This window comes from Pseudoalteromonas sp. NCIMB 1079 (genome assembly GCF_040567695.1).
GTDB classification, from domain to species: Bacteria; Pseudomonadota; Gammaproteobacteria; order Enterobacterales; family Alteromonadaceae; genus Pseudoalteromonas; species Pseudoalteromonas distincta.
Genome location: NZ_JBEWZA010000001.1, coordinates 2,018,501 through 2,133,843, shown reverse-complemented (window position 1 = coordinate 2,133,843; position 115,343 = coordinate 2,018,501). Strand labels below are relative to the sequence as shown.

Annotated in this window: 106 protein-coding genes and 4 pseudogenes (2 of these 110 running past the window's edge); 55 read left to right on the top strand and 55 right to left on the bottom strand. The window is 38.7% G+C overall.

The annotated features are described in order from the left end of the window. Positions 1–485: the 5' portion of a 2OG-Fe(II) oxygenase family protein gene (locus ABX891_RS09880; RefSeq protein WP_002962634.1), read on the bottom strand. It extends 430 nt beyond the left edge of the window; the window shows 485 of its 915 coding nt (coding positions 1–485); the start codon lies at positions 483–485; the stop codon falls past the left edge of the window. A 323-nt stretch (positions 486–808) separates the two neighbouring features. Here ABX891_RS09880 and ABX891_RS09875 point away from each other — a divergent pair, with 323 nt between their 5' ends. Beyond that, positions 809–1,048: a hypothetical protein gene (locus ABX891_RS09875; protein ID WP_002962631.1), complete on the top strand. Its 240-nt coding sequence runs from the start codon at positions 809–811 to the stop codon at positions 1,046–1,048. 68 nt (positions 1,049–1,116) lie between these two features. Here the strand turns inward: ABX891_RS09875 and msrA (ABX891_RS09870) are convergent, their stop codons facing one another. Next, positions 1,117–1,716 (bottom strand): peptide-methionine (S)-S-oxide reductase MsrA, encoded by a 600-nt coding sequence (gene msrA / locus ABX891_RS09870; protein WP_002962629.1) that lies wholly within the window; start codon positions 1,714–1,716, stop codon positions 1,117–1,119. A 281-nt stretch (positions 1,717–1,997) separates the two neighbouring features. Between msrA (ABX891_RS09870) and ABX891_RS09865 the strand changes: the two genes are divergently transcribed. Then, on the top strand, positions 1,998–2,192 hold the full coding sequence (locus ABX891_RS09865) for a CPXCG motif-containing cysteine-rich protein (protein WP_002962627.1): 195 nt from the start codon (positions 1,998–2,000) through the stop codon (positions 2,190–2,192). A gap of 58 nt (positions 2,193–2,250) precedes the next feature. Here the strand turns inward: ABX891_RS09865 and ABX891_RS09860 are convergent, their stop codons facing one another. Next, the gene (locus ABX891_RS09860; RefSeq protein WP_002962626.1) at positions 2,251–2,451 is read right to left on the bottom strand and encodes a hypothetical protein; all 201 of its coding nucleotides are present in this window, start codon (positions 2,449–2,451) and stop codon (positions 2,251–2,253) included. A gap of 107 nt (positions 2,452–2,558) precedes the next feature. Here ABX891_RS09860 and ABX891_RS09855 point away from each other — a divergent pair, with 107 nt between their 5' ends. The 3 genes from ABX891_RS09855 to ABX891_RS09845 all read left to right on the top strand — a co-directional run bounded on the left by ABX891_RS09855 (position 2,559) and on the right by ABX891_RS09845 (position 4,727). Further along, the gene (locus ABX891_RS09855; RefSeq protein ID WP_002962624.1) at positions 2,559–3,041 is read left to right on the top strand and encodes a GNAT family N-acetyltransferase; all 483 of its coding nucleotides are present in this window, start codon (positions 2,559–2,561) and stop codon (positions 3,039–3,041) included. A gap of 162 nt (positions 3,042–3,203) precedes the next feature. Further along, positions 3,204–3,815 (top strand): MarC family protein, encoded by a 612-nt coding sequence (locus tag ABX891_RS09850; protein ID WP_039487889.1) that lies wholly within the window; start codon positions 3,204–3,206, stop codon positions 3,813–3,815. Between the two features lie 30 nt (positions 3,816–3,845). Further along, positions 3,846–4,727, top strand: a complete 882-nt coding sequence (locus tag ABX891_RS09845; protein WP_002962622.1) for an alpha/beta hydrolase — start codon at positions 3,846–3,848, stop codon at positions 4,725–4,727. A gap of 779 nt (positions 4,728–5,506) precedes the next feature. Here the strand turns inward: ABX891_RS09845 and ABX891_RS09840 are convergent. Continuing rightward, positions 5,507–6,715, bottom strand: coding sequence for a porin (locus tag ABX891_RS09840; protein WP_002962621.1), 1,209 nt, complete (start codon positions 6,713–6,715; stop codon positions 5,507–5,509). 637 nt (positions 6,716–7,352) lie between these two features. On the opposite strand from ABX891_RS09840, the gene ABX891_RS09835 reads away from it, so the two are divergent. The 5 genes from ABX891_RS09835 (at position 7,353) to ABX891_RS09815 (ending at position 14,650) form a co-directional block, all read left to right on the top strand. After that, entirely contained in the window at positions 7,353–8,942 is a 1,590-nt protein-coding gene (locus ABX891_RS09835; RefSeq protein WP_076914937.1) for an ABC-F family ATPase, read from the top strand. Between the two features lie 151 nt (positions 8,943–9,093). After that, entirely contained in the window at positions 9,094–9,576 is a 483-nt protein-coding gene (purE, locus tag ABX891_RS09830) for a 5-(carboxyamino)imidazole ribonucleotide mutase (RefSeq protein WP_002962540.1), read from the top strand. Positions 9,577–9,578: 2 nt separating this feature from the next. Beyond that, positions 9,579–10,730, top strand: a complete 1,152-nt coding sequence (locus tag ABX891_RS09825; protein WP_354629391.1) for a 5-(carboxyamino)imidazole ribonucleotide synthase — start codon at positions 9,579–9,581, stop codon at positions 10,728–10,730. Between the two features lie 119 nt (positions 10,731–10,849). Continuing rightward, positions 10,850–12,013, top strand: coding sequence for an endonuclease/exonuclease/phosphatase family protein (locus ABX891_RS09820; RefSeq protein ID WP_354629390.1), 1,164 nt, complete (start codon positions 10,850–10,852; stop codon positions 12,011–12,013). Between the two features lie 132 nt (positions 12,014–12,145). After that, entirely contained in the window at positions 12,146–14,650 is a 2,505-nt protein-coding gene (locus ABX891_RS09815) for a S9 family peptidase (RefSeq protein WP_354629389.1), read from the top strand. An 81-nt stretch (positions 14,651–14,731) separates the two neighbouring features. On the opposite strand, the gene rrtA is transcribed toward ABX891_RS09815, so the two are convergent. Next, positions 14,732–15,316: a rhombosortase gene (gene rrtA / locus ABX891_RS09810; protein WP_309168881.1), complete on the bottom strand. Its 585-nt coding sequence runs from the start codon at positions 15,314–15,316 to the stop codon at positions 14,732–14,734. 97 nt (positions 15,317–15,413) lie between these two features. On the opposite strand from rrtA, the gene ggt reads away from it, so the two are divergent. The 3 genes from ggt to ABX891_RS09795 all read left to right on the top strand — a co-directional run bounded on the left by ggt (position 15,414) and on the right by ABX891_RS09795 (position 19,907). Next, positions 15,414–17,192, top strand: a complete 1,779-nt coding sequence (gene ggt / locus ABX891_RS09805; protein WP_354629388.1) for a gamma-glutamyltransferase — start codon at positions 15,414–15,416, stop codon at positions 17,190–17,192. Positions 17,193–17,334: 142 nt separating this feature from the next. Further along, complete coding sequence (locus ABX891_RS09800; protein WP_354629387.1) at positions 17,335–19,029, top strand: NAD-dependent malic enzyme; 1,695 nt, start codon at positions 17,335–17,337, stop codon at positions 19,027–19,029. A 152-nt stretch (positions 19,030–19,181) separates the two neighbouring features. Then, positions 19,182–19,907: an SIMPL domain-containing protein gene (locus ABX891_RS09795; protein WP_354629386.1), complete on the top strand. Its 726-nt coding sequence runs from the start codon at positions 19,182–19,184 to the stop codon at positions 19,905–19,907. 3 nt (positions 19,908–19,910) lie between these two features. On the opposite strand, the gene ABX891_RS09790 is transcribed toward ABX891_RS09795, so the two are convergent. Then, on the bottom strand, positions 19,911–21,263 hold the full coding sequence (locus tag ABX891_RS09790) for a DUF2254 domain-containing protein (RefSeq protein WP_354629385.1): 1,353 nt from the start codon (positions 21,261–21,263) through the stop codon (positions 19,911–19,913). 151 nt (positions 21,264–21,414) lie between these two features. Here ABX891_RS09790 and ABX891_RS09785 point away from each other — a divergent pair, with 151 nt between their 5' ends. The 6 genes and pseudogenes from ABX891_RS09785 to ABX891_RS09760 all read left to right on the top strand — a co-directional run bounded on the left by ABX891_RS09785 (position 21,415) and on the right by ABX891_RS09760 (position 25,518). Beyond that, positions 21,415–21,786 carry an MAPEG family protein gene (locus tag ABX891_RS09785; RefSeq protein WP_165743841.1) on the top strand — a complete coding sequence of 124 codons (372 nt, stop codon included), beginning with the start codon at positions 21,415–21,417 and terminating at the stop codon, positions 21,784–21,786. A gap of 14 nt (positions 21,787–21,800) precedes the next feature. Further along, positions 21,801–22,433 carry a sulfotransferase gene (locus ABX891_RS09780; protein WP_165743840.1) on the top strand — a complete coding sequence of 211 codons (633 nt, stop codon included), beginning with the start codon at positions 21,801–21,803 and terminating at the stop codon, positions 22,431–22,433. A gap of 47 nt (positions 22,434–22,480) precedes the next feature. Continuing rightward, positions 22,481–23,053, top strand: a complete 573-nt coding sequence (locus ABX891_RS09775; RefSeq protein ID WP_165743839.1) for a MiaE family protein — start codon at positions 22,481–22,483, stop codon at positions 23,051–23,053. 212 nt (positions 23,054–23,265) lie between these two features. After that, on the top strand, positions 23,266–23,805 hold the full coding sequence (locus ABX891_RS09770; RefSeq protein ID WP_354629384.1) for a pilus assembly protein N-terminal domain-containing protein: 540 nt from the start codon (positions 23,266–23,268) through the stop codon (positions 23,803–23,805). Positions 23,806–23,808: 3 nt separating this feature from the next. After that, positions 23,809–24,234, top strand: coding sequence for a response regulator (locus ABX891_RS09765; protein ID WP_354629383.1), 426 nt, complete (start codon positions 23,809–23,811; stop codon positions 24,232–24,234). A gap of 459 nt (positions 24,235–24,693) precedes the next feature. Continuing rightward, a pseudogene (locus tag ABX891_RS09760) lies at positions 24,694–25,518 on the top strand (alpha/beta fold hydrolase). A gap of 409 nt (positions 25,519–25,927) precedes the next feature. Here the strand turns inward: ABX891_RS09760 and ABX891_RS09755 are convergent. The 5 genes and pseudogenes from ABX891_RS09755 to ABX891_RS09735 all read right to left on the bottom strand — a co-directional run bounded on the left by ABX891_RS09755 (position 25,928) and on the right by ABX891_RS09735 (position 31,467). Continuing rightward, positions 25,928–26,887, bottom strand: coding sequence for a sugar-binding transcriptional regulator (locus ABX891_RS09755; RefSeq protein ID WP_354629382.1), 960 nt, complete (start codon positions 26,885–26,887; stop codon positions 25,928–25,930). A 248-nt stretch (positions 26,888–27,135) separates the two neighbouring features. Next, a pseudogene (locus ABX891_RS09750) lies at positions 27,136–27,624 on the bottom strand (ABC transporter ATP-binding protein); the annotation flags it as partial. Between the two features lie 38 nt (positions 27,625–27,662). After that, the gene (locus tag ABX891_RS09745) at positions 27,663–28,535 is read right to left on the bottom strand and encodes a carbohydrate ABC transporter permease (RefSeq protein WP_354629381.1); all 873 of its coding nucleotides are present in this window, start codon (positions 28,533–28,535) and stop codon (positions 27,663–27,665) included. Positions 28,536–28,681: 146 nt separating this feature from the next. After that, positions 28,682–29,986, bottom strand: coding sequence for an ABC transporter substrate-binding protein (locus ABX891_RS09740; RefSeq protein ID WP_354629380.1), 1,305 nt, complete (start codon positions 29,984–29,986; stop codon positions 28,682–28,684). 152 nt (positions 29,987–30,138) lie between these two features. Next, positions 30,139–31,467 (bottom strand): hypothetical protein, encoded by a 1,329-nt coding sequence (locus tag ABX891_RS09735; RefSeq protein ID WP_182681299.1) that lies wholly within the window; start codon positions 31,465–31,467, stop codon positions 30,139–30,141. 529 nt (positions 31,468–31,996) lie between these two features. Here ABX891_RS09735 and ABX891_RS09730 point away from each other — a divergent pair. From ABX891_RS09730 to ABX891_RS09710, 5 genes are read left to right on the top strand one after another with little or no spacing between them, the layout of a single operon-like run. Continuing rightward, on the top strand, positions 31,997–32,380 hold the full coding sequence (locus tag ABX891_RS09730; RefSeq protein ID WP_193226407.1) for a response regulator: 384 nt from the start codon (positions 31,997–31,999) through the stop codon (positions 32,378–32,380). A 13-nt stretch (positions 32,381–32,393) separates the two neighbouring features. After that, entirely contained in the window at positions 32,394–33,299 is a 906-nt protein-coding gene (locus ABX891_RS09725; RefSeq protein ID WP_182681300.1) for an AAA family ATPase, read from the top strand. Between the two features lie 6 nt (positions 33,300–33,305). Next, positions 33,306–34,292: a DUF58 domain-containing protein gene (locus ABX891_RS09720; protein WP_354629379.1), complete on the top strand. Its 987-nt coding sequence runs from the start codon at positions 33,306–33,308 to the stop codon at positions 34,290–34,292. Beyond that, positions 34,292–36,262, top strand: coding sequence for a transglutaminase TgpA family protein (locus ABX891_RS09715; protein WP_354629378.1), 1,971 nt, complete (start codon positions 34,292–34,294; stop codon positions 36,260–36,262). The genes ABX891_RS09720 and ABX891_RS09715 overlap by 1 nt, the downstream gene beginning before the upstream one ends. Before the next feature lie 8 nt (positions 36,263–36,270). Beyond that, the gene (locus ABX891_RS09710; protein WP_354629377.1) at positions 36,271–37,593 is read left to right on the top strand and encodes a Na+/H+ antiporter family protein; all 1,323 of its coding nucleotides are present in this window, start codon (positions 36,271–36,273) and stop codon (positions 37,591–37,593) included. A gap of 272 nt (positions 37,594–37,865) precedes the next feature. Here ABX891_RS09710 and ABX891_RS09705 read toward each other — a convergent pair whose 3' ends face one another. From ABX891_RS09705 to ABX891_RS09695, 3 genes are read right to left on the bottom strand one after another with little or no spacing between them, the layout of a single operon-like run. After that, on the bottom strand, positions 37,866–38,297 hold the full coding sequence (locus ABX891_RS09705) for an acyl-CoA thioesterase (RefSeq protein ID WP_002960891.1): 432 nt from the start codon (positions 38,295–38,297) through the stop codon (positions 37,866–37,868). 5 nt (positions 38,298–38,302) lie between these two features. After that, positions 38,303–39,121 (bottom strand): M23 family metallopeptidase, encoded by an 819-nt coding sequence (locus ABX891_RS09700; RefSeq protein ID WP_354629376.1) that lies wholly within the window; start codon positions 39,119–39,121, stop codon positions 38,303–38,305. Continuing rightward, positions 39,114–39,971 (bottom strand): 6-carboxytetrahydropterin synthase, encoded by an 858-nt coding sequence (locus ABX891_RS09695; RefSeq protein WP_024595367.1) that lies wholly within the window; start codon positions 39,969–39,971, stop codon positions 39,114–39,116. Before ABX891_RS09695 ends, ABX891_RS09700 begins: the two co-directional genes overlap by 8 nt. A gap of 203 nt (positions 39,972–40,174) precedes the next feature. On the opposite strand from ABX891_RS09695, the gene fabA reads away from it, so the two are divergent. Next, complete coding sequence (fabA, locus tag ABX891_RS09690; RefSeq protein ID WP_002960896.1) at positions 40,175–40,690, top strand: bifunctional 3-hydroxydecanoyl-ACP dehydratase/trans-2-decenoyl-ACP isomerase; 516 nt, start codon at positions 40,175–40,177, stop codon at positions 40,688–40,690. 65 nt (positions 40,691–40,755) lie between these two features. Here fabA and rmf read toward each other — a convergent pair whose 3' ends face one another. After that, positions 40,756–40,926, bottom strand: a complete 171-nt coding sequence (gene rmf / locus ABX891_RS09685) for a ribosome modulation factor (RefSeq protein WP_002960897.1) — start codon at positions 40,924–40,926, stop codon at positions 40,756–40,758. A 409-nt stretch (positions 40,927–41,335) separates the two neighbouring features. On the opposite strand from rmf, the gene acuR reads away from it, so the two are divergent. The 3 genes from acuR (at position 41,336) to ABX891_RS09670 (ending at position 43,502) form a co-directional block, all read left to right on the top strand. Then, a complete protein-coding gene (acuR, locus tag ABX891_RS09680; protein WP_354629375.1) occupies positions 41,336–41,971 on the top strand; it encodes an acrylate utilization transcriptional regulator AcuR in 636 nt (211 codons plus the stop codon). A gap of 49 nt (positions 41,972–42,020) precedes the next feature. Further along, positions 42,021–43,013 (top strand): acrylyl-CoA reductase (NADPH), encoded by a 993-nt coding sequence (gene acuI, locus ABX891_RS09675; protein WP_354629374.1) that lies wholly within the window; start codon positions 42,021–42,023, stop codon positions 43,011–43,013. Between the two features lie 72 nt (positions 43,014–43,085). Then, positions 43,086–43,502, top strand: a complete 417-nt coding sequence (locus tag ABX891_RS09670; protein ID WP_002960902.1) for a VF530 family protein — start codon at positions 43,086–43,088, stop codon at positions 43,500–43,502. Between the two features lie 98 nt (positions 43,503–43,600). Here the strand turns inward: ABX891_RS09670 and ABX891_RS09665 are convergent, their stop codons facing one another. Further along, positions 43,601–44,032, bottom strand: a complete 432-nt coding sequence (locus ABX891_RS09665) for a DUF3859 domain-containing protein (protein WP_007377140.1) — start codon at positions 44,030–44,032, stop codon at positions 43,601–43,603. Positions 44,033–44,238: 206 nt separating this feature from the next. On the opposite strand from ABX891_RS09665, the gene ABX891_RS09660 reads away from it, so the two are divergent. Both ABX891_RS09660 and ABX891_RS09655 read left to right on the top strand, forming a co-directional pair. Next, a complete protein-coding gene (locus ABX891_RS09660; protein WP_354629373.1) occupies positions 44,239–45,243 on the top strand; it encodes a YHYH protein in 1,005 nt (334 codons plus the stop codon). 13 nt (positions 45,244–45,256) lie between these two features. Next, entirely contained in the window at positions 45,257–45,787 is a 531-nt protein-coding gene (locus tag ABX891_RS09655; protein WP_354629372.1) for a hypothetical protein, read from the top strand. 105 nt (positions 45,788–45,892) lie between these two features. Here the strand turns inward: ABX891_RS09655 and ABX891_RS09650 are convergent, their stop codons facing one another. The 7 genes from ABX891_RS09650 to ABX891_RS09620 all read right to left on the bottom strand — a co-directional run bounded on the left by ABX891_RS09650 (position 45,893) and on the right by ABX891_RS09620 (position 52,556). Further along, positions 45,893–47,710: a protein kinase domain-containing protein gene (locus ABX891_RS09650; RefSeq protein ID WP_354629371.1), complete on the bottom strand. Its 1,818-nt coding sequence runs from the start codon at positions 47,708–47,710 to the stop codon at positions 45,893–45,895. 199 nt (positions 47,711–47,909) lie between these two features. Next, positions 47,910–48,359 (bottom strand): hypothetical protein, encoded by a 450-nt coding sequence (locus ABX891_RS09645; RefSeq protein WP_002960909.1) that lies wholly within the window; start codon positions 48,357–48,359, stop codon positions 47,910–47,912. A 267-nt stretch (positions 48,360–48,626) separates the two neighbouring features. Further along, complete coding sequence (locus tag ABX891_RS09640; RefSeq protein WP_165743825.1) at positions 48,627–49,286, bottom strand: NADPH-dependent FMN reductase; 660 nt, start codon at positions 49,284–49,286, stop codon at positions 48,627–48,629. 275 nt (positions 49,287–49,561) lie between these two features. Further along, on the bottom strand, positions 49,562–49,843 hold the full coding sequence (locus tag ABX891_RS09635; protein WP_354629370.1) for a hypothetical protein: 282 nt from the start codon (positions 49,841–49,843) through the stop codon (positions 49,562–49,564). An 83-nt stretch (positions 49,844–49,926) separates the two neighbouring features. Beyond that, positions 49,927–50,364, bottom strand: a complete 438-nt coding sequence (locus ABX891_RS09630; RefSeq protein ID WP_241764455.1) for a hypothetical protein — start codon at positions 50,362–50,364, stop codon at positions 49,927–49,929. A gap of 292 nt (positions 50,365–50,656) precedes the next feature. Beyond that, on the bottom strand, positions 50,657–51,670 hold the full coding sequence (locus tag ABX891_RS09625) for a DUF5924 family protein (RefSeq protein ID WP_024604408.1): 1,014 nt from the start codon (positions 51,668–51,670) through the stop codon (positions 50,657–50,659). 136 nt (positions 51,671–51,806) lie between these two features. Next, positions 51,807–52,556: a spermidine synthase gene (locus tag ABX891_RS09620; RefSeq protein WP_024604409.1), complete on the bottom strand. Its 750-nt coding sequence runs from the start codon at positions 52,554–52,556 to the stop codon at positions 51,807–51,809. Between the two features lie 628 nt (positions 52,557–53,184). Between ABX891_RS09620 and ABX891_RS09615 the strand changes: the two genes are divergently transcribed. Next, entirely contained in the window at positions 53,185–54,162 is a 978-nt protein-coding gene (locus tag ABX891_RS09615; protein ID WP_024604410.1) for a DUF1852 domain-containing protein, read from the top strand. Between the two features lie 78 nt (positions 54,163–54,240). After that, positions 54,241–55,269, top strand: a complete 1,029-nt coding sequence (locus ABX891_RS09610) for a methionine synthase (protein WP_024604411.1) — start codon at positions 54,241–54,243, stop codon at positions 55,267–55,269. A 113-nt stretch (positions 55,270–55,382) separates the two neighbouring features. Here the strand turns inward: ABX891_RS09610 and ABX891_RS09605 are convergent, their stop codons facing one another. The 14 genes and pseudogenes from ABX891_RS09605 to ABX891_RS09545 all read right to left on the bottom strand — a co-directional run bounded on the left by ABX891_RS09605 (position 55,383) and on the right by ABX891_RS09545 (position 67,959). Then, positions 55,383–55,805 (bottom strand): retropepsin-like aspartic protease, encoded by a 423-nt coding sequence (locus tag ABX891_RS09605; RefSeq protein ID WP_024604412.1) that lies wholly within the window; start codon positions 55,803–55,805, stop codon positions 55,383–55,385. Between the two features lie 101 nt (positions 55,806–55,906). Then, complete coding sequence (locus ABX891_RS09600; protein ID WP_024593617.1) at positions 55,907–56,287, bottom strand: hypothetical protein; 381 nt, start codon at positions 56,285–56,287, stop codon at positions 55,907–55,909. A gap of 206 nt (positions 56,288–56,493) precedes the next feature. After that, positions 56,494–56,777: pseudogene (locus ABX891_RS20570) on the bottom strand (transposase); the annotation flags it as partial. A 145-nt stretch (positions 56,778–56,922) separates the two neighbouring features. Beyond that, entirely contained in the window at positions 56,923–57,144 is a 222-nt protein-coding gene (locus ABX891_RS09595) for a hypothetical protein (protein WP_002961860.1), read from the bottom strand. A gap of 121 nt (positions 57,145–57,265) precedes the next feature. Continuing rightward, on the bottom strand, positions 57,266–58,015 hold the full coding sequence (locus ABX891_RS09590) for a HEPN domain-containing protein (protein WP_002961861.1): 750 nt from the start codon (positions 58,013–58,015) through the stop codon (positions 57,266–57,268). 148 nt (positions 58,016–58,163) lie between these two features. Beyond that, positions 58,164–58,574: a hypothetical protein gene (locus ABX891_RS09585; protein ID WP_002961863.1), complete on the bottom strand. Its 411-nt coding sequence runs from the start codon at positions 58,572–58,574 to the stop codon at positions 58,164–58,166. A gap of 172 nt (positions 58,575–58,746) precedes the next feature. Next, on the bottom strand, positions 58,747–59,514 hold the full coding sequence (locus tag ABX891_RS09580) for a hypothetical protein (RefSeq protein WP_024605402.1): 768 nt from the start codon (positions 59,512–59,514) through the stop codon (positions 58,747–58,749). 684 nt (positions 59,515–60,198) lie between these two features. Continuing rightward, positions 60,199–60,969 (bottom strand): SDR family oxidoreductase, encoded by a 771-nt coding sequence (locus ABX891_RS09575; protein WP_165744342.1) that lies wholly within the window; start codon positions 60,967–60,969, stop codon positions 60,199–60,201. A 9-nt stretch (positions 60,970–60,978) separates the two neighbouring features. Beyond that, positions 60,979–61,878, bottom strand: coding sequence for a 3-hydroxyisobutyrate dehydrogenase (gene mmsB / locus ABX891_RS09570; RefSeq protein ID WP_002961865.1), 900 nt, complete (start codon positions 61,876–61,878; stop codon positions 60,979–60,981). Between the two features lie 10 nt (positions 61,879–61,888). Further along, complete coding sequence (locus ABX891_RS09565; RefSeq protein ID WP_165744341.1) at positions 61,889–63,040, bottom strand: enoyl-CoA hydratase/isomerase family protein; 1,152 nt, start codon at positions 63,038–63,040, stop codon at positions 61,889–61,891. Further along, positions 63,040–63,831, bottom strand: a complete 792-nt coding sequence (locus ABX891_RS09560) for an enoyl-CoA hydratase (protein ID WP_165744340.1) — start codon at positions 63,829–63,831, stop codon at positions 63,040–63,042. The genes ABX891_RS09565 and ABX891_RS09560 overlap by 1 nt, the downstream gene beginning before the upstream one ends. 10 nt (positions 63,832–63,841) lie before the next feature. Then, on the bottom strand, positions 63,842–64,999 hold the full coding sequence (locus ABX891_RS09555; RefSeq protein ID WP_354629369.1) for an acyl-CoA dehydrogenase family protein: 1,158 nt from the start codon (positions 64,997–64,999) through the stop codon (positions 63,842–63,844). Between the two features lie 162 nt (positions 65,000–65,161). Next, positions 65,162–66,652: a CoA-acylating methylmalonate-semialdehyde dehydrogenase gene (locus ABX891_RS09550; RefSeq protein WP_165744339.1), complete on the bottom strand. Its 1,491-nt coding sequence runs from the start codon at positions 66,650–66,652 to the stop codon at positions 65,162–65,164. A 125-nt stretch (positions 66,653–66,777) separates the two neighbouring features. After that, on the bottom strand, positions 66,778–67,959 hold the full coding sequence (locus ABX891_RS09545; protein WP_008135263.1) for a thiolase family protein: 1,182 nt from the start codon (positions 67,957–67,959) through the stop codon (positions 66,778–66,780). A gap of 330 nt (positions 67,960–68,289) precedes the next feature. On the opposite strand from ABX891_RS09545, the gene ABX891_RS09540 reads away from it, so the two are divergent. From ABX891_RS09540 to ABX891_RS09500, 9 genes are all read left to right on the top strand, one after another. After that, positions 68,290–68,724, top strand: a complete 435-nt coding sequence (locus tag ABX891_RS09540; RefSeq protein WP_008135264.1) for a MerR family transcriptional regulator — start codon at positions 68,290–68,292, stop codon at positions 68,722–68,724. A gap of 56 nt (positions 68,725–68,780) precedes the next feature. Then, entirely contained in the window at positions 68,781–69,956 is a 1,176-nt protein-coding gene (locus tag ABX891_RS09535) for an isovaleryl-CoA dehydrogenase (protein WP_182703249.1), read from the top strand. 10 nt (positions 69,957–69,966) lie between these two features. Beyond that, positions 69,967–71,574, top strand: coding sequence for a carboxyl transferase domain-containing protein (locus ABX891_RS09530; protein ID WP_354629368.1), 1,608 nt, complete (start codon positions 69,967–69,969; stop codon positions 71,572–71,574). 12 nt (positions 71,575–71,586) lie between these two features. Continuing rightward, a complete protein-coding gene (locus ABX891_RS09525; protein WP_354629367.1) occupies positions 71,587–72,357 on the top strand; it encodes an enoyl-CoA hydratase/isomerase family protein in 771 nt (256 codons plus the stop codon). Between the two features lie 8 nt (positions 72,358–72,365). Further along, a complete protein-coding gene (locus tag ABX891_RS09520) occupies positions 72,366–74,369 on the top strand; it encodes an acetyl/propionyl/methylcrotonyl-CoA carboxylase subunit alpha (protein ID WP_354629366.1) in 2,004 nt (667 codons plus the stop codon). Further along, positions 74,369–75,265: a hydroxymethylglutaryl-CoA lyase gene (locus ABX891_RS09515; RefSeq protein WP_354629365.1), complete on the top strand. Its 897-nt coding sequence runs from the start codon at positions 74,369–74,371 to the stop codon at positions 75,263–75,265. The genes ABX891_RS09520 and ABX891_RS09515 overlap by 1 nt, the downstream gene beginning before the upstream one ends. A gap of 74 nt (positions 75,266–75,339) precedes the next feature. After that, on the top strand, positions 75,340–76,038 hold the full coding sequence (locus ABX891_RS09510; protein WP_008135270.1) for a CoA transferase subunit A: 699 nt from the start codon (positions 75,340–75,342) through the stop codon (positions 76,036–76,038). Positions 76,039–76,052: 14 nt separating this feature from the next. Continuing rightward, positions 76,053–76,709: a CoA transferase subunit B gene (locus tag ABX891_RS09505; RefSeq protein WP_039489749.1), complete on the top strand. Its 657-nt coding sequence runs from the start codon at positions 76,053–76,055 to the stop codon at positions 76,707–76,709. A gap of 333 nt (positions 76,710–77,042) precedes the next feature. Continuing rightward, on the top strand, positions 77,043–77,924 hold the full coding sequence (locus tag ABX891_RS09500; protein WP_024590165.1) for a LysR family transcriptional regulator: 882 nt from the start codon (positions 77,043–77,045) through the stop codon (positions 77,922–77,924). Positions 77,925–78,529: 605 nt separating this feature from the next. Here the strand turns inward: ABX891_RS09500 and ABX891_RS09495 are convergent. Continuing rightward, entirely contained in the window at positions 78,530–79,306 is a 777-nt protein-coding gene (locus ABX891_RS09495; RefSeq protein ID WP_354629364.1) for a transporter substrate-binding domain-containing protein, read from the bottom strand. 134 nt (positions 79,307–79,440) lie between these two features. Beyond that, complete coding sequence (gene msrA, locus ABX891_RS09490) at positions 79,441–80,730, bottom strand: peptide-methionine (S)-S-oxide reductase MsrA (protein WP_354629363.1); 1,290 nt, start codon at positions 80,728–80,730, stop codon at positions 79,441–79,443. Positions 80,731–80,978: 248 nt separating this feature from the next. Here msrA (ABX891_RS09490) and pxpB point away from each other — a divergent pair, with 248 nt between their 5' ends. The 6 genes and pseudogenes from pxpB to ABX891_RS09460 all read left to right on the top strand — a co-directional run bounded on the left by pxpB (position 80,979) and on the right by ABX891_RS09460 (position 86,258). Further along, complete coding sequence (pxpB, locus tag ABX891_RS09485; protein ID WP_354629362.1) at positions 80,979–81,644, top strand: 5-oxoprolinase subunit PxpB; 666 nt, start codon at positions 80,979–80,981, stop codon at positions 81,642–81,644. After that, positions 81,637–82,560: a 5-oxoprolinase subunit C family protein gene (locus ABX891_RS09480; RefSeq protein WP_354629361.1), complete on the top strand. Its 924-nt coding sequence runs from the start codon at positions 81,637–81,639 to the stop codon at positions 82,558–82,560. The genes pxpB and ABX891_RS09480 overlap by 8 nt, the downstream gene beginning before the upstream one ends. 61 nt (positions 82,561–82,621) lie before the next feature. Next, positions 82,622–82,887, top strand: a pseudogene (locus ABX891_RS09475) (5-oxoproline transporter, DUF979 family subunit); the annotation flags it as partial. Continuing rightward, the gene (pcp, locus tag ABX891_RS09470) at positions 82,880–83,548 is read left to right on the top strand and encodes a pyroglutamyl-peptidase I (protein ID WP_354629360.1); all 669 of its coding nucleotides are present in this window, start codon (positions 82,880–82,882) and stop codon (positions 83,546–83,548) included. The pseudogene ABX891_RS09475 and the gene pcp, both read left to right, overlap by 8 nt. Positions 83,549–83,701: 153 nt before the next feature. Then, entirely contained in the window at positions 83,702–85,375 is a 1,674-nt protein-coding gene (gene asnB, locus ABX891_RS09465; protein ID WP_354629359.1) for an asparagine synthase B, read from the top strand. Then, positions 85,359–86,258, top strand: a complete 900-nt coding sequence (locus tag ABX891_RS09460) for a PhzF family phenazine biosynthesis protein (protein ID WP_354629358.1) — start codon at positions 85,359–85,361, stop codon at positions 86,256–86,258. Before asnB ends, ABX891_RS09460 begins: the two co-directional genes overlap by 17 nt. Positions 86,259–86,276: 18 nt before the next feature. Here ABX891_RS09460 and egtD read toward each other — a convergent pair whose 3' ends face one another. Together egtD and egtB are read right to left on the bottom strand one after the other, a co-directional pair. After that, complete coding sequence (gene egtD / locus ABX891_RS09455; RefSeq protein ID WP_354629357.1) at positions 86,277–87,251, bottom strand: L-histidine N(alpha)-methyltransferase; 975 nt, start codon at positions 87,249–87,251, stop codon at positions 86,277–86,279. After that, entirely contained in the window at positions 87,248–88,519 is a 1,272-nt protein-coding gene (gene egtB, locus ABX891_RS09450; protein ID WP_354629356.1) for an ergothioneine biosynthesis protein EgtB, read from the bottom strand. Before egtB ends, egtD begins: the two co-directional genes overlap by 4 nt. An 894-nt stretch (positions 88,520–89,413) precedes the next feature. Between egtB and ABX891_RS09445 the strand changes: the two genes are divergently transcribed. Then, positions 89,414–90,994, top strand: a complete 1,581-nt coding sequence (locus ABX891_RS09445) for a BCCT family transporter (RefSeq protein WP_354629355.1) — start codon at positions 89,414–89,416, stop codon at positions 90,992–90,994. Between the two features lie 80 nt (positions 90,995–91,074). Here the strand turns inward: ABX891_RS09445 and ABX891_RS09440 are convergent, their stop codons facing one another. Together ABX891_RS09440 and ABX891_RS09435 are read right to left on the bottom strand one after the other, a co-directional pair. Then, on the bottom strand, positions 91,075–91,785 hold the full coding sequence (locus tag ABX891_RS09440) for a 3'-5' exonuclease (RefSeq protein WP_024595068.1): 711 nt from the start codon (positions 91,783–91,785) through the stop codon (positions 91,075–91,077). Positions 91,786–91,788: 3 nt separating this feature from the next. Then, positions 91,789–93,684, bottom strand: a complete 1,896-nt coding sequence (locus tag ABX891_RS09435; RefSeq protein ID WP_182675597.1) for a DUF294 nucleotidyltransferase-like domain-containing protein — start codon at positions 93,682–93,684, stop codon at positions 91,789–91,791. Positions 93,685–93,893: 209 nt separating this feature from the next. Between ABX891_RS09435 and ABX891_RS09430 the strand changes: the two genes are divergently transcribed. Beyond that, entirely contained in the window at positions 93,894–95,204 is a 1,311-nt protein-coding gene (locus ABX891_RS09430) for an IS4 family transposase (RefSeq protein ID WP_354629354.1), read from the top strand. Here ABX891_RS09430 and ABX891_RS09425 read toward each other — a convergent pair. Together ABX891_RS09425 and trhO are read right to left on the bottom strand one after the other, a co-directional pair. Further along, positions 95,180–96,358 carry an IS4 family transposase gene (locus ABX891_RS09425; protein WP_165745053.1) on the bottom strand — a complete coding sequence of 393 codons (1,179 nt, stop codon included), beginning with the start codon at positions 96,356–96,358 and terminating at the stop codon, positions 95,180–95,182. The two genes, ABX891_RS09430 and ABX891_RS09425, sit on opposite strands and share 25 nt — an antisense overlap. Before the next feature lie 200 nt (positions 96,359–96,558). Beyond that, positions 96,559–97,566, bottom strand: a complete 1,008-nt coding sequence (gene trhO, locus ABX891_RS09420; RefSeq protein ID WP_354629353.1) for an oxygen-dependent tRNA uridine(34) hydroxylase TrhO — start codon at positions 97,564–97,566, stop codon at positions 96,559–96,561. A 208-nt stretch (positions 97,567–97,774) separates the two neighbouring features. Between trhO and ABX891_RS09415 the strand changes: the two genes are divergently transcribed. Beyond that, positions 97,775–99,103 (top strand): DEAD/DEAH box helicase, encoded by a 1,329-nt coding sequence (locus tag ABX891_RS09415; protein WP_354629352.1) that lies wholly within the window; start codon positions 97,775–97,777, stop codon positions 99,101–99,103. A 2-nt stretch (positions 99,104–99,105) separates the two neighbouring features. Continuing rightward, positions 99,106–99,939 carry a CvfB family protein gene (locus ABX891_RS09410; RefSeq protein ID WP_002961188.1) on the top strand — a complete coding sequence of 278 codons (834 nt, stop codon included), beginning with the start codon at positions 99,106–99,108 and terminating at the stop codon, positions 99,937–99,939. Between the two features lie 39 nt (positions 99,940–99,978). Here the strand turns inward: ABX891_RS09410 and ABX891_RS09405 are convergent, their stop codons facing one another. From ABX891_RS09405 to gyrA, 10 genes are all read right to left on the bottom strand, one after another. Continuing rightward, entirely contained in the window at positions 99,979–100,224 is a 246-nt protein-coding gene (locus tag ABX891_RS09405; protein WP_502936045.1) for a hypothetical protein, read from the bottom strand. 221 nt (positions 100,225–100,445) lie between these two features. Beyond that, complete coding sequence (gene pyrF, locus ABX891_RS09400; RefSeq protein ID WP_309168800.1) at positions 100,446–101,150, bottom strand: orotidine-5'-phosphate decarboxylase; 705 nt, start codon at positions 101,148–101,150, stop codon at positions 100,446–100,448. 44 nt (positions 101,151–101,194) lie between these two features. Then, on the bottom strand, positions 101,195–102,331 hold the full coding sequence (lapB, locus tag ABX891_RS09395; RefSeq protein ID WP_002961182.1) for a lipopolysaccharide assembly protein LapB: 1,137 nt from the start codon (positions 102,329–102,331) through the stop codon (positions 101,195–101,197). A gap of 2 nt (positions 102,332–102,333) precedes the next feature. Beyond that, positions 102,334–102,615, bottom strand: coding sequence for a lipopolysaccharide assembly protein LapA domain-containing protein (locus ABX891_RS09390; RefSeq protein ID WP_024595025.1), 282 nt, complete (start codon positions 102,613–102,615; stop codon positions 102,334–102,336). Positions 102,616–102,636: 21 nt separating this feature from the next. Next, positions 102,637–102,924 carry an integration host factor subunit beta gene (ihfB, locus tag ABX891_RS09385; protein ID WP_002961178.1) on the bottom strand — a complete coding sequence of 96 codons (288 nt, stop codon included), beginning with the start codon at positions 102,922–102,924 and terminating at the stop codon, positions 102,637–102,639. 67 nt (positions 102,925–102,991) lie between these two features. Beyond that, positions 102,992–104,659 carry a 30S ribosomal protein S1 gene (rpsA, locus tag ABX891_RS09380; protein WP_002961176.1) on the bottom strand — a complete coding sequence of 556 codons (1,668 nt, stop codon included), beginning with the start codon at positions 104,657–104,659 and terminating at the stop codon, positions 102,992–102,994. Positions 104,660–104,754: 95 nt separating this feature from the next. After that, a complete protein-coding gene (gene cmk / locus ABX891_RS09375) occupies positions 104,755–105,465 on the bottom strand; it encodes a (d)CMP kinase (protein ID WP_002961166.1) in 711 nt (236 codons plus the stop codon). A 106-nt stretch (positions 105,466–105,571) separates the two neighbouring features. Continuing rightward, positions 105,572–106,849 (bottom strand): 3-phosphoshikimate 1-carboxyvinyltransferase, encoded by a 1,278-nt coding sequence (aroA, locus tag ABX891_RS09370; protein ID WP_024606548.1) that lies wholly within the window; start codon positions 106,847–106,849, stop codon positions 105,572–105,574. Further along, complete coding sequence (serC, locus tag ABX891_RS09365; protein WP_354629351.1) at positions 106,849–107,931, bottom strand: 3-phosphoserine/phosphohydroxythreonine transaminase; 1,083 nt, start codon at positions 107,929–107,931, stop codon at positions 106,849–106,851. The genes aroA and serC overlap by 1 nt, the downstream gene beginning before the upstream one ends. A gap of 158 nt (positions 107,932–108,089) precedes the next feature. Beyond that, entirely contained in the window at positions 108,090–110,789 is a 2,700-nt protein-coding gene (gene gyrA / locus ABX891_RS09360; protein ID WP_165743591.1) for a DNA topoisomerase (ATP-hydrolyzing) subunit A, read from the bottom strand. A gap of 176 nt (positions 110,790–110,965) precedes the next feature. Between gyrA and ubiG the strand changes: the two genes are divergently transcribed. From ubiG to nrdB, 4 genes are all read left to right on the top strand, one after another. Then, a complete protein-coding gene (gene ubiG / locus ABX891_RS09355; RefSeq protein ID WP_165743589.1) occupies positions 110,966–111,676 on the top strand; it encodes a bifunctional 2-polyprenyl-6-hydroxyphenol methylase/3-demethylubiquinol 3-O-methyltransferase UbiG in 711 nt (236 codons plus the stop codon). Further along, positions 111,676–112,356 carry an HAD family hydrolase gene (locus ABX891_RS09350; RefSeq protein WP_354629350.1) on the top strand — a complete coding sequence of 227 codons (681 nt, stop codon included), beginning with the start codon at positions 111,676–111,678 and terminating at the stop codon, positions 112,354–112,356. Before ubiG ends, ABX891_RS09350 begins: the two co-directional genes overlap by 1 nt. Before the next feature lie 408 nt (positions 112,357–112,764). Further along, positions 112,765–115,047, top strand: a complete 2,283-nt coding sequence (gene nrdA, locus ABX891_RS09345; RefSeq protein WP_002961160.1) for a class 1a ribonucleoside-diphosphate reductase subunit alpha — start codon at positions 112,765–112,767, stop codon at positions 115,045–115,047. A gap of 65 nt (positions 115,048–115,112) precedes the next feature. Next, a protein-coding gene (nrdB, locus tag ABX891_RS09340; protein ID WP_002961159.1) for a class Ia ribonucleoside-diphosphate reductase subunit beta crosses the window boundary here: on the top strand, positions 115,113–115,343 show its 5' portion. Its footprint extends 900 nt past the window's final position; the window shows 231 of its 1,131 coding nt (coding positions 1–231); it begins with the start codon at positions 115,113–115,115; its stop codon lies off the right edge, out of view.

The window sequence follows — 115,343 nt, the reverse complement described above, 5'->3', positions numbered from 1 at the left end:
ATATAAGTGTTTAGTATTTCGTTATAAAATGCTTGAAAGCTCGGCGCGGCTAAATAACCTTCTGATCGGCTATCAAGCATGGCACCACGGCGATTTAACACTATGCCGTATGGCGGGCGCATAGGGATTTGCGAATTCCATACTTGTTCTAAATATCCGCGTAATACTGCTAGGCGTTCAGGATCAAAAAATTGAAATTGAAACACATCAGGCGCTACTTCGTGTAATAACGCTTTTACGGTCAGCTCTTTTGATGGATCTTCCCATGCTTGCTTTACTGCTTCACGCAGGTTTTTATCAAGTAGTGTGTCGTCTAGCGTAAACGTTGAGCTATCTATTGATGTGGCTTCCCATTCGCTCCACGCGTTTGTAATTAGGTCGGTGTTGCTATTCCAAAAGTGTTGTACTGATTGTTCACGGTAAAGCATGGCTTGTCGTGTTGGTAACTCTAGAGCACGCGCTAGTTGTAATTGGTTGGCAAACATTTTGTGTAACTCCAGTTATTGAATTTGGTTTATATCAATTTAGGAGTGCAATTTATTGTATTTGATTTAGTAGATAAACAGCCTGCTTTAGGAAACAGAATATACTATTTATTGATAATTAATCCTAAAACTGAGTATCTTAAGTCAAGCAGTGCTGTCCACTTAAAGCGAAGTGACATGTATCCTATTTGCTATTCAAGCATTTAGCTTAATAACAAAGGCTTTATGAAATAGACGGTGTATAAATAAACCTTTATTATAAACTCCTTATTTTGCCTATGTTATAGCTAGGATTTAATAGCAATATAAAATGGAGATTAATTGTGGAAGATAAATTAAAAGAAAAAAGTGTGACACAGAAATTTTTTGGTGAATACTCTTGGATGTATCAAGTTTCAGCGTTTGTTGCTTTTATTATGGTTATTTACATTAGCTTTAATGGAGAAGGAAATGTTTGGACACAGCTTGTGAGAGGTGATTTTAATTCTGCTTTGCTTGTTAGCATTGTTGGTTACTTATCTGAATTTAGATATCGATTTATTAAAGAATCTCGCAATAACTAAAATATTAAAAAGCTGATAATTAAATCAGCCTTTTAATATTTTACAGTGGATTACCTGATTAAACGCGATTAATGGGTTGCTCTGTCGCCCCAAATTTCTTCTAGGCGGCTGTCGCGACCACAACGCCAACGATAGGTGTTGTATCGGATTGGATTGTTTTTGTAATAATCTTGATGAAAGCTTTCCCTCCCTATTATAGGGTAAAAGGTGCTTGCGTTTAGTATAGGTGTAACCACAGTTTGATTAGGGAACTCGGCAACTACTGCTGCTTTTGTTTTTTCAGCTAATTTACGTTGTTCGTCGTTTTGTACAAATATAGCGCTTAAGTAACTAGGGCCTTTATCGCAAAATTGGCCTTTGGCATCAAAGGGATCAATATTAACCCAGTAATGATCAAGTATGCCCTGATAGCTTACTATGGCCGGATCGTAAGTAATTTCTACAGCCTCGTAATGGCCTTTATGATTACCATTGTATGTCGGGTTTTTAAGTTTACCGCCAGTAAAGCCCGATATTACATCGGTTACGCCTTCTAGCTTTTCAAAGTCACTTTCCATACACCAAAAACAACCTCCAGCTAGAACGGCTTTTTCGGTTTTAGCTGCATGGGAAAATGTACTAAACAAAATAACGGCAGATGTTAATGCAAGCGTAAGTGATTTTTTCATAAAATTATCCATCTGTACTGTGAGTTTATAAATACTTATAAAGTTAGACCCGCTAAGTGCTAATACAATTTCATTGTAGAGGGCTGGCCAACTTATCTATGGTGAAAAATATTGTACTTTGACAAGTTTTATAGGGATAAGGCTAGTAACAAGATCACTATTTAAGTTAGTAGCATGGTTTAATTGGGTTAGCCAAGTATGCGTTATTTAATGGGGTGTTGAATTATGCTTACGTGTTCATTAAAGTGACAACATTCGTGATATAAATTAGCAGGTGATAAATGAACCAGTTAACAGAAACATCAATAAGCTGCCCTTATTGTGGAGAAAGTATAGAAGTATTACTTGATGCAGCAGATATTGATGAGCAATACATAGAAGACTGCCAAGTATGCTGTAAGCCTATTTCGTTTGTGGTATTTGAAAATGATGACGAGCTAAACGTTAATGTTTACAGCGAAGACGATGCATTTTAACTCGTTAATTAGATAGTAGGCTGCAAAATTGCAGCCTTTTTACTGTGTATGTGTTTGGTTAGCTATTTTGCTCACGCGCTAATTGGTTAGGTAGAAGTTCTTCTACTATTTCGCGTGCTGGAAGCGTATAGCGTGTGCCGTCAAACATTACTGAGGTAAACTCGTTAATATTAGTAATGCCTGTTAAGGTCCAGCCTTCGCCGCGCTTTGGGCAATATACTGTGGTAGTGGGTTGTATTACTTTAAAATCGTCACTCATTACGTTCTCTTACTCTTTTTGCTTTAAAGATAATGCTTGTTAATAGGGTATGGTAAGTTAATAATGCGTGCCCATAAAGAGCTAATTTAACTAACCACTTAAATAAAATGTTTAACACCACAAAGCTTGAGCGCGTTACGCTGCGTTTAGTTACCCACAAACACGCAGCGTGTTTATTTAATATTTTAAATCACCCGCACGTGTCAGAATTTAACGACTACGAAACACCACTTAGCAAAACGCAAATCAAACAATTAATACAAGATGATATTAGTGCCTACTACGAAGGCGAAGTAATTCGAGTTGCAATTGAACATAATATATCTGGGAAGTTAATGGGTACTTGTGGGCTTTATAATTTAACCCCGTGTAAAAGTAGTGCGTTTATAGGATTTGAGCTGCATCCTGACTTTTGGGATAAGGGCGTAATGTTTGAAGTGGTGACTGGTTTTATTGAAACTCTAGTTAAGCATATTCCGCTTAAACATTTGTCTGCTGAGGTGAGTGCACATAATGCACGTTCCCATAATTTACTTATGAAACTGGGCTTTAGTTTAAGAGAAAATTCTATTTGGCATAAATCACTTTAACTCAAGACGGCAATTATAAGTGCTTACCTTTTTTCAATCCTCAATCCTTAAAGCTCAGTAAATAAAATACAAAAAAAAGCGGCTTTCTATTATAGTTAAGCGTAAGTAAATGAATTTGTTACCCGTGTTTTATTAAACATTTACGCTTAACAAGGATTTTATATGCTAGAAAAACTCTCTCAAGATGCGCTTGTAATTTGGGCGACCATTGACCCAATAGGCACTATGGCGCTGTTTGCCGCGCTTACTTCTCATTTAACTGATCAACAACGTCGTAAAACTGCATTTAAAACGGTACTTTATGCCGGGGGCGTATTATTGGGTTCTATTTTAATAGGGCAACTAATACTTAATGCGATGGGAATTAGGTTGGTGTCGTTTCAGTTAGGGGGCGGAATTATATTGTTTTTGTTTGGCCTGCAAATGATTTTTGGAAACGATTCTAACAAAGCCAAACAAGACCCCGATCACGATATAGCCGTGTTTCCGCTTGCTATACCTGCAACGGCGACTCCTGGCGCTATTTTGGCGGTAATACTACTTACCGATAACCACATACACCCAATTACTACTCAAATAGGCACAGCGCTTGTTACAATTGGTGTGTTGGGTATTACTTTAATACTGTTGCTGCTTTCGGGTAAAATTATTAAGCTAATTGGTACTGGCGGCGCGTCTATTTTAACGCGTGTGATGGGCATGATTTTAGCCGCGTTTTCGGTTGAGCTTATTATGACCGCGCTTGAAATAAAACAATGGGTTAAGCTCGATTAAATAACTCCTAAACATTGAAAGGAATGCCGTATGGCAATAAAAATAACAAAACACTATATTATTAATTTAAGTTTAGCCGTAGTCATTTTTGCTATTGGTATTTTAGCTATACGTTATTATAACCATTATGTATCGGCCTATACAGATGTAACAATTAACTCAAGCGTGCTTAATGAGTCGCGCAAAGTGTTTATAAGATTGCCCGCTAATTACAATCCTAAAAAAGCGTATCCGTTAATTATTAAAACCGATGGTAACTTTAATTTAGATACATGGGATAAAGCACTTACAAAACAAGCTAAGAGCGAAAAAGGGGATAAGGCTATATTGGTGTCTATTCCTAATTTGTTTTTTACAGATACACGTAATCGCGATTTAGTGCCCCCTTATGCTCGCCAAGATGTAAATACACAAGCGCGTCCAGAGCATGAAACACTTATTGAACCAAATGGTGAAGCCGACAAGTTTTTAGCGTTTATTGAAACTGAGTTACTCCCTTATTTATCAGCAAAATATAAGCTTAGTAATAACCGTGTATTAAGTGGTTTTTCGGCAGGTGGTAGCTTTGTGCTTTATACACTGCATATAAAGCCTGAATTGTTTAATGGCTATTTTGCTTTTAGCCCAGCGGCTTGGTATGACGATATGACCGTAGTTAATAATTTAGAAGCGTTTTTAAGTGCTCAAGATAACAAAGTTAAATCATCTACTTATTTATATCTTTCGGTGGGTGGGGCAGAGCATCCGTTAATGTTAAAAGCGTTTAGTAATTTAGAGGCCGCTTTAACAGCCAACCCTAACAATAACCTTGTGTGGCAAAGTGATATAAACAAAGGTGCTGAGCATTCAGATAATCCATCAATTAGTGTGGCTAAGGCATTAGCTGGTTATAGTACGTTTATTAAAAAGTAAGATAGATTGGTTTAAGTGGTAACTGTGTATACATACAGTTGTCGTTGTTTTATCTATTTATGATAACGAATCAACTTTATAACACTTTACTTAGTTCAATATTATTAACGACTTACAAAAAAAGGTAGGTTTAAATTATTTTTTCACAGCAATCATATGCACTGTTTTTATATACAGCACATGACTATTGAATTAGAATACCGTCAGTACCCATGAGCATATACACATCTATTTGTTACTGGTTTTAATCAGCCTTTAGCCTTTGTGATCAGCAATAAGCAGTGTAAGTACTTTGCTATTTCAATATAGTTTCAGCATCTTTTTATACTCTTAATGCAGTTAATATAAATTGGCTGGTGGCTTTATAGCAAAAGAACACATCATACTAAATGTTACTATAAGGCTAAACTTAGCAATAGAGTCAAATTAGAAAAAAGTAATCAAAGAGGTAATCAAAATAATAAAGCCTGCGGTAACTACATCCACTAAAAATATAAATGCCGAGTGTGGACTATGAGTGATTAATTAAAGTTTTCCTCGCTCATTTTAATGAGCAGCAAAATGGTAAACGTAAAAAATAGGGGCATCGTGAATGGTGCTATTACAAATTAAAAAAGCAGATACCAATGCGGCTGTTAATGCCTTTTTTGAAATAGCCTTAAATGCAAAATTGAGTATTGAAAAAAGTATGGCGGAATAAAAAAAAGCCCAGTTAAAAAAGTTAAAAGGGCTAAAAGGGTTGTGCTTAGGGAAGTTGTAGTCGTTTTATAAACTTATATTTAAAACTTATATCTAAAACCAAATGCTATGCCGTCATCTTCCGACTGCTCCATTTGTGCTTGTTGCTCTTTGTTATCGCTTTCAAAGTCGCTAAAGTCTTTACGCGCTTCTACGTAGGCAATAGTGTCTTCGTCAATTAAGTAGTGAAGGCCAATAACAGCAAACTGACGTTTAAATATATCGTCTGGGTCGGCGTTAAAGTTTGGCTGAATTACGTAATCATCACCGGCATCAAACACGTTGTAGGCAATAAAAGGGCGAAAATCGTTATCAAAGCGGTAAGATGCAAATGTTTCTACACCGATTGCGTCTTTAATTAAGCGACCAATGTTATCTGTGTCGTGGTTTTTGTTTTTATTTACGTTGGCTGCAACGTATAGGCCGGGCTCATCAATGTTGCCCCACATAATACCTGCACCATAAATTAAATCTTCAACATTACGAGTAGAACCATCGCCAAACGTTAAATCAAACTCACCACGGTTAACACCTGCTGTAAGTGTTAGCATGTCAGTTGGGGTATAAGTTACAGACGCACCAAATGTGTAATTAAATTCAACTTCTTGGGCTGCACTATCGCCAGAGTTCCAAAGTGCTTCACATTCTTCTTCTGAAATGTCGGTTACGTCACAGGTATAAAATTCGCTGTTTTTAAGCTGCGCTTGTACTGCAAAACTAAAATCGTTATAGCTATTGCGGTACTGCACTAATTTATCTCCACGACCAGTGCCATTAACAGCGCCATCGTCTTTGTTATAGGTGTAAACACCAGCCGCATTACCATCCCATACAAAGCTATTATTTGTGCCGTAAACTACGTCGTACCATGCACCCCATTGTTTACCAATGGTAAGTTGGCCATATTTTTCGTGCGAAAGCCCTGCGTAACCTAAACGGTTATACAAAAACTCATCCTGGATAGACTCAAAACGGTTGTTATAAATAATATCGCTGCTGCCAACAGGGTTTACACCCCATTCTACGAGTGCGAGTGCAGTCCAGTCTTTCTTAAGCTTTCGGGTAAATCCAAAGTTAATGCGCGAGGTACCGTTAACAACTTCGGTTTCGTTTTGTGTATTAATTACACGCACATCAAGATATCCACCAACTTCAACAGTATTTTTGTCATCTTTGTATAATTCTACTGCCGAAACAGCGGGTGCGAATACAATACTTGCGCTAATAAGCGTCGCTAATTTTTTGCTCATCTTGTGTGTTGCCCTGTGTAAATTGGTCAATTTTTTACGTAGGTAAAAATTCAGATTCGAAGACTAACAAAGCAATAAACGGCTCAAAAGTGAAAAATACTCAATAAAATTAATCGTTAAACTTAACGGATATTCACTAAAGGTTAATTTTGTTTTTCAGGTGTTGCAAAAGTTTATGTTTCTAATGATTTGATAGGTAAATAGGATGAGGAATTAGCGATGTGTAAAAATTGTAATTTGAATTAATTTCATCTTGGTTAAAAAGTAGTAACTAGTGTAAAAGCTCTAAAAGTACTTTATTTTCATAAATATAACTTTTTATTATTATAGAGTGAACAAAAATGAGTTAAGTAGACAAACAAACACGTTAAAAGTGTTTTTACTCTAATTTGTATCGTAATTTCTAATCTCTTATGCCTGTTTATAAAACATACTTTATGGATTTTAATTAGAATAAGTTGAATAAAAATTAACGAAACCATTAAATCTAATCCGTTATTTTTACTACTAACTACATAGCCATAATAAATGGCTAAAACGCAGTGGTTTGCCTTTAAACTTTCATAGAAAAACAGGCCATTTTGGTTTAAACTGCGCGCAATTTAAATACATCATTACTCCTTTGGAGGGTAGCGCTATTATTAGTACAGCTAATGTCACCATGCAATTTGGTGCTAAACCATTATTTGAAAATATCTCAGCAAAATTTGGCGATGGTAACCGTTACGGTTTAATCGGTGCAAATGGTTGTGGTAAATCAACATTTATGAAAATTTTAAGTGGTGAGCTTGAAGCGTCTTCAGGTAATGTAAGTACTGATCCTAACGAACGCGTTGCTAAACTTAATCAAGATCAGTTTGCCTACGAAGAATACTCAGTAATCGATACCGTGATTATGGGCCACAAAGAGCTGTGGGAAATCAAACAAGAACGAGACCGTATCTACTCTTTACCCGAAATGAGTGAAGAAGACGGTATGAAAGTAGCCGATCTTGAAACTGAATTTGCTGAAATGGATGGTTACTCTGCGGAATCTAAAGCAGGTGAGCTTTTATTAGGTGTAGGTATTGGCACTGACCAACACTTTGGCCCAATGTCAGAAATTGCACCGGGTTTTAAGCTGCGCGTACTACTTGCACAGGTGTTGTTTTCAGACCCAGACATTATGCTACTTGATGAGCCTACTAATAACTTGGATATTTACACCATCAAGTGGTTAGAAGACGTGTTAAATCAGCGCGACTGTACCATGATAATCATCTCGCATGACCGTCACTTTTTAAACTCTGTGTGTACACACATGGCCGACATTGACTACGGCGAGCTTCGTATTTACCCAGGTAATTATGACGAATACATGTTTGCAGCAACGCAAGCACGTGAGCAATTACTTAACGAAAACGCGAAAAAGAAAAACCAAATTGCTGAACTTCAACAGTTTGTATCTCGTTTCTCTGCTAACGCATCTAAAGCTAAGCAAGCAACATCGCGTGCTAAACGTATCGACAAAATCCAATTAGACGAAGTTAAAGCATCTTCACGCCAAACGCCGTTCATCCGTTTTGATCAAGAAAAGCAGTTATTCAGAAACGCACTTGAAATGACAAACCTAACACAAGGTTTTGACGACAATACGTTGTTTTCTGGACTTGAAGGTTTAGTAGAAGTTGGCGAACGTATTGCTATTATTGGTGAAAATGGTGTTGGTAAAACAACATTACTTAATACATTAGCAGGGCGCTTAGCCCCTAAAGCTGGTGAGTTTAAGTTCTCAGAAAATGCTAATATTGGTTACTACGCGCAAGATCACGCTGATGAGTTTGCAACCGACATGAACTTGTTTCAGTGGATGGAGCAATGGCAACAAGAAGGCGACGACGAGCAAGTGGTTCGTAGCTTCTTAGGCCGTATGTTATTCTCTCAAAACGATATTAAAAAATCAGTTAAAGTAATTTCAGGTGGTGAGCAAGGCCGCATGTTGTTTGGTAAAATTATGATGCATAAGCCAAACATATTGTTAATGGATGAGCCAACTAACCACATGGATATGGAATCAATTGAAGCGCTTAACTTAGCCCTTGAAGCTTACGAAGGTACATTGATGTTTGTTTCCCACGACCGTCAGTTTGTATCATCTGTTGCAACCCGTATTTGGGAAATTAAAGACGGTAAAGTTATCGACTTTAGAGGCAACTACGCAGAATACCTAGCGAGTAAAGAAGCTTAATTAGCTATTTACCCGTTAACTCTAAAAAGCCATGTTTAAACATGGCTTTTTTTGTTTTTGTGAGTCGCAATTAAACTTGGTTTGGGTATAATACCCGCCTAAAACCGGACATAAGTCCGCTATTTTTAAAATACATTACTGAGGAGTATTTATGACTGTTGGCATTATTATGGGTTCTAAATCAGATTGGCCAACCATGGAACATGCAGCACTTATGCTAGAGCATTTTGGCATTAAGTACGAAACCAAAGTCGTGTCTGCACACCGCACTCCTCAATTACTTGCTGATTACGCAAGTTCAGCCGCAGAACGCGGTATTAAAGTTATTATTGCTGGCGCTGGCGGCGCTGCTCATTTACCAGGTATGGCTGCTGCTTTTACATCGCTTCCTGTACTGGGCGTGCCTGTAAAATCAAAAGCACTAAATGGTGTTGATTCACTTTTATCTATTTGCCAAATGCCTAAAGGCGTTGCGGTAGGTACGCTTGCAATTGGTGAGCCGGGCGCAGCAAACGCAGGTTTACTAGCCGCACAAATTTTAGGATGTCAAAATCCAGAAATTTTTGCAAAAATTGAAGCGTTTCGTAAAGCTCAAACCGACACTATTTTAGCTAATCCAAACCCTGCAGAGTAATAATGAATATTTTAATATTAGGTGCAGGACAACTTGCACGTATGATGAGCCTTGCAGGCGCGCCGCTTAATTTAAACGTTGTTGCGTACGATGTAGGCAGCAAGCAAATTAAGCATCCGCTAACTGGTGATGTTTATAGCACGTCGCTTGAGCAAGCAATATTAAACGCTGATGCCATTACTGCAGAGTTTGAGCACATTCCTGATGACGTACTAACACTTTGCTGTAACAGCAATAAGTTCTACCCTGGAAAAGCCGCTATTAAAACTGGTGGTGATCGCTCGCTTGAAAAAGCATTGCTTGATAAAACAAACGTAACCTGTGCGCCGTACCAATTAATTACTGAAAAAGCGCATTTAGAACTTGCCGTTAAAACTCTAGGTAAACCACTTGTAATTAAAACATGCCAAGCGGGTTACGACGGAAAAGGCCAATGGCGTTTAAAATCGGATGATCAAATAGACGAAACTTGGTCACAAATGGCTGATTTTATTGCATCAGGCACTGAGCTTGCGCCACATACGATTATTGCTGAAAAAATGATCCCGTTTGATCGTGAAGTTTCTATTATTGGTGCGCGCGACAAACACGGTAATGTTGCTATTTATCCGCTAACAGAAAACGAGCACACAAATGGTGTATTAACGCTTTCTGTTGCCGGTAAAAATAATCACAGCGTTGAAGCGCAAGCAAACGATGCCTTTACAAAAATAGCAAACGAGCTTAACTACGTTGGCGTGTTAGCTATTGAGTTTTTTGATGTACAAGGCACGTTACTCGTTAACGAAATTGCACCGCGCGTACATAACTCAGGCCACTGGACACAACAAGGCTGTCATTGTTCGCAGTTCGAAAACCACATGCGTGCTGTTGCAGGTTTACCGCTTGGCAATACAGAGCTTAAACACATTACCGCGATGATAAACGTACTAGGGCAACCTAATATTCCAGCTGACGTACTCAAATATGCAGATGTGACTAGCCACTGGTACGGTAAAACGGCAAAACCAGGTCGTAAAATGGGCCATATAAACGTATCGGCTGCTAATATGAGCGAACTAGCAGACAAACTTGGCGAACTTACAGAGTTTTTACCAGAGCAAGATTATCCTGGTATTTTAAAAGCGGCGGCTAATTTAGTACTAAGCCAATAATTTTTAGTTATAGAATTAATTTTTAAATACCGGCTTAAGCCGGTATTTTTTTGTCATAAAAATGGGCTTTGAATATGTAATACTGTTAAAGTCTAATTTTAAATTTGTGAAGTAAAACAATGAAACTAAAAACAATATCTGGCGTGCTAGCCATTACTGCATTATTTAGCTTAAATACATTTGCATCGGAATCTCTTCGTGTTGCAACTTTTAATGTAAGTATGGATGCAACTAATCACACGCCTAAAGGTGAGCAAGTTAAAAGTGATGCTTTAGTTAATGCACTTAAAGCTAACCACCAGCAAATTAAGAACATAGCGGAAATTATTCAGCGTGTTCGCCCTGATATTATTTTACTTAACGAATTTGATTACATCCCAAAAGAGCAAGGCATTGAATACTTTAATCAGCATTATTTAAATGTAGGTCAGCAAAAACAAGCCGCTATTAACTACCCTTACTCTTATATTGCACCAGTAAATACAGGCCTAGCTACCGAGTTTGATTTAGATAACGATGGCAAAAAAAATGGCGTGATGGGCGATGCACAAGGTTTTGGATTTTTTAAAGGGCATTACGGTATGGCTATTTTGTCAAAATACCCAATTAATTTTGATAAAGTAAGAACCCTTCAAACCTTTAAATATAAAGACATGCCAAATGCACAAATGCCTGTGATGCCTCAAACAGGTGAAAACTGGTATAACGCACAAGAATGGCAAGCACTTAGACTCAGTTCTAAATCGTTTTGGGATTTACCTATTAGCGTAAATGATAAAACAATTCATGTTATTGCATCTCACCCAACACCGCCTGTATTTGACGGTGAAGAGGATAGAAACGGCAAGCGTAACCACGATGAAGTAAGGTTAATAGCCGATTACGTTTCAAATGCTAAGTATATTTATGACGATAAAGGCGAAAAGGGCGGTTTAAAAGCTCACTCTCGTTTTGTTATTTTAGGTGATTTAAATGCAGCCCCTGAAGGGGATAAAGCCCGTACAAATACCACCGACCAATTACTTAAAAACCCACTTATCAACGCAAGCTTTGTTCCAAAAAGCGAAGGTGCTAAAGAGCAGTATGATGTGCCTTATGCACAAAATTACAGTGCTAATTGGCAAGCCCGTGTTGATTACGTTTTACCGTCAAACTATGGTTTAAAAATTAAGGACGGTGGGGTGTTTTGGCCTACTAAAACGAGTAGTGAATATCGTTTAATTAAAGATAGAAACGCATCGAGCGATCACCGCATGGTTTGGCTTGATTTGGTAATTGAATAACGCCTGTTAACAAGAGAAGCGCTAGTAAACAGAGCTTTACCCTGTTTAATGGCTATTTATCTTAAAAAATTGCAATAACTTAAGTGCTTCTGCTTAAATACGGCTTAATTATAATAACCGTATAGAAGCACTATGATTTTTAATTTTTCTTCATCTAAAACGTTAGTGGCCTTAGCTGTTGCCTCAAGTGTTATGCTTGCAGGTTGTAGCGCTACCGCTAACACCTCTTCAACACAGCAAAGTGCTTTACCAGCAAGTAAGGTTGCTGCGGTTGTGAACACGCCAGCAGATATCGGCTCACAAAAAATAACGCTAGAACAAGCAATGGCCGATCCTGATTGGATGGGTAATCAGCCAGAGAACGCTTACTGGGCTAGCGATTCGGCTACTATTATTTATGCTCAAAAAGAGCAAGGTAATACACTACGCAATTTATTTAGCCAATCTGTTACTAGCCAAACAGCAGAGCAGGTAGCTCTTAATAAACTTCATACTGTCGGTTCTAATAAAGCCGTTTATTCTAAAAATAAAACAATGGCGGCTTACACGTTTAAAGGCAATGTGTTTGTTAAAAACCTAAAAACCGGTGAACTTAAGCAAATTACAGCTACATCAGCAAACGAGTCTAAACCACAATTTTTAAATAATGGCGATTTAGTTTACCGCCAAGGCAATGTGTTTTTTAAAGTTGATTTAAAAACAGGCTTAACGAGCGAGCTTGCTAACTTAAAACTTGCTGATGAGCCAAAAGGGATTGAAGAGCCAAGCACGTATATTGCTAAAGAGCAGCATAAATTGATTAAGTTTGTGGCGCTTCAACAAAAAAATAAAAAAGATCAGCAAGCACGTAATGAGCAAATTAATGAACAAAACGATTCAATTGCTAATACGGCTTACTACTTAGGTGACGGTAATAAAGTTGCAGAGGCTCAGCTTTCGCCAAATGGTGATGCGTTATTAGTCGTTGTACAAAAGCAAACAGATTGGCGTGGTGATGGCGATATTATGCCTAACTACATTACAAATGATGCAACCATTGAGCCTAAAAAAGCACGCCGCCGTGTAGCTGACGCTAAAGAAGAAACCTCAAAGCTTGTGTACATCAATTTAACTAACAAAGAACAAACTTCACTTAGCTTTAATACCTTACCGGGCTTTGACGAAGATGTTTTAGCCGCAGTTAAAAAAGAAAATTATGCACGTGATGGTAAAACATATAAGTCTAAAAAGGCGCCTCGTGGCATTAACCTTATTATGGACTGGGGTTTTGAGCAAAGCCCAATAGTATGGAACGATGATGGCTCGCAAGTGGCTATCATGCTCGAAGCATGGGACAACAAAGACCGCTGGCTTGCTACTGTTGATTTTGAAAACAACAAACTTGTGTCGCAACATCGCCTGCATGACGACGCATGGATTGCTTATGCGTTTAACGACTTTGGGTGGTTACATAACTCGAACACGCTTTATTACCTATCGGAAGAGTCGGGTTACAGTCAGCTTTATAAAAAACCAGTTAATGGAAGTGCAACTGCGCTTACACAAGGCCAATTTGAGGTTTCTAACTTAACGCTTACCAGTGACAACAGCGCAATTTATTATAAAGCGAATGTTGAACACCCAGGTCTGTACGAAATTTACCGTGTTAACCCGCAAACTGGTAAGAGTGAGCAAGTTACTGACTTAAACGGCATGACCGATTACACGTTAAGCCCAGATGAAACCAAGTTACTCCTTAAGCACTCTACAATTACGATGCCTAATGAGCTTTATGTAGCTGACGCACAAGCCAATGCAAAAGCAACGCGCTTAACTCATACAGTGTCGGATGAGTTTTTAGCTAAAAAGCTAACTGCACCTAAAATTGTTGCTGTCCCATCGAGCTATACCGAACAACCAATATACGCAAAAGTGTACTACCCAGCTGACTACGTAGAAGGTGAAGTAGGTAAAAATCGCAAAGCGGTTATTTTTAACCACGGCGCGGGTTACTTACAAAACTCACATATGGGATTTTCGGTTTATTTTCGTGAATTTATGTTTCATTCATTGCTCGCTGATGAAGGTTACATAGTAATGGATATGGATTACCGCGCATCTAAAGGTTACGGGCGTGATTGGCGCACCGCGATTTATCGTCAAATGGGCACACCTGAAACACAAGATTTAGCCGATGGCGTTAAATGGATGGCGCAAAATGCCAACGTTGATACCAAAGCAGTCGGCACTTATGGCGGCTCATACGGCGGCTTTATGACCTTTATGGCATTGTTTACCGCGCCTGAGTTATTTCAATCGGGTGCGGCACTACGACCTGTTACCGACTGGGCACATTACAACACGGGGTACACTGCTAATATATTAAACCATCCTGATGTTGACCCGATTGCATATGAGCGCAGCTCGCCAATTTATTACGCTGAGGGTTTAAACAAACGTTTATTAATTAACGCACCCATGGTTGACGATAACGTGTTTTTTCAAGACTCAGTGCGTTTAGTACAGCGCTTAATAGAGCTTGAAAAACAAAACTTTGAAACAGCTATATTCCCTGTTGAACCGCATGGCTTTGTACAGCCTTCAAGCTGGTTAGACGAATACCGCCGTATTTATAAGTTATTTAAAGAAACGCTTTAATCTTTAATTATAAAAACAAAAACGCCGCATTGGTTTAGTTAACTAATGCGGCGTTTTTATTGGGTTGAACAAAATCTAACTTTATTTTTTCTTTTTAAAGAGCTCTATAACCAGTGGTATGGCAAGCAGAGTCCCGCCAATTACACCAATTAAATGTGCATCAATAGCCACAGTGGAGTTAATAAGCTTTCCTATATCAGCATTAGGGCCGCTAAATTGCTCAAACGCTATTTTAATCCATACGCCTATAAATAATAAATAACCTGACTTTAGCCCTACGGTTATATCTTTAACTGCGCCCCAAATAATTACACCATGCAGTAGAGCACTTAATCCGGTGTAAATATGTATGTTTGGGCAAAACCAGTAAACACCGAGTCCACACCACAGTGCTAGCGCACTTGTATTAAAAGCGTAGCGAGTAGGGGGTGTGTATTCGCCATGTAGTAACCATATTAGTAAAACACCACTGGCATTTAATCCCAAATGAGCCCAATTAGCATGAACAAATTGGCTAGAAAAAATTCGCCACAGTTCGCCATCATCAATTAGGCTTCGGTTAAATTCAAGTAAACTATTTAAATCAAATGCAGCAAAAATGGTACTAAAAAGCAGCAAAATAATAGGCGGTAATATATAACGAGGTTGAATAGGTAAATTAAGCATTTTATTATATTTTTTTAGTCAAAATTTTTGCATATTGTGCCCGTTTAACTTTAAGATGCCAAATACAACTACGTAATTAAGTGTTTTTAGTATTTTTATGCATTTTAAACTTAACTCATTATTTGCCATTGGACTGTGCGCAGTATCACTGCCTTCATTTGCCCAGCAAACAACTCAAATTGAAACTCGCGAACCTGAAGCTGCTACAGGATTAATCCATAAAAAAGTAGTGCAAGGTGATAAATACATGGTAGCTGCGGCAAATCCATATGCCTCAAAAGCCGGCCAACAAATTTTAGCCCAAGGCGGCAGTGCCGTAGATGCTGCGATTGCTACTCAACTAGTGCTTACTTTAGTTGAGCCGCAATCCTCAGGTATTGGCGGTGGTACATTTATGATGTATTACAACAAGGCTAACAATAAATTAACTAGTTTTGATGGCCGCGAAACCGCACCTGCAAATGCAGACGAAACGCTGTTTTTAGATAAACACGGTAAAGCCGTTAAATGGATTGAAGCCGTAGTAGGTGGACGCTCTGTTGGTGTACCCGGTATTTTACATGCCTTTGCAAGCGCACATAAACAATACGGTACATTACCGTGGGAAGCGCTTTTTAAACCTGCTATTGAACTTGCAGAGCAAGGCTTTGTAGTTTCGCCGCGTTTACACGGCTTATTAGCCCGACAGTTAAACCCAGGCGTATTGAGTATGCCGATTATTAACGAATACTTTTACCCAAATGGTAAATTAATTGAAGTGGGTAGTGTTAAAAAGAATCAACCACTTGCTGATTTGTACAAAGACATTGCAAAGCAGGGCATTGATGCATTTTACAAAGGCGAAAATGCAAAACAAATGGTTAATGCTGTAAAGCACTCTAAAATTGCCCCTGGTAAATTAAGTGTGCAAGATTTAGCAGATTACAAAAGCAAAGAACGCGATGCGGTATGTATACAATACCGTGCTTATAACGTGTGTTCTATGGCACCACCAAGTAGTGGCGGCGTAGCAGTACTGCAAATGCTTGGCTTGCTTGAGCATAAAGATATGAGCGCACTTAAACCAAACGCCGAAAAGGCAATTCATTACTTTAGCCAAGCTTCGCGTATTGCATTTGCCGATCGCGATATGTACATGGGCGATCCCGATTTTACTCAAGTACCTACACAAGAGCTCCTAAACAAAGATTACATTGCCTCACGGGCTAAATTAATTACCGAAACAGACCAAAAAGCGGTAGCAGGTAATCCTGTAGGGTACTTAAGTTATGCAATGGATGATTCATACGAGTTACCTTCTACCTCACATGTATCTATTGTAGATAGTAAAGGTAATGCCGTTTCGATGACCAGTTCAATTGAAATGGCGTTTGGCTCTACGGTTATGGTTAATGGCTTTATTTTAAATAACCAACTAACTGACTTTTCGTTATCGCCACGTAAAAATGGCAAGCTTGTAGCAAACCGTGTAGAGGCCGGAAAACGCCCGCGTAGCTCTATGTCACCGGTAATGGTATTTAATAAAGATGGTAGCTTACGCTTAATTGTAGGCTCACCTGGTGGTAGCCGTATCATTGATTACGTTGCACAAGTTGTTGTGGGTGTTATTGACTGGAATTTATCAGCGCAAGACGCCATTAACTTACCGCGTACAACAAATCGTAACGATTACACCAGCCTTGAAAAAGGCACAGCCATAGAAGCCATTGCGCCTGCACTTACCAAGCGCGGTCACAATGTACGTATTATTGATTTAAACTCAGGCTTACACGCAGTTGAGGTTAAAAATAATACCTTATATGGTGGCGCTGATCCGCGCCGTGAAGGTGTTGCGTTATCTGATTTAACTGATAATAACGCCACTATCAAATTTTAAATTATGTATAATATGCATGCGGGCAGTGAAGCCCGCATGTATTTTCTCTCAATGGTCTGACTAGCTTAATTGTCGTTGCAATTAAACCTCTAACACTGATAATGACAGATCATAACTTAAGACTCCGTTAAAGCCTGGAAATATGACAACTAATACTGATCCTAACTACTTATATATTCATCATTCTGGCCCTGGCCTAATTGAAACACCGCTATTAAATAAAGGCAGCGCCTTTAGTAAAAAAGAACGCGAAAATTTCAATCTTGCTGGTTTACTTCCTCCTCGCTTTGAAACAATAGAAGAGCAAGTTGAGCGTTGTTATCAGCAGTATTCTAGCTTTACCGACAACCTTAATAAGCATATTTACTTACGTGCGATTCAAGATAACAACGAAACACTTTACTACCGTTTAGTGCGTGACCACCTTGAAGAAATGATGCCAATCATTTACACACCGACAGTGGGCGATGCTTGTGAAAAATTCTCAGACATTTATCGCAGCGCACGTGGCTTATTTATTTCGTATGAAGATCGCTACCAAATTGACGACATTTTACGCAACGCTACCAAAGGTAAAGTAAAAGTTATTGTTGTAACCGATGGCGAGCGTATTTTAGGCCTAGGCGATCAGGGTATTGGTGGCATGGGTATTCCAATTGGTAAATTGTCACTTTACACAGCGTGTGGTGGTATAAGCCCAGCATACACATTGCCTGTAATGCTTGATGTGGGTACTAATAACGAAAAGCTTTTAAACGATCCTATGTACATGGGTGCACGCCATAAGCGTATTGCTCAAGACGAATACGATGAGTTTTTAGATTTATTCATTAAAGCGGTTAAACGTCGCTGGCCAAATGTATTACTTCAGTTTGAAGATTTTGCACAGCCAAATGCAATGCCATTACTTAAGCGCTACCGCAATGAAATTTGTAGCTTTAACGATGACATTCAAGGTACTGCGGCTGTAACGGTCGGTTCTTTACTTGCTGCGTGTCGTGTTAAAAATTCAACCCTAAGCCAGCAAAAAGTAGTTTTTGTGGGTGCAGGCTCTGCTGGTTGTGGTATTGCTGAGCAAATTATTAGCCAAATGGTTTTTGAAGGTATTTCAGAAGCTCAAGCGCGTAGCCAAGTATTTATGGTTGACCGTTTTGGTTTGCTTAGTGAGGGTATGGAAGACTTACGCGATTTCCAACAAGCACTTGCACAACCTAAAGGCTCTTTAAGTGATTGGACTTACAGCGGCGAATACGCATCACTTCTTGATGTTATGCACTGTGCTGAACCTGACATTCTAATTGGTGTTTCTGGTCAACCTGGCTTATTTACAGAACAAGTAATACGCGCTATGCATGCCGGTTGTGAACAGCCAATTATTTTCCCATTAAGTAATCCATCTAAGCAAGTAGAAGCGCATCCTGCTGATGTGATTAAGTGGACTGACGGTAAAGCACTTGTTGCCACAGGTAGCCCATTTGATCCTGTTGAGTACAATGGCGAGACGTTCCCAATCCCACAATGTAACAACAGTTATATTTTCCCAGGTATTGGTTTAGGTGTTATTGCCGCTAAAGCGACACGCATTACTGATGCTATGTTAAGTGTGTCTAGCGAAATGCTTGCAGAGTCGTCGCCGCGTGCAAACACAGGTAAAGGTAGTTTATTACCAGCCTTGACTGAAATTGAAACGCTAAGTAAACGTATTGCATTTGCCATCGCTAAAAAAGCAATCGAAGAGGGCGTTGCTCTTGAGATTACTGATGATGCATTATGGGCAGCAATCGATAAAAATTACTGGTTACCAAAATACCGTAACTATAAACGCAGTAGTATTTAGTAACGTTTACACGTAATTTTAAGTAAATGGTGTAATAGCATTAGTTACAACGCTTAACAAAAAACAGGCAATTGCCTGTTTTTTTGTGCTTGTTCATATTTAATTAACCACGTACGGTGTTTACTTGCTTTTACATAAAAAGGATCGACTTAATGAAAACACTGACTTTTGTTTTAGGTAGTGCACTGGCTTTAAACGTACTTAGCTTTGATGCACTCGCGGCAGCGACTCCCGATGCTCCTCATATTTATGTTAAGGGCGAAGCGACTCTTACTACAATGCCAGATTACGTACAGCTAAGTGTAGGTATTACCGAAGTTGATAAAGACTTAATTGCTGCTAAAAATAAAACCGACTTAACTATCGCCAAGGCAATTAAGCTCGTAAAAGAGATTGGTGTTAAAGAGGGAGATATAAACGCAGGGCAAATTTCAATAAACCGTGATAGCCAATACAACCGCACTACCGGTAATCAAGAATTTAAAGGCTTTAAGGTTTCTCGTACGTTAACAGTAAAACTCAGCGATATAAATAAATACCCAGAGTTACTACAAAGCTTAGTTAACAACGGTATTAACGAAATTAATCAAACTCAATTTTTAGCAAGCAACTATAACGAGCTGCATAAAAAAGCACAAAAGTTAGCAATTAAAGACGCACGTGACGCAGCAAAAGAGTTTAGTGACGATTATGGCGTTGACTTAAAAGGATTGTACAGCGCATCACTGAGTCCACTCAATGTGCAGTCGCAGCCTTATATGCGCGCAGAAAAAGTAATGATGGCTGATAGCGCACCAAGTAACTATGTACCTGATGCCTACCATGCTGGAGAGATTAAAGTAACAGCGTCAAGCTACGCTGTTTACTACATAGATTAAACGTTATTTTTGGTGGTGCTCAAAACGTGCCACCAACTTCTCACCTTGCTCTTGGCTGATACGCGCTATAGAGTTGAGCATATTAGTCACTTCGCGTCTGTCGTATTCATTAGTTACATGCTCGTTTATGTCATCAACAATTGCATTTAAATAATTAAATAAACTGTTTCGTGCATCGGTATCTTTATGGGCAACAAACAAAATATTTTTAAATGCCTCAAGCACGTTTGTCATTACGTATGCATCGCCTTTGGCGTAATTACGCAGCGGTGTAAAGTTGTCGTGTAATAACTCATCAAAGCTTGTTTCATGAAGGTACAACAATGGGGCATTATCACTGTGCTTAAACGAGTAGTTAATATCGTTAATTGAAAGTCGTTGAATAAGTAAAATACTCAGCATATCAATTGATTTAACTGCAGTACCGGGATCGTTTATGCCTGGGCTCATTGCCTTAACTGCAATTTCTGATATTTGCGTTAATCCATAACGGTAATGATCGCTAATGTACTCTTCTATATAAAAAATAAAGCAGTCGAGAATTTTATTAATCAGCTCTTCATCGTTTGCTATATCTTTATTGCATTTTAAAAACGGGTAACCTTTAACTGTAAAATAGCCTTGGTTTACAGATATATACACCTTTATATCTTGCTCAGCCAAAATAGCACACAGCTTATCGGTATGTACGCCTTTATAATATCCTTCTGTTTTACTGCTAACCGAATGCCATTTGCTAAAGTCCGGAAAGTCTTCAACTGGGTTCTCTTGTTGTCTTTGTATTATTGTTTTAATTTCGTTTTTAGTTTGGCTAAACAAGCCATTTAACACGTTATCAACTTGAATAGCACGTGAAATTGAATGTATAAAAAATACAAACAAACCTAATGAAATCAATCCAAAAACAAGTGCAAACAACACACCTATTGAAGGAATTGCCGTACTGCCACCATCAAGCTTATTAATATTTATAAGCATAATAATAGAGTAAATTATGCTGCCTAAATAAAACCCCAAAACCATTTGGTGTGATTTGCGCGTAATAAGCCCTGGCACTACGCGGGGCGATAAACTCGCACTGGCCGAATTTAAAACCACCATTACCATCGAAAAACTGAACACGGTAAGCGAAATAATACTCCCCGCTAAAGTGCTTAAAATAGTCCGCGCGTTTTCGGCGCTATCTACAAGTACAACCGATATAAACGATTTTAGCTGCTCAACAGGGGCTAAATATTCAACCGACATTGTAATAATGGCAAATACCAAAAAGCCCACTGAAAGCATTGAAGGGTAAAAGCCAATACTGTTAATCATTTCACGGTAACTGTCGGCTACTTTGCGAGGTACAAACATAAAATCCTTATGTATTTTCTACTAACTTAATACCTCTAGCTTAGCATAGGCAATTATTAAACTTCTGATAATGCTGCTCAAATTTATGTGTTATTATCACGCCCACAATAATAGAGCGCATATTTATGCGATAAAATAACAGGAAAACGCCGTGATCATTTCAACTTATGCTGCATTACTCGCATTCTTTTACATTTATTTAAGCTTTAACGTAATAAAAGTGCGCCGTGCGGAGCAAATATCACTTGGTGATAACGGTAATGCAACGCTACAACGTGCTGTGCGTGCCCACGCAAATTTTATGGAATACGTGCCATTTGCTTTAATTTTGCTTTTTTTAGCAGAGTACCAAGGGCTTGCTAGCCATTACAGCCATATATTAGGTGGTGCGTTATTAGTAGGGCGTGTGTTTCAAAACTTAGGCATAGTAGAAAAAAGCCTTAAATATCGCCAAATTGGTACTATTACTACATTTTTAGTCATGATTATCAGCGCCTTTGTATTACTAGTAACACGTGGCTAATTAAAGAAAAGTTAATGAGCAAAATATTTATAATAGGTTTACCACGTACCGGCACAACCAGTGTGTGCCATGCATTTTTAGAGCTTGGCATTACAACAGCGCATACCGCGTATACTAATGCCTGTTTTGAAAATGCCAGCGCAATTGCCGACACTCCCATATTTAACGATTTTAAAGCGCTTGATATTCATTATCCACACTCTAAGTTTATTTATTTAGAGCGCGAACTTGGTGCATGGCTTGTATCAATAAAACAGCTTTTAACGCGTATGCACACTAATTTAACCCGTGCAGACGGGGGCTTTAATATTCATATAAAGCGCTGTTATTTAAATACGTTTAGTGAGCTTTCGCTTAATAATATTAGCGACGATAGTTACTTAGCTCACTGCTATAAAACACATTTTAACGATGCTCACACGTACTTTAAGAATCGTGACAACGATTTTTTATCCATTGATATAGCAAAGCCTGATAGCTACAAAAAACTATGCGATTTTTTAGCATTAAAAAGTGACAAAGCTGATTTTGAAAAAATGAATATGGGCGGTAAAGTCACCGCATGGAACGATATTAAACACCCGCTAAAAGTTGAATCCACCGCTAAAGGGCGCATAGATAAATTGCTGCCTTACAAGATTTTTTAAAACAAATACGTTAAAATCCCCGCATTATTATTTAAGTTGTACAGAACATGTTTGAATTAAAATACCACACCCCATTTGAATGGACCGAAGTTGTCCTTGCTGACTTTAATACTTTTTTACAAGATCATGCCGCTGCAGAAAAAAAAGCATCGGGTATGGCTATGTCTATGCTTTCGCATTACCCAGACAAACGTAAATTAGTAAAAGCCATGACCGACTTAGCATTAGAAGAATTAATACACTTTAAACAAGTGCTTAAGTTACTTTTAGAGCGCGATGTAAACTTAGGTGACGACAAAAAAGACCCGTACATAAAACAAATACGTGCACTGTTTAGACATGGTCGTGATGGTTTTTTAATGGACCGATTACTGGTTGGCGGTGTAATTGAGGCACGCGGTCACGAGCGTTTTTCTTTAGTTGCACAAGCACTTCCTGAGGGTAAAGAAAAAGACTTTTATGTTGCGATTGCCAAGTCAGAAGAAAAACATAAAAACCTTTTTGTAGAGCTTGCTTACGAATACTTTGATAAAGAAGAAGTTGATACTCGCCTAGAAGAGTTACTTACAGCAGAAGCTAAAATCTGTGAAAGCATCCCATTTACAGCTGCTTTGCATTAACTAAAATTAGCGCAGAGCCTATTTTATTCGCTTTGCGCCACCTGCCTCTACTCTCATTTCTTGGTTAAACCCTTCATGAATTATTGATTTGCAATTTGCGAATCAAAATAATAAAACACACTTTCACACATCTTAATGCATTGATAATAAAGATAAAAGCGTTTGGTCTCATACTTGCTACCTATACATTAAGCAAATTGAGGGAAAGGCTTATGTTAAAATTTACTTTTATACTATTACTAATATCTTTTAGCGCCGTAGGCAGTGAAAGTCATTTAGATTATATAGAAAATGCAAATGGTGAGCTGGTACAAAAAGTATCACACTTAGTTAAATGGACACATACTCGCTTTGTGTTTACCCGTTATATTTCGCGTATAGCACTTGGCCACGAAACAACGCTTGATGTGAACGTGGTTAATGGTCGCGAGCTACTAATTTTAGCTAAAAAGTTAGGCCGTACATCTATGATGGTGTGGTACGACGATAAAAGCTCGGAAACATTTTTACTTGGTGTTACCGAAGACTATAGCGTACTGGAAAATGCCTTAAACGATATTCACCCTGACGTGCAACTAACCATAGCACCTGATCGCCATGCTGTTGTATTACGCGGTGAAGTACCTACTATAAATTATCGTCATGCCGCTTATGAAGCTGCAAAAAACTACCTATACGCCAGTAGCTCACAAGCATCACAACCCGTTAGTCGTTATAAATTAGCGTATATTAGTGGAACAGTAATGAGGTAAAACATGAAAAACACTATTGAAAATATGGCTGAAGTTATCGAGTTTAAAGTAACGCCAATAAATAAAACTAAACGACTGCTTTTAGTAGATGATGACTTGCTAATAGAAATAGTAATTAGAAAAATGCTTAACGAAGAAAATATTTTAATAGATTTCGCATCAAGTGCTATAGAGGCGCTACTTATGGTTTCTCAAAATATTTACGATATTATTTTAATGGGTATAGTAATGCCGCAATTTACAGGCACCGACGCAATGCTAAAAATAAGAAAGCATGCTGACGCATCAGCAACAAAAATTATCGCTCATACATTTAGTGAAAACGAAAATAGTGATAACAAGTATGTGAAGCTTGGGTTTAACGGCCTGTTATTGAAGCCAGTTAAGCAAAGTGTATTAATAGAAAATATTAGATATTTTTTGGAATGATAAATTTAAACAGTAGGGCGGTTAACTATTTTTTATTTATAGCTTACTAAAAAATTAAATTATAATTTTTGAAAGCACTAATGTTTATTAGTGCTTTTGTGTATATGAACCTTTAATTTATTTAAATTTGTAAAAGTCCTTTAATAAGAATAATTACTTCAAATTATTTCTTCAAAGTATTACAAACTACGCTTTTGTAATTGTTGCATGTATACGAGTCATCGTTTCACACTTCTTAAAGCGGTTTGATAATCACAATTATTAAACACTGCAATATTATAAAGTCAGTAAATTTATTTAGCCTAGAGCCCACGTATCACAGGGGTTTAACTTTAAAACATTAAGATTTTTTAATAACTAATAAATACTCATCTTGGGATGGAATTTGCTTTATAAGGTTATATTCCAATTTTATAGTTCACGAAATATTATAATTTTTAAAGTTAACGAGGCACAAGCATGAGCAAAACACAGTACGTTACATTAGAAGGTCATCAAATTGCTTATCAAGAAATGGGACAAGGAACACCTTTATTATTGATACACGGTATTCCGACTAATAAATTTTTATGGCGAAATGTGATGCCAAACTTGCATCAAAATATCGGGTAATAGCACCAGATTTACTTAACTTTGGTGAATCAGATATGCCAAGTAACACTGATGTATCTATAAATGCGCAATGTAGAATAATGTGTAAGTTTATAGAAGAGCTCGGTATTTCTAAAGTTAATATTGCTACACATGATATTGGTGGTGGTGTTGCTCAATTAATGGCTGTAAATCATCCGGATAAAGTAAACGGGTTGGTTTTACTTGATAGTGTATGTTTTGATTCTTGGCCAATACCAGAATTTGAACCTTTACTAGAACCAGGCGTAGAAGGAAAAAACATCTGTAGATGAATTTGTTGATACATTAAGAGATTTCATGCCCAAAGGTGTTTACGACTCGAACGTAATGACTGAAGAGTTGATGAAAATATGCTTAACACCATGGAGTAATGAAAAAGGAAAAGCCGCTTTATTTAGTAACATGCGCAGGCTCAATAAAGAATATACCGAAGCTATTACAGGCGATCTTAAAAGCTTACCTCATGAAACACTCATAATATGGGGTAAAGAAGACAAATTTCAAAAGCCAAAGTATGCACCAATGTTAGAAGAAGCAATTCCAAATTCGTCATTGGTTTGGATAGATAAAGCCGCACATTGGGTTATTGATGAACATCCAGATAAAGTGTCTGAGCTTATTAGTGATTTTATGAATGATAAATTATTCTAGTGAATTACTAGGATAATTTAAATCTATCAATTTCAATATGTTAAGTTTGATTGTGTAAAGTAGCTAATAGGCAATCATTTTAATACCGCTTGATTATATTAATAACCAAGCGGTATTTTTATATGTTCAATAAGCTAATACCGTAAATGGGTAAGGCACTAACTATTAAGATAAGTAGGTTAATGCTTATTAAATAGTCAAAATATCGCGTTTATACGTTAATTAATGAAGGTGAGTAACTTAGTTATGTATTTATTTATGCTATTTAACATAATATAAATTATAGGTAGTTAATGTATATATAGAAAGAGCGCTTAAATGCGCTCTTGCTATGTCCAATACTAGACGGTATCGGACATTAAGTGTATAACTAGTATTACTAATACAGATACTTTATTTATCAATTTGTTTAATCAATACTAAGTAAACGCTCAGCTGTATATTCGTTAGTAATTAATCCACTGATCATGTTTGACCTTACTGCGCCCAAAATGGCTAACACTTTTTCTTCACCAGCAGCTATCGCATAAATCTGTTTGTTAGCATTTGTTTTTAATGGCGTACTTGCTACACGCTGATTAACTGTGCAATCTAAAAGCTTACCGTTTTTATCAAACACCCAACTAATCATTTCACCAACAGCACCAAGATCTTGTAGCTCTTTAAGTTCTTGCGCATCAATAAAACCATCTATATGTAATGGCGACTTTTCACCTAAGCTACCAATACCCACAAATGTTACATCGGCATCTTTAGCGAGTTTTAAATTACCGGTAATATTTTGTTGTGCGTGTAACTGTTCTTTTTCTTCAATGCTTCTTGGTAAAACTGGCAATGGCATTGGATAATGTTTTGCATTAGTGTGTTCGGCCATTCTTACTACAACATCATAAGGTGAAGCCGATCCATCCAAAGCCATATTACCTAGCATGGCTACAATTTTATGTTGCGGACAATCAACAATTCTTAGCTCATCCACACATGAACGTAAAACTCGACCGGTTCCCATAGCAAGTACTTTGGGTTGTTCTGATTTTAGATGACGTTCTATTTCTGCCGCGCCAGCTTGAGCCAAACCTAATGTAGATGAAGGTTCAGATGGATCGCTCGGTACAACTTCACACGAATCTAACCCAAAACGGCTTTTTAATTTTTCAGCTAAATCCATACATTTGGCAATCGGGTGGTCAAGTCTAACTTTAATTAATCCTTGGCTCACAGATAATGCGACCATTCTTTGTGCAGATTGACGAGATATATTTAGTTTTTTAGCAATTTCATCTTGTGTGTTACCGCCAACATAATATAACCACCCTGCTCTGGCTGCATCATCTAGCTTTCTAATTTCTGTATTTGATAGCTTTACCACGTAAACCTCTTAAAATAGAAGGAAAACTAAGTCCTTATTTTTATTACATAATTTTAATTATATGTGCTGCTATATAAATTATTTTATTAATTTTGGAGTATCTATTTATCAATAACGTTTTTGTTATTTATAGTTGTAAATATACCATTCCTTAATAAAAAATACCTAGGTTTCATAGGATTATGTAATTAGAATTTAATTAATAGCACCTTTATAAAGGTGCTATTTAAGGTAATTAAAGATTGGCTCTAGCGAATTGTTAAACCGTTATTATCAAACTTTAATACTTTATCAGCCGGTGCGCTTAGGTAAATACTATCGCCATATTTTAACGGACAATCACCATCTGCTTTTACTGTTACGGTCCCTTTGCCTTCAATATTTATATGTAAAAAGCTCTCCGATCCTAAATGTTCAATTACACCTACAGTACCAGCCCACGTTCCTTGCTCAGTAGAGAGTGTTATATGCTCTGGTCGTATACCAATACAACTAACATTCGCATCTTCATTTTGTGGAGCATCTATAAAATTCATTTTTGGAGAGCCAATAAAACCAGCTACAAATTTGTTTACTGGGTTTTTATAAAGCTCTAAAGGTGTGCCTACCTGTTCAATAATACCGGCATTAAATACCGCGATTCTATCTGCCATTGTCATAGCTTCAACCTGATCGTGCGTAACATAAATCATTGTTGTAGCTAAACTTTTATGTAATTCAGATATTTCTAAACGCATAATTAGTTTGGAACGACGGCTATCTTTTATAGTCATAATTAACCCTCCAAGTTTTTGCCAATTAAGCGCATTAAAAATATAGCGACAATATTTGCAATTATTACTGCAACTATGCCCCCTGCCGAACCGCCACCTACATCAAATTGAAGTAGTGATTGCGTGTAAATTAAGTACGTTATATTGGTCGACGAATAACCAGGACCACCGCTGGTTGTAACTAATATTTCAGCAAAGATTGACAATAAAAATATAGTTTCGATTAAAATAACAGCGGTTACAGCGCGCGATAAGTGCGGCAAAACGATGTAAAAAAACTTACTATGTGGGCCAGCTCCGTCTAAATCAGCCGCTTCTAATTGTTCACGGTCTAATGACTGTATTGCTGTTAGCAGTATTAATGCTGCAAATGGTAACCACTGCCAAGACACAATTATGATGATTGAAAATAACGGCATTTGAGCAAAAAAGTCGATAGGTTCAAAGCCAAGCCAAATCGCGAAATGTGCAAATAAGCCATTAACTGGGTTCATTAGCATGTTTTTCCATACCAATGCCGACACAGTTGGCATTACAAAAAATGGGGCTAGTACCATAATGCGAACGTAATTTCGTCCCCATATTGCTTGGTCTAGTAAAATAGCTAAGCCAATACCACCACAAATAGTGATAAGTAAAACCCCAGTTACTAGGTAAAGCGTGTTAAAAAATGATTCAAAAAAAGCCGGATCAGTTAGAAAAAACTCATAGTTTAAAAAGCCTACAAACTCTTTATCCCCTGGAACGAGTAAGTTGTAATCAATAAATGAAAAATACAGTGTCATACACAGCGGAACTATCATCCAAGCAAGTAATAAAATTACACTAGGAAGAAGCATAAACCGAGCAAGCGTGCGCGAGTTAGTTGTTGCCATAAAGGTGACCTTAAAAAAGCCAATTCTATTTACTTGTTAACTATCAAGTGTAAATCAGAAACCCTTGATAGTGTTTATAACTAACAAGTAAATAGAATTGACATAAAATATTGGGTAAGTTTGAGTAATTACCCGCCCATTACTTGCTATTTAGGATAGCGAGCTTTACGCATTGTTCGCTTAACAAGGTGCTGAGACGTACTAAGCGCTTGCTTAACGGTCATTTGGCCAGTTAATGCTGCTGAGAATTGTTGCCCAACAGCTGTACCAATTCCTTGAAACTCAGGAATAGCAACAAACTGAATACCTACATAAGGCACCGGTTTAACGGTCGGATTTTTAGGATCTGCAGATTGAATAGAATCTAAGGTAATTTGCGCAAACGGTGCTGCGTCCATGTACTTTTGATTACTGTAAAGTGATTTACGTGTACCTGGCGGTACTTTTGCCCAACCTTTTTTGTCGGCTACAAGTTGAGTGTATTCTTTAGATGTTGCCCAGCTAATAAATTTCATTGCGGCATCTGGTTTTTTGCTGCTTGCCGGTACGGCTAAAGTCCAAGACCATAACCAGTTACCGCGTTTACCTAGACCGTTATCTGGTGCAAGTGCAAACCATACTTTATCGGCAACTTCTGAGTCTTTTTTGTTAGTAACAAATGCGCCTGCAACGGTTGCATCAATCCAAATACCACATTTTCCGGTTTGAAATAGTGCAAGGTTTTCATTAAAACCGTTTGCTGATGAACCAGCAGGACCAGATTCTTTCATCACATCGACATAATACTGAAGGGTATTTTCCCACTCTGGGGTATTAAACTGAGGTTTCCAATTTTCATCAAACCAACGCGCACCAAACGAATTTGCCATGGATGTAATAAGCGCAACGTTTTCGCCCCAACCTGCTTTACCACGTAGACAAAGGCCATAAACACCTTCTTTTTTATCTGTCATCGCTTTAGCAGCTTTGCGTATAAAGTCCCATGTTGGGGCTTTAGGCATAGTTAGCCCTGCTTTTTCCATTAAGTCAGTGCGGTACATAACCATTGAACTTTCACCATAAAATGGTGCAGCATAAAGTTTGTCGTTAATCGTTAAACCGCTTCGAATTGCCGGAATTAAATCGTCTAAATCGTAGTTTTCACCTAAATTATCCAGCTCTTTTATCCAATTTTGTTTGCCCCAAATTGGTACTTCATAAGTACCTATGGTCATAACATCGTATTGGCCGCCCTTTGTTGCTACATCGGTAGTGACACGTTGGCGAAGAATGTTTTCCTCTAGAGTGACCCATTTTAGATCTATATCAGGGTTTTTGCTGGTAAAGTCACTACTTAATTCTTTCATGGTGATCATGTCACCGTTATTAACAGTCGCTATTGTAATTGTTTCTTTTGCCGCAGCGCCCATGCTTATAAAGCCACACGCGAGCATAATTAATTTATTTTTCATCGGGTATTCCCCATACACGTTATGCTTTAACAAGTGCTATTAAATTTCAATCTATTGCCAATTCTATTTATGGCAGTTTTAACGCATAAAACTGCCCGCAAAGTGCCTTTATAGGTCCTTTGTTTAAATAGTTAGACTAGTTGGATAATGATTTAAAATTTAACAGATATTTCAGAAGTGAAGCCGTCAAATCCTTTACCGATTTGGCCGCCCGAATTAACACCTTCTTCTTGGTTAACATACTCAACTTTTAAAAGCGTTTTATCGTTAAACCAGTAACCTGCGGCTACTTGAATACGCTCTACTGTGTTGTCTGTTTGTTCAATTAAGTCGGAAGTGTTTTCGGCTTCTGCATAACGAGCCGCTACATATAGCTTTTTAGGAATAATATATTGTTGTGCTTCAAACACGAAGTACTCAACCGATGAGTCGCCTTCTATTACACTGTTTGAATCAAAAGTAGTGCCATTTTCATCAGCTATGCCGTTTGTACCAAAGTAGGTAATACCGGCAACTGCATTACCAGCGGCATCTGCAAATGTGTAGTCATCAGATGATTTACCAACCATAAAAATTAGACTAGTTTCGTCAGATGGTTGATAAGCTAAGTTAAGCTGGATGATTGATTGCTCAAGCCCTGGCATTGCGCCAACGTGAGTGTCACGCTCATTCGAAGGTGACGCTGAGAAATTATAGTTTTCACCATCGCCAAAGCGATAGTTTGTTGTGGTTACACCATTAAGACTTGCTACGCCATTTTCAAAACGTAACTGGTCGCCTTGATTCGCTTTTAATAAGTTTAAACCTGCTTTAAAGCCACCTTCAAATTCTAAAGTACCTTGAAGTCGGTAGTTATAACCTCTGTCTTCTTGAAATGCTTCACCGAAACTTGAAGTCGTAATGTGACCTGTAACATTATACGCACGTACTACACCACTATCGAAAGTTTCGCTGTAACTTAGCTGTGCACCGTTTTCTGCGGTTGCGTAATCGGTAATACCATTACCAATAAGTGCATTACTTTGGTTATCTGCGCCGTCTTGAAAACCTTTAAATTGGAAAGGCGACCCACCAATGTTACCTAAACGCAGTGTTAAATTTGCGTTTTCTTTTGGTGTGCCATAAAGGCCTAGTAAGTCAAATTCAACACCTGCAAAATCGTTGTGAAATGAAAAGTCACGATCTTCGCCACCAAAGTCATTAGGCTCTTCTGCAATATCTATATCGGCAGTAATGAACTCGTTAATATGAAATTTAAGCATTAGATTTGCTCTAATACGGCCAAATCCTGATTCTTGTTCTTCATCTTCTGGACGAAATGCACCGTCTTTAGCCTGAATTGACTGAAAGTTTTGCATTAGTAAAAAGTCTACGTCAACGCGATCTAAATATTCAGAAATATCAGCCTGTGCTGGAGCCGATGTAGCCATAGCTGCCGCTATGAGAGAAATTGCAAATTTAGTCTTTTTATTATTCAACATAATAAGCTCTTTATTTAGTGTGGTGTGTAATGCCAACTTTATTAAATTGCATTTTCATTTAATGAAATTGGTATTAATTCAGTGTGTATAGATGAGGCTGACTGAGCAAAACATTAAATGGTTAATGAAAATGCACTTGTGAGCATAAGCTCATCTGCTGGGCATAATCACAGAATGAATTTAGAAGGTCAACGATTTTTTATTACAAAACGTTTACAAAAAATCGAATTTGTATGTAAATATTTTTGAATCAATAAGTTAAGTAGCAAATTTGTTACATCAAATTTTGATGGAATAAAGTTTAGGATTAAGGGATTTATTGTAGATACGTCATTATTGTTCATTACAATTAATGAAAATATAAGTTAGTAGAAGATATGAAAGCAGGTAATCCTTTAAAAATAGGTTGTTGGGTAAACCTATAAACAGTTTATTTATTAGTGTTTTTTAAGTAACGTTCTTGAGCTTATGAAGGGGTTAGCTTAGTATTAAAGCACTTAGATGTATTCAAAATAGAAGTAACCTACATATGGAATTTGTTCGCCCGCTAGAGCCCATCCTCATTATTGATGACGTTAAGGAAATTCGTGATTATCTAAACCAAATTTTAACTGACTTAGGGTTTGAAGATATATTAGAAAGCGCCGATTTTAGCTCAGCTAAACCTATTATGGACAATAAACCGCCAGGCGTTATATTTGTAGATGTAGATTTACCTGACTCTAACGGTGCAGATATTTTGGAATACATTAATAGTGCTTACCCGCACACTCATGTTGTTATGTGCTCTGGCCACAATAGTCTCGAAAACGTACAAAACACGTGGGAAATGGGCGCTAAAGGCTTTATTGCAAAACCTTTCAACACAAAAAAAGTAGACACTGTAATGAAGCGTCTTGAAATAATAGAATAATAATAAGGTTAGCATGCATAGTACTGTTACTGCGATTATAGACGATCTTTCGAGTGTTATATTTGGAAAACAACAACAAATAAAACTGGCACTTACATGCTTATTTAGCGAAGGACATTTACTCATTGAAGATTTGCCTGGTATGGGAAAAACCACTCTTTCTCATGCATTGTCAGCTGTGCTAGGTTTATCGTATCAGCGTATACAATTTACCAGTGATCTTCTTCCTGCTGATATTTTGGGTACTAATGTGTTTAACTCTACCGAGCACAGTTTTACGTTTCATAAAGGCCCTATTTTTAGCCAAGTTGTTTTAGCTGATGAAATAAACCGCGCAGGACCCAAAACACAAAGTGCGTTGCTTGAAGCAATGGAAGAGCAGCAAGTAACAGTTGATGGAAAAAAATATACGCTGCCAAATCCATTTTTTGTGATAGCAACACAAAACCCGCTTTATCAATCAGGTACCTACCCGTTACCTGAGTCGCAATTAGACCGATTTTTAATGCGCATTAGCTTAGGTTTTCCACCTAAAGAAGCCGAAAAACGCTTAATTTTGAATATGCAAAAACGAGATTACAGCCAATTACCTAAGCGTATTAACCAACAAGAGTTAGCGGCAATTCAAACCCAGATAAGCCAAATTGCTTTAAGTAGCCCGGTTATTGACTACATTATAGAGCTTGTTAATTACACACGCACAAGCAACGCTTTTGCATCATCGTTATCACCTCGTGCTAGTATGGCTCTGGCTAAAGCGGCTAGGTCGTGGGCCTTTATTGATGGTCGTGATTTTGTAATGCCAGAAGATGTTCAAGCTGTATTTGCAAGTGTGTGTCAGCATCGATTAGGTTTGCATAACGAGTCAGGTGAAGCGCAAGTAAATGATATTTTAAAAAACGTTTTAGTTCCGGTATAAATTTTTATGCCAAAAAAAACAGCTAAGCGCCCTTCTTTATTTAAGTCATTTAAGCAAAGTGTATTTAATAAGTTATTAAAAAATAAACATTTAAAAAACTCAATTACACTTGAACACAGAACAATTTATGTATTGCCATCATCCCTCGGTTGGTACTTTGTAATTGTTGCTATTTTAAACTTTGTAATGGGCATTAATTATCAAAATAATTTAATTTTAATAATGTCTTATCTTATGTTTGTGGTAATGATTATTGCTGTATTAATGGGCTACAGTAACGCTAAAGGCTTAACAGTTAAATTTAAAGATGCATTTAACAGCTACGCTCCTCAAAAACCGAGTATTATATTTGAATTACAAAGCCCTTCTGTTACCCAATCTATTAATTTAACATATCAAGATAGTGACCAAACTCACAAACATACCGGCCAAGTTGATAGTAAACCTCAGTTACTTACACTCAACTTACCCTACAGCTCACGCGGTAAGTACTCAGTGCAACGTATTAAAATAGCGAGTAACTATCCCTTTGGTTTGATGACTGTTTGGAGCTACATTCAATTACAAGAAGATATATTTGTATACCCGTCGCATGAACAAGTACACAGTGATGCGCATGTTTCTATGCTTGATGAGCAAGCCGATAAAGGTATTTCTACACAATCTGGTAGCGAAGAGTTTGAGTCTCTTATCCCACATTTACCTGAAATGGGCTTGCAAAGAGTGTCGTGGAAACATTACGCAAAAACTCAGCAGTTGTTAGTTAAAGAATTTGTAGACTTTAAAACAGCAAATGCACTCTTCGATTTTACGTTAATGAATGGAGATACAGAACAACGTTTAAGCCAGTTATGCTTTTTAGTGTGTGAAGCAACCGAGAAAAACACCCCTTTTATGTTAAAACTACCGAATAAAACGATAAATACAAATACCGGACAGCAACATAAGCAGCAATGCTTAGAGTTATTATGCTCATTTAATGGTGATGTGTAATGGACATACTTAAAAACGAAAAAGTAATAAATTATTCGCTGTCTTTTATATATGCATGTTTGATTGTATTTTTTGTATCACATTTACCGCTTGTTTTCGTAGGTGTACTTTCACTTATTTGTGCATGGAACTTTTACATAACGCTGAGTAATAAACCCAAGCCAAATGCTTGGCTGGCAAATATACTCGCAGGTGTGTCATTAGGTTTAATGCTCTACACAGTAGGCATGTCGGATACGGTTATTTTATTTGTGGCCATGCTGCTACTTGCTAGTTTATTTAAGTTGCTGCAGGCTAAAACCAAAAAACACTATCATGTAATTACAACGCTTACGTTTTTTTCACTCTCATCGGTGTATTTATTTAACCAAAGTATTTTAACGACGTTAACGGTAAGTAATTTATACATATTAAACTTTGCAGTACTTGGCCTACTCGAGTCCAAACATAATTTAAAAATCGCCTCTAAGCAAAGTGGTAAATTGCTACTTTTAGCGCTTCCTTTAGCTATATTTTTACTGCTTTTTTTACCAAAAATGCCCGCCTTTTGGCAGCTACCTGGACCTAAGCTTGCTAAAACAGGGCTTTCTGAACAAGTCGATCCTTTCGATATTGCTAAGCTTTCAAACTCAGATGAACTTGTGTTTAGAGCTAAATTTAATAAAGAAAAGCCTGTAGCGCCTTATTATTGGCGAGCAATAGTCCATGATGAGTTTAATGGCAATGCGTGGCTTACGTCTGACTTTTTAAAATATAATAATGTAAAAACAAATACGCAGAGCGAAAATGATGAGCAACTTATTGCAAGCTACTCAGTTATTACAGAGCCTGCTACACAAAAATGGCTCTATGGTTTAGCGTATTCCAGTAGTAACTCACCAAATGTTGAAGGTAATTCGCTAGGTTTATTGCGTAAAAAAAGTCGCCAAGCTAAAAACTTACAATACGATGTAAATAGCTTTAACTTCACAGCTTTACCGCTTGGCGAATTTGAAGAAAAACGCTACAAATACCTCGCTTATAAAAAGAATGTAAAAACATCATCACTTGCTAAAAAATTAGAGCAAGATACACACTCTGATCGCGATTTTTATAACCGCTTATTACAATACTTTGCAGGTACGGGATTTACTTACACATTAACTCCCACTCCTATGAGCGGTGATAATACAATTGACCAATTTTTATTTGAAAACCAACGTGGCTTTTGTGGCCACTATGCCAGTGCCGCTGCGTACATGTTTAGAACCGCAGGTATACCCGCTCGACTAGTAAGTGGCTATTTAGGTGGTGAATTAAATCAAGATAATAATACGCTCACTGTTCGCCAATACGACGCACATGCATGGGTAGAAGTATTTTTACAAAACGAAGGTTGGGTTATTTTTGATGCAACCGCCGTTGTTGCACCAGAGCGTTTAAATGGCTCACTTTCGCAGAACGAAGAGCTGAATGACGAATTTAAAAGTAACCTTGATTTTGGTTTAGTGAGTTTAAGTAATTTCCCCGCTATTAATTGGTTAAGGTTGGAACTTGAAAACCTCGATTATCAATGGTCTAGCTGGGTACTTGGTTTTGACGAAGAAAAACAAAATGATTTTTTAAAATCGATTTTTGGTAGTAAATACATTTGGCTTGGACCATTAATGGTTTTACTAACAGCTGGTTTTTGTTTTATAGGTTATTTTATTTATTTAAACTTGCCAAAACGCCCGTCTAAATTAGCGCCTATGGTTAAAGAGTTTTATGAAGTAAAAGCATGGGCTAAAAAACAAAAAATAAATACACCCGATAATTTAACACCGAGTCAGCAGTTAGACTTTTTTGCTGATCAACTTCCTCGTTCTGCACAATCTATAAACACTTTTAGGCAGTTATTTAACCAAGTACGCTATGGTAAAAAACCTTTTACGAAAGAGCGTAAAACTCAGGCTAAAGATCTGATAAAATTAATTAAAATTTCCAAATAGAGAATACTATGAATGCTGTTGTTATAGGCGTTATTTTAATGCTCGGGCTATCTCTGGCTCGCGTTAACGTCATTGTTGCAATGATCATAAGTGCGTTAGTTGCAGGTCTTACTGCAGGCTTGGGCATAAAAGAAAGTGTTGATGCGTTTAATTCTGGCCTTTCAGCTGGAGCTGAAATTGCACTAAGTTATGCTATGCTCGGCGCGTTTGCCGTTGCTATTTCAAAGTCGGGTTTAACACGCATTCTCGCTGATAAGCTACTTGCTAAAGTAAATGCAAAAGGCAGCGGTAATGAAACATTTTTAAGTTACTTCATTTTATTAATTATTTTAGGTTGTGCAATTTCTTCGCAAAACTTAGTCCCTGTACACATAGCGTTTATTCCTATTTTAATTCCACCGTTACTCGTTGTTTTTAATCAGTTAAGATTAGACAGACGTGCTATAGCGTGTATTTTAACATTTGGATTAGCAACGTCTTACATGGTGCTGCCTTATGGTTTTGGGGGTATTTACTTATATTCTATTTTGCACAAAAACCTAGTTGATAACGGCCTAGACATTGTAAATACACAAGTCCCTATGGCGATGATAATTCCTGCATTAGGTATGTTTATTGGATTACTTATTGCGGTATTTATTACCTACAAAAAACGCCGCGAATACACCGAGCTCCCATTAACAACTGTTAGTAAATCGGCTGAGGTAGAAAACCCTAAAAAAGTAATGATTGTCGGGCTTTTTGCAGTACTTGCCTCACTTGTCGCACAAAACCTAAGTGGCTCAATGATTTTAGGTGGCTTAGTAGGTGTAATGATATTTAGTGTTTTTGGTATAGTTAAGTGGGAAGAAAACGGCGACGTATTTAGTAAAGGCGTTGCGATGATGGCCATGATTGGCTTTATTATGATATCGGCACAAGGTTTTGCATCGGTTATGCAAGCCACTGGCGATGTAGCAAGCTTAGTTCACAGCGCAGCCGCCCTTTTTGATGGTAATAAACCTTTGGCCGCCGGTGTTATTTTGTTAGTCGGGTTATTAATTACAATGGGAATTGGCAGTTCGTTTTCAACAGTGCCTATTATTGCAACTTTGTTTGTGCCTTTATGCTTAGACCTTGGGTTTTCTGTTATGGCTACTGCTGCGCTTGTTGGTACTGCGGGCGCTCTAGGTGATGCAGGCTCTCCTGCTTCAGATTCAACGCTTGGCCCAACATCGGGTTTAAATGCCGATGGCCAGCACGACCATATTAAAGACTCTGTTATTCCAACGTTTATTCACTTTAACATTCCGCTGCTGATATTTGGCTGGATTGCAGCAATGGTACTTTAAAAAGTATTTATGTAAGTTTAATAAATGTAATTAAAAGCTAAATATAACCAAAAAGGTATGTTAAAAGCATACCTTTTTAGTATCCAAATCCAACAACTCTCACCCCTATCAATCCCCCCCAGTCTGATTACTTTCTTTTAGTTAATACTAACTCTGTTGTTGAGGTTATACTTTATTAATATTCAGTATGATGTGTTCTTTTGGTCGAATTATATAAGCACCAATTAAGGTGCTTATATAATTTTACTTTAGCGCGTATTCAAAGCTTTAAGTTAATCAAAACCATAAATCATTTTGTCGCATACTACCGGAGTCGGTCTGTGGTTATCATCAACTGCAACAAACGTAAAGCTGCCACTAATGGCTGAATGCTTATCGTCTTTGTGCATGGTTTCTAATAATATATCTACGTCAACTTTTAAGCTGGTGTTACCTACATGCACTACTTTAGCTATTAACTCTGCAAAAGTACCTGCTGGTATGGCTTCTTTAAAATCGACTCTATCAGAAGATATAGTTACCAAAGGCTTACGGCAAAAACGAGTCGCTGCTATAAATGCCACTTCATCCATCCACGCCAGTGCATCACCACCAAATAAAGTATTGTGATGATTAGTACGCCCTGGAAACACGGTTTTAGTTACCGATGTGGTTGAGTCTTCAATACGCTGAGCAATTATTGCATCGCGATTTACGTCAGTCATAATCTCTACTTTTTGTTTGCTAATGTATCTTGCATAAGTAATGCAGGATCAAGGCGTTCGCCTTTCCAGTTAAAACGCCAATCTAGGTGAGGACCCGTTACACGTCCAGTTGCACCAATTTCAGCCACTTTGTTACCTTGCTCAATTTTATCACCCACTTTTACATCAAGCTTACTTAAGTGAATGTAAGTTGAGGTAATACCATGGCCATGATCAATAATTAATGTACCGCCTGAGTAATATAAATCAGGTTCAGCAAATACCACGGTACCACTAATAGGCGCGTAAACAGGAGAGCCTGTTTTATTAGCGATGTCTAAGCCAAAGTGCGGACGACGAGGCTCGCCATTAAAATAGCGCTGACTACCATAAACACCCGATATGCGCCCTTCTGCAGGCTTTAAAACAGGATCTAAAAAGTACAATAAATCAGAGTCTACTTCTCTGGCTTTTCGCACAGCAACTGCTTCGCGGCTTATACGCGCACTAACTTCTTTTGGTGGAGATACATATTTTTTAGCTACGCCGGTAATTTTATCAATTTTATATTCGCGCTTAGTGATAGCTATTGGCTGTGAATGCGATTTACCATTGTTATCTACCCATTTTAAAGTATGAGTAGTTTCAGCGTCACGACCAAAACCAAATACAAAGTCACCATTTTGCGAAAGTTTTAAGCTTTTGCCATCTAAGCTTACTAATTTAGCGTTTTCTAGCTTTCCTGTAACTAAACCGCCTTGTGTTAAATGTCCTTTTAACTCAAGCGCCATAGCACTAAAGGTAGCAGAGGCAACAAGCGCTGTTGCTAAAAGTGTTTTAAACATAACTAATCGATCCTTTTCCAACACCTTCATAAGCCGTTACTTTCACTGCTTTTTCTGGGTATTGGGCTTTAATTTGGCCAGCTACATGTTCAGCAATACATTCTACAGTGGTATCTACTGGCAAAATGTCGCAACGAGACTCGCTTATAGCCATTTCAAAATAGCCTTGTGCCGATGTATAAGCAAAACATACATCACCCGCTTTGGCTGTTATGTGTTTTAAATCAGCTGCGTTAATTTGATCTTCACTGGTGGCTAAGTAAATATCTTCCCACTTTTGAGACCATTCTTTTTGCAAGCGCGGCATAGAGATACCATCTAGGCTAATACCAATTTGAGAACGATGCCCATGAATAATACGCTGGCAATTACCGTCATGCTTTTTAAGGCCATGGCTGTAATGATAGTAAAAACTTTGGCTGTGTTCAGGCTTAAGAGACAGCTCAATTTTTTCAATGTTATCTGGTAGCTTCGGTAAAATAGTCGCAATTAAAAATTCGGTAACCGATTCAACAGTTACTTCGTCTGCGTTAATCATGCAATAAGCTTGATGAGGAGCGCTCATAGCTAAGTGATTATTTTCACCAAATGTACAGTCGAGTGTTTTATGCTCGTCAAATTCAGATACAGTGCCATTAAGCCCTGTAGGAATTGCTAAACGGTGATCAATACACTCATCTATAATGCCTTTAATTTGCTTTTTAACTAAACCAAAGTCTAAAACCATAGACTCTTCGTTAAGTTTACCGTGCAAAGTTAAATCAACAATCCAGCTCTCGCCAACGGCGCCGCGTTTGTTACATAAGTAAGAAAAATCAATCACAGTTAGTGAGTTAACAAAAAGGATCATAAACTTCCTTTAGACTGGTTATAAGACAGCGTTAATTATAATGATTTCTGATTGTAATTGCGCGGTTTTATAGTGCAAAAACCAATCGCGTTGATTGATTGATGATTTAATATGCAATATTTTGATTTTTTAACTGCTCCGAGTTGTTTAGCGTACAAGTGTACGCTAAAGTACTTGGCAATTTCTAAGCGAAGATAAGTGTTATGGAACCTAAAAATAGCTATACAAAAGAAGAGTTGATCCTGTGTGGTCAAGGTGAAATGTTTGGTGAAGGTAACTGCCGTTTACCAAGTGACAACATGTTAATGATGGATCGCATTACCTCTATTACTGCTGATGGCGGTATTCATGGGAAAGGCGAAATTGTTGCTGAGCTTGATATTGACCCTAGCCTTTGGTTTTTCGATTGTCATTTTAAAGGCGACCCAGTAATGCCAGGTTGTTTAGGCTTAGATGCTATGTGGCAACTAGTTGGTTTTTACTTAGGTTGGTCTGGTGGCCCAGGTCTTGGCCGTGCGCTAGGTGTGGGTGAAGTTAAATTTACTGGCCAAATTTTACCAACTAATAAAAAAGTAACTTACCGCCTTGTAATGAAACGCGTAATTAAACGTAAATTGTTCATGGGCGTTGCAGATGGCACTGTAGAAGTAGATGGCCGAGTAATTTACGAAGCAAAAGATTTAAAAGTGGGCTTGTTCCAAGACACTAGCGCGTTTTAATTTTTAAATGCGCACAAAAAGGCCTCCAACGTGGAGGCCTATTTGCTTAAATTCGATTATTGATTTTAGGTTTTGTACATGTTGCGGTTTTCAATCGCTTCACGCCAACCTCCTAACCACTCTGATTTGGGATCTACTTGTTGATAAGGGCATAGCTCTTTTGAGCGACCTGCTAAACCTGCTTTAAAACCTTGAGAATGAGCTCTTTCTAAACGATCTCTTTTCTGTCTCTTCATCGGTAATATCCTCACCTTTTTATTTATATATTGTGTAGCATTAGTGAAATCTACATTTAATGAATAGTTAATAAAAATGTAAAATTCAAATCGTAAAAGCAATTAAATTGTTTGACTTTAACTAAGCTGCTGATGCAAAAATGAATTAACATTTAAAAAAGTAAGTGGTCATACAACATTTAATTTGACCGGTTTTATGCTAAATAAAATGCGACTAAATAATCGCTAAAAAGCACTTATGTGCTTTATTTGTGACCGACTAATATTGACTAAGTTCCAAACAAAAATGTAATCGTGACACTTTTATTTCATTAATCTTAAATTAGTAGCCCGCCCCTAACTTGAAGTATTTTTAAACAATTTAAATTTATGCTTGATTATTGAAAGTCGATCGGTCTAATATACGTACATGAACAAAAATACATCAACACCAATACGCCGTGGTCGCCCACCTAAAATAGCCAGAGAGAACGCCGATACCAAAGCGTTACTTATTCGCACGGGCCTAGAAACCTTAACTGAATTTGGCTTTAGCGCCACTGGGCTCGATACTATTTTAAAAAAAGCGGCTGTACCTAAAGGCTCTTTTTATCATTACTTTAAAAGTAAAGAAGCCTACGGCATTGCCCTAGTTGATGCATACAACAGTTACTTTATTGCAAAGCTTACCCATTACCTACAGCAAGAAGATGTTCCCCCACTTGAGCGAATCGTTAATTTTACCCAAAGCGCAATTAAAGGGATGAAAAAATACGATTACAAACGTGGCTGTTTAGTCGGTAACTTAAATCAAGAGCTTAACCATTTAAGTGATGAGTTTAAAACCAGATTAATGCAAAGCTACACCGCTTGGCAAAACCAGGTAGAGGTTTGTTTAAACCAAGCTAAGCAACAAGGCACTATTGCAAGCCATGTAAATACAAAATTGATGAGTGAGTACTTTTGGATTGGCTGGGAAGGTGCGGTTATGCGCGCCAAGCTCACAAAATCAAATACTCCACTTACTTTATATACAGAAATGTTTTTACGCGCATTATTAACCTAATGCGTTTTTATTTACCAATTAAAAGACGATCGGTCTAAAAGGATATCCCATGAGTAACCCAATTAAAGCCATTGTTATTAATAAAGAAGATAATAACTACAGCGCCTCATTATCGACTATCGAAAGCAGTGATTTACCAAACGAAAACGTGTCTATCGACGTGCTATACAGCACAATTAACTATAAAGATGGTTTAGCAATTACGGGGAAAGGCCCCGTTGTACGCAGTTTTCCTATGGTGCCAGGTATCGATTTAGTGGGTACGGTTACAAATTCCACCAGCGATGAATTTAAAAATGGCGATAACGTAATATTAAATGGCTTTGGTGTAGGCGAAAAACATTGGGGCGGGCTTGCTCAAAAAGCAGCACTTAATAGCGATTGGTTAATCCCCTTGCCTACAGGTATTTCACCAAAACAAGCAATGCAAATAGGTACAGCCGGTTATACCGCTATGCTAAGTGTTATAGCACTTGAAAAACAAGGTATTACGCCTGAATCTGGCGAAATACTGGTAACAGGTGCCAATGGTGGCGTAGGCAGCTTTGCTATTTATTTATTAAACCAGCTTGGCTACAACGTAACAGCAGCTACGGGTCGATTAGATCAAAGTGAATATTTAAAAGAGTTAGGTGCTAAACAGGTAATTGACAGAAACGAGCTTTCAAATCCTGGTAAGCCTTTGCAAAAAGAGCGCTTTGCAGCGGCAATAGATTCAGTAGGTAGCCATACACTTGCCAATATTTGTGCATCATTAAAATATGGTGGTGTAGTAACCGCCTGCGGACTTGCCCAAGGCATGGATTTACCTGCCTCAGTTGCCCCATTTATATTACGTGGTGTGTCACTAATAGGCATTGATAGCGTAATGCGCCCTAAAGCCGACAGAATTGAAGCGTGGGATCGTTTAGCTAAATTAGTAAGCGCCGATTATTTAGATAAAATTTCGACTGAAATTTCACTAGAACACGCCATTGATAACGCAGAGCTACTTATGCAAGGCAAAATTCGCGGTCGGGTTGTAGTTAATTGTCAAAGTTAAGCTATTTACACTGTTAAAGCCTCGTTATTAAATTTATAATGCAACTTGTATTTTAATAACGAGGCAACACCTATGAGCAACCAAGAACTTTTCAGTAATAATCCACTGCAAGGCGTTAAATTAGAACAAGTGGTTGAAGAGCTGGTTGAACAATACGGGTGGGAGCTCCTACACGCTTATTTACAACTTAACTGCTTTAAAAACAATCCTGATATAAAGTCAGCGGTTAAATTTTTACGTAAAACACAATGGGCACAAGAAAAAGTAGATAACTTTTACCTTTATCGCCTAAAAAACTTACCTAGACCTGATGATGTGCAATACGAATTACCGCCACGTGATCGCGTGATCCCAGCTGATCATAAACCTGGTGAGCCATGTGAGTTAAGTTTTAGTGATGCAAAACGTATTATGGAAAAAAAAGCATCAAAGCAACGTGCTCGCGATCGTAAACAACGCTCTAATTCTAGTAACCCTTGGGGTAACTAAACACGCTAATTTAATTTTGTAGAGCTATTTTAAATGGCTCTACAACTCTCTTTTAGTAATTTTTATTACATCCACACCATATAGCTAACAAATAGAAATCAATACCCTCGGTTTTTCCAAAAATCTGTTTCAGTACGCTCTGCCTCTAATGCCACCTTAAAAGTTTTATCAGCAATAATTTTCCCATTTAGCTCAATAGTCATACGCCAATCACCCAATTTATTCTCTATTGGCAACCAAAGCGTGTCGCCTAAATAAAAGTTCCAATCACTGTTTTTAACGTATACATCGCCTTCAAAGGGGTCCATTACATCACCTTCACTGTCTGGAATATCTGGATGGTATATACAATAGTGAAGCTTTTCGCCTTTACCCTTTTTAATATTTACGATTAAGCCAAACTCAACATCTACCTCAGCTATTACATTTGTTGTAAATTGCTCTATTTGTGGCAATGCTTTACTTTCGCTGTCCCACTTAGAGTAAATACCGTGACTTTGTAACGTCACTTCAGGTTTTGTTTTAGCCATTAAGGTAACCTTTTATATTAGCTATTTTTGCATTAGTTTAACTTTTTGAAATTTTAAAATAAAACACAATCCAATAAAGTTAAATCTCAACTTAGCTTTAATACTTCGCCTATTTACATCATTGCTAATTTGTCATCATTGTTTACACACTATTTGCACAATTGTTGATTATTGTTTGAGTAACTTAATTGATCAGGTATGCAGCAATGAAACTACACGCAGTTAATATTAAAAACTCAAATCGGGTAAATGCTATAAAGCTAAGCACCTTGGCTCTAGTTGTTTCATCGTTAGTTGCTTGTGGAGGTGGAGAAGGCATAGTTGATACCTCAACAACTACAGATTCATCACCAACCACCTCAGATAACGGTACAGGTACGAGTAGCTCAACCCAAGGCATGCTTTGTGAATATAGCTACAGTGAATATAACGAGTCAGAATCAGTACAAGCCACCAGCGCTGCAGATTGGTCATGCACAGGAACTACACGCGACTTAGTCGCTAATGGCATACCTGATCACGAAGTAGGTACATTCCCTAATGCCGATAACCCAAATACTATTTCTGAACAATCAATAAATGAAAGCTACACACTTGAGCCTGTAGAAACAACACAAGCAACCATGCTTGGGGGGCCTCGTGGAATGATAGGCGTTGTACTTAACGGCATTAAAATAGACGCCGGCACAGGCGGAAGTTGCGATGATTCAGGCATCGATTGTGATTTAGGCGACAACAGCGGTAATTGGAATATAGAAGCTTTAAGCCAAGACACGTTTAGTTTTGGAACAGACGACAACAATGCACACGTACAACCCGATGGCACATATCATTATCATGGTATGCCTGAAGGCTTTGTAGCACTGCGAGGTGGTAATAGCTCAACTATGACTCTAATAGGATGGGCAGCAGACGGCTTTCCTATTTATGCACGTTACGGCTATTCAGACTCAAATGATGCAACTTCAGCGCTAACCGTAATGACCGGTAGCTACCAACACATAACATCTGTAAGCGCAAACCGCCCTTCTACCGATATATACCCATTAGGTACATTTGCACAAGATTGGGAATACGTAGCAGGCTCTGGTGATTTAGATGAATGTAATGGCCGCATTGGCGTAACACCTGAGTTTCCTGATGGGATATACCACTACTACGCAACAGACACTTATCCGTTTTTTCAACGCTGCGTTAAAGGCGAAGTTTAATTAGGAGTAAGTTATGCCTTATATGAAAAATTATCTGTTAAGTGTGTCAACATTGGGCTTATTGAGCACATCAACATTAGCAAACGCGCATTTAATGGTTGCAGAGCACGGTACGCTGAATTTTGTTGATAATAACGTGTTTATTGTGCTTTCAATCCCTATGTCGGCTTTTAAGGGGGTTGATGAAAACAAGGATGGCAAAGTGTCAATAGTTGAGTTTAACGCTCATAAAAAGCTAATAACTAAGCGAGTTAAAAAGAACGTTTATTTAGCGGATCATCAGTATAAATTTACTATTGATGGACTTTTGCTAAACCCAGAAGCGTCGCATGAACATAAAAGCGACAATATAGACCAAGTAACCATTACTGGGCGCTACTCTTTGCCTAGTAAACTAACCAAAGTTAACTTTAACGTTAAGCTATTTAGTAACAATGAGCACAAGCAGCACTATCAAATTACAGCGACTAATAAAACGCAAAAGCTAACTCATCAATTTGAGCTATCACCAACGTCGCCCTTTAGTAAGGTGTTTAATAATTAGTAATACTTACCTAAATAATTAAGTGGCAAAGAGTACAAGTTAAACCAATTTGTGCTCTTTTTATCTTTGTCTTCTTATTTAACACTCTTTAGTGAAGGGTTCTTTCTATAAAGATACAAGCTTGGGATTTTTAGGAAAATAATGCTCTTGTTGCTGCTCACATAAACTAAACTCACGGGTGTTTTTATATGGCAACTTCATAAAGCCCGCAACACCCACGTCCGTAATATTTACCGCGTATTGCATTAGTTTATTTAGCAAACGTTTAAACTCAACCTCTTTGCTCGAATCGAGTAAGCGGTAGTAATGGTGAATCTTCATTCTGTCCGGCAGTGCTTCAAAAATAATACACCCCGTATGATGAATTTGGTTAAGCTCAAATACGCATTTAATAACTTTTTTAGGTAGCTGTAGTTGCTCATCAGGGTCTTTACCGTCTTCAAAGTATGAATGCGGGCGGGTTATGTCGTTTGCTTTCATGCTTACAACTTCGTATTCAAGCTCTGGTAGGCTATCAAACTTAAATGCACCGGTGCCATCTCGCTCTAACTGAATAGTTTTACGGGCATCAAACAAACAACACTTAAATAACCCTTTTTGATTAATCGCTTGGGCAAGCATTACCGTGTTATTAATCGCATCACTAAAAGCATCACCCAATGATTCGTCATGCATAATTAAAGATGATTCAACAAACATCGACTCATCCTTCCAATGAAAACTAAGCCCACCTACTACAGGGTACTTAGCTAATCGGCTTATTGATGCTAAAAATGCTTTTTCGGTATCGCCTGTATCAAACAAAAACTCTTTATAATAGCGGTCAAGTTGCGCGTCGTTTATATCTAGTAATTGCTGGTTATGATCGGCTTGGCGTAAAAACTGTTTTCGTGAACTATATACCACCGTGTCGGGCTGCTCGTCATTGCCATACCAAAAAGGGATATCTGCTTTTCTTTGTTTTTTATCAAGCTCAGGTAAATACATTTTGGCCATAGTTGTAATGTTACGCATAAAGTAATCACCAGCACCATCACGTATGGCCTTACTTTTTGACAGCATGCCATCAATCACCTTAGCCAGCTCTTTTGGGAGCCCTAAGCTGCTTGCAGGGATGGCTTGCGCACCAAAGCGGCACGACTGCGCCGACGCTAGCGCATACAACGTAGCGGCTACACCTTGTTCGTCAAATCGTGGGGATGATTGCTCTCCCGACATTTGCGCTTCACCAATAAAGTACACATCGCCCATACGGGCATTCGTTGTGCTTAAATCGCCCGACATTAAATCCATAAAGTTACTGGCAACAGGGTTACCATCACTATCGAGCTGTGCATACACAGAGCTGCCCCAATCCACTAACGAAAGCGCATTAGTGTTTGCATCCCAAACAAGGTTTGAAGGTTTTATATCGCCATGCACTATAGGTTGTGGGTTAACGCCGTTTTTGTGACTACGTAAGTCAATTAATACATTACGTAACCTAACAGCTAACGCCATTATTTGCGCGGCACTAAAGCGCCCTGTTTTAAGCGATACTTTTTCAAGGTCCTCTCCAATGGCGCGAGCCATCATTAAAATCCCTTGTTTTTTAATTCGCTCAAATGCATAAAAGGTAGGCACTAAGGGGTTATTAATTTGCGAAAGCATATACGCTTCGTCTTCTAGGCGGTCACGTACACTTTGGGCAAGTGTAATACGCGAAAACTTAAATACCCAAGGTAAGCCGTTATCGTCATCACCTGCAAACACAAAACCAAAAGCACCTGAACCAATCATTTCAACGTTTTTGTAGCCCAGCAGTGTTAGCTGCTTAATACAAATATTAAGCCACTGTCGGTGTTTTTTAGCATCGCGGTGCGAAAGCAAATAAACAGATTGCTCTTCGTTGATATAAAAATTGCGGATTTCTTTGGCTTTCAATACAGGTACTCAAATTTATAAAACTAAACAATTATTAGTTTTATGTAATGAAATTACAATAGGTTAAATAAGAGTTTTGAAATCGTGGAATAAAACAACGCTTAAATAGCGCCATAGTAGTAAATTTAAGTGTAAATGTTAAAGCTCAAAGTAAGCTTTTCACAATGCACTGTATATAAATACAGTGCATTACTTTTTGCTAACTTTTAATAACACGAAGCTGCTTAATTGATGACACAGCTATGTGCGTTTGATAATAATATTTATTAGTGGCTCTACCACGGCTCATAAAATCGATAGTTACTCGTTTAGCTTCGCCTGTTACTTCTATTGTTTTATCAATAAAAAAGGTGTCTGCTGGTTGTCCGTATTTACTTTGAAGCTCTGCTACCACATTAGGCTGTATTGATATCGTAATAGAACGCCTGTCGCGATAATCAGTTTCTGTATTTAAATACAACCAACTACCCTGAGCCCCCGCCGCTTTAATATGAAACTGGTAAGTGCCAGCAACACCCTTAGGTGCACTTTGCTCAGTTAAAGCAATAAGGTTCATATTTGCAGCCGTACTTTGGCTTATTTCAATTTTATGGGGAACAGAACTACATGCACTAAGCGTAAGCACACTCAGTAAGGCTAGATATTTCAAGACACAATTTCCTTGTTTCTTACATCAGTTCGAATAATTCAGTGATCTATTTTGAGACAAGAAAATCGTGTTGAGAACACAGCAAAAATTTCGTTATTGGGTTGTTCTATATCAAAAAATTTTAATGCAGTTAGCGATTTAATCTCTTAAATTGATTAACTATTATTGCGAATTGGTATTATGCATTATTAAAAATATGTAGCGTTAATGATACCACTATATGCAGCTGTGTTTCTATAATCAATCCAAGTAATTAGTTAGCGGATATTAAGGCGCATTGCGCTGAGAGGGATCTGTTTTAAAGCTTTTTAGCAAACTTTGTGGGTCAACCACCTCGGTATGCTCTTTAGCAGCCTGCGCCCACCATACTAGTTGGCCAAACGTGCGTGAGAAATAATTAAACCACGATGATTGACTCTCTCCTGCAACAAGTTTGCCATCCTCACTAAACACATCTTGCGCTTTTGGCACGTGGATCATAGCCGATACCGGCAAACAGCCAAGTTCAGATAAAAACGTGCGCATACTAATGGCCGCTCTTACACCACCCCACTGTCCTGCTGAGTAAGTAACTATTGCACTTGGTTTATACGAAAATAGTGAGCTACCAAAATGATTAAGTAAGTCAGCGAGAGCTGGACTCATGCTGTGATTGTACTCAGGGCTAATCATTATATATCCATCTGCGGCTTTAATTTTATCAGCTAATAGAGTGAGCTCTGTAGGTGCATTACTTTTAGCGTATGCAAAGTGTGGTTTAAATACGTTTTCGCTAGGAAAATCCAACGCATCAATTAGCTCAAACTCATGATCGCCAAAATGCTCTGTTAAGCATTCTATACAAGCCCTAGAAACCCTTAAGCCTAAGCGAGCTGGTTTTGGTGGAGTGCTATCGCGTACTGTGCCTAAAAATACTAAAAACTTCATATGTAATTCTCAACTTTTTTAAACGATAGCTAAACACTAACATTTTTTAGTTATTGTGTATTACACATACGCATTGTTTATTGATTCAAAGCATAATAATAATTAAATTTAAAACTGAAATTTAGCAACAACCGCGCCGTTAAACATATTTTATCGTGTGTTACTATTTGATCCTAAGATCGATTTAATCATGCAGCAAGAGTTTTACCCAGTAGGCTCTGAACTGCCTAAAAGTAAAACACACTGCTTCAAACTCAACCTTGAAAAAGTACGCCCTAGTATTGATAACTTAGCCCTACACCACCCCAAAATATATTTCGAAGTGCCTCGTCACCTACAAAGCGTTTTTCATCTTTATTAACTGCAATGCTATAGCTTGTATATGTGTATAGGGCTAACTGATTAAAAAGCCGATACGACAAGTTTGCAGTAAACTTAACGTTGTTTACTCCGTTGTGCCCATCACTAACATACCCCGCATTAAACCCCACGCCTGATTGAATATCTACTGATAGTAAATCGTTAATATAAAAATCTTTTTTTACTGCCAGCTCCAAAAATGTACCGCTGGCATCAAATGAATGATAAACACTACTTAATAACTGAATATCGTCCGCATAAAAATACGCAACGTCGAGGCTCAGCTCATTATCGTGAGCATCAATGCCATCTTCGCGAGCTTTAATATATTATAGCCTACATACATCTCTATCCGCTCAGATAAGTGAGCGGTATAAATAGCATTTAAATTAAGCTCTGAATAATCACTACTAATACCTTTGGCCGCCCAAGGGATCACCGCAAAGTTTTTATAGTTAACCTCAGTAGCAATTGATGCAATACCATTACCGGCAAAGTTATCTCGACCTTCGGTAACATATCGGCTCTCCCATAATGGGTGAATATGTAAATCAAACTCTTTATTTTTATAATTTACGTTATTATTAGTATGCTTAATATTTCCGCCTACGCCCACTTCAAGCTCTTGGTAGTGCTCTTGTGATTTTGCTTGTGCGTAAGCTGCATTTACTCCCGCTAGAGTCGAAATAACAAATACATATTTTAAATAGTGAGTCATTTATTAGTGAGGTGTTCCCTATTGCAAAAACAGGAAAGCTATAAGTAGAAAGTGTAAAAAAGTGCGGTAACGGGACAAACATAGATGCAAAGTCTTTAAACTCGCTTTTATACAACCCAAACGTAACCACTTTTAATAGTAGCCAACCGGTCGAGTAAAATAAAAAGCTCAAGCCAGTATCAACTATTAGCCAAATAAAAATCTCAAATGCAATGCTCATTAACTATGTCCATTAGTTTGGAATAGAAAAACTATACTAGCTATGTGTTTAAAATACAGCCGGATTAGTTAATTAAGGTGTAACAGTAAATTTCGTTAAACCTATTAACTGACCTGATTCGGTGACTACTTTTACCTGCCACTTACCAACAGAGTCGCTAGGAAAATTTACCTTGTGGGTCCATGCTCTGTAACCTAGCTCTCTTCCGCCATTTATATTTAACGTGATCCGATCAACTTCCTTTTTATTATGAAGCCACACATGAAATATTTTTTCATTTAAGCCTCTTGGTGCTTTAACAGCGGTCCAACTATATAAACCTTGATGATGCAGTGTATAAGAGTCTAACTGTTTAATACTCCCAACTGGCTTTTTATGCTGTAAATCAACTTCATGAGCTAACGTAATACCGGTTAATCGCAGCGCAGCAGGAGGCACATAACTTCTTAATTGCCACACAGCAGTGCTCAAAGCACATAAAATAAATACAAGAATAGGAAAACGCCACCAGCGTGCATTAGGCATTAAATTGTTTAAACTCGGAAGAGTAACCACTACAGCCGTTACAAGGGCTGCAGCTAAACTTTGGCTCGTGGTAAGGTTTAACAAAATAGGTAAGGTAACAAGTAAAACAACGAATAAAGCAAAGTTATGAAACACACTAAATAACGTACGGTTTTTAGCAAGCTTCTTATAATAAAAGGGGTCGATTACCGATATAACCGCACATACCACAATGAGGGAGGTAAAAAATGCTTGAGGATGGTCCCACTGCGTAACCGCTAAAAAAAATGGCAAAGCAAAAAATAGACTTTCTTGTTGCACCATTTGTAGAGCAAAACGCATTACATTAGGAGATACAGCCACACCAAATTTTTCTTCTACTTTGTCTCGTAGCCAATTATCAATAATTAGCCACAACCAACTAAAAAGTAAAAATATCGCAATAACTTGCGAAAAAGACTCTTTTCTATCTACAAGTGCAAAGCTGGCAACGCCCGACAAAAACGCCAATACAGCCAATAATCCAGGCCGCTTTTGCATCGCGCTTATAAATTTAGCGATTATATTTTTACAGTAATCCATGTATGAGTGTTTCCGTACGGGTACGTACTTTATTATTTTTATTCAGAGTATGATTAGTTTAACCAAGTTTAAATGAACAACAGATAGACGGATGGATTCAAACGCGCCATTTAACAGTACATCAAACTAACCATTTTTAATTAAATAAAAGCTCGGCATAGCGCGTCATTGGTACGTTTATTAATTTTTGTAACGTGTGAGCCTTAGCAAGTAATTCATCCTCACTAAGTACTGGCATTTTATTGTTAAAAGCAAAAACAATTTTATTGCCGCCTTCAATAATAAAACTAAAAATCTGTCCTGCAAATTCTTTATCAAGTAGTTGATCGAACGCTTCTCTTTGCCCAACTTTGGTATGGCAAATATTAAGTACTAAAACACCATCAAAAGTGAGCGCATTTTTACAATCACGTAAGTAGGATGATTGCACCTGATCTGATTCCATCTCTTCTGAGCTATATAAATCAGAAAAAATAACATCCGTTTTTATCTGCGTTTTTTTCATGTAGTTTGCCGCATCATCAATGTGAATAAACAAACGTTCTGACACAGGCAGTTCAAAATATTTTATAGCCATTTCAGCAACGGCTTTACGGTATTCAACGGTATGTATAGTTAGTGCAGGAAACGCATGATAAAGACTTTTTGCTATAGAGCCCGCCCCAAGTCCCATTATCATCGCGGTTTTTAAATTTGGTATAAAAAAAAGCGCAGCCATCATAGCTTGCGTATAAGCTAAGCTTAACCCGTTAATATTATTTAACTTAATACAGCTTTGATAAATTTTTCCGTCAAAGCTGAGAATTAGATTCTTTTTTGTTTGATATACATAAACAGGGCCATGCTCATCAATAGTTGATGCAATACAAGTGCCTTTGATATCCACGAGTACTCAATAGGTGAAGTGATAAAAAACGAGTATAACTTAGTTAACGTACTACCATTGCTACTAATATGACTAATAACGCTTTTATTAATTTACAAGCATTTATATACGTACTCAAAAAAGTCGGTTTATCATTTAGGCTAGATGAGCTGAAGTATATGCTTTTATAGCTAATTAAAACGTTTCCAGTGATGACTCTTAGTACAAGCAACGACTTAACCTACTAAAAATTTGGCTAATGTACTGTTATAGCAATAAAAAACCCCTTTGAATATTCCTCATGTTCAACATGAATAAAGTACACGCCAGCACCAAAGAAGTCTAAACGGCTAAACATCCATACCTTATTTTTATCGATTTGTGCCTTTTTTTCGCCAATTACTACGTAATCGAATCTAACAATAATGATTAATGAATATGACTCATGTTTTATGTGAAATTAAACCGTTTTTCTTCATATCCCAATCAACGTATAAATTACTCATCCCTTAGCGCTAAACACTATTGCTAACAACTTAAAGCTGCTGAATACCTAAACCAGCTAAGCCAGCTTAGTAAGTTGTGTTGTAAGGCTAGTAAAGCGCAAAGCATCAATCAGGTTTAAATTATAAAATTGGATATAAACACGATGAAAAAAGATTTTACATTTAATATAAAGAGCGTTTCACTCGACGAAAATTATCATCCATCAACTAATACGCGTATCACAACCAACTTTGCTAATTTAGCCAGAGGTGAATACCGCAAAGCAAACTTGCGTAACGCCTTAAACATGATTAACAACCGTTTTAATGCCCTAGCCCATTGGGATAACACCAAAGGTGAGCGTTATGCTGTTGAGCTTGAAATTATCTCTGTTGAAATAGGTATTGAAGATGGCGGCGAAAGCTTCCCCTCTATCGAAATATTAAAAACAAATATTGTTGACCATAAAACTAATAAGCGCATTGAAGGCATTGTAGGAAACAACTTTTCATCGTATGTGCGCGACTACGATTTTAGCGTACTTCTACAAGAGCATAATAAAGGTAAGTCTCAATTTAGCATTCCAGATGACTTTGGGGTTTTACATGGCAAACTATTTCAGTCATTCGTAAATTCGGATACATACAAACAAAACTTTAAAAAACCACCGGTTATATGCCTAAGTGTGTCAGATAACAAAACCTACAACCGCACTGAAAACCAACACCCGGTACTTGGCGTTGAATACGAACCAAATGAATCGTCTTTAACTGAGCAATACTTCAAAAAAATGGGCTTGCAGGTACGTTACTTTATGCCGCCAAATAGTGCAGCGCCTTTAGCATTGTTTTTCTTTGGTGATTTACTTAATGATTACAGCAATCTTGAGCTTATAAGCACCATTAGTACGATGGAGACGTTTCAAAAAATCTACAGACCAGAGATTTATAATGCCAACGCAACAGCGGGTAAATCATATAAACCAAACTTAAAAAACTTGGACCACTCACTAACGCAAATTGTGTATGACCGAGAAGAGCGCGGCAAGTTAGCAAACGAGCAAGGCAAGTTTGCGCAAGAGCATTTTATCAAGCCGTACCAAAGAGTTCTTGAGCAATTCTCTACTAGCTATCTGTCATAACAACTAATAGTAACAAGCAGTAATAACGCGCTTAACGATACGTTTAATAATTAACTAAAATATACGGCATTATTTATTATGAAAAAATTACTACCTACATCTACCGCTGGCAGTTTACCTAAGCCTTTATGGCTTGCAGAGCCAGAAACACTTTGGTCACCTTGGAAATTACAAGGTGATGAATTAACCCAAGGAAAACACGACGCCCTACGCTTGTCATTATTCGACCAACAACAAGCAGGCATTGATATTGTTAGCGATGGTGAGCAAACAAGGCAGCATTTTGTAACTACATTTATAGAGCATCTAAATGGCGTTGACTTTGAAAAACGTAAAACAGTAAAAATTCGTGACCGATACGACGCAAGCGTACCCACTGTTGTTGGCCCTGTTAGCCGTCAAAAGCCTGTGTTTGTTGAAGACGCTAAATTTTTACGCAAGCAAACCAAGCAATCAATAAAATGGGCATTGCCAGGCCCAATGACAATGATTGACACGCTTTACGACGATCATTATAAAAGCCGCGAAAAACTAGCGTGGGAATTTGCCATAATTCTCAATCAAGAAGCAAAAGAATTAGAAGCCGCAGGCGTTGATATCATCCAATTTGATGAGCCCGCGTTTAACGTATTTTTTGATGAAGTGAACGACTGGGGAATCGCCTGTTTAGAGCGCGCAATTGAAGGGCTTAAATGCGAAACCGCAGTGCATATTTGCTATGGCTACGGCATTAAAGCAAATACAGATTGGAAAAAAACACTAGGATCTGAATGGCGACAGTACGAAGAAGCATTCCCTAAGCTTCAGCAATCTAATATCGATATTATCTCACTAGAGTGCCATAACTCGCATGTACCAATGGATTTACTAGAACTCATTCGCGGTAAAAAAGTAATGGTAGGCGCAATTGATGTAGCAAATCATACTATCGAAACGCCAGAAGAAGTAGCTAATACGCTACGTAAAGCACTGCAATTCGTAGATGCCGACAAACTCTACCCGTGTACAAACTGCGGCATGGCTCCACTGCCTCACCATATAGCCAGAGGTAAACTAAATGCCTTGAGCGCAGGGGCTGAAATTATAAGAAAAGAACTAGAAAAGTAGCTTTAAAATACAAATTGTAAACAATAACAACTGTCGCACCATGCCATAGTAAAATCCATAAACATGGTGCGTTAGCTAAAACCGACTAAAGAACAAAGTTTAGGTTAGTTATTTTATTTTTTTTTATTAAAAAGCTCTAATCTATTTTTTGAAAAATCGATAACTGCTTGGTATTTGGTAAAAAAGGGAGAGCCTAACAAGCCATGTACTCCCTTTTCACCACCCGCTACCTGAACATGGTCAAGATTAAGTGACACAAAGTCAGGACTTTCAAACAAGGCATTTCCAAACTCAATTGAATGAACTTCTATATCTCCCATAGCGTGATCCGAAGTGCCTAAGCCTGCTGCATTCTCAACATTTAGTGTCTCTTCAATGCCTAACTCACTTAGGCATCCCCTGTCTAAAACAGATGTTCCAGCGCCAGTATCTAAAATAAAACGTAACAATTTACCGTTAATTTTAGCTTCAACAATTTGGTGGCCTGTTTCTGATATTTCAAACTCAATTACAGTTTTGCCTTCAGATAAATTCATATACGTTCCTTGTTATAAAGTTTTTAAAATCTTACTTACTATTTTCAGCTTCCCACAATTAATAGCCAAATTTTACTAGTCGCCCACCTCAGCGCGTTTTGTTAGGTAACGTTTATCACCTGAGGCTCAATATTTGTTAAAACATGGATGATTTCATTTGTAGTCATTACTGAATAATGAAACAGCTTATTGTTGTTTAAACTGAAAGTATTCGTTTTAGTTTGAGCATACTCCAATAAGCTTGAATCAGAATACACGCCGATTACGCCCGAATCACGGTTTTGATGATAGTCATGAAAATGGCTACTTTCATCATAAGTTTCAAATAAAACGGTATTCGTAAACACAACCATAAACCTTACGGGATCATCGCCTTTTATATAAGTTTTAAGGTTCAGTGTTAGTAACCCATCAACATACGATAATTTGTCTAAGCTCCAGTCTTGGTAATTATTTGTGACTTCATCGATGGCAGTATTCATTTAATTACCTAACGAGCCTGTAGATTAACTCGTTTCTATTTGTTTTTATTGATAAGCAAACCATAGCTGAGTTCCTATTTTGGTTCAATTGATTACTGTCTTTTTACACAGAATATAGAAGTGTTTGATATTGTTTTAATTGGCGTTTTGGAAGGGATTAAGGGTGGTTGAGTGGCTTTTATTTAGAGTAAGAGGGCTTACCCTTCTTAATTCATCGTGTTTTGCAGCTTTTCTATATTATGAGCAAGGCAATACAGTTGCCACACAATAAAGTAAAGGCATTGACTTTCGCTTGCCCCCGTAAGGTCAGTTTATTCATGCCTTTGTTCACTGTAATATTCCGCTTTTTATTTAAAGGAAAGCCGGTTTAATACAGCCGAGTCGTTTGCCATTCTTTAATAAACAGATATCGTAGCCCGATTGTGCTGTCTATTTTTACTTTCATTTTGTCTACATAGCTCAGCTTTTTGCGTGATTCATTATTTATAATAGTGCACTCTTCATACTGTTTTTGTTGGCTTTTTTCCTAATGATTAGGATAGGTGTCATCCTAATCATTATTTTCCTCAAAGTGATGAGGAGGTGTCCACTAAAACGGGTCAGGAGCATTGTCCTTGTTTAACAGCTTGTTATAACTAATTACCACTTCTAAGCTGTTCTTTTAAGTTAAGGTTTTCATTTTTCAATATTTCAACTTGCTGCTTGTAAGATGCAACTTCACTTTTTAAACTAGAAACATCAGACTGTATCTCATCTAGTTTTTCTACAATTTCTATGGAACGTGCATTCCCCAAAAAGAGAACAATTAACGCTATTACGAATAACGTGCCACCAGTTAACTTTACTTTTGATTCCATCCACTACAGCTCCTTTGGTTATAACGCCCTAATAATGGGCAACAAATTGTTGGCTAAAATGTTGAGGAACGAAAACAGCCAACTGTTTTTTGTCCTTATTTATTAGCTTGTTATATGCCTTTTAAGCTTGGTGGTTTTGAAGGCTAATTTCCAAATAATTTATGAATTTATCTACTTCATCGATCGCATTTTTTAAATCAACAGGGGTTAATTTAACACGAACGCCATTATTATCTTTACCGTTTCGATGTACTAAATCATGTCTGATTGTTGTTATTTCAATTAAATATTTTAAGTCATAGGTATAACTAAGGCCTAAGGTTGCTTTGTATATTTTCATCACCCTTGATACATCGTGATATAAATATTTACCTAGTTGCTCTAAGACAATTTTTTCAACATCACCTTCATATGAAAGTATGTCGCTTAGTTTAAAATTCTTTTTAGAAAGTTCTTCAAGATTTTTTGCTGCATTAGCAATATATTTTTTATTACCTATAGCAGCAGATTTAAGGGAATCCCCCAAATAAGTTTCCATAGCTGTTACTGCATGAATATGTATCATTTTATAGATAGTTTCCATGACAGTTGGATCAATTGTAGAATTTAATATTCTTCTAATTTCTTCAATTGTTTGATTGAATTCTATGAAAAAATTTGAATGATCTTGGCTACTGTGCCATTCATATTCGGCTTCAAGATAATCAGAGTAGTTATTTGCTTCTTCGTCATACCTTTCAGACAATTCAAACCATCCATCAGTGTATTCATCTGCATCAGGATCATTGAGCTCTTTTTGGATCCATTCACTTTTTGCCTCATTATATTCTTCTTCTGCAATTTCTACTGCCCAATTAGAACCTATACCCATAACTACCTCTTATTTTGCAATGTACGATGAAGCAACACTGGCATATAACGCCCAAATAACAGGCAAAAAATTGTTGGCTAAAATGGCGACGAAGGAGCAAAAAGCCAACTGTTTTTTGTCCTAGTTTATTTGCTTGTTAGATGCCGTATTATGCTAAGATATCAACCTTTCCATTTAGCTGTTTACCGTCAAGATCTTTAAATTTATTTAAAACACCTGATAAAAAGTCAGTATTCTCACCAATGCTTTTTTTAAAATCTATAGATTTTTCAACTTGCCCAATTAAGTCTACTTTGATTTTACCTATTTTTTCGGGATCATTATTATATTGTTCAAGAACATTTAATGGTATAAATGGCACCACATCAAGTAAAGCACTTTCCCCTGATTTAATTAATGTATTAATTTCATCAATTGATATGTTTCTCATATCAATCTTTGTAGGTTGTGAATTATTTTGGTTTATATTTTTTTCTACAGCAATAGATTCAGTCGGCATTTTATTGCCGCTAGATGCTGTCGTAATGGAATAGTTTTGCCCTACATTTGAAATATTCATATTAAACTCCTCGTGCATTAATAGATATTAAAGCAAAAGATGTACCATGTTAGATATTATACTAATGACTATTTTAGGCATATAACGCCACCTTAAGCGGCAAAAAATTGTTTGCTAAAATGTTGAACGGAGTGAAAACAGCAAACTGTTTTTTGTCCGTTTGAAGGTCTTGTTATGTGTGTTTATCGAACAAACTTGCAACAACACCGCTTTCCAGCACAACTAATACACGATCAAAGTAATTCTTTTCAATTATGTTATCAATAGCCTCTTGATACATTAATATTTGCTCATTATCGTCGTCACTAAATTTGTTTGCATAAAAATCATGTAATGCAAGCCAAACTGGTGGCTTAACTTCACTACATTTTTGTTTTTTCACACAAATGCTTTTTCTAACAATACTTTCAAATATAACGTCTAACGGTTGTATCATATTGTTTAAAAAACTATTAATGTCATTGCTTTTTCTTATGGGAGAATTTGAAAAAGACATAGGGAAATGTTGACCATTTTTTGAAGTGTTGAATTTTTTAAATGTTATTTTCACACTGTCTTCAAAAAATATATATTCATCATTTGAAAACCCTTGAGCTAAAACCCTTTGTTCAAAGAAACGAATGAATTTTTTTCTTATTTTTCCAACTTTTATACCTGAGTGACGAACGCTAATAAAGTAACTAATATTTTTCGGCAATACGCTTTGCTTTTTAGCAATCACTTCTTTAATAAAACCATGATAACTATGTGCTAAGTTTGTTCTCCTGTTTATAGAGTTTTCGTCAACTTTAGTAATTTCTACCGAATAACTAACCTGATCGATATTTAAAATAACATCAGGTGGATCTTGTGGTGGTTCACTATAAGTTACAGATTTATGACCATTATTTAAGTAATGAGTAACTAGTGCATCTGAAACGACTACTTCATCTTTTGTCATTTATATAGACCTCAGGTGCTCAAAGTTGATACACACATAACAATTTTGTCTACGACATTTGTCGTTTTATAAACCGACAAATGTCCATATATTACAGTGCATTTATCTTAACCATCAAATAAACACCTGTAAACAATTAGTTAACTGGAAAATATTTTTAATCAATGCACAAATGCACCGAAATGGTGGAGATCAGTAATATTGGATAAAATAACAAGCACTGTCTGTATATACAGTTAACTTTTACTAGAGATTCATATCATGAAATCACCTTTTTAACTATGATAGCCGAACAAATGTATCTAAAGCGTTATGCTAAAAGTACTATTAAAGCGTACTTATACTGGATAGCTTCGTTTATTTGATTTAATTCTATGAGGCACCCAACAACGATGGGAAATAATGAGGTCGAACTTTTTTTAGCTTTTTTAAACTCGTTTAGTCAACCAACAAAATGTTGCTCATAACCTCAAACACAAGCCTTAAATGCGTTGAGCTTTTTATTTAAAGAAGTGATTAAAAAGCCACTCTCATTAGGTTTTATTAAGAGCAAATGAGCAACTAATTTCACAATAAAATGCCAACGCCGTTATCAGTCCTTTTCAAGATTATAAACTCCCCGATTTAAAACAAAAAAGCACGCCCCAAAAGCCATGCTTTTTTAAATTCAACCTCAAATTTACTTTACAAACGAATACCGCCGTCTATTTCAACCACACGGCCGGTAAAAAAGTCGTTTTCGATTATGTATTGTGCAGTATGGGCAATTTCGTCGCTTTCGCCTAAACGCCCTACTGGCGTTACTGCGAGCATACGTTGTTTGGCTTCGGGCTTCATGGCGTCGGTCATGGCGGTGCTTATAACACCTGGCGCAATAGCGCCTACGCGTATACCAAATCGACCAAGTTCTTTAGCCCATGTGGTGGTAAGTGCCACTACGCCTGCTTTTGATGCCGCGTAGTTTGTTTGGCCTATGTTACCTGCACGCGCTACGCTCGACATATTGACTATAACGCCGCCTTTGCCTGATTCAATCATGTGGCTTGCAGCTTCCCGCCCTGCTAAAAACACACCGGTCAGGTTTACATCAATAACTGATTGAAATTGCTCAAGAGACATTTTTTTAACGACCTTGCCATCTTTAGCCTTTATAAACATGCCGTCGCGTAAAATACCGGCGTTGTTTATAAGCACACCAATGTGGCCAAAATCGCTGTTAATGGTATTAAATACGCTTTCTACTTCGCTCTCATTTGTTACGTTTGCGGCATAACCTTTAATATTGCTGGTTACACCTTCAAGCTGAGTTAATTGCTCGCATGCTGTGTTTACTAAATCTTGCGCCATATCTATTAAAGCAATGTTAGCACCCATAAGTGCAAACTTTTGCGCCATTGCAAAGCCTAAACCTTGTGCGCCACCGGTTATTACTACCGTGTTATTTTTAATTTCCACGCGTTGCTCCTACTTTGAAAACAGTTTAAAAATGGCACTAAAGTCATCACTACCCGCACCTTGGTGCTGTAGCATAGTGTATAAATTTTTAGCCATTGAACCCATAGGGGTTGATGAATTACTTTGCTGCGCGGCTTCCATGGCAAGGCCTAAATCTTTAGCCATTAAATCGACCATAAAGCCAGGTTTGTAATCGTTACTTGCTGGGGCTGTATCCATTACACCTGGGCAAGGGTTGTAAAGTTCAAGCGTCCAGTTACGGCCCGAACTTGCGGTCATTATGTCGCTAAGTACTTTAGGATCGAGGCCGTTATTAATACCCATTTGCAGTGCTTCGCTGGTGCCTGCCATTAAAATGCTAAGTAGCATGTTATTACATATTTTTGCTACTTGCCCTGCGCCAATATCGCCTGCATGGAATATGTTTTTACCCATATCACTCAGCACTGTATTTGCTTTATCAAACGCTGCTTTTTCGCCGCCTACAATAAAAGTAAGTGTGCCTGCGGTTGCGCCTGCAACACCGCCCGATACTGGTGCATCTACAAAGCTTATGCCTTGTTTGCCAAGTGCACTGCCTACAGTGCGTGCTGATTCTGCATCTATTGTTGAGCAATCAATTACTAATGTATTTTTGCTCAGCACGTTAATTAAACCGCTGTCGTCGTTATTTCCTAAATACAGCGATTTAACATGCTTGCCTGCAGGTAACATACTAATAAGTACGTCAGCATTGGTTGCGCACTGCTTTGCATCAACTGCTGCTTTTGCGCCTTTGCTTGCAAGTTCATTTACGACCGACTGGTTTAAATCGAACACACTCACAGTATGTCCAGCTTTAATTAAGTTAGCCGCCATTGGGCCGCCCATATTGCCTAAGCCGATAAAACCGATATTGAGTTTAGTCATCGTCTTTCCTTTATTTGTGTATTGGCGTGTCTAAGCCATCGAGTGGGTGGTTTTTGCCAAAGCGATTAGCAAAAAAGCTGTCTATTATTGTTTGTGGGACATCACTAAGTGTTTTGTACTGCCAATTAGGCGCGCCGTCTTTATCTATTAATAACGCCCTTACACCTTCTTGAAACTCACCTACTTCGCCAGCACGAACCGACATACCCAGCTCCATTTTAAAACACGTTAATAAGCTTTTGCCTTTACTTGTTTTTAATTGCTCACTAACGAGTGCGCAGCTTAGTGGGCAGCCGTGTTTAAGTGATTTTTGAGCGCGTTGTAGCCATTTATCGTCAGTAGCTAACCCTAAAATATAATCAACTTGCTCCTGCAAGGTTGTAAATTCACCCAGCTTTTGAATTGTTTTTAAATTAGCTTTTATATTGCCTTTTGGCATACGCGCAGATTGGTTGTCTAAATCGGTTAATAACTTAGTTAAACGCTCATGATTTAAGCTTGCGGTTTTGCCCCATTTAGCTGCTAAAATTTGCGCAAGCATGGAATCATATTTAGTGCTGTCGATAAAGTGATCGGCAAGCGATACAAAACGCGCGTCGTCGCAGTTAATTGATGCCGACGTTAACCCTAAAAATAGCCCCACACTTTGTGGCATTTTATGTAAAAAGTAACTGCCGCCTACATCAGGGTATAAACCTATGGTTTGCTCTGGCATGGCAATGCGTGATGTTTCGGTTACGACGCGGTGGCTAGCACCGGCCATTAACCCTAAACCGCCGCCCATTACTATGCCGTTACCCCAAACGAGGATAGGTTTATCAAAGGTATGAATAAGGTAATCAAGCTTGTACTCTAGCGTAAAAAACTCTTCAACTAAGCTTGTTGGTTTACCTTGCGCCATTGCATGATGAAGGCTTACAACATCGCCGCCTGCACAAAATGCTTTATCGCCTGCGCCTTTTAACAACACCATTGCAATAGCATCATCGTCTTGCCAAGCTCGCAATTGCGGTTCAAGTAATTTGATCATCTCAAAATTAAGTGCATTTAAGGCTTTTGGCGCGTTGAGTGTAATAAGCCCAATTAAACTGCCATTTTCTGCGGTTGCGGTTTCAAATACCACGGGCTCATCGGCGCTATTTAATAATGTTAAAACACTCATTAGCCATTTACCCAGTTAGCGCGGCGTTTTTCTAAAAAGGCATTTACGCCCTCTTGTTGATCTTCGGTATCAAATAAACCAACAAATAACTCACGCTCAAGAGGCAATACACTTGCCATTGATTGATGGCGCCCTTTTTGAATCAATGTTTTACATGCTGCAACTGAGGTGGGGCTTTGATCGGCCACTTGGTTGGCAAGTTTTAGTGCTGCCGCAAAGCTTTCACCTTTTGGTACTACTTCTTCCACTAAGCCGATTTGCAAGGCTTTATCAGCTTTTAAGCGCTCGCCGCATAAAATCATCCGTTTTGCCCAGCCTTCGCCTACAAGCCATGCTAAATTTTGTGTGCCACCCGCACAGGGTAATAAGCCAACTTTAGCTTCAGGCAATGCCATTTGTGCTTGCTCTTCCGCAATACGTATATCGCACGCAAGCGCAACTTCTAGCCCGCCGCCCATTGCATAGCCATTAATGGCTGCAACCGACACACCTCTAAAATTAGTAAGCGCTTCAAATGCTTCACCAAATACACGCGACATATCAGCGGCTACGCCTTTATCGCCACCAGCAAATACGTTTAGGTCGGCACCAGCGCTAAAAAACTTCTCGCCTTCACCAGTCAGTACTAAGGCGTAAATATTTTTGTTATTATTAAGCGCGTTAACGGTATTTTTTAAATCAACTAGGGTGTCTTTTGTCCAGGTATTAGCTGGCGGATTAGACATAGTTAAAATAGCAACATGACCTTCGGTTGTAAGTTCAATACTCGGATTAGATTTAGATTCTGACATACATTGCTCCTTATAAAACGTCGCTTGCTGACTCAGCCAAAATACGGCGCGCTATAATCACACGCATAATTTCGTTAGTGCCTTCTAAAATTTGATGAACGCGTACATCACGTACATGGCGCTCAAGCGGGTATTCTTTTATGTAACCGTAACCACCATGAATTTGCAGTGCGTCGTTACACACAGTAAAGCCAACATCGGTAGCAAAACGTTTAGCCATGGCGCAGTAAGTTGTTTTTTCAACGTCGTTATTATCAAGTTTAAATGCAGCAAGCCTTACCATTTGGCGCGCAGCTACAAGTTCGGTGTTCATATCGGCAATTTTAAATTGCAATGCTTGAAACGCAGCCAATGGCTTACCAAATTGGGTACGTTCTTTTAAATATTCACGGGCTGTATTAAGCGCCGCTTGCGCTGTACCAATTGAACATGTGGCAATGTTAATCCTGCCGCCATCAAGGCCTTGCATCGCAAATTTAAAGCCTTCGCCCTCTGCGCCTAATAAGTTATGCGCAGGAATGCGTACATCTTCAAAGCTAATTAGGCGTGTAGGTTGTGCGTTCCAACCCATTTTTTCTTCTGCTTTACCGTATTCAACGCCTTTTGCGTCGGCAGGCACTGCAAATGCCGAAATACCCGCAGCGCCTTCGCCGCCTGTACGTGCCATTACAACTAGCACTTCAGTTTCGCCAGCGCCCGATATAAACATTTTTGAGCCGTTAATAACGTACTCATCACCCTCAAGCACGGCTTTTGTTTTAAGTGATGCGGCATCTGAGCCCGAGCCTGGCTCTGTTAAACAGTAAGAGGCAAGTAACTCGCCCATGACTAATTGCTCTACGTATTTGTCTTTTACGGCATCGGTACCAAAACTTGCTACCATCCAGGTGGCCATATTATGAATGGTCAACATGGCCGTTGTTGCGGTACAACCCATAGCAAGTTGTTCAAAAATAATGCTCGAATCTAAACGAGATAAACCAAGGCCGCCTGCTTCCTCTGGCGTGTATAAACCACAAAAACCAAGCTCGCCCGCAGCTTTAATCGTGTCTTTAGGAAAGATATGTTCGCGATCCCATTTTGCGGCATGGGGCGCAAGTTCTGACTCGGCAAATTGACGTGCAGTTTGTGCAAAGGCTTGTTGATCTTCAGATAAGTTAAAGTCCATGGTAGACCTCTTTAATTGTGTTAGTTGTGTTGTTAGTGTTTCCCGTCACAGGGATAGTTTGTGACGAGCGGCGAAGGCTTATGTGTGTGTTGTGTGTGAAGTAGCCTTCGCGCCCATCTTTTTTATTAATTATTCTTTTATTTACTCATTTTTTAATTACGATTATTTTAAGTTAATGCTCATGTTTGGACCCGACGCAATGTCGTCTTCAAACCAACGTGAGGTAATCGTTTTAGTTTCTGTGTAAAAGCGAATACCTTGTTTACCGTACGTGTGAGTATCGCCGTAAAACGAGCCTTTCCAACCAGTGAACGAAAAGAACGGAAGTGGCACCGGAATTGGCACATTAATACCTACTTGGCCTACTTCAATTTCGTGTTGGAATTTACGAGCCACTGCGCCGCTTGAGGTAAATAACGAGGTGCCGTTACCGTAAGGGCTATCGTTAATAAGGGCGATTGCTTCATCAAGCGTGTTTACAAACATACACGCGAGTACTGGACCGAATATTTCTTCTTTGTATAAATCCATCTCTTTGGTTACATCGGTAAATAACGTTGGGCCAACCCAGTTACCTTGCTCATACCCTTCAACCGTAAAGTCAGAGCCATCAATTAAACAGGTAGCGCCTTGCTCTTTACCACCAGCAATGAGTGATAAAATACGTGCCTTTGCTGCTTTTGATGTTTGTGGACCGTATGCCGCGTTTGCATCATCCCACACGCCTGGGCGTACATTTTCAAAGCCTGCTTTAATTTCATCTACCCACTCACTTGCTTGACCTACAAATACAGCAACCGAAATACCCATACAACGCTGGCCAGCAGCACCGACTGATGCACCTACTAGGTTATTTACAACGTGCGATTTACTTGCATCAGGCATAATAACCATGTGGTTTTTAGCACCAACACACGCTTGTACGCGTTTTAGGTTTTGCGTGCCTTTAGAATAAATATAAGCACCTACACCACACGAGCCAACAAACGAAATAGCACGCACTGCTTTATCTTCTAGTAAGCGGTCTACTTGTGGTTTTGTACCGTGAACAACTTGTAATACGCCTTTTGGTGCGCCGGCTTCAATAAATAGCTCTGCTAAGCGCATTGGTGTAAGTGGATCTTGCTCAGACGGTTTTAAAATAAAGGTGTTACCACACACAATAGCCAGCGGGAACATCCAAAGGGGGATCATTGCAGGGAAGTTAAACGGGGTAACGCCCGCACATACGCCAAGTGGCTGCATGTAAGAATACGTATCGATTTTACGCGCTACGTTTTCCATTGTTTCACCCATCATTAATGATGGTGCGTTTGCTGCTTGTTCTACTACTTCAATACCGCGCCAAACATCGCCTTTTGCATCTTCAAATGTTTTACCCAATTCGTGGCAAATAATGGTAGCAAGCTCATCATGATGTTCTTTTAATAGCGCTGCGTACTTCATCATAATGCGAGCACGTTCTGTAATGGGTACGTCTTTCCATGTTTTAAACGTCTCAGAAGCTGAGGCAATTGCCGCGTCCATTTCTGATTTTGTGGTACATGGCACTTGTGCAAGTACTTCTTGAGTTGCTGGGTTTATAACATCGATAAGCTCTTTTGATGCTGATTGAATAAATTCGCCATTAATAAGTAGTGGTACTTGGTGCATGATTAAATCCTAGTGTGTGAGTTGTGTGTTCTCTTTTAAAATTGGTAGCGCCGCTTTGTTAGCATTATTAGTGCAGCGCTTTTGTAGTTATTCGTACAGCTTTCTTATAACTATTTAATACCTAGTTAATACGCTTCTACGGCCATAGCAACCGCTTCACCGCCACCAATACATAAAGACGCAATGCCTTTTTTAAGACCTCGGTTTTTAAGGGCATGAATCAGCGTTACTAAAATACGCGCGCCGCTTGCACCAATTGGGTGGCCAAGTGCACATGCACCGCCGTTAACGTTTACTTTGCTTTCATCAAGTTTTAACTCATTAATAGCCAGCATGGTTACCATGGCAAATGCTTCGTTAATTTCCCAAAGGTCAACATCGTTTACAGCCCAACCTGCTTTTTCAAGCACGCTGTTCATAGCCCCTACTGGCGCTACTGTAAATTCACTTGGTTTTTGAGAATGCGTGCTGTGCGCCACAATTTTACAAAGCGGTGTTAAGCCCTGCTCTTTTGCTTTTGATTCGCTCATTAATATAAGCGCTGCGCCACCGTCTGAAATTGACGATGAATTAGCCGCTGTAATAGTGCCGTCTTTTTTAAAAGCTGCACGTAAGGTAGGAATTTTTTCTGGGCGGGCGTTACCTGGTTGCTCATCAATCGATACTGTTACATCGCCTTTGCGTGTTTGCATCGTGTGCGGTGCAACTTCGTTATCAAAGCTACCATTTTGTATTGCTGCTTTTGCTTTACTTAATGAGCCTAATGCAAACGCATCCATTTGCTCGCGGCCAATGCCGTATTCGTCGGCGGTGTCTTGTGCAAAACAACCCATAGCTTTGTTGTCGTAAGCATCTTCAAGGCCATCGCTCATCATGTGATCTTTTATTTCGCCATGTCCCATGCGCATACCGCCACGCGCTTTTGGTATGAAGTACGGTGCGTTTGTCATGCTCTCCATGCCACCGGCAATAGCAGATTGAATAGAGCCGGCTTTAATTAAATCGTTTGCAAGCATGGCCGCTTTTAAACCAGAGCCACATACTTTGTTAATTGTTGTAGCGCCAGTGCTAAGTGCAAGGCCTGCTTTTAACATTGCTTGGCGTGCGGGTGCTTGTCCAAGGCCTGCTGGTAATACACAGCCCATAATTACTTCGTCTATTGCATCATTAGCTAAACCAGTTTGTGCAAGTGCACTTGCAATGGCGGTTGCGCCAAGCTCGGTAGACTGCGCATCACTTAACGCTCCCATAAAACCACCCATTGGGGTGCGTTTTGCTGCTACAATTACCACTGATTCTAAAGTCATAACTAACTCCATTGTATTTATATGCAAATAGTTGTTAGTATATTTGCTCTATTAATTTAGTATTCATTTATTATTTAATACCCTCACACAATACTAACGTTTACGCCAACGTCAACTAAAAACAGCTTAATTTTTAGTTTTATAAGTGTAAGGATTATTTTCCATCGGTTAGACTACACTGATGAAATAAAAATAACCCATTGAATATTAACAACATAAATCAACGCCTCGCTTAAACATCCCTTTATAAATAGTTTCAAAACAAACCAAGCTTTACCTTTACGTAAACTTCACTTATATTGGGGTTATTCGAATGAGGTAAATACAATTATGAAACCAGATAATCAAACAAACTTTGCAAGCTCAGCCAAAATGCCGGCCAGTAATGAACAAACATTTAGCATTAGCGAACTCGCTAAAGAATTTGACATTACAACCCGCTCTATTCGCTTTTACGAAGACCAAGGGTTAATAACTCCAGAGCGTAATGGTCAAACCCGTATTTATTCAAAACGCGATAAAGTGCGTTTAAAACTAATATTACGTGGTAAGCGCCTTGGCTTTACATTGGCCGAAACCGGACGTTTGTTTGAACTGTACGACGCAGATAAATCAAGCGCTAAGCAGTTGGTTACTATGCTTGACCTTATATCAGAAAAAAAAGCAGATCTATCTCAACAAATGGACGACATTAAAGTTGTTCTTATGGAGTTGGTGACGGCCGAGCGCCGCTGCAGAGACACGCTTAATAAAATAGACGAGTAAGTTTATTTTTAAAATAACAACACACTGACAACATACACGTCACACAGGAATGAATCATGAGCACTATTTCACTATATAAAGAAATGAACTTTGGCCTTGGCGAAACCGCCGATATGATCCGCGACCACGTAAACAGTTTTGCGAGTCAGGAGATTGCCCCGCTTGCTGAAAAAACGGACTTAGATAACGCTTTTCCAAATCAACTTTGGACTCAAATGGGCGAAATGGGCGTACTAGGTATGACCGTATCTGAAGAACTTGGCGGCGCCGGTTTAGGTTACTTAGAACATGTTATTGCTATGGAAGAAATTAGCCGTGCCAGTGCCTCTATAGGGTTAAGCTATGGAGCACATTCAAACCTGTGCGTTAATCAAATTAACCGTAACGGCACACAAGCTCAAAAAGAAAAATACTTACCTAAGCTTATTAGTGGCGAGCACATTGGTGCCCTTGCAATGAGCGAGCCTAATGCGGGCTCTGACGTTGTATCGATGAAACTCAAAGCCGAAAAAAAAGGTGATAAGTACATTTTAAATGGTAATAAAATGTGGATCACCAATGGCCCAGACGCACACACACTCGTTATTTACGCTAAAACAGATTTAAACGCCGGCGCTAAAGGTATTACCGCGTTTATTGTTGAAAGTGACTTTCCTGGTTTTTCAACAGCACAAAAGCTCGACAAACTGGGTATGCGCGGCTCAAATACCTGTGAGCTAGTATTTGAAAACTGCGAAGTACCCGAGGAAAACATTTTAGGTAACTTAAACGAAGGCGTTAAAGTTCTTATGAGTGGCCTTGATTACGAACGCGTAGTACTTGCAGCGGGCCCGCTTGGCATAATGCAAGCGTGTATGGACATAGTGGTACCGTACATTCATGAGCGTAAACAGTTTGATACCCCGATTGGTCAATTTCAGTTAATTCAAGGCAAAGTAGCCGACATGTATACACAAATGAATGCTGCCCGCTCATACGTATATACAGTAGCTAAAGCGTGTGACCGTGGTGAAACGACCCGTAAAGATGCAGCCGGAGCAATTTTATATGCAGCAGAGCTTGCAACTAAAATGGCGCTAGATGCAATTCAAATTTTAGGTGGCAATGGCTATATAAACGAATACGCAACGGGTCGTCTTCTTCGTGACGCTAAATTATATGAAATTGGTGCAGGTACATCAGAAATACGCCGCATGCTTATTGGCCGCGAACTTTTCACAGAAAGCCGTTAAGGATTAAACCATGACTATTTTAAAATCGAGCGTTAATCCTCACGATCCAACGTTTGTGCAAAACCATAAAAATATGTCAGCGCTGGTGGATGATTTACGCAGTAAAGTAGCCACAATTTGCCAAGGTGGAGGCGCTGCATTAAAGGAGCGCCACGAAGGCCGTGGTAAATTATTTGTACGCGACCGCATAAATACATTAATTGACGAAGGCTCACCGTTTTTAGAAATTTCACAGTTTGCTGCCTTTGGTGTGTACGAACAAGCAATACCTTGTGCAGGCGTTGTAGCCGGTATTGGCCGTGTTAAAGGCGTTGAATGCATGATTATTGCAAACGATGCCACGGTTAAAGGCGGTACATATTTTCCGCTTACCGTTAAAAAGCATTTACGCGCACAAGATATCGCCGAGCGTTGCCACTTACCGTGTATTTATTTGGTGGATTCGGGCGGTGCAAATCTGCCAGAGCAAGATGATGTATTTCCAGATAAGTTGCATTTTGGTCGTATTTTTTATAACCAAGCCCGTATGTCGGGCAAAGGCATTCCACAAATTGCCGTGGTAATGGGATTATGTACCGCAGGTGGTGCGTACGTACCTGCTATGGCCGATGAAAGCATTATTGTAAAAGATCAAGGCACTATATTTTTAGCAGGTCCGCCCCTTGTAAAAGCAGCAACAGGCGAAGAAGTAACCGCCGAAGAACTAGGCGGAGCCGACGTGCACTGTAAAATTTCGGGTGTTGCCGATCACTTTGCTGAAAACGACGCCCATGCGCTTTCTATTGCGCGCCAATGTATTGAGCGTATTAATTACACACGCCCTACAGCCCCTCTTCTAGATGATGTAAAACCACCGCGTTATGATATTAACGAGCTTTACGGCATTGTAGGCACCGACCTTAAAAAGCCATTTGATGTACGCGAAGTAATAGCGCGCACTGTAGATGACTCATCATTTGATGAATTTAAACGCTATTTTGGTGAAACGCTGGTCACCGGTTTTGCCAGTCTTTATGGCAATCCTGTTGGCATAGTGGCTAATAACGGTATTTTATTTAGTGAGTCGGCGCAAAAAGGCGCGCACTTTATTCAGCTGTGTGCTCAGCGCAATATTCCTTTAGTTTTTTTACAAAATATTACCGGCTTTATGGTGGGTAAAAAATACGAAGCCGAAGGCATTGCAAAGCACGGCGCTAAAATGGTGATGGCGGTTTCGTGTGCTGATGTACCTAAATTTACAGTACTTATTGGCGGCTCTTACGGCGCCGGTAACTACGGAATGTGTGGTCGTGCATTTGAACCAACCATGATGTGGATGTGGCCTAATGCCCGTATTTCGGTAATGGGCGGCGAGCAAGCAGCGGGTGTAATGGCGCAAGTTAAACAAGATGGTTTAGCGCGTAAAGGCCAAAGCATGAGCGAGCAAGAAATCAGTGACTTTAAAAAGCCAATTATTGACCAGTACGAAGAGCAAGGTCATCCGTATTACGCCAGCGCACGCTTGTGGGATGACGGTATTATAGACCCTGCTGACACGCGTAATGTCTTAGGTCTTGCGTTAACGGCTGCGAATAACGCACCAAAACGTGATTCGAAATTTGGCGTATTTAGAATGTAACCGGAGCGCAAAATGTCAGTAACACTACAAATAACAAAATCTAATGTGGCTGTACTTGTGTTAAGCCGCCTAGAAAAAAGAAACGCATTTAACAGCGAAGTAATACATGAGCTGATCCAATGTATTGAACATGCAAATACGCTTGATATTCGTGCCCTGGTTTTAAAAACAGAGGGTAAACACTTTTCAGCCGGTGCCGATTTAGCCTGGATGAAGTCTATGGCGGATAACAACTACGCCGATAACCTAGCTGATTCGATGCAATTGGCTAAATTAATGCAGGTATTGGCAAGATCCCTTCATCCTACAATTTGCGCTGTGCAAGGTGCTGCTTTTGGTGGTGCTCTAGGTTTAATAGCCTGTTGCGACATAGCCCTTAGTAAAGACGATGCGCAATTTTGTTTAAGCGAAGTAAAGCTGGGTCTTATTCCGGCTGTTATTAGCCCGTATGTCATTAAAGCGATTGGTGAACGCGCTGCTCGCAGGTACTTTTTAACGGCTGAAGTGTTTGATGCACATACTGCTAAGCAACTTGGTTTAATTCATCAAGTAACCGGTAATTTAGACTGTGCGCTCGATAATATGCTGCAAACACTGATTGATAACGGACCTGTTGCAGTAAAAGCAGCAAAAGCATTAATTAACGATGTAGCAAATAAACCAATAACCGATGAACTCATTGAACTTACCGCAGAGCGTATTGCAAAAATTCGCGTATCTGAAGAAGGTCAAGAAGGGCTAACTGCTTTTTTTGATAAACGCCCACCCGCTTGGCAACTGTAGGATTGATTATGAACACACAACGATTACAAAAAATACTGATTGCCAATCGTGGAGAAATTGCGTGCCGAGTAATACGCACCGCAAAACAAATGGGCTTAACCACGGTCGCAGTTTATTCTGATGCAGACAAACATGCCCAGCACGTAAAAATGGCTGACGAGGCTTACCATATTGGTGCTGCGCCAAGTAAAGATTCGTATTTAGTAACAGACAAAATTTTACAAGTTGCCAAAGACTGCGGCTCTGATTGTATTCACCCAGGCTATGGTTTTTTATCTGAGAACAGCGAATTTGCTAGAGCCTGCGAAGCTAATAACATTGCTTTTATAGGACCACCAGCAAGCAGTATTGAAGCAATGGGGTCTAAAACCCGCGCTAAAGAAATAATGGCAGCTGCTAATGTGCCATTAGTACCTGGTTATTACGGTGATAAACAAGACCCTGCTTTTTTACAAAGTGAAGCTGAAAAAATTGGCTACCCTGTACTCATTAAAGCCGCCTTTGGTGGCGGTGGTAAAGGTATGCGCGTTGTACAAGAAGCAAAAGACTTTATGAGCGCACTACAAGGTGCGCAACGTGAAGCGATTGCCGGTTTTGGTAACGATTTAGTATTACTTGAGCGCTACGTTAACCAGCCTCGCCATGTTGAAGTGCAAGTATTTGCAGATAACTACGGTAACTGTGTTTATTTAGGCGATCGTGATTGTTCTTTGCAACGTCGTCATCAAAAAGTAATTGAAGAAGCCCCTGCTCCGGGTTTATCTGACGAACTACGCAAAGAAATGGGCGAAGCGGCTGTACGTTGTGCACTGGCTATAAATTATAGAGGCGCAGGTACGGTTGAGTTTTTACTGTGTGGCGATGAATTTTTCTTTATGGAAATGAATACGCGCCTTCAAGTAGAACACCCTGTGACCGAAATGGTAACGGGTGTAGATTTAGTCAATTGGCAAATTAATATTGCGGGTGGGCAAACATTGCCACTGACACAAAGTGATATTCAATTGCAGGGTCATAGCTTTGAAGCACGTGTATACGCAGAAGATCCAGCCAACGACTTTATTCCGTGCTCGGGCACTATTGAAGCACTACACACACCGCTTAACAGTGAATTTGTACGCATTGATACAGGCATTGCACAAGGCGACGAAATCAGCCCGTTTTACGATCCAATGATTGCAAAACTTATTGTGCACGACGACAATCGCGAACAAGCACTGAGCCGCTTACAACAAGCCCTTGAGCAATTTCATTTAGCGGGTTTTAGCACTAACATTGGCTTTTTACATAATTTAGCAAGCCACCCCACGTTTAAACAAGGTGCGCCAAGCACACACTTTATTGCTGAGCAAGGTGATTCGTTAGTTGCTGTTGACGAATCGTTATTGCAAACAAGCCAGCTTATTGCTGCTTTTGCGTATTTAGAATCGTTAACTAACACCCAAAATGCGCAAAGCAGTGCAAGCCCGTGGCAACAACTAACTGGATTTACACTCAATTCACCACAAGCAATTAAAGTCCCTTTTGCCGATTTACAGCTAAGCGCTATAAAAACGACAGCGGGCTATAGTATTACGCATAACGAACATGTATTTAAACTACAAGGCACATTAAATAATAATCTGTGCACTGTATTTATTAATGGTGAAAAACATAGCGCGCACGTAACTACGGTTGGTAATAGTACTGCGGGCAATATTATCACTGTTATGAATAAAGCACTGCAAACTAAGCTTGAACTAGTTGATAAACATTATATTAGTTCGCACGAAAGCGAAGCTTTGCCACTTGCCGCGCCGCTTAATGGCACAGTAGTTAAGCACTTAATCGACATTGGTAGCACAATTACCAAAGGCGATGCGGTTGTTATTATCGAAGCCATGAAAATGGAATACACGCTTAACGCACCACACGACGGCATTTTAAGAAGCTACTGTTTTGGTGAAGGCGAATTAGTAACGCATGGAGCCTTACTTGCTATTGTCGAAGATACAACAGAGGAAGGTGCATAATGAGTGCCTTTCCAAATAAAGTACGTATTGTTGAAGTTGGCGCGCGAGACGGCCTACAAAACGAAAAAACAGTAAGCACAGCCGATAAAGTAGCGCTTATTAACGCCCTAAGTGCTGCTGGCTTAAAAGATATTGAAGCTGGCGCGTTTGTCTCCCCTAAGTGGGTGCCACAAATGGCAGACTCAGCGGATGTAATATCAGCGCTAGATTTACCCAATGTAAATTTAAGCGCCCTTACACCTAACTTAAAAGGTGCACAAGCAGCGCACGCTGTTGGTATTAAAGAGTTTGCTATATTTACAGCTGCGAGTGAGTCGTTTTGTCAAAAAAATATCAACTGCTCAATAGACGAAAGTATTGAACGTTTTAGCGAAGTAATGGCGTTTGCTAAAGCTAATAATATTCGTGTACGTGGTTATGTAAGCTGTGTACTCGGTTGCCCCTATGAGGGTGATATTGACCCGCAAGCAGTACTAAGTGTATCGCAAAAGCTATTAGATTTAGGCTGTTACGAAGTAAGCCTTGGCGATACCATAGGTGTTGGCACCGCAAAAAAAGTAATGCAATTAATCGAGTTACTTTTAACGCACATTGATAAAGCCAAGTTGGCCGTGCATTTTCATGATACATACGGCCAAGCGCTCACAAATATTTACGCAGCTTTAAGCCTAGGTATTGCAACGGTTGACGCGGCTGTTGCGGGCCTTGGTGGCTGTCCTTATGCTAAGGGGGCGTCAGGAAATGTTGCCACCGAAGATGTTGTTTACTTACTGCAAGGGCTTGGCATTGAGCATGGAATTGATTTACAAAGGTTAAGTGACGCTGGCTGGGAAATAACCAAAGCACTTGGTAAGCAACCTGTGAGCAAAGTATCTGTGGCACTACACACTAAATAACTATCTCATAAAATGATAATTCACTACTTACACAAGATAATTAACAACAAATAGCACACAATGAGGAGAGACTCATGGCCGGTTTTGATAAGGTAGTTTCTAGTTACGAAGCTGCAATGGAAGGGTTAAAAGACGGCGATACCATTATTGCCGGTGGTTTTGGTTTATGTGGTATTCCTGAGGGCTTAATTAAACAAATTAAGCACATGCAAACAAAAAACTTAACCGTAGTATCTAATAACTGTGGTGTTGATGACTTTGGTTTAGGTATTTTATTACAAGACAAACAAATTAAAAAAGTAGTTGCCTCGTACGTTGGCGAAAATGCCCTATTCGAGCAGCAGTTATTAAGTGGCGAAATTGATGTAGAGCTTACGCCTCAAGGTACACTAGCTGAAAAAATGCGTGCTGGTGGCGCGGGTATACCTGCGTTTTACACCGCAACTGGTTACGGTACTCCAGTTGCTGAAGGCAAAGACGTAAAAGAATTTAATGGTCGCCCGTATATTTTAGAAGAATCTATAACGGGTGAATTTGCTATTGTTAAAGCGTGGAAAGCCGACCGCTTTGGTAATTTAGTGTTTAGACACACCGCCATGAACTTTAATCCAATGGCGGCAACAGCGGGCAAAATTACCGTTGCCGAAGTAGAAGAAATTGTAGAGCCGGGTGAGCTTGAACCAAGCCAAATTCATACCCCGGGTATTTTTGTAAATCGCGTTATTAAAGGCAGCTTTGAAAAACGCATTGAACGTGTAACAACACGAGATTAAGCAGGAGCAAAATTATGGCATTATCACGTGAACAAGTTGCAATGCGCGTTGCACAAGAACTACAAGACGGTTACTACGTAAATTTGGGCATAGGAATTCCGACACTCGTCGCAAACTATGTACCAGATGATATTGAAGTTATGTTACAGTCCGAAAATGGCCTTTTAGGCATGGGCCCGTACCCAACTAAAGCAGAGCTAGACGCCGATATGATTAACGCGGGTAAAGAAACCGTGACAGCAGCCACTGGTGCAGCCATATTTAATAGTGCAGATAGTTTTGCCATGATACGGGGTGGTCATGTAGACTTAACCGTTCTGGGTGCATTTGAAGTTGACCAGAATGGCAACATCGCATCGTGGATGATCCCTAAAAAGCTGATTAAAGGCATGGGTGGCGCGATGGATTTAGTCGCTGGCGCGAAAAACATTATTGTTACTATGACCCATGCAAGTAAGCATGGTGACTCTAAACTATTAGAAGCCTGCTCTTTACCGCTTACTGGCGTTAATTGCGTTAAAAAAATAGTGACAGATTTAGCCGTATTAGAAGTTAAAGACGGCGCATTTCATCTATTAGAGCGTGCTCCGGGCGTATCTGTTGATGAAATCATTAGTAAAACAGCAGGTAAATTACTTGTTGACGGTGAAGTTCCAGAAATGGTTTTTTAGGCTTTAGCTTAAAATAACGCTTTACCCTGTACCGACCTCATTCCCAGTGCCAATGGCGCTGAGTTACCCAAAATCCCTCTCACGAGGGATTTTTTTTATCTTTTGTCATTATTTTTACCGTCATTCATACATCTGTAGTAAATTTTATCTATAATACAAATATAAATTAAATGTAAGCGCTTAGATTCTTTGCACTATTTTGTGGATAGCCTGCACCCTTTTTGTGAACTAGCGCTAAATTTATTTTTAACATACTGATATTTATGTATTAAATAGTTGGTTTAAATTTTGCCTAAGTAAGGCGTCTCAATAAATTAAATAATTCTGGAAAACATGCAAACTCCTATTCGTGGCCTTCGCTCTTTTTGCTTTGCCGCAAGAAGCCTAAGTTTTAAGCATGCAGCTAATGAGCTGTACTTAACGCCGTCTGCGGTAAGCCATCAAATAAAGCAACTTGAAGAACAACTTGGTATTGAGCTTTTTCAACGTAAAACGCGTTCAATTAGCTTAACCACAGCGGGTAAAAACTTTTTTGATGCTGTGTCTCCTATCATCACAATGTTAGAGGGCACCATTAACGAGTTTAGTCAGATGCAGCAAAATACAAATTTGACGATTACCCTGCCTGAATTTTTTGCCAGCGAACTACTCATGCCTAAATTAAGTGAGTGGACGTCAGAGCATCCTAATATAAACCTGCAAATGGACACGCTTAAAACACGCAAAGAATTAACGCGTCATAGCGATTTATCTATTGTATTGTCCTCTGGTAAACCTACTGAAGGGTTAGCGACTGAGTTGTTTAACCTTGAATATATTCCTGCATGTAATAAAAAATTGCTCGATCAGTGGAGGGACGATCATCGTCAAGCCCTTAACCAAGTTCCGCTAATCTTGCACAAAGCTCGCCCTTGGGCTTGGCATCAGTGGGCCGAAAAAGCAGGGATTGATGATTTTTCTCCTTCGCAGATTATTCAAATAGATAGCATGTTTGGTGTAGCGCGTGCAGCGCAGCAAGGCATGGGCATTGCACTTATTCCACTGCCTATTAGCCAAAGCTGGCTAGATGAGCAATGGCTTTACAAATTATTCGAACAGCCTTTAACAACTAAAGATAAATACTATTTAGTGCAGCACGAATCAAGCACGCCTAATCACCCCCTTGATTTATTTGCGAAGTGGGTTGTAAATACGTTTAGAAAAATCCAAGAATAATCCCCTATTAGACGAGTTGAGTAATACAACCTACTCTGTGTTGTATTACTGAACTGGTCTAAACCTCTCTGCAATTTTTAATAATATTTTTTATTTAAATACATAAACTTAACGCCGGGCATTAGACTAAAGTCTATAGTTTAATTTTTTTCACTCATTGGTTTCATTTTTATCGTTTGTCGAAAGTAAAGTTAAATATTAAAGTTACTTCATCAGCTCAAAACAACTTAGTTAATTTGTTTTTTAAGAGCAATAAATGCAACCTTTTGAGTTTTAGTAACTCAAACTTAGCAGTGAAAAGAATCTTATATTGTGTGTGTAAGATGTTGTCAGTGTGAAAAAGCGGTTCAAGTTAGGTGGTGACTTGGCTTGAACTGTTTTTATTTTTGGCGCAAACCACATGGTATGCAATACAAAGCTACCAAAGCGTAGTAAACAGAATCTTTATATTGTGTGTGAAGATGTTGTCAGTGTGAAAAAGCGGTTCAAGTTAGGTGGTGACTTGGCTTGAACTGTTTTTATTTTTGGCGCAAACCACATGATATGCAATATAAGTTTAATACTTTTAAAAGCCCCGTAAGTTATAACTTACGGGGCTTTTTTAGTTAATTTTTAATTTGATATTCTTTTTTTAATTTACTTATTTGCACTTTATGTGAAAGCAAAAATGTATCAAATTGCTTAACTACCTCAGGATAGTCAATCGACGATAATAAAAAGGCTTGTAAATCTGTCGGCAATTCGTTTTGAAAATAAACGGGTCGGGTTAATTTGAAATATTTAACAATATTATAGTTTAATACATCGTTAGATATGTAAATACACTCCACTCGCTCTTTTAAAAGCATCCCTATTAATTCCATTACGTTAGCTGTTTCAATTAGCTCAACGTTTTCGTTATTCATTAAAGGTTTAAAGCTTTGAGACGTAAACCCTCTCACCGTTGCAAAACTAACGCATTCATCAATAGTGATATTTTTATTTAAACTCGCAATACCCGTTTTAGTCACAACGGTTGGCTGCGAATAAATAATTTCATTTACATCAATAAATGAAGCTTTGTAGCTTGATTTCCAGCTAGGGTTATCTGGATACTTAAAGTCGACATGGCGATGTTCCACAAATTTTTTGTAAAGTCGATTAATAGGTAGTGTGTAAAACTCAAACTCAAAGTCATGCTGCTGGGCAAACAAGGTAAGTAACTTTTGACTGAAACCATAATAGTCGCGGTTATCAGCCCGACTACCATCGTAGTATGGAAGGTATTCTATATTCTCTACGCCTACTACGTAATGAGTCGCTGATTTAGCGTTGTTTATTAAAAGCAGTAAAGCGAATGGCAAATACATTAACTGCGTTGTTATTTTTATAAATTGATTCATTTACAACCTAAGTAATATTATTGATGTGTAGCTCAACGCTTTAATTTTAACAAATTTGCAAAGAATATGATAAATCTATTTTATTTTATGCAAAAAAAAGCCTGATTAAAATCAGGCTTTACAAAGTAAAAGGTTTAGCTTTTATCTCTTGGTACAAAATCGAGTACTGTTGCGTTTATACAGTAGCGGTCTGTGCCTCTAGGGCCTTCTCCTGGGAATAAATGACCAAGATGAATACCTGTACTTTTAGAACGTAGCTCAATACGTGTTATTCCCCAGCTGCTATCGTCATGCTGCGTTACACTACTTTTTACTGGGTGCTTAAACGACAACCAACCAGTACCGGAGTTAAACCTATCGCTTGTATCAAATAGTGGCTCGCCACTTAATTTATCAACAAAAGTACCGTCAGGTGTGTTTTTAAACTCTTTGTACTCTTTGCAGTAAGGTCTATCTGTTCGTGCATCAAATGCAACTTTATAAGCATCACTGTTACCTAATTTAAAAGCGCCTAATGCTTTATAAAACTCTTCAGGCGTTGCATAACCTTGACGACCATATACCTCAATACCATTTTCTAAAAACAAAATGGTTGGTGTTGCCCACGTGGCTGACTTAATAGTTAAATCATCAAGTTGGTCAGCATGGCGAAACGACATTGGTATTGTCCCTTTGTAATCATTTGCGACTGCTTTTTTAAACTTTTCACAATATGGGCAGTATTCACGTGAATCTAAGACTACGATTTGTTTCCCTGATAATAAAGCCGTGTTATCTACTTTTTCTACAGGTGTTTTATTAAAAACAACACCGGTAGAATGATCTGGGCAATAGCCATTAGGGTTCTTTTCTAAATAATTTTGATGATACTCTTCTGCCGATACAAAACCTTGAAGCGGTTTAATAACTGTTTCAATTTTGCCATAGCTTGCATCAGTTAAAAGCTGCTGATATTGCGATTTAACTTGCTCAGCTACTTTAGCTTGTGCATCAGTAGTCGTTAATACAATTGAGCGATATTGAGTACCAATGTCGTTACCTTGGCGATTTTTTTGTGTAGGGTCGTGACTTTCAAAATAGTTTTTTAAGAGATCTTCTGCTGAAATTATATTGCTGTTATACATAACTTGTACAACTTCAGCATAATTGTTCTCGTCAAAACGACGAGACTGATTAGTAATATTTCTGTAGGTAGCTTTAAAGCCATTGCCGTCAGCGTACCCCGATTCAGCATCAATAACGCCATTAAGCGCTTCGTAGCGTTTTTCGGCTCCCCAAAAACAACCCGATCCAAGTACAATGGTTTCTACATGCATGGTGGCTTCTACATTACTGTGCTCAACCTTTTCCATAGATAAAGCAAAGCTGCCTGCGCTAAATATAATAGCAGCGCCTGATAAATATAATAAATGCTGGTGTTTCATAAAGTACCTCTTAAACAAGTGCGTGCTAACTAAGACCTCCTTATCCTAATTTTCATTTCAACCTAATTACTTATTTAGTACGAAGCGTATTAAGTTTTGGTCCTCAATAAGTTAAATACGATTAATTGAATATAAAACTACTCTTAAAGTAAGTTGGGCAATAAACATAACCACTTAGTCGCAATGGTGTAAATAAATTAATAAAACTGTGTTACGTTTAAATAATGTTGTACAAATAGGTTTATTTAATGAAGCCAGCTCCTCATATTTATGCATTAACAAACAGTAGTTTACTGTTTGATGCATCGCATTTAGACGCTACAGATAGACTCTCTATTCAAAAGAAAATTTGGGCTTTAGCTAGCCACTGTAAAAGCACTGATGAATTTAGCGATTTAGTGCCCGCCATGAACTCGCTCACTCTTTATTTAAAATCAGATAAACACTTAAAACAGTGGTTACAAGTGCTACCTTCGCTGTGGAATGAGATTAAAACGAGTACTTTTAAGGGGCAGCATCACTTAATCAAAACCTCATACAAGGGTGAGGACATTAATTACGTGGCTCGCTATCATAATTTAAGTGCCGATGAAGTTATTAATATTCATAGTAAAACCAAGTACCACGTTTTATTTTTAGGCTTTCAGCCCGGTTTTGCTTACCTACATGGCTTAAATGAGCAATTACATACACCAAGACGTGATGAGCCACGTACTAGGGTTCCTAAAGGCTCTGTTGCGATAGGTGCTGCACAAACCGGCATTTACCCCGCAGATACCCCAGGTGGTTGGCATATAATAGGTCATACAGATACTGCTTTGTTTGATTCGACCTCTGAGCAACCTTGTTTAATTCAACCAGGCGATACGCTTGAATTTGTTCCGCTCGTTAATAAAGGAGCAAATCATGATTAAAGTACTTAAAAGTGGTGTATTACTTACAATTCAAGATTTTGGCCGTGAAGGCTACCGCCATTTAGGTGTAAGCAAAGCGGGCAGCCTAGACCCTTATGCACAAATCATTGCTAATAGATTACTTAACAATAACGACAATGATGCCGTTTTAGAAATAACTGTAGGTTTGTGCGAACTGGAATTTACCTGCGACACAGTAATTGCGCTTCATGGTGCAGATTTGCAAGCAACCCTTGATGGACATGCAATTTATCCTGGTTGGACATACGCAGTAAAAAACAAACAAGTCCTAAGTTTTGCTACTGGTAGAGCGGGCTTAAGAGCTTATTTAGCAGTGAAAGGCGGTATACAAAATGCTGAGGTTATGGGTTCTAAATCTACAGATTTAAACGCATGTTTTGGTGGTTTTGAAGGTAGATCTCTCACCACTGGTGATGAAATACCTATTACTCCTTATTATGGAGAGTTTATAAAGGTAGGCGCAATTGCTCCCGCCCAGCGCAAACTTATACGCCTAATAAGCCCTCATGCCGACTTATTAGGCGAGACTATACTTAGCAACTTTGTGTCTACCGCTTTTAAAGTCAGCAATAATAGTAACCGAATGGGTGTAAGGCTTGAGCATAAAAATAATTTGGGGCATTCGCACTCTTTGCCATCATTAGGGGTGAGCCCTGGGAGTATTCAACTGCCACCAAGTGGAGAGCCAATTGTGTTACTAAATGATGGCCAAACTACAGGGGGCTACCCTCTGCTAGGGACTGTTATTGAAGCCGACTTACGTCAATTTGCACAGTTTAGACCTTTAGATACTGTTGAGTTTAAATATGTAACGTTTGAAGAAGCAGCAAATGCGAAGCAGAAACTTGACGGACACCTACATCAATTGAGCCTTGCACTTAAAAATAACCTATAAAAATATTCTAAAAATAAATAGGAAAGCTATGTTCGACTTAAATTATTGGCCCTGATAATCGTTTATGATGGTTGTTTTGTATTGTGTAGGTATGGCATTTTTAATTGAAGGTCATGGCGCAAGCCCTGCTCCATTAGTTGCGCTCGTCATGTATAGCGGCTATTGCTGTATGTTAATGACGCCTATGGCAGCAAATTTAATATTCTTCCTGCAGCTCTTTTAGACTTAAAAAATAAGTACTATGTAATTAAGGTTCAAATTCAGACGGCAGTTACCTTACTCGCCGTTAATATTATTTTAATGTATAGCTTGGTGTGTAATGACTAAATCAACTTCTTCTATGGCGTGTGTATTAATTACCGGCTTTGCGCCTTTTGATGGCGAAGCTATCAATCCTTCTTGGCAAGCAGTGCAAAAACTTGATGAAACTATCATCATGAAACATAAAATATGTACACTAGAACTTTCCTTTGAGTTTAATACGTCTATTAGTCAGCTTATAAACGCCATTGAGTCACATAATCCGGCGGTTGTTTTATGTATAGGCCAAGCCGGTGGGCGCAGCGAAATATCAATTGAGCGTATTGCAATAAACGTTGACGATGCACGTATTAAAGACAATGCAGGTAAGCAACCTGTCGATACACCAATAGAAAAAAATGGCCCTGATGCCTATTTCACAAATTTACCAATAAAGCGTATGTTACAAGCACTGCACAACAGCAATATACCTGCTGCCATTTCCAATACGGCAGGTACGTATGTATGCAATCATGTTATGTATGGCCTTATGCATTACATAAATGATCATTGCGCTGTAATGAAAGGTGGCTTTGTGCATATTCCATATTTACCAAGCCAAGCTGTGCACCACAATGGCGCACCAAGCATGTGTGAAGACACTGTTATTAACGCGCTAAAAGTGATGATTGCACAAGCTTTGAACAATAATAACGACGTAAAAATAGCAGCAGGCACTACGCATTAACCACTTTGGTGCGGTTACATATAACTTGGTGCATAAATTATTCTTAATTAATTATAAAAGCTATGTGACTTGAGTAATTTTTTCTGATAAAACAAGGTTTCGCAGCACAGCAAATTGGCTTTGCTGCACACATAATAGGAATGAGGAGTTACTATGTGTTCAATTTTTGGGGTATTAGATATTAAATCTGATCCCGCTCAATTGCGTACCCAAGCAATTGAAATGTCCAAGCTGCTTAGACACCGTGGCCCAGATTGGTCTGGCGTATATGCATCTGAAAAAGCTATTTTAGTACATGAGCGTTTAGCTATTGTTGGTGTATCAAGCGGTGCACAGCCTTTATACAATCCTGAAAAAACAAATATTTTAGCGGTTAATGGCGAGATTTATAATCATAAAGAACTTGCAGCAGAGCTAGATGTTGATTTTACTTTTCAAACTCAATCAGACTGTGAAGTTATTTTAGCGCTTTATAAACAAAAAGGGCCTGACTTTTTAGATGATCTAAATGGCATTTTTGCATTTTGTTTATACGATGAAGAAAATGACGCTTACTTAATTGGCCGTGACCATATTGGTATTATCCCGCTTTACACCGGTCATGACGAGCACGGTAACTTTTACGTTGCTTCTGAGCTAAAAGCACTTTCTCCAATTTGTAAGCATATTGAAGAATTTCCACCAGGGCATTACCTGTACAGCAAAGATGGCAAAATGACGCCTTATTACAAACGTGATTGGGAAACATTTGATGCAGTTAAAGATAACAGTGCAGAAGCGCAAGACGTTAAAGATGCATTAGAAGCGGCCGTTAAACGCCAGCTAATGTGTGACGTGCCTTACGGTGTATTACTTTCTGGTGGTTTAGACTCATCGGTTATCTCTGCTATTACCCAGCGTTTTGCTGCAAAACGTATTGAAGATAACGACGAGAGCGATGCATGGTGGCCTAAGCTGCATTCTTTTTCAGTAGGCCTTGAGGGCTCACCTGATTTAGCCGCTGCCCAAAAAGTAGCTGACATGATTGGTACTATTCACCACCCTATCATTTTTACCATTCAAGAAGGTATTGATGCACTGCGTGAAGTGATTTACCATATTGAAACGTATGATGTAACAACGATTCGTGCCTCTACACCTATGTACTTAATGGCTCGCCAAATTAAAGCAATGGGCATTAAAATGGTGTTATCTGGCGAAGGTGCTGATGAGCTATTTGGTGGTTACTTATACTTCCATAAAGCCCCTAACGCACAAGAGTTTCATGAAGAGCTAAACCGTAAAGTATCAAAACTGCATATGTTTGACTGTTTACGTGCTAATAAATCAATGGCAGCATGGGGCGTTGAAGCACGTGTACCGTTCCTTGATAAAGAATTTGTTGATGTTGCTATGCGTATCAACCCTGAAGCCAAAATGTGTAAAGATGGCAAAATCGAAAAACACATTTTACGTGAAGGTTTTGATGGCTACTTGCCTGATGAAGTTTTATGGCGCCAAAAAGAGCAATTTTCAGACGGTGTTGGTTACAGTTGGATTGATACGTTAAAAGAGTTTGTAAATGAGCAAGTGAGCGATCAAGAGCTTGCAAATGCTAAATTTAAATACCCTATTAATACGCCAGATTCAAAAGAAGCTTACTACTACCGTACTATTTTTGAATCGCACTTTCCTGGTGATGCATCAGCTAAATGTGTGCCACATGGTAAATCGGTAGCGTGTTCGACTCCTGAAGCACTTGCATGGGACGCATCGTTCCAAAACAATGCAGATCCATCAGGTCGTGCTGCTGGCGTTCATAACGACGCATATGCAAGCAAAGGTTAATACTCTTTGTTTAACGAAGCGTAAGCCCAAATGGCTTACGCTTCGCTGTATAAAACTCACTTCCACCGAATCTGTTTTTTATAGCCCTGCAAATAACTTAAAAGGCTCAAGTGCTTTAATTGTTATTTATAAAATTGGGTTAACATCAAAAACAATGCAATATATTGCATCACAATCAAATCACCCTGCTACCGTATTTTTAAATCAAAATGAGATAACTAAACGCCATTGTAATATTCGCTGGTTTAACCAAACAAGTGAAATTAAACGCTGTGGTCATGGTACTTTAGCGGCCGCTAATTTTTTAATAAAGTATTTTGGTTATTGCCCTGAAGTATTTATATCAATGAGTAATGAGCGTTTTACTATAAGAGTAAAAAACCAACGCGCCCAGTTGTTACTAAAAAGTATAGAGCCTAAAAAAAGCGAATTAGCTAAAGATGAGTTACAAAGTGTGTTTTCATTAGCAATAAAAGCAGCCTACAGTACCGGCGAAAATAACGGTTATACGGTTGTGTTATTTAATGAAGAATTTAATGAAGAATTTAATAAAGAATTTAATAAAGAATTTAGTAAAGACGTTGAAAAAGACGATTTAAAAAGCTTACACGTTGATTTTAAAGCTTTGAGTAAACTCCACAAAAATGCAGTTATAGCGCTTAGTATAAAAAATATAGACAAAAAAAATGCCATAGCGCATTTTAGATATTTTGCCCCCCAGTTTGGAGTAAATGAGGACAGTGCAACGGGCTCTGCGGTATCTGTTATTGCCCCCCTGCTATTTAGACTACATGGTTTAAATAAAGCTAAGCTTATACAGCAATCAAATAATGGTGCATTGCTAAGCTATGAGTTTAGCAATGCTAAAGTTGTCATTTATTAAAGATAACTTAAGTAACGTTTAAAGCGGCCTTAATAAGCACAATGCAAAATAGTTACTATCGTCTTGCCATGTTTGCTCTAACTTTAAATTAGCTTGCGCTGCAAGCTGCTTAAACGACTCAAGCGTGTACTTGTGAGAGTTTTCCGTATGAATGCTTTCACCTTCAATAAAGTCTATTTGCTGATCATTTATAATCACGCTTTGATTACAGTTACTTACTAAATGCATTTCAATACGGCTATGTTGCTCGTTAAAGCGTGACTCGTGGCTAAAGTTATCTAAATTAAATGTACCATTTAGCTCATTATTAATACGTTCCAGTAAATTTTTATTAAACGCGGCGGTGACTCCCGCTTTATCGTTATATGCATCAAGTAACACTTGGCGCTCTTTTACTAAATCAACCCCAATTAATACATAACCATTTACACCGCATAAGCGATGGAAATTATTCATAATTTCTATGGCTTTAACTGGGGCAAAATTACCAAGAGTAGAGCCCGGAAAGTACACCAAATTAGTTTGACTGTCTAAAGCGGTGTCTTTGGTTAGCTGTTTGACCATTTGGCTATGTGTAAAGTCTCCTAATAATGGCGAAATTGCCAAATCTGGAAATAACGGTGACAAATGTGCAAGTGAATAACTGAGCATCTCCTCAGATATTTCAAACGGTACAAAGGTTTTAACGTTTGCCATATGCGCTAATAAATAGGCTACCTTTTTACCCGAGCCACAGCCGGGCTCTATAATAGAGAGGTTTTCAGGTAGCATTTGAGCAATCGACTTTGAGTGTTGCGCTAATATAGAAAGCTCAGTACGTGTAACATAATACTCTTGTAAAGTTGTTATTTGCTCAAATAATGCAGCACCTTTATCATCATAAAAATATTTACACGGAAGCGTTTTTTGTTGTTGAGTTAATCCGCTTATCACGTCGTTTAGAAATTCAGTGTCGGTTATGTTGCTTTGCTTAATCGCTGTTACTTGGCTCATACTATATCCTTAGCTAGTCTTATCCCGCTGCACATCCACGCTTGATGCGGGTAATAAAAATTACGGTATGTTTGTCGTAAATGGTTTTGAGGGGTAAACACACACCCACCACGTAACACCATTTGGTTATTCATAAACTTACCATTGTATTCCCCTGCTATTCCTTCAATAGGCTTAAAACCGGGGTATGGTAAATATGCACTGTTTGTCCATTGCCAACATGAATCCGTTAACTGGTTTATTTCAGTATCATCTTTTGCTTGTTGTGGTGTTAGGTAGTTATTATTAGTGTCTGTTGTAGGTGTATTTTTAGCTGCATATTCCCACTCGAACTCTGTAGGCAAGCGAGCCTTTACAAAATTAGCATAGGCGCTGGCCTCAAAATAACTAACATGGCTGATGGGAGCACTTAAATTTAAAGGCTGGAATCCATAGTGTGTAAATTCAAACCATTCGTTATTTATGTAATGCCAATATAATGGATGCGTTAAACGAGTGTTTTGAATATGCGCCCAACCGTCGCTTAACCAATATTGTGGATTGCTATATCCACCGGCATTTATAAAGTCTAAATATTCACCATTAGTGACCAATCTATTAGCAAAGCTGAATGGATGAATTAGTACTTGGTGTTTGGGGCACTCGTTATCATATGCAAATTCATCTTCGGCATTTGTGCCGATATTAATAATGGCTTGTTCAAAATTGATAAAATTAAGGGGTTTAATATCAACTGATTTATTTTGGCTACTTAAAAGCGGTGTTTTATATTGAGGAAATAATGGGTTTACTGAAAAGTTATATTTAATGTCCATAAGCATTAGCTCTTGATGCTGTTGCTCGTGGTGTAACCCAAGTTCAATAATATCTTTAATGTGCGGGTTAACGTCAGTCTTAAGTAATTCAATCAAGCGGCTATCTACATGTTCTCTGTAAGCTAGCACTTCGTCTAAACCTGGCCTAGATAAGCTTCCTCTGTTTGCCCGTTTAAATTGCTCTCCAATCCCATTGTAATAAGAATTAAAAAGCATTTTATAGTGAGGATTAAACACTGCGTACTGTTTACAATGAACACTAAGTAAAAACGTTTCAAAAAACCACGTGGTATGCGCTAAATGCCATTTAGTAGGACTGGCATCAGCCATAGCTTGTAATTGGCAATCTTCTAAAGTGAGTGGTTCGATAATGGCTAGGCTTTCGTCTCTAACGCTACAAAAGCGTTTAACAAGTTCGTTTTGATTGGTATCGTTTGTAACGCTTTCACGCATAATAGTATTAATCCTTTGCCTATCTATTTATAAAATATAGCTTAGGGCATGCTGAGCTTTTTGGATTGAAATTTGTTCAATCTAGGGGCGATTAAATCGCGGCACGAGGTTTGTAACCTAGTGGGCTAAGTAAAAACCGAGTAACAAAGAGTTAATCGTCCCTAGAAAGAACCCAAAGGGCAGTGTATGTTTGGTATTTATGCTTCGTTATCGCCTATTTATGGGGAATGACCACACTACATAGCCTCTGCCTTGCCTAAAAACCAAACACACTACTGCAAATTCAATCGCCAAAATTCAACATACCCTAATGTTGTGTTAAATCATATTCATATTACAACTTGATTAAAGATGCTTATCGGCTTATAAATTTATAATAGCCTTGAAGAGAAATTTGCTCTTTGCTAGCCGGTTTTAGATTATTCTTACGTGCATGCAAGCATGAAAAATAACGCATAAGCTGTTACCGAACCGCTAAGCTATAAAACTAGGAACGATCAAATTGCGCCTAGATTAAATAAATTTCAATCCTAAAAAACTAACAAGCCCTAATATTTAAGCATTAATTAAGCTACTTAAAAATGATCTTTTTTTACTTAACCAAGTAAATTAATACTTTTAATAGCAAACTAAATTTTAACGTTCACTGAATTTTTAAATTTAGGGCTTTTAAATGAAAAAATCATGAATTTGGCCATATAAACAGCGTTTTAAATACAAATTCATTTACATTTAATATTTAACTCATACACTACTAGCTGTATGATCACGCTTCAAATTAGTTAGTCTTCAAATAATTACGGTATTACTTTTTACTTAATATTTAAAGACTAATGTAATTCGATATGACGCCGAATTTATTTTGGCTTGTTAGGACAACTAAAGAGGTATTGCATGAAGGAAAATCATGACAAATATAGTATTGACAACACGGATTACACCGTAGGTCAGGACAACGTACAAAAGTGGGGGTTTGATATTCACAACCCTGTTTTTGGAACTAGTGCGGGCCTGATTGTCATCTTTTTAATCGCCATACTTGTTACCGACCCACAAGCTGCAAAAACAGCGCTTGATAGTATCAAGACCGATATTATTAATAATTTTGATGCCCTATTTATGTGGGCTGCTAACTTCTTTGTACTCTTTTGTTTAGCACTTATTGTTTCTCCTTACGGTAATATTCGCCTTGGTGGTGATGACGCTAAACCTTCTCACTCTCGCGTTTCATGGCTTGCTATGTTATTTGCTGCCGGTATGGGTATAGGCCTTATGTTTTGGGGCGTTGCTGAACCAGTTGCTTACTTTACTGGTTGGTACGAAACCCCGCTTAATGTAGCCGCTAATACACCAGAAGCTGCAAAATTAGCAATGGGCGCAACTATGTTTCATTGGGGTCTTCACCCTTGGGCTATTTACGCTGTTGTTGGTTTATCTCTTGCGTTTTTTACATACAACAAAGGTTTACCTCTTTCAATTCGTTCTATTTTTTATCCTATATTAGGTGATAGAGCTTGGGGTTGGCCTGGTCATATCATTGATATCTTAGCTGTACTTGCTACGTTATTTGGCCTTGCAACATCTTTAGGTTTAGGTGCGCAACAAGCTTCTGCAGGGATTAACCATGTATTTGGTACAGAAGGTGGTGTTGGCTCTCAAATATTAGTAATAGTGGGCGTAACACTACTAGCTATAATTTCTGTTGTGCGCGGAATTGATGGCGGCGTAAAACTTTTAAGTAACATTAATATGCTAATTGCTTTTGCTTTATTAGTGTTTGTTTGCTTAGTAGGTTTTGCTGTTGCTATGGGTAATGTTCCTAATACAATTATGGGTTATGTAGAAAATATAATTCCGCTTAGTAATCCTCATGGTCGTGAAGACGAAACATGGATGCATGGTTGGACTGTGTTTTACTGGGCTTGGTGGATTTCCTGGTCGCCGTTTGTAGGTATGTTTATCGCGCGTGTATCACGTGGTCGTACAATTCGTGAATTCTTAATTGCAGTTTTACTTATTCCTACTCTAGTTACCGTTTTATGGATGTCTATTTACGGTGGTATTGCGATTGATCAAGTAGTTAATGGTGTTGGTGCGTTAGGCACTAATGGTTTAACTGATGTACCTTTAGCTATGTTCCAAATGCTTGATGAATTACCTTTATCTAATATTTTATCGTTTATTGCAATTTTATTAGTGTTGGTATTTTTCATTACGTCATCTGACTCTGGTTCATTAGTAATTGATTCAATTACAGCTGGCGGTAAAATTGATGCACCGGTACCACAACGTATATTTTGGGCATCGGTTGAGGGCGCAATTGCAGCTGCTTTACTTTGGATTGGTGGCACACAAGCAATTGAAGCACTACAAGCAGGCGCTGTCTCTACAGGCTTGCCATTTACTATTGTATTATTATTTATGTGTTTAAGTTTAGTTTTAGGTTTACGAACTGAGCCTCGCCCAGTTAAGTAATACTTTTAGTGAGTAATACTTTTAATTAGTAACGAAAGCGCCGCAATTTTTGCGGCGTTTTTTTGTTTGGTCATTAAAAGCTAGAGCCACAGCTCTGAGATTGGAGTATCTACACGATAATGATAACTCAGCTGCGCTTGTAAAAGTTCTGCAGTAGCAAGTGCATCCGTTAACGCATTGTGATTTTGATATGCTGGTAGGGAATAACGCGCACGGCAATCTGTTAGCCTAAGAGAACCTAATTTTGTGTTAAACAACCGCCCTAATAACCCCTGCCTTGCTTTTAGTGCTCTTTTTTCTATTTCCATTGTATCAACAAGTGCAAACTCAATACCTTCTTTAAGCCTTAACAATAACGCATTATTTAAAAAGTGACGTTCTATTGCTGCATAATGCACCACGACAACTTTACCACTGAGCGCTTCAAGTAAAGGCTCTATAATTTGATTAAAGTCGGGGGCGTCGTCCACCTCAGAGTGCGTTATTCCATGTATTAAAATAGACTCTTCATGAAGGTTTCGCCTAGGCTGCACCACCCAATGCCGACTGTGCTTACAATAAATGCGCTCTAAATTGAACGGCACTAAACCAACACTCACTATATCGTCGTTTTGGCTATTTAAGCCTGTTGTTTCAAAATCCATTGCTACAAAAGGCACGTCTTTTATTGCAGCTTTGTCTTGATTATAAGCACCCGCATAAAAGTGTTTTAGGAGTTTATTTTTGGTGCTATTGGCAAGCTCGTTATACCTAGCTTGCCAATCAATTGCTTTATGATTACGCGGATTCATAGGCTACTTCACACCAGAGTTTGCTGTGTAGCTAAATTTTAAATAGCTTTGTGCTTTTTCTAAAATGGCGAACGCCTCTTTTAAGTTTCGTTGCTCGAACGGAGAAAGTAAATGTGGATCTAAGTCGTTATCGGGCTCTTCGCCCTTCTCTATTTGCCACGCTTGATGGCGAATTCGCATCATGGCAATATACTCAAGTGCATCACGTAAATCTTGCGCTTTACCCTGTGGTAAAAGTTTCGCTTCAATAATATCTTCTAGTCGTTCAAACGAATTTTGTTTACGTGAACCAATAGCCAATGCGTGCACGCGAATAACATCAGAAAGAGGTGCAGTCCCTCTTCGCTTTAAGTTCATTGAACGCTTATGTTGGCCATTATGCTCCATAACAAAGCCTTTAAAGAAACCTAGTGGAGGTGTTCTATTTCTAGCATTTGCTGCCATATTAGCTAAAAATACGCGATTTACTTTACTTTGTTTTGCTATAAATATTTTAAGCTCGTCGGCCCACTTGGTTTTACCCCACACACCGTCTAAGTCAAAAAATATAGAACTATTAAGCAATGCTTGTGGTTTTGGCTGCGCGATCCAATCTGCAAATTGATCGAACCACTGTGAGCGAGTTTTACGCCATTTTTTAAACGACGCCATAATTTCTCCATCACAGTAGGTGTAACCACACTGCGCTAAACCATCACACACAAAATCGGCAATATTTTGAAAATACGCGTTATGTTTTTCGTCGTCATAACTGTCATCTAAAATAAGCGCGTTGTCTTGATCGGTTACAATAAGTTGCTCGTCTCGAGCCATTGAGCCCAGAGCAATAAAACAGTAAGGCACAGGAGGTGGCCCAAACTTTTCTTCTGCTAATACAAGTAGTCTTTGTTTAAATGTACGCCCTATAACAGCCATGGCTGTACCAACCATGTGTGAGTTTGCATCTTCATTCACCATACGAACAAACACATTGGGCAATTGGCGTGCATAATGCGCCAAATCCTCTATTGTTTGTTGAGCCAGTATGCCACGTACAAGTAATAAGCTGCTTTGGGATTCATAACGCAAAATATCAGAGAGGGAGATAACGCCTATTGGGCGTCTTTTCTGTACTACTGGCAAATGATGTAAGTTATCTCTAAGCATGGCCAATACAGCTTCGAAAATATAGTCATTAGCATCTAATAGTACTAAGTTAGTGGACATAATGTCTTTTGCTTGCGTGTTAAAAGCAAGCCCTTTAGCCACTACTTTAGTGCGTAAATCCCTATCGGTTATTATACCAACTACTTGTCCATCATCTTCTTCTGGGTCATCATTTATGGGTTTATTTACATCGGTTACCAACACTGATGATACCGCCTCTTCGGTCATTAATTTAGCGATATCTTGTATCGTAGAGGTTGCATCTACGGTAACTACATCTCTGTGAATTAATGATTTTACCTTCGCGGTTGTCAGGTCATTGCCATCGGCTTGCTCGACAATAGCTTGATGCAAACGCACGTTACCGTCTGTTTCGAAGTAATCAGCAAATGCATCAAACTCATCACAGTAACAATTAAAGAGCTCGACATTTATGCAATAAACTAACGTATCTTCCAGAGCAGTTGCAGGAAAACGTACCTTACGGTTCATCAATAAACCCATTTGACCAAATATACCTGCGGTAGCCAAACGATTGTACAGCTCGCCATTTCGGCGATACATTTCTACAGAACCACTTCTAATTACATACAAATCAGAAATGTCTTGTCCAAAACTCAAGATATCTGTTTTTGCTCTAAAATAAGCCACTTCTACTTGTTGAGCTAGCTCATTAAGCGCTTTTTGAGGTAAGTCATCAAAAGGAGGATGTTGTGCTAAAAATTGTGCGATTTCAACTTGTTCGGCTTGCATAAATCCCTTCCTGTATGCGCATTAAAATGACTAAATCTATTTTGCAGATTAACACTATCATCGGGGTGTGAAAACAATTACTGTACAAATTTAGGCACAAAAAAAGAGCCTAAATAGACTAATGCCGATCAGTTAAGAAAATGACCGGTTGACCGATCCAAACGATCATGCAAAATCCGTAGTTAGGAAACTAACTACGGATTTTTTTTGTGAATATAGAACAAGCACTGCAAGCAACACTTGAAGAAAGCAGCCGATACCATACCTTTGAAAAATTATCAGAAATTCTTGACCCTGAAATCATTGAACAAGGCTTTCAACAAGCAGGGATTGCAACCGTTCGTAAGCGAAGATTACCGCTTGAAGCCGTTTTGTGGTCAGTTATTGGCATGGCATTGTTTCGAAAAGAATCAGTTTGGAATATCGCTAATAAGCTAGATATCATGTTACCTGGCAAGAACCCACTCGTTGCTCCAAGTGCGATGGTACAGGCGAGACAAAGGTTAGGTGATGATTCCGTTAAACACGTTTTCAATAAATCTGCTCAATCAATGTATAAGCAACAGTCATTCGAAACATGGAATGGTTTGAACCTATTAGCTGTTGACGGTGTTGTGTGGCGAACAGCCGACACGCCTGATAATCGTAAAGCCTTCTCTTCAGGTAGCAACCAATACGGTGATACAGCCTTTCCTCAAATACGCATGATCTGTCATATGGAATTGACCAGCCATCAACTGCTCAGTAGCGAGTTTGATAACTATAAAACCAACGAGATGAAATTAGCTGAGCGTTTAATTGAACGTACACCAGATAATTCACTGACTATGTTTGATAAAGGATATTATTCTTTAGGCCTGTTAAACCGTTGGCACCAAACTGGGGAGATGAGGCACTGGTTGATACCAGCAAGGCCCGACTTACAGTATGAAATCATCTCCAGCGCGGGTAAAAATGACCATATCATTGAATTGAAAACAACAAAGCATGCACAAAAAAACTTTCCCGATGTTCCTGAAACGATTAAAGCGAGATTAATCAGTAAAACAATAAAGGGCAAAAGCTACCGTATATTAACCTCGATGACGGATAGATTACGTTATCCAGGTAATGAAATTGTTGAATTATATTGTCATCGTTGGGAGATAGAACTTGGGTTTAGAGAAATCAAACAAACCATGCTTGATAGCGCATACCATTTAAGAAGCAAGCGTCCAGACATGGTGCGTCAGGAGCTATGGGGCGTGTTACTCGCCTATAATTTAATACGAAGAATAATGACGATGGCGGCGACAGTTACAGGGATATGGCCTAACCAGCTTAGTTTCTCTAGCAGTTCGATGGCTGTCATTCAGTATTTCTCGTCAGTATCTATAATGAGTCCAGGAAACATTCCAATACACTGGCAGCACTTACTCAATACACTGGTCTTATTTAAGCTTCCAGCTAGACGAGAGGATAGAAGATATCCCCGATGGGCTGAGGGATCCCCACTTTATCCAGCGGCCTCTTTTTCGTAATTCAAAATAAAGTTTTTTAAACTTTTTTCTATATAGCTTTGTGTAATACGTCTCTTACATAGCTTTATGACTTGCTTGGCTAAGGTTAAAAATGAAAGAACTCGGCGATTCTTAACGCTATTTGCTTGAAATTTTATATGCCACTTTCTTTTTTCCGCTTCACACCCTATAAACCATAACGCAGTGCTCGCTATTGTGGCTATCAAGCATAATATTCCTATTCTATTTATGCCGGTGCTTTTACTAAAACGCCACGAAAAACCATATCTCAAACTTTTGTCATCGCGGAAATTTTGCTCTATTTGCATTCTTTTACTATATAAACCAACTACTCGCTTACTCGTCATTGTATTGTCTGATGTCGCGAGTAACCATGGCTCTTTAGCTAAGTTTTGATACATTTTTGTATCTTTCGTAAATCTGCTTTTTCCTTTTCTTCCTTTATTTTTTCCATGATATACGTGTAAAAATGCATCGCATGCTGTCGGGCTGGACTGAGTTAGTCGTGCTTGACCTAACGCCTTAGGTATATCGCTGGCACCAGCCCTAAGTTGTTTTAATGTATGCCATTGTGATTGCATGGCTAGTTTACACTTCATTGAGCCTCTTAATCGACCTATCATATGCCAACCAAGTTCGCGTACTTTACTATACCAAGGCGTAAGAAAGCCGCCGTCTGTTACAATATAGACACTAGGATGTCGTCCAAGCACTTCATAAAGTTCATCTAAAAACAGGCTGTTGGTTGCTGGGCTATCAAAATCCTTCTGCTCAACAATCATGTTATAAATCACGATAGAGCGCCCATCCACAAGTAAGCTTGCTCGCAGTAAGTGATAGTCGTGACCACAGGCACCGCTCCAGTCAACGGCAATTGCAAGCATGGGTAAAGAGTCAATAATAGGATGAGCTAATGCTTCATAGATAGCGACCCTTTCATTGTAGAGGTGAGTATTTTTTAAGAAGCGATCAACGCGTTTTATTTTATGTTTTACATCCACAGCGCCAGACAAATTTCTGCCGATTTCAGTTAAGGTAAGTTTATTGCCCGAAATTAATGCATTACTGCAGCTTAGTAATGTTTTTACTCTGGCATTATTGAATGGCGCTAATGCATGTTTAAAGTACTTATGGCAAACTGATGTCTCAGGCATAGCAGTTGTGACTTATGTGGGTTGTGGTGATTTACATAAGATCATAAATTGCTGTGCCTGTCACGTTTTGGGGATTCGTCAGCCCGATGGGTTAAGCCAAAACCATCTAAGTATCCCCATAAAAAGAAAAATGCCAGTCAGCTTAACTGACTGGCATTAGCCTAAATAGACTCTTTAAATGTAATACTTATTGTATAAATTTATTTACCGCGCTGAGCGTCTTTTTGGGCTTTTTTAGCTTCTTTACGTTGCTGTAAAACAGCTTGTGCTTCATTACCAATATGGCCCTCACCACGCGCTTGCGCTAATTCTATTTGCTTTTGGCGCTCTGCAAAACGTGCGCGTTGTTCGTCCGTTACTTCTTCAATACAATGATGACAAGAGACGCCCTCCATGTATTCAGGCTTTAACTTTTCGTCTTCTGTAATTGGCATACGACACGCGTGGCATTGATCATAAGAGCCTTTTTGTAGGTCATGATCAACCGCAACGCGATTATCAAATACAAAACACTCGCCTTCCCACATGGTTTCTTCTTTTGGCACTTCTTCTAGGTATTTTAAGATACCGCCTTCAAGGTGATAAACTTCATCAAAACCTTGCTCTTTCATGTAGGCTGTCGATTTTTCGCAGCGGATACCACCTGTACAAAACATCGCCACTTTTTTGTGTTTTTCAGGGTCTAAGTTTTCTTTTGCCCACTGTGGAAATTCGCGAAAGGTTTTAGTATTTGGATCGACCGCATTTTGAAATGTACCAATTTCAATTTCGTAATCATTACGTGTATCAATTAAAATTACTTCAGGGTCAGATATAAGTGCGTTCCACTCATTTGGCTTTACATAACTACCCACAACTTTTAACGGATCGATGCCTTCAACGCCCATCGTTACAATTTCTTTTTTTAGTTTTACTTTAGTGCGGTAAAACGGACATTCATCGTCGTAAGATTCTTTTGTAACGATGTTTTTTAAATTTGGTTGCTCATCTAACCATGTTAATAAGTTGTCTATCCCTTCACGTTTTGCAGAAACAGTGCCGTTTATACCTTCGGCAGCGAGCAATAAAGTACCGCGTACTTCATTTGCTTCCATCACTTCTAGTAATGGCTTACGGATAGCTTCAAATTCAGGTAAACCTACAAACTTATACAGCGCACATACTACAAAGTGATCGCCCGTTACATTATCTTTATGAACAACAGTCATTATATTTCCTATTTTGCCTTGTTAGCCAATATTGGCGTTTACCGAATCGTAAATCCGGCGCATATGGGGCGCGCATTTTACGCTTTTTTAGTTTAATTGCAAAAAATAGCGCTATAGATTGGTTTTTACTGTTAGCGACCTAGCTGTGTAAGCTATAATGCGCTAATAAATTTATAGAGTTAATTTGCTCATTTTGGAGAAACACACATTGCAGTTTACTGATCTTGGGATTGATACACGCCTTGAAACACAATTAGCACATCAAGGGATCACCCAGCCCACCGATATTCAAGCGCATGCAGTGCCTACCGCACTTGCAGGGCATGACATTTTCGCTCAGTCTAAAACTGGGTCGGGCAAAACCTTGGCGTTTTTATTACCTGCTGTACAAAGGGTTATGAAACAAAAAGCACTCAGCAAACGCGATCCCCGTGTACTTATTGTTGCTCCTACGCGTGAGCTTGCTACGCAAGTATTTACTCAGCTGCGTTTATTAATTGCTGGCACAGCGATTAAGGCAGTTAAAATACTTGGCGGCGAAAACTTTAATGACCAAATAAAAGCTCTTAGAAACGACCCACAATTCGTAGTTGCTACACCTGGGCGTTTAGCTGATCACATAACAAAACGCTCATTGCAATTGAGTGGACTAGAACTGCTTATTTTTGATGAAGCCGATCGTATTTTAGATTTAGGCTTTACCGAGCAGTTAAAAATGATTAACGAGCAAGCTAATCACCGATTACGCCAAACGTTATTGTTTTCTGCAACACTTGACCATGCACAAGTAGATGCACTATCACGTAACCTATTAAAAAAACCAAAGCAAATTACGCTAAGTGCAGCAAATGAGCAACATAGTGATATTAAACAAACGTTATACCTTGCCGATCACCTTGATCATAAAGAAGCGTTATTAGAGCATTTTTTAAACCAAGATGATGTTGGTCAATGTATTATCTTCACAGCAACGCGTTCTGACACGAGCCGTTTGAGTGAAGCCCTTAATGCTAAAGGCTTCAAATCTGTAGCGCTTGCTGGTGATTTCACGCAAAACAAACGTTTAGATATCATGGATTCGTTTAGTCGCGAAAACTTTAAAATATTGATTACCACCGACGTTGCATCTCGTGGTTTAGATTTGTTAAGCGTAACGCACGTTATTAACTTTGATTTACCAAAACACGCTGAAGAGTATGTACACCGCATAGGTCGTACAGGACGTGCTGGCTTTAAAGGAAATGCAATTTCATTAGTTGGCCCAAAAGATTGGGCAAGTTATTTAGCTATTAAAGCATTTTTAAATGACGAATTAAAATTTGCGAGCGTAGAGAGCTTAAAAGCTAAGTTTAAAGGCTTAAAAGAGAAAAAGCCTGAGGCAACGTGGGATAAATCTAAAGAAAAATCCGCCGCTGTTAAAAAGCCTGTATTTAAACGCAAAACCAAAGCTAAAAAGCCAACAGCACCTATTAAAGCACCAATGAACATTGATGGCGATACACCAATGCGCCGTAAAAAAAAGACTGAGCAGGAATAATTATGAGTTACCTAGGAACCACACAAACATTATTTGTAAAAGAAGTGAGTAACGAAGGTGCTTACTTAGACGGTCATGATTTAGGTGAAGTGTTTTTACCAAAACAAGAAATTAAACATGAGCTTGAAGCGGGCGATAGCATTAGTGTATTTATCTTTTTAGACAATGCTAATTTAGCCACAGCAACAATAAAGAAACCACATGCTCAAGTTGGCGAGTATGCCCTACTACGCGTTAAAGAAATAAATAGTATTGGGGCATTTTTAGATTGGGGGCTTGAGAAAGATGTGCTTGCACCTTTTAATGAACAAAAGCCACGCATGCAAGAAGGCCATTCTTATTTAGTACGCCTGTACCTTGATAATGCAAGCCAACGTATTTGTGCCTCAAACAATTTTAATCGTTTCTTATCAAAAGATGAGCCGCAATATACTCACTTACAAGAAGTGGATTTAATTGTTGCTGGCAAAACAGATATTGGCTACAAAGTATTAATTGAAGAGTCGCACTTCGGTGTTGTTTTTTACAATATGGTATTTAAAAGCTTATTTGTGGGTCAAAAGCTTAAAGGCTATATTCAAAAAGTACGTGACGACGGAAAAATTGATGTTGTACTAGAAAAGCCAGGTATGGGAAAAGTAAGTGACCTTGGTGAAACTATTATGCAAAAGCTTAAAAACGAAGGCGGTGTTATTCCACTTGGTGATAAGTCTGATCCTGAAGCAATAAAAAAGATGTTTTCTACAAGTAAGGCTAATTATAAAAAAGCAATTGGTGGCTTATTTAAACAAGAGTTAATAGATATTGAAGCGAAATCCATTCGCTTAAGATCTTAATTATAATTGGCTGTAATTACTAATAATACCTGTTTGTAATTAACCTAAAATATATTTATAAGGCAATGTACATTGCGTATATTGCCTTGAATAATCAAGCACTTCAACTTCCGACTCAAGATTGAGCGGCGCCAAACGAAAAACCTTTTTTTCACATTCTGTTTTTTTATCATCAAGCTTTGATATACATTCACTAACGCTTACATGCTGAGATATGAGTGTATCTTCATTTTTGTAACACAGATGATGAGCATAATCTTGCATTGTTTTTTTAAAATCAAACATATCGACTGGGTACGTTGGAATTATATCTGTAGCGGTTGTTACACCATCGTATGCTTTATTAGAAAAAACGTACTTATTTACTGAAAAACCCGCAATAACATTACTATAGAACCAAAAAATAACTTCAAAACAAACCCCTACTACATTTTGATTTTATTAATGTAACATAAAACTCACATAAGGTAAGGGGTTTTAGCACTATATGACTGCTTAATGTTAAATTAAGCTATAGAGTTATTAACATCACTAAGCACTTTTACAGGATTATCTGCTTGAGTAATCGGTCTGCCTATAACTAAATAGTCACTTCCTGAATCTATAGCTTGCTTAGGAGTCATTATACGCTTTTGATCACCCGCATCACTCCCTTCAGGGCGTATACCAGGCGTAACAAGCTTAAAGCTATCACCTAACTCTGTTTTTAAAGCTTTTGCTTCTTGTGCAGAGCACACAACACCATCAAGCCCAGCTTCCTTTGCAAGCTTAGCTAAATAGATAACTTGCTCTTGAGCTGATTTATCAACACCTAAACGCTTAAGTTCTGTTTCATCCATACTTGTTAATACAGTAACAGCGATAAGTAATGGCGCTTTGTCACCAAATTGCTCTAGAGCCGATTTAGCTTTGCTCATCATTTCAAAGCCACCAGAAGCATGAACGTTTACCATCCACACCCCCATTTTAGCAGCTGCAGTAACCGCTTTAGCTACTGTATTAGGAATATCATGAAACTTTAAATCTAAGAAAACATCAAAACCTAAATCAATTAACTCTTTAACAAATACAGGTCCAAAATAGGTAAACATTTCTTTGCCGACCTTGAGACGGCAAGTATCAGGAGAAAGTTGTTTAACAAAGTTTAAAGCAACTTCTTGATCATCGTAATCTAATGCAATAAGAATTTTTTTTGAGTGTTCGAAAGACATAACTATCCTAGTGAATGGCAGTAAAGTTATTAATTATGGGGTTATTAAAATCCGTCTAAGCCTCGACTTGGAACAATGGTTTCCCAATGCTTACAAGAAGGGCAGTTCCAATATATGGTGTAGCTTGTAAAACCACAATGCTGGCATTGGAAATCTGGTTTTGTAGCAATATAAGAGGTTACAAGCTTATCAATTTCGTTAAGTACTTCTTTAGTATTTTTATTTTGGTCACCCATTAATTGCAGTAAAAAACTAAAACCACGAATAGTAGGTTGACGTTTTAAGCTATCAGTTAAAAATTCAAAGGCTTGCTTGGTGTGACCTTGCTCAAGTAATGCTTGGCAATGCTTTATTTTAATTAATACACCGCCCTTCTCTAACAAGTCACTGACTAACTCGTGAAATTGATGCGTCAAATTCAATTGTTTATAACTGTGTGCCAGCTCATCAATAAACAACGGAGCAAACAAGGTAAATTGAGAGACAAGTTCACGCCAGTAATAAATAGCTTTAACGTAATCTTCTTTTGCGTAAGCAACTAACCCTAACTCGTAAAGCGGACGCACGGCTTTATAATTTAAGCTAATCGCTTTTCTCATTAGTTGGGGTGTATTGTCACTTAAAGCTGACTCACAATAAAAATTAGCAATTGCTTTAAATTGCTGTTCTTTTGAAAATAATTCGCTATGGGCTTCAAACATGTTGATGCCTTTTTCCCACTCACGGGTTTGCGAATATAAAGTGATAATAGGGTCCAGCGCTTCTACATGCCCTGCTTTAACTAACCAAACTAAGTGCTCTTCCGCACTATCTAGTAGTCCAGCCATTATATAATCTTCGGCTAGTTCTAAACGGCTAGTTGCAGCTTGTTGTTCATTTAAGCTTGGGTGTTTTAATAGAAGTTCGTGAATTTTTATTGCGCGGTCTAATTCACCTCTACGGCGAAACATGGTGGCAAGTGTAGAATAGTGTTCAACCGAGTCGGCTGAAACTTCAAGTAAGTTGATTAAATGCTCTAAGCCTTGGTCTTCTTCTCTATCGAGTAGAAATTTTAAGCCTTTGCTATATTCAGAAGTGATCTGACGATTAAGTTGATGAGCTTGGTTTTTAGCACTGTTTTTACCCATAATCCAACCGTAACCAGCGGCAACGGGTAATAGTAAAAACAAAAGCTCAATCATAGTTAGGTGTCTTTATTCGCGGCAAGCTTTTTTTTATCTTTTTCAGGCGCTAATTGCTTTTTTAAGCGGTAGTTTTGCCACTTTAATTGCGAAAACAATTTAAAGCTAATAAAACAACCAATCAAAACACCTAATAAAAAGCAGATACTTATTATTACAGCTAAAGGTAGCGTATTACTGGCTATAATGTAATTTACTTGTACTAACTGTGGGTTTTGTGACCCTAATACAAATGCACTGATAAGGCATAGTGCAGCCAGAATAATTTTTAATACCTTGAACAAGTAACTACTCCACTAAGTTAACTAGGCAATGCTTTCATTCACGCGGTCGCGTAATTCTTTGCCTGGTTTAAAATGAGGTACATGCTTTCCTTCAAGCTCAACTGTATCGCCAGTCTTAGGATTACGACCTGTGCGAGGAGCGCGGAAATGCAAAGAGAAACTACCAAAACCTCTGATCTCAATACGATCTGAAGTAGATAATGAGCCGGCCATTTGTTCAAGAATTTCTTTTACAGCATTCTCAACATCTTTCACTGGAACGTGTGCGTGTTGTTCCGCAAGTATTTCTATCAATTCTGACTTAGTCATAGCGTTTCCTTAAAAAGAGATATAGGAAGGGCAAAAAATGCCCTTCCAACTAAAAACTAATTATATATTAGTCTTTTTGTGCATTTGCGAAAGCAGCTGCCATTGCGTTTTCAAACACTGGCTCTTCTTTCTTAAGCTTCTCTAGTACTTCTTTCTCTTCTGCTTCGAAAAGAGCTTTTACAGATAAGCTTAAAGTGCGGTTCTTACGATCAACACCAACGTATTTAACTTCAATCTCGTCGCCTACAGAAACAACAGTAGTTGCATCTTCAACGCGCTCTTGAGCGATATCAGCTACACGGATGTAACCTTCAACGCCTTCGATAAGTTCAACAGTTGCGCCTTTCGCATCAACTTCAGTCACTTTACCTTTAACAATAGCACCTTTTTTGTTTGCATCAAGGTAGTTATTGAATGGGTCAGCTTCGATTTGCTTAACACCTAGAGAGATACGTTCACGCTCTGGGTCAACTTGCAATACGATAGCAGTGATTTCGTCGCCTTTCTTGAATTCACGTACAGCTTCTTCGCCAGGTGTATTCCAAGAAATGTCTGAAAGGTGTACAAGACCGTCAATACCACCGTCAAGACCGATAAAGATACCGAAGTCAGTGATTGATTTGATCTTACCAGTAACTTGATCGCCTTTGTTTTGTAGACGAGCAAATTCCTGCCAAGGATTAGCAATACATTGCTTAAGACCAAGAGAAATACGACGACGTTCTTCGTCAATTTCTAAAACCATAACTTCAACAGTGTCGCCAAGGCTTACAACTTTTGAAGGATGGATGTTCTTGTTAGTCCAATCCATTTCAGAAACGTGTACTAAACCTTCAACGCCTTCTTCGATTTCCACGAAACAGCCGTAATCTGTAAGGTTAGTAACACGACCAGAAAGTTTAGAACCTTCTGGGTAACGACCAGCGATAGCTGCCCATGGATCTTCACCAAGCTGTTTAAGGCCTAGAGAAACACGAGTTTTATCTTTGTCGAATTTTAGAACTTTAACTGCGATTTCGTCGCCAACATTAACGATTTCTGAAGGGTGCTTAACACGCTTCCAAGCCATATCAGTAATGTGTAGTAGACCATCAACACCACCAAGGTCAACGAATGCACCGTAGTCAGTAAGGTTCTTAACGATACCTTTAACTTCTTGGCCTTCAACAAGGTTAGCAAGAAGCTCTTCACGTTCTTGTGAGTTTTCAGATTCGATAACTGCACGACGTGAAACAACAACGTTGTTACGTTTTTGGTCAAGCTTGATTACTTTAAATTCAAGCTCTTTGCCTTCAAGGTGAGTTGTGTCACGTACTGGACGAACATCAACAAGTGAACCAGGTAGGAAAGCACGGATTGAATCAACTTCAACTGTGAAACCGCCTTTAACTTTACCGTTGATAACACCAGTAACAGTCTCTTGCTCTTCACATGCTTTCTCAAGACGGATCCATGCTTCGTGACGCTTAGCTTTCTCACGAGAAAGGATAGTTTCACCGAAACCGTCTTCAATTGCATCTAGTGCAACATCTACTTCGTCGCCTACAGCAACTTCTAGTTCACCAGCAGCATTTTTGAACTGCTCTGCAGGGATAGCACTTTCTGATTTAAGACCAGCATCTACAAGTACAATGTTATTCTCGATAGAGATTACTGTACCTTTAACGATAGAGCCTTGCTCTGCTTCAAAACCCTTTAAGCTTTCTTCAAATAACTGCGCAAAATTTTCTGACATACGAATATACGTCTCATATATTAATACCAATAAGCAACCATGCTGCATGGGGTTGTTAAAATAGCACTGGCATCCTGCTGGCGCATAAAATGTGTTTAGCTTCGTTTAGGAAGCTTACCTTCAGAGATAGCAATATCCAATAAAGTTATTACCTTATCAAACACTTGCTGTGCATTAAGATCGCTAGTATCGATCTCAATAGCATCCTCTGCAGGTACAAGCGGAGCAACGGTGCGATTCATATCGCGCTCGTCACGAGCTTGAATGTCCTGTAATAGACCACTTAGTGTAACATCAAGGCCGCGCGTATTCAACTCAACAAAGCGTCTACGAGCACGCTCTTGTGCACTGGCTGTTAAATATATTTTTAACGGCGCATCTTGAAAAACCACAGTGCCCATATCACGGCCATCGGCAATTAAGCCATTTTCAGTGCGAAATGCACGCTGGCGACGTAATAACGCTTCACGAACGCGAGGTAATGCTGCAACTTTTGAAGCCGCAGCGCCTACTTCTTCATTACGAATAGTAGTGGTTACATCTTCGCCTTCTAAAATAACTTTTCCTGCATTAGTTTGACTATCTACCAAAAACTGCACATCTAAATTTGCAGCAAGCGGGACAAGCCCTTCTTCATTGTCTAATGCAATTTGGTGATGAAGTGCAGCTAAAGATAAAACACGATAAATCGCACCGCTATCTAATACATCCCACCCTAACTTGTCGGCTAACAAGCGACAAACAGTTCCTTTACCTGAACCACTTGGGCCATCAACGGTGATCACGGGCATTAATAACGCCTGCATTTAAAACCTCCTGCAATGCACACCTAAATAAACCGCGACATTATACGTCAGTTATTAAAATATATCTGCTATTAGTGTGTAACTTTTGTAATTACTTCTAATTAGCTTATTCACTGACTGACGCTAAAACATTGAAAAATGTAGGGAATGTTTTATAGGTACACTTTGGATCATTAATTGTTATTGGCTTTCCACCAACGGCAACCATTGCAAAACACATGGCTATACGGTGATCGTCGTAAGTATCAACAGCAACATCATTAAATGTTTCAGGTGGGGTGATCTCTATAAAATCTTCACCTTCTACAACCTGTGCGCCTACTTTACGAAGCTCAGTTGCCATTGCATATAAACGGTCTGTCTCTTTTACTCGCCAGTTATAAATGTTACGAATGGCTGTTGGGCCTTTGGCAAAAAGAGCAACAGTTGCAAGAGTCATAGCTGCATCAGGAATTGCATTGGCGTCAATATCCACACCTTTTAGTTCGCCTTTGCGAACAACTAAACGCTCATCATACCAATCAATTTTTGCGCCTACTTGCTCCATTACTTTGGCAAAGCCTATATCACCTTGCACCGACTTGGCACCCACGCCCTTAATTTCAATCTCACCGCCTGCAATTGCAGCCGCAGCAACAAAGTAAGAGGCAGAAGATGCATCGCCTTCAACCATTATGCGATCTAATGATTGATACTGTTGACCACCTTTAACTTTAAAGGTTGCATAATCACTGTGCTCAACATTAACCCCAAAACGTGCCATTACATCAAGTGTAATATCAATATAAGGTTTAGAGACTAAAGTACCTTTAATAGTTATTGTTGTATCACCGTTAAATAATGGCGCTGCCATTAATAGAGCGGTTAAAAATTGACTTGAAATACTGCCGTCAATTTCAACCTCACCGCCTTTTATTTGGCCACCCACAATTTTAAGTGGTGGGTAGTCTTTGTGCTTTGTATAAGTAACATCACCACCCAATGCTTGCAGCGCGTCAACCAAGTGCCCTATCGGGCGCTCTTCCATACGTGGCTCGCCTATTAGCTCGTACTCACCAGCAACGCCAGCAAGTACTGCTGTTAAAGGTCTATAAGCAGTACCCGCATTACCTAAAAACAAGGGCTCAGTCGGTGTATTAAACACACCACTAACACCCTCTACGGTGGCTACAGTGCGTTCATCATTTAAAGTTACATTTACACCTAATAACTTTAAGGCGCCCAGCATATGGCGTATATCGTCACTATCAAGTAAGTTTTCTACAACGGTAGTACCGCTTGCAAGTGCTGCTAATAATAAAATTCTGTTCGATAGACTCTTTGAACCTGGTAGGGTTACTGTGCCATTTACTCTAGAAATAGGTTCTAAACGAAGCTGCTCCATTAGCTGTGCTCCTTTGCAAAAGCAGCCATAAAGTCTACAAGTGCTTGAACACCTTCAATAGGCATTGCGTTATAAATACTTGCGCGCATACCGCCCACAATTCTGTGGCCTTCAAGAGCTAGTAACCCTGCATTTTTAGACTGAGCAACAAACTTATCATTTAAGCTTTCATCATTAAGCCAAAACGGAACATTCATACGTGAACGGCAATGTTTAGCTACTTTATTGGTATAAAATCTCGATTCATCAATAAAGTCATAAAGTAGCTGCGCTTTAGCAATATTTTGAACTTCCATCGCTTTTACGCCACCATTACTTTCAAGCCATTGAAATACTTCAGCAGCTAAATACCAAGCAAATGTAGGGGGCGTGTTAAACATACTGCCTTGTTTTGCTTCTAATGCGTAATCTAAAATGCCTGGCTTAGGTAAGCCTTCACGCTCAAGTAATGTTTTACGAACAATAACGATTGATATGCCCGACGGGCCGATATTTTTTTGCGCACCAGCGTAAATTAAATCAAATTTATTAACGTCTATTTCGCGTGATAAAATAGTTGACGACATATCAGCAACGATCGGTGCTGTTGGGTGGCTTGGTACATCAAAAATTTCTAAGCCGTCAACCGTTTCGTTAGGGCAATAGTGAATGTAAGATGCATCTTCTGGTAACACCCAATCAGCAACCTGTTTAATAGAAAACTCGCCATTGGCATCATTACGCACATCAATAGAGGTTGCTTGAGTAAACTTGTTGGCCTCGTCTGTTGCACTTTTTGACCACACGCCGTTTTCGCAATAAACCGCAACTTTGCCTTCTTGGTGTAAATTTAATGGCACAGCACTAAACTGACCACGGCCACCACCATGCATAAACAGCACTTCAAATTCATCACTGATATTCATTAGGCGACGAAGGCTGGCTTCACATTTAGCTGTAAGGGCTAAAAACTCTTTGCTACGATGGCTTATTTCCATCACAGACACACCTAAATCTTGCCAATCTAGAAACTCTTTTTGTGCTTTTTTCATAACCGCTTGCGGAAGCATAGCTGGCCCCGCACAAAAATTATATTTACTCATTACCTTTGCCTCATTCCAGTAATTTAACTACTAAGCATGAACGCTCAATACCCACCCACTAAACCTTTGAGTTTTAATGAATGAATATAACTTCACACCCTATTAATTTTTTTCAACAACATTAAAAAAAGCGGCCAAGGCCGCTTTTTCAATATCAATTATTCTGAAGGAGGATTATCATCCGCTACTTCATCAATAACCGTATCTACAGTTTCAACGTCTTCAATATCAATCAAGTCACTTTCTGTAACTTCAATCTCTTCTATACGTTGTAAACCAACTACTTGCTCTTCGTCAATAGTTCTGATCAAAATAACACCTTGGGTGTTACGTCCAACCGTAGAAACTTCATTAACGCGAGTACGTACTAAGGTACCACGATTTGAAATAATCATGATTTCGTCGTTATCATCAACTTGTACAGCGCCAACAACAGCACCGTTACGCTCACTCACCTTGATAGATACAACACCCTGTGTTGCACGGCTCTTAGATGGGTAATCTTCAAGTTGTGTACGCTTACCGTAACCATTTTCAGTTACCGTTAAAATAGCACCGTCAGTTTTTGGTACAATTAACGATACTACGCGTTGATCATCGGCCATTTTAATACCACGAACACCTGTAGCAGTACGACCCATTGGGCGAACACCTTTGAAACGAATCTCAGGGTTACCTTCTTCGTCTAATACTGGGTTACCGTTTTCATCAACAACTGTTGTTTCTTCAGCTTCTTTAAAGCGTACAACTTTACCTGCATCAGTGAACAACATAATTTCGTTGCTACCATCGGTAATATCAACCCCAATCAGGCTATCGCCATCATTTAAGTTAACAGCAATAATACCGCTTGCACGTTGACGACTGTAAGCCGTTAATGGTGTTTTCTTAACTGTACCAAATGCTGTTGCCATAAAGATGTATTTATCTTCTGCGTACTCGCGTACTGGCAATATAGCAGTAATACGTTCATCAGCTTCAAGTGGTAACAAGTTAACAATTGGCTTACCGCGCGCTGCACGACTCGCTAGTGGTAACTGATACACTTTAAGCCAATATAAACGACCGGCCGTAGAGAAACACAATATAGTATCGTGTGTATTTGCAACTAATAGACGCTCGATGAAATCTTCATCTTTCATCTTCGTTGCTGACTTACCTTTACCACCACGACGCTGTGCTTCGTAATCAGACAATGCCTGATACTTCACATAACCTTCGTGAGAAAGCGTTACTACTACGTTTTCTTCAGTAATTAAGTCTTCAAGGCTGATATCGTGAGCAGCTGCATTAATTTCAGTGCGACGCTCATCACCATATTGCTCTTTAATTTCAACTAGCTCGTCACGAATAACTTCCATTAAACGCTCAGGAGTTGCCAAAATATAAAGTAGTTCAGCAATTAGTTCTAATAACGCTTGGTATTCGGTCAAGATTTTTTCGTGTTCAAGACCTGTTAGCTTATGTAAACGCAAATCAAGAATTGCTTGAGCTTGTTGCTCAGAGATATAATATTGACCATCGCGAATACCAAGTTCGCTCGCTAACCAATCTGGACGAGCAACATTGTCTTCTCCTGCTTTTTCAAGCATACCTTGTACATTACCTAATTCCCACGGACGCGCTGTTAAAGCAATTTTAGCTTCAGCAGGTGTAGGGGATTTACGAATAAGTTCGATAATTGGGTCAATGTTTGCAAGCGCAATCGCTAAGCCTTCAAGCGTGTGTGCACGGTCACGGGCTTTACGTAAATCAAATACTGTACGACGAGTTACTACTTCACGACGGTGAATAATAAACTCTTCTAACATTTCTTTTAAATTGAAACATTTAGGTTGGTTATTAATTAGCGCAACCATATTCATACCAAACACAGTTTGTAACTGAGTTTGTGAATACAAGTTGTTTAAAATAACTTCGCCTACGTCACCACGTTTAATTTCAATAACGATACGCATACCGTCTTTATCAGATTCATCACGTAATGCGCTAATGCCTTCAATTTTCTTATCTTTGACAAGCTCAGCTATTTTTTCAATTAAGCGTGCTTTATTCACCTGATAAGGAATTTCGTGAACGATGATTGTTTCGCGACCTGTTTTTTCATCGGTTTCGATGTCGGCGCGTGCACGCATGTACACTTTACCACGGCCAGTTAAGTAGGCTTGTTCAATACCTTTCTTACCGTTGATAATTGCAGCCGTTGGGAAATCAGGACCAGGGATATAATCCATTAACTCTAAAATAGTTAAATCAGGATTTTGAATAAGTGCCAAACAACCATTTACAACTTCAGTTAAGTTATGTGGTGGTATATTTGTAGCCATACCTACTGCAATACCTGACGAACCATTCACTAATAAATTAGGAATTTTCGTTGGTAAAACATCAGGGATGAACTCAGTGCCATCGTAGTTAGGAACGAAATCAACCGTTTCTTTTTCAAGATCGGCTAATAACTCATGCGACATTTTTGCCATACGTACTTCTGTATAACGCATTGCCGCTGCTGAATCACCATCAACCGAACCGAAGTTACCTTGGCCATCTACTAGCATATAACGCAGTGAGAATGGCTGAGCCATACGAACTATCGTGTCATAAACTGCACTGTCGCCGTGTGGGTGGTATTTACCGATTACGTCACCGACCACACGGGCCGATTTTTTGTAAGGCTTGTTCCAGTCATTACTAAGCTCGTTCATTGCAAACAAAACGCGGCGATGAACAGGTTTTAAGCCGTCACGTACGTCTGGTAATGCACGTCCTACTATTACGCTCATTGCGTAATCTAAGTAAGAGTTTTTTAACTCGTCTTCAATATTGACTGGCAGAATTTCATTGGCGAGATCAGTCATTTGATATCACATTCCTTCAGTATCAGCTCTCAACAACCCGGTATTGGGTATTAAGAGTATTGTTATTATTTCTAACAGACATGCTATCACAATTAATTTTAATTTACAGGCGCAAAACTTTGCGATTTATCAATTTAGCCCTATATAATGGCCTCAGATTGACGAGGAAGTATTTTATGACCGAACATCAAAATGTAGATCACGCAGAAATAGCAAAATTTGAAGCCATCGCCGAGCGTTGGTGGGACCTAGACGGAGAATTCAAACCTCTTCACGAAATTAACCCGTTACGTTTAGACTTTATAGCAAACAAAACGCAAGGCTTATTCGATAAAGAAACACTCGATGTTGGCTGTGGTGGCGGTATTTTAAGCCAAAGCATGGCGCGTATGGGTGCAAAAGTAACTGGCATCGACATGGGGCAAGAGCCTTTAACTGTTGCTAAGTTGCACAGTTTAGAAACTGGCGTAAATGTAGATTATATAAAAGTGCCTGCAGAAGAGTTTGCATCGCAACACCCAGAGCGCTTTGATGTAATAACCTGTATGGAAATGCTTGAACACGTTCCCGACCCAGCATCTATCATTCATGCTGTAGCTGCACTAGCCAAACCAGGCGCGCATGTGTTTTTTTCAACTCTAAACAAAACACCTAAGGCATATTTATACGCCATTGTTGGCGCTGAAAAACTTTTAAAAATGGTGCCTGAAGGTACACACGACCATAAAAAGTTTATAAAACCTGCGCAGCTCATTGCATGGGCAGAGCAAGCGGGTTTAAAAGTTCGTGCAAGTACAGGCCTTTCTTATAATCCACTATCAAAGCAATATACGCTCAATAGTGACGTTAGCGTAAATTACATACTGTACTTTGAGAAGTTAGCTTAATGGCTAACTCTCAAGCCCCCCTCCCCCTTATTGAGTACGATGCATTTTTATTTGATTTAGACGGCACTCTACTCGACACCGCTGATGATTTAGGTGCCGCTTTAAACGCAGTGCTTATTAGCAATAAAATAGAGCCAGTTAGTAGTGATGTATACCGCCCTGCGGCATCTAACGGCGCAGGCGCATTATTAGAGGCTGGTTTTAAAGAGTTATGGGACACACAACCTCAAAGCGAACTTATCAAGCAATTAGTCGACGAATACGCTGCAAACATAGCAAATCACACACGTTGCTTCAGCGGAGTTGAATCGTTACTTATTGCCCTTGATCAGAAAAAGATCAAATGGGGGATCATGACTAACAAACCGGGGTTTTTAACCGATCCTTTAGTGGCAACTATGCCCGCATTAAAAAATGCCAGTGTAGTAATAAGTGGCGACACCTTAGCAGAGGCCAAACCGTCACCTCTCCCATTACTACATTGTGCAAAATTAATGGGAGTTAAGCCTAACCGCTGTTTGTACATTGGTGATGCACAGCGAGACATACAAGCAGGCAAAGCCGCAGGTATGCGCACAGCAACGGCACTTTGGGGCTACATACCAAGTATTGATGAAGCCAACAGCTGGAATGCTGATTTTAACTGGCAAAGCCCAATTGATGGTTTTAACCATATATAGTGCCATGTTAATTAATAAACACTATATATTGTGATTGTGTTAGTTTTTACACAAAGCTTGCTGATAAAAAAAGCAGTCAAAATTTATTTTTAAAATGCGTAAATTTAGCAGATCATTAGTTGATTTTTGCATATTTCAACTTAAATGATTGTTCGAAGGTGAGTGTCTACTAACACAAATACGTTATCCCGAAGTTATCCACAAATAGGGGCAATTATGTCCCTTGCAAAACAACTCAGACCACACTATCTTGTGATCTCTAAATTGAACAACACCAGATATTGTGGCCAAATGTTATTCAATTAAATTCGCAAATATGGCGAAACTTATAATAAATGAGTATATACCTTGCCTCGGCGAGGTATAAAGCATTGGTCAAAATACATAATTCCCAAGGAATACAGGCAAATGAACCAACAGTTATCTGTAAGCAAACGTGACGGGCGTAAAGAGCCTCTTGATCTGGATAAGATCCATCGCGTTATTGAGTGGGCCGCCGAAGGTTTAAACAACGTTTCGGTTTCGCAAGTTGAATTAAAGTCGCACATTCAGTTTTACGACGGTATTCGTACTAAAGACATTCACGAAACCATCATCAAAGCAGCAGCGGATCAGATTTCAAAAGAATCGCCTGATTACCAATACTTAGCTGCACGTTTAGCTGTATTCCATTTACGTAAAAAAGCGTACGGTCAATTTGAGCCACCACGTTTATTTGACCACGTAACAAAAATGGTTGGCGATAAACGCTATGATGCTCATTTACTAGTAGATTACACAGAGCAAGAGTTAGATGAGCTTGATGCATACCTTGATCATTCTCGCGATCTTAACTTTAGCTACGCTGCTGTAAAGCAACTTGAAGGTAAGTATCTCGTTCAAAACCGTGTATCGGGTGAAATATACGAAAGTGCACAGTTTTTATATATTTTAGTTGCGGCAAGCTTATTTTCAGATTACCCACGTGAAACACGTACTGATTACATTAAACGTTTTTACGATGCAGTATCTTTATTTAAAATATCTCTACCAACGCCAATTATGTCGGGTGTACGTACGCCTACTCGCCAATTTAGCTCGTGTGTATTAATTGAATGTGGCGACAGCCTTGATTCAATCAATGCAACGTCGTCAGCTATTGTTAAATACGTTTCACAACGTGCGGGAATTGGTATTAATGCAGGTAGAATACGTGCGCTAGGTAGCCATATTCGTAACGGCGAAGCGTATCACACAGGTTGTATCCCTTTTTATAAGCACTTTCAAACAGCGGTTAAAAGTTGTTCACAAGGTGGTGTACGTGGCGGCGCAGCAACATTATTCTACCCGCTTTGGCATTTAGAAGTAGAGAACCTACTTGTACTTAAAAATAACCGTGGTGTAGATGACAACCGCGTTCGCCACCTAGATTACGGCGTACAGTTTAATAAATTAATGTACTCTCGTTTAATTAAAGATGATTACATTACATTATTTAGCCCATCAGATGTGCCTGGCCTTTATGATGCATTTTTTGAAGACCAAGCTGAGTTTGACGCACTTTACGTTAAATACGAACAAGACGAGTCTATTCGTAAAAAACGCATTAAAGCCATTGAGCTTTTCTCTATGTTTGCGCAAGAGCGTGCAAGTACTGGTCGTATTTATTTACAAAATGTGGATCACTGTAATACACACAGCCCATTTATTTCTAAAGTTGCGCCAATTCGCCAATCTAACTTATGTTTAGAAATTGCATTGCCAACTAAGCCACTTAATAACGTGAATGACGAAGAAGGCGAAATTGCCCTTTGTACACTTTCTGCGTTTAACCTAGGTGCAATAGAGTCACTTGATGAGCTTGAAGAGCTAGCTGAACTTGCAGTACGCGCACTTGATAACTTACTTGATTTCCAAGACTACCCTGTACCGGCTGCTAAAAATGCAACTATGGGTCGTCGTACACTAGGAATAGGCGTAATTAACTACGCATACTACCTAGCTAAAAACGGTAAGCGTTATTCTGATGGCAGCGCTAATGCATTAACACATAAAACCTTTGAAGCTATTCAATATTACTTAATGAAAGCATCAAACGAGCTTGCTAAAGAGCGTGGCGCGTGTCCTAAGTTTAACGAAACAACGTATTCACAAGGTATTATGCCAACAGATACGTACAAACGTGATTTAGATAAAATTTGTGATGAGCCACTTCATCTTGATTGGGATACACTACGTGCAAGTATTAAAGAGCACGGTATGCGTAACTCAACACTAAGTGCATTAATGCCATCAGAAACATCGTCGCAAATCTCTAACGCAACTAACGGTATTGAGCCACCACGTGGACATATTAGCGTTAAAGCAAGTAAAGACGGTATTTTAAAACAAGTTGTTCCTGAGTATGAGCGTTTAAAAGATCAGTACGAGCTACTATGGGACATTCCATCAAACGATGGTTATTTACAGCTTGTTGGCATAATGCAAAAATTTGTTGACCAAACAATTTCTGCAAATACAAATTATGATCCAAACAAGTTCGAAGGCGGTAAAGTACCTATGCAAGTCTTATTAAAAGACTTACTAAGCGCGTACAAACTAGGTGTTAAAACCTTGTATTACCACAATACTCGCGATGGCGCCTCAGATTCACAAGAAGATGCTCCAGAAGTGGAAGATGACGATTGTGAAGGCGGCGCGTGTAAAATATAACTGCTGATTTTTATTTTAAGCGGGCATTTAGCCCGCTTTTTCTGATAGTTTTTTGAGTGATAAACATGTCTTATACTACTTTTAGCCGAAACCATAATAACCAAATGCAAGAGCCAATGTTTTTTGGCCAAACTGTAAACGTATCTCGTTACGACCAACAAAAATACCCAATTTTTGAAAAGTTAATTGAAAAGCAACTGTCTTTCTTTTGGCGTCCTGAGGAAGTAGATGTAAGTAAAGACCGTTTAGACTTTCAAGCATTACCAGATCACGAAAAGCATATATTTTTAAGCAAC

Coding starts and splice junctions, on each gene's coding strand:
- ubiG (WP_165743589.1), top strand. CDS start 110,966: ATGACCGAACATCAAAATGTAGATCACGCAGAAATAGCAAAATTTGAA.
- gyrA (WP_165743591.1), bottom strand. CDS start 110,789: ATGACTGATCTCGCCAATGAAATTCTGCCAGTCAATATTGAAGACGAG.
- cmk (WP_002961166.1), bottom strand. CDS start 105,465: ATGCAGGCGTTATTAATGCCCGTGATCACCGTTGATGGCCCAAGTGGT.
- ABX891_RS09745 (WP_354629381.1), bottom strand. CDS start 28,535: ATGGCAACAACTAACTCGCGCACGCTTGCTCGGTTTATGCTTCTTCCT.
- ABX891_RS09500 (WP_024590165.1), top strand. CDS start 77,043: ATGCAAACTCCTATTCGTGGCCTTCGCTCTTTTTGCTTTGCCGCAAGA.
- rrtA (WP_309168881.1), bottom strand. CDS start 15,316: ATGCTTAATTTACCTATTCAACCTCGTTATATATTACCGCCTATTATT.
- ABX891_RS09815 (WP_354629389.1), top strand. CDS start 12,146: ATGATTTTTAATTTTTCTTCATCTAAAACGTTAGTGGCCTTAGCTGTT.
- rpsA (WP_002961176.1), bottom strand. CDS start 104,659: ATGTCAGAAAATTTTGCGCAGTTATTTGAAGAAAGCTTAAAGGGTTTT.
- ABX891_RS09445 (WP_354629355.1), top strand. CDS start 89,414: ATGAAGGAAAATCATGACAAATATAGTATTGACAACACGGATTACACC.
- ABX891_RS09555 (WP_354629369.1), bottom strand. CDS start 64,999: ATGGACTTTAACTTATCTGAAGATCAACAAGCCTTTGCACAAACTGCA.
- pcp (WP_354629360.1), top strand. CDS start 82,880: ATGACTAAATCAACTTCTTCTATGGCGTGTGTATTAATTACCGGCTTT.
- ABX891_RS09545 (WP_008135263.1), bottom strand. CDS start 67,959: ATGACTTTAGAATCAGTGGTAATTGTAGCAGCAAAACGCACCCCAATG.
- ABX891_RS09865 (WP_002962627.1), top strand. CDS start 1,998: ATGAACCAGTTAACAGAAACATCAATAAGCTGCCCTTATTGTGGAGAA.
- nrdA (WP_002961160.1), top strand. CDS start 112,765: ATGAACCAACAGTTATCTGTAAGCAAACGTGACGGGCGTAAAGAGCCT.
- ABX891_RS09845 (WP_002962622.1), top strand. CDS start 3,846: ATGGCAATAAAAATAACAAAACACTATATTATTAATTTAAGTTTAGCC.
- ABX891_RS09860 (WP_002962626.1), bottom strand. CDS start 2,451: ATGAGTGACGATTTTAAAGTAATACAACCCACTACCACAGTATATTGC.
- ABX891_RS09640 (WP_165743825.1), bottom strand. CDS start 49,286: ATGAAGTTTTTAGTATTTTTAGGCACAGTACGCGATAGCACTCCACCA.
- msrA (WP_354629363.1), bottom strand. CDS start 80,730: ATGAAACACCAGCATTTATTATATTTATCAGGCGCTGCTATTATATTT.
- ABX891_RS09665 (WP_007377140.1), bottom strand. CDS start 44,032: ATGGCTAAAACAAAACCTGAAGTGACGTTACAAAGTCACGGTATTTAC.
- acuI (WP_354629374.1), top strand. CDS start 42,021: ATGAGTAACCCAATTAAAGCCATTGTTATTAATAAAGAAGATAATAAC.
- ABX891_RS09550 (WP_165744339.1), bottom strand. CDS start 66,652: ATGCACCAAGTACCACTACTTATTAATGGCGAATTTATTCAATCAGCA.
- ggt (WP_354629388.1), top strand. CDS start 15,414: ATGCATTTTAAACTTAACTCATTATTTGCCATTGGACTGTGCGCAGTA.
- ABX891_RS09725 (WP_182681300.1), top strand. CDS start 32,394: ATGCATAGTACTGTTACTGCGATTATAGACGATCTTTCGAGTGTTATA.
- ABX891_RS09670 (WP_002960902.1), top strand. CDS start 43,086: ATGAGCAACCAAGAACTTTTCAGTAATAATCCACTGCAAGGCGTTAAA.
- fabA (WP_002960896.1), top strand. CDS start 40,175: ATGGAACCTAAAAATAGCTATACAAAAGAAGAGTTGATCCTGTGTGGT.
- ABX891_RS09630 (WP_241764455.1), bottom strand. CDS start 50,364: ATGACTCACTATTTAAAATATGTATTTGTTATTTCGACTCTAGCGGGA.
- aroA (WP_024606548.1), bottom strand. CDS start 106,849: ATGGAGCAGCTTCGTTTAGAACCTATTTCTAGAGTAAATGGCACAGTA.
- ABX891_RS09625 (WP_024604408.1), bottom strand. CDS start 51,670: ATGGATTACTGTAAAAATATAATCGCTAAATTTATAAGCGCGATGCAA.
- egtD (WP_354629357.1), bottom strand. CDS start 87,251: ATGAGCCAAGTAACAGCGATTAAGCAAAGCAACATAACCGACACTGAA.
- ABX891_RS09735 (WP_182681299.1), bottom strand. CDS start 31,467: ATGTTGAATAATAAAAAGACTAAATTTGCAATTTCTCTCATAGCGGCA.
- ABX891_RS09535 (WP_182703249.1), top strand. CDS start 68,781: ATGAGCACTATTTCACTATATAAAGAAATGAACTTTGGCCTTGGCGAA.
- msrA (WP_002962629.1), bottom strand. CDS start 1,716: ATGAAAAAATCACTTACGCTTGCATTAACATCTGCCGTTATTTTGTTT.
- lapB (WP_002961182.1), bottom strand. CDS start 102,331: ATGATTGAGCTTTTGTTTTTACTATTACCCGTTGCCGCTGGTTACGGT.
- ABX891_RS09780 (WP_165743840.1), top strand. CDS start 21,801: ATGAGCAAAATATTTATAATAGGTTTACCACGTACCGGCACAACCAGT.
- egtB (WP_354629356.1), bottom strand. CDS start 88,519: ATGCGTGAAAGCGTTACAAACGATACCAATCAAAACGAACTTGTTAAA.
- ABX891_RS09435 (WP_182675597.1), bottom strand. CDS start 93,684: ATGCAAGCCGAACAAGTTGAAATCGCACAATTTTTAGCACAACATCCT.
- ABX891_RS09765 (WP_354629383.1), top strand. CDS start 23,809: ATGAAAAACACTATTGAAAATATGGCTGAAGTTATCGAGTTTAAAGTA.
- ABX891_RS09660 (WP_354629373.1), top strand. CDS start 44,239: ATGAAACTACACGCAGTTAATATTAAAAACTCAAATCGGGTAAATGCT.
- ABX891_RS09850 (WP_039487889.1), top strand. CDS start 3,204: ATGCTAGAAAAACTCTCTCAAGATGCGCTTGTAATTTGGGCGACCATT.
- ABX891_RS09605 (WP_024604412.1), bottom strand. CDS start 55,805: ATGAATTTATCTGAAGGCAAAACTGTAATTGAGTTTGAAATATCAGAA.
- pxpB (WP_354629362.1), top strand. CDS start 80,979: ATGAAGCCAGCTCCTCATATTTATGCATTAACAAACAGTAGTTTACTG.
- rmf (WP_002960897.1), bottom strand. CDS start 40,926: ATGAAGAGACAGAAAAGAGATCGTTTAGAAAGAGCTCATTCTCAAGGT.
- ABX891_RS09595 (WP_002961860.1), bottom strand. CDS start 57,144: ATGGAATCAAAAGTAAAGTTAACTGGTGGCACGTTATTCGTAATAGCG.
- ABX891_RS09350 (WP_354629350.1), top strand. CDS start 111,676: ATGGCTAACTCTCAAGCCCCCCTCCCCCTTATTGAGTACGATGCATTT.
- asnB (WP_354629359.1), top strand. CDS start 83,702: ATGTGTTCAATTTTTGGGGTATTAGATATTAAATCTGATCCCGCTCAA.
- ABX891_RS09495 (WP_354629364.1), bottom strand. CDS start 79,306: ATGAATCAATTTATAAAAATAACAACGCAGTTAATGTATTTGCCATTC.
- ABX891_RS09590 (WP_002961861.1), bottom strand. CDS start 58,015: ATGGGTATAGGTTCTAATTGGGCAGTAGAAATTGCAGAAGAAGAATAT.
- ABX891_RS09530 (WP_354629368.1), top strand. CDS start 69,967: ATGACTATTTTAAAATCGAGCGTTAATCCTCACGATCCAACGTTTGTG.
- ABX891_RS09580 (WP_024605402.1), bottom strand. CDS start 59,514: ATGACAAAAGATGAAGTAGTCGTTTCAGATGCACTAGTTACTCATTAC.
- trhO (WP_354629353.1), bottom strand. CDS start 97,566: ATGACTGTTGTTCATAAAGATAATGTAACGGGCGATCACTTTGTAGTA.
- ABX891_RS09655 (WP_354629372.1), top strand. CDS start 45,257: ATGCCTTATATGAAAAATTATCTGTTAAGTGTGTCAACATTGGGCTTA.
- ABX891_RS09795 (WP_354629386.1), top strand. CDS start 19,182: ATGAAAACACTGACTTTTGTTTTAGGTAGTGCACTGGCTTTAAACGTA.
- ABX891_RS09740 (WP_354629380.1), bottom strand. CDS start 29,986: ATGAAAAATAAATTAATTATGCTCGCGTGTGGCTTTATAAGCATGGGC.
- ABX891_RS09775 (WP_165743839.1), top strand. CDS start 22,481: ATGTTTGAATTAAAATACCACACCCCATTTGAATGGACCGAAGTTGTC.
- ABX891_RS09525 (WP_354629367.1), top strand. CDS start 71,587: ATGTCAGTAACACTACAAATAACAAAATCTAATGTGGCTGTACTTGTG.
- ABX891_RS09560 (WP_165744340.1), bottom strand. CDS start 63,831: ATGTCAGAATCTAAATCTAATCCGAGTATTGAACTTACAACCGAAGGT.
- ABX891_RS09520 (WP_354629366.1), top strand. CDS start 72,366: ATGAACACACAACGATTACAAAAAATACTGATTGCCAATCGTGGAGAA.
- ABX891_RS09600 (WP_024593617.1), bottom strand. CDS start 56,287: ATGAATACTGCCATCGATGAAGTCACAAATAATTACCAAGACTGGAGC.
- ihfB (WP_002961178.1), bottom strand. CDS start 102,924: ATGACTAAGTCAGAATTGATAGAAATACTTGCGGAACAACACGCACAC.
- ABX891_RS09540 (WP_008135264.1), top strand. CDS start 68,290: ATGAAACCAGATAATCAAACAAACTTTGCAAGCTCAGCCAAAATGCCG.
- ABX891_RS09425 (WP_165745053.1), bottom strand. CDS start 96,358: ATGCCTGAGACATCAGTTTGCCATAAGTACTTTAAACATGCATTAGCG.
- ABX891_RS09565 (WP_165744341.1), bottom strand. CDS start 63,040: ATGAGTGTTTTAACATTATTAAATAGCGCCGATGAGCCCGTGGTATTT.
- ABX891_RS09820 (WP_354629390.1), top strand. CDS start 10,850: ATGAAACTAAAAACAATATCTGGCGTGCTAGCCATTACTGCATTATTT.
- ABX891_RS09480 (WP_354629361.1), top strand. CDS start 81,637: ATGATTAAAGTACTTAAAAGTGGTGTATTACTTACAATTCAAGATTTT.
- ABX891_RS09770 (WP_354629384.1), top strand. CDS start 23,266: ATGTTAAAATTTACTTTTATACTATTACTAATATCTTTTAGCGCCGTA.
- ABX891_RS09515 (WP_354629365.1), top strand. CDS start 74,369: ATGAGTGCCTTTCCAAATAAAGTACGTATTGTTGAAGTTGGCGCGCGA.
- ABX891_RS09510 (WP_008135270.1), top strand. CDS start 75,340: ATGGCCGGTTTTGATAAGGTAGTTTCTAGTTACGAAGCTGCAATGGAA.
- ABX891_RS09695 (WP_024595367.1), bottom strand. CDS start 39,971: ATGATCCTTTTTGTTAACTCACTAACTGTGATTGATTTTTCTTACTTA.
- ABX891_RS09585 (WP_002961863.1), bottom strand. CDS start 58,574: ATGAATATTTCAAATGTAGGGCAAAACTATTCCATTACGACAGCATCT.
- ABX891_RS09700 (WP_354629376.1), bottom strand. CDS start 39,121: ATGTTTAAAACACTTTTAGCAACAGCGCTTGTTGCCTCTGCTACCTTT.
- ABX891_RS09800 (WP_354629387.1), top strand. CDS start 17,335: ATGACAACTAATACTGATCCTAACTACTTATATATTCATCATTCTGGC.
- pyrF (WP_309168800.1), bottom strand. CDS start 101,150: ATGTCTTTCGAACACTCAAAAAAAATTCTTATTGCATTAGATTACGAT.
- ABX891_RS09730 (WP_193226407.1), top strand. CDS start 31,997: ATGGAATTTGTTCGCCCGCTAGAGCCCATCCTCATTATTGATGACGTT.
- ABX891_RS09715 (WP_354629378.1), top strand. CDS start 34,292: ATGGACATACTTAAAAACGAAAAAGTAATAAATTATTCGCTGTCTTTT.
- ABX891_RS09720 (WP_354629379.1), top strand. CDS start 33,306: ATGCCAAAAAAAACAGCTAAGCGCCCTTCTTTATTTAAGTCATTTAAG.
- ABX891_RS09615 (WP_024604410.1), top strand. CDS start 53,185: ATGAAAAAAGATTTTACATTTAATATAAAGAGCGTTTCACTCGACGAA.
- ABX891_RS09505 (WP_039489749.1), top strand. CDS start 76,053: ATGGCATTATCACGTGAACAAGTTGCAATGCGCGTTGCACAAGAACTA.
- serC (WP_354629351.1), bottom strand. CDS start 107,931: ATGAGTAAATATAATTTTTGTGCGGGGCCAGCTATGCTTCCGCAAGCG.
- mmsB (WP_002961865.1), bottom strand. CDS start 61,878: ATGACTAAACTCAATATCGGTTTTATCGGCTTAGGCAATATGGGCGGC.
- ABX891_RS09460 (WP_354629358.1), top strand. CDS start 85,359: ATGCAAGCAAAGGTTAATACTCTTTGTTTAACGAAGCGTAAGCCCAAA.
- ABX891_RS09710 (WP_354629377.1), top strand. CDS start 36,271: ATGAATGCTGTTGTTATAGGCGTTATTTTAATGCTCGGGCTATCTCTG.
- acuR (WP_354629375.1), top strand. CDS start 41,336: ATGAACAAAAATACATCAACACCAATACGCCGTGGTCGCCCACCTAAA.
- ABX891_RS09440 (WP_024595068.1), bottom strand. CDS start 91,785: ATGAATCCGCGTAATCATAAAGCAATTGATTGGCAAGCTAGGTATAAC.
- ABX891_RS09410 (WP_002961188.1), top strand. CDS start 99,106: ATGAGTTACCTAGGAACCACACAAACATTATTTGTAAAAGAAGTGAGT.
- ABX891_RS09855 (WP_002962624.1), top strand. CDS start 2,559: ATGTTTAACACCACAAAGCTTGAGCGCGTTACGCTGCGTTTAGTTACC.
- ABX891_RS09825 (WP_354629391.1), top strand. CDS start 9,579: ATGAATATTTTAATATTAGGTGCAGGACAACTTGCACGTATGATGAGC.
- ABX891_RS09610 (WP_024604411.1), top strand. CDS start 54,241: ATGAAAAAATTACTACCTACATCTACCGCTGGCAGTTTACCTAAGCCT.
- purE (WP_002962540.1), top strand. CDS start 9,094: ATGACTGTTGGCATTATTATGGGTTCTAAATCAGATTGGCCAACCATG.
- ABX891_RS09705 (WP_002960891.1), bottom strand. CDS start 38,297: ATGACTGACGTAAATCGCGATGCAATAATTGCTCAGCGTATTGAAGAC.
- ABX891_RS09840 (WP_002962621.1), bottom strand. CDS start 6,715: ATGAGCAAAAAATTAGCGACGCTTATTAGCGCAAGTATTGTATTCGCA.
- ABX891_RS09405 (WP_502936045.1), bottom strand. CDS start 100,224: ATGTTTGATTTTAAAAAAACAATGCAAGATTATGCTCATCATCTGTGT.
- ABX891_RS09790 (WP_354629385.1), bottom strand. CDS start 21,263: ATGTTTGTACCTCGCAAAGTAGCCGACAGTTACCGTGAAATGATTAAC.